Below are 115,343 nucleotides of genomic sequence, written 5' to 3'. Positions count from 1 at the left end.
TCCACTCCCCAAAAAAAACGCCGGCCTTGCGGGCCGGCGTTCACACAAGCCAGATACTTTTAATTAGTGCACTGCTTGGCCACGCCTTCAGCCGGCGCGGGCGCCTCGATCAGCGGCATCAGGCTCGGCGCCAGGGACACCAGCAGCTGCACGGGCAAGGCGCTGGTGAAGTCATAGTTCTTCGATTCCGGTCCGCGCACATACGCCGTCATGCTGCCATAGAAGCGCTCGCCGATATTGAACACAAATGTCGCCGAGCGGTTCACATAGCGCGACTCGATCAGGCGGCCACCGGCGCCATACACGTCGAAGCGCTGGTCGCCCGTACCCGTCTTGCCGCCCATGGGGATCGGCACGCCATCAGCGCCGACAAACGCCGTCTTCGCCCGTTTCGCCGTACCGTCCGACACCACTTCGCGGATGGCCTTGGCCACTGCCTTGGCCACGTCCGGCGACAGCACTTGCTCCGCTTCCACCTTCGTGCCACGCTTGACCATGGTGTCGTACGGCGTCTTGGCGGCGAAATGCATGGAATCGATGCGCACACTCGGTTTACGCACGCCATCGTTGATGATGATGCCCATCAACTCGGCCAGTGCGGCGGGACGGTCGGCCGATGCGCCCAGGGTCGTCGCGTACGACGGCACGAGCGAGTCGAATGGATAGCCCATCTTCTTCCACTGGCGGTGGATTTCCAGGAACCCTTCCACTTCCAGCAAGTTGGCGATGCGGCGGTCCTGCGCATGCTTGCGGTGCGTATTGAACAGCCATTTATAGACTTCCTGGCGTTCCTTCTCGCTGGCCGCCACCATCTGCGACAGGGTGGAACCTTCGTGCTGGCGCAGATACGCCACCATCCACAGTTCCAGCGGATGCACATTGGCCAGGTAGCCACGGTCGGCCAGCGACCAGTTTTCCATTGCGTACTGCTGGTACATCTTGGCAACGCGTTCGGGCGGTACTTCGTTTTGCGACGTCAAGTTGGCGTTGAGGAAGTCGCCGAATTCGGCCACGGTCCCCTTCGGATTCACGGTGCGGAAGATATTCGCCAGGCGCACGGGGGTCGGGCGGATGCTGGCCAATAAAATCTTTTCCTGCTCGTCAACGCTCTTGCCGCGGTATTTCTGATAGAAGCGGTGCAGGAATTCACGCCCTTCCTTGTCGGCAAAACGGCTCAGGTACTGGGCCCGGCGCGGATCATCCGCATCCGCCAGCAGCGAGGCCGAGGAATCGGGACGCGAAAACATGTAATAGCGGGCCACGTCGCGCATCAGGCGCACGAACACCAGGTTGGTCGACTGGCGCAGCGCCTGCTGCAAGGTCATGATGCGGCTGTCGTCGAGCTTGGAGAAGTTGCCGAAATGGTGCAAGCCGCCGCCCGTGAAGAAGCCTTCGCCCGGGTTGCCCGAATATTTGCGTTCCATGGCGGCCGCCAGCATGGCCGGCAGGTTGCGCGCCTCGCCGAGTGCCAACGGTTTCAGATAGGCAATCGCCCACTGCGACAGCATGTCCTTGGGATCGACGGCGATCTTATTCAGCTCGGCGGCGCCCATGCCGCTGTAGCGCTGGTGCAACTGGTCGATGATGTCCAGGTAGGTGACCAGGGTGCGCAGCTTGGCCGTGGAACCGAGGTCCAGCTTGGCGCCTTCGTTGATGTCGAGCGGCTGGTCGTAGTTATCCGTCTGCACGCGCAGCAAGTTGGCTTGATCGCCCTTTTGCAGCAGGGTAAAGCTGTAGACCACGTTGGCCGGGTCGCCATTGCCCAGCATGCCCTTGCCCGTCAGGCCGGCCGCTTTCGCCACTTCCGGATCGCGCAACTCGCGCAAGACCTTGGTAACGGCGTTTTGCGCCTGCGCGTCGAGCGTGCTGACCACTTTCAGGTCGAGGCGGTCGAGGTTGTACAAGCGCGGGTCGCCCAGCATGCTGGCCAGGTGATTGCGCACGGCATTCGAGGCCTTGCGCGTGACAAACGAGGTCGATGCTTCCGATTGCACGCCGGACGCCGTCGATGGGCGCAGCTTCTCGGCGATGGCCGCATTGCGCAGCTGCGGCGAAATCACGCCCGCTTGCGCCAGCAGGCGCAGATGGCTGTTGGTCAATTCTTCCAGGTCGGCGCCGCCGGCCACCAGGTAATGCGATGGACGGCGCTGCGCGATCAAGAGGCTCAGCGCCTGCTTGTAGGCCAGCGCGCTGCCCGGCTGGTCCATATTACCCTTGAGCAAAGTCTTCACTTCGGCAAATGGCCTGCCATACCAGACCCACATGCCGTCGCCAATGCCGTTGACTTCGCCAAAACCGCTCTTTGCCGACAGCGGCACGGTATTGAGGTAATTGACGACGATCTTGCGCCGCGCTTCCATGGTGTTTTCGCCATCCTGGTACGAGCGCAGGCTGGCCGAAATCATCTGCAGCAACTTGTCCTGCATGGAACTGGTGCGGCCGTCTTCCGAATGCCGGTATTTTTCAATTTGGGTAGCCAGAGTGCTGCCGCCGCCACTGCGGTGGCCGCCGAACAGGTTCAGCGCCTTGTCGAGGACAGCCTTGCTCAGGCGGTCCCATTCCACGGCGGGATTGCGCTCGGGCGTGCCCGGGTCGAGCAATTCGCGGTTTTCGATGAACAGCAGGCTTTGCACGAGCGCGGGCGGCGCTTCGGCAAAGCCGTCGAACATGCGCTCGGGATAGCTGGCCGCGAACAGGGGCGCGGCGCGGCAATCGAGGATGGTCAGTCCGGCGCGGTTTTTCTCGTGGTACGTGGCAAAGATGCCCCGGTCGACCAGTTGCACCATTTTCGGCGACATGCGCGCCTGCGCCGTCACTTCATAGTCGCGCGCATTGAGCTTGCTAATAAAATCCGGCAGGCTGGCATAGCCGAGCCGCTCGTCATACGGCCCGTGCTGCGGATAGCGGATGGCGCCCGCCGGTGCCGGGCCAGGCTCGACCTTGAACGCCAGCTGGCGGTCCAGGCGCGTGAAAAACTCCGCCTGCAGGGCCGAGGTACGCACTTCGCGCATGACGAACCACGCCGCGCCGGCGATCAGCGCCAGCACGATGATGGCAAAGATGGGCCAGATGCGCGAACGGCGCTTCTTCGGCGGGCGCGCCGGCGGCGGTGCCTCGGCGCCCGTGTCGGAGAGTGGATCAGAGGGGGGCCGCTCTTGCGCGGCCAGATTGACGCCTGTGTCTTTCATGGGATGCTGGGGTAAGGTTGGGTTTGGACGGCGCGGGAAATGCGGTAGCGATACCGCTCCGCGCGGGATAAGACCAGGGCCGGCCAGGGCCGGTCACGACAAAGCTTGCTTAACATGATGTCCATACCGGTGAATCAAAAAAACACGCTACTGCACAGGCAGGCAACCCCGCGTTTGACACGCCAGGCTCCTGTTCACCATTCCACCACATCGGCATGGGAACGACTGACGAGCGCACACAAAAATCTTGCTTCATTGAAGATTTTCGCAAAAAAACAACGTCTTGGAATGTACGCTTGCGTACATAGATGCAAGGCGGGCTGAACGCCGGCGAAAAAGCCGCCGGCGCCGGGCTGGCTGCATGTCAGATGGTGGTGTATTCCGCTTGCAAGGTATCGAGCGCGGCGCACATCTGCGCGAAGGCGGCCTCTGCCTGCGCGGGCTCGCCCTTGACGCCCAGTTCGATATGCCGGCGCGTCTGCGCATCGCCCACGCTGGGCAGGCTGAACACCTTAATCAGCGGAAAATCTGTTTCCAGGCGCACCATCAGCGGCGTCAGCAGGGATTCAGCCGTTTCATACACGAGCAAGGCGTGTTCCGCGTGCGGCACCTGGTTGAACAGGTGCGCATAATGCGTGTCGAGCACCCATTCGATCATGGGCCAGGACATGACGGGAAAGCCCGGCACGAAATAATGTTCGCGTACGGCAAAACCGGCAATCTTGTTGTACGGATTCGGAATCAGCTCGGCGCCTTCGACAAATTCCGCCATTTTCAGGCGGTGCAGGTTTTCCGGCGAGTTCAAATCGGCCGGCACGCCCGCCTCTAGGCCCATTTCCGTGATGCGCTGCTGGATATTGACCTTGCCCTGCGGATGCAGCACCAGCGGCAAGCCCAGCGCATCTGCCGCTGCCTGGCGCGTATGGTCATCCGGCGTGGCGCCGATGCCGCCAAAGCTGAAGACGATGTCGCCGCTGGCAAAGCTGCGCTTGAGCAAGGCGACCAGGCGGGCCGGCTCATCACCCACGTATTCCGCCCAGCTCAGCTGCAAGCCCCGTGCCTTGAGCATGCTCACTACTTTCGGGAAATGCTGGTCCGTGCGCTTGCCCGACAGGATTTCGTCGCCGATGATGATCAATCCGATAGCCATGAAACTCCCTCGTAGAATTCGATAAAAATACTCAGGCGTCCGCCGGCGCCACATCGGTCATGCCGCGTACGCCCCGCAAACGCGACAGTGCTTCCAGGCAGTAATACTGGAACCACAGGCCCGTGAAGATAAAGATCAGCACATACAGCCAGATGGCGAACGCCGCCAGGAAGGGGAAGAACACCACCGACATCACGCCGCCCATCCACAACAGGCCCGGCACGGCGCCGGCCGCGCCGGACACCATGCCGATGGCCAGCAGGGGCCAGCGCTGCGTGCGCATGATGGCGTGGCGCTCTTCCGCGCTGGCGTAGTCGGCCATGGCGTCATACGCCATCACGCGGTAGGTCAGCCAGCCCCACAGCACGGCTTGTCCCGCCAGCGCGGCCGGCGGAAACGCGTACAGGGGCAGCATGATCACCCAGGCGATGATGAACAGCAAAAAGGTGGCCAGGGACGTCCCCACGCTGCCCAGCAGGCTGCCGCCATGTTTCTTTTCCAGTTCAGGAAAGTGCCGCCCGCCGATATGGCGGCCAATGGCCGGCATGGCGAACAGGCCCATGAAGATCAGCGCCGTCAAGATCATCAGCGGCAGCAGCATGAACATGGCGATCAGCGGCACGATCACGGCCTTCAGCACGCCCAGGCCAAAGGTGGACAGCACCTGCCCGCTGGTGCGGAAGAAATCGTACTGCGTAAACAGCGCATGCAGGCTGTCGATCAGCGGCTGCAAGCCCACATACAGCAGTCCGCCCCACAAGATCAGCGACAGGATGAACGGCGCCACGCTCAGCAGCAATATCCTGCCGTGCAATTGCGACAGGAAAGCACGGCCATACGAATTCAACACATTACGCATCAACGGCGTCCTTTTCGTTTGATTCTTGCAAATTCCACCATGCGGCGCAGGCCCAGCCATTGCTGCTGCCAGAAGCCGTGGCCATAGCTGCGCCCCGGCCGGCCCATACCCTTGCTATCGATACGGGCCAGCTGGTCGCGCACGCCCGTGCGCGCATAGCCGGCCGAGAAGTTCGCGGTGCCCAGCAGCATATCCCAAATCGGCAAGACCACGCCGAAGTTGCAACCGCCCATGCTGCCCTTGCCTTTCGACTCGTGCCCCACGCCGATCGCGTGATGCGTGCGGTGAAAACGGGGCGAGATCAGCAGCCGCTCGCCGATGCGGCCGAAGTGTATCCTCACATTTGCATGCTGCAAGCTTTGCAGAATGTGCGAAATCGACACCAGCAGCACATACTGGCCTGGCGGCACGCCGATACCGAGCGCCACCAGCGCCATCACCACGTCGCGCAGGAAATCATCGAGCAGGTGGTTGCGGTCATCGCTCCACAAGTTCATGTTTTGCTGGCTGTGATGCAGGCTGTGCAAGCCCCACCACCAGCCGAAATGGTGCGAGGCCCGGTGGTAGCAATAGTCGACGAAGTCCAGTATCACAAAATAAATGATAAAACTGAGCAAGGGACTGATGCCGGGCAACAGCGATTCCAGGTTCAGGGGATGAATATTGTCGAAACGCAAGGCGCCCGCCAATGCATCCATCAGCGGATCGAGCGTGAAAAAGACCACGACAGAAAACAGGCCGATGCGGTGCAGCACGGTGTAGATGAAATCATTCCAGCGGGCGCGCGGGTCGGTGATCTTTTGCGCGGGAATCAAGGCTTCAAGCGGGCGCAGCACGAGAAACAGCAGCACCAGTTCGCACAGGCCGATCAGCAGCCACTCCGTGCCCTCGAACGCTTCTTCCGTGAATTCGCCAAAGCCCAGGTGATACACGAGGGGATTCACGATGGTCTGGAACAGCCAGCCTTGCGCCACGCCAAAGGCGTCGACGACGGCGTCGATGACGGGAGTGACGTGGCCGAAGATATCGGCGGCGATCATGGCTGGCCCTTCTTCTGCGCGTAGGCAGGATGCTCGCGCAGGGTGGCAAAGCAGAACCCTTTGTCTTGCAAGCCAGAAATCAAGGCGTCCAGGTTGGCGGGCGCCCACGCATCCTTGCGCGACCAGATACCCATATGCGAAATGAAAATATCGCCGCTGCGCAAGTTCGCCAGCGCTTTTTTCAGCAACATGGCGTTCGGATACTTGTCGCTGGGCAGCTCATCGCCTGAATACCCCGCAGGCGCCCAGCCCGCATGCTGATAGCCGCAGGCGCTGCCGGCCGCCAGGGTGCGCGGCGACGTGTAGCCGCCCGGCGCGCGCCAGAATGGGTCGAGCTTGTGCCCGGTCAGTTCCTGGAAGCGCGTATCGACGCGGCGCAATTCCTCGCAGAACTGTTTATCCGTGAACGACGCCAGCTTGCCGCCATCCTTGCCGAACTGCGGCTTGACCTGGATCAAGCCGTTGGCCAGATCCTTCTTCCAGTACACATGGTCAAACGTATGCGTGCCGAACGCATGGCCTTCAGCGACTCGAGCTTTCCAGTACGGCGCCCACGAGGCATCGAGCGAATAATCGCCGCGCGTGGTCTTTTCATTGGCGAGGAAGAAGGTTGCCTTCACATGGCGTTGATTCAGCACGTCGGCGATCAGTTGCGCTTGCGACTGACTGCCCGTGTCGAAGGTCATGTAGATAGTACCCTTGCAGGCGGCCGGGGCGACAGGTGCGGCGGCCTGCGCGGGCGACAGCATGGCGCTGGCGCACAACAGCATGGCGGGCACGTGGCACGCGGGAATCAGACGTTTCATCAGCACACCCGCCATCACATGCGCGGCGAGTGGGTGGCGAAATACACGCCATGGGGCGAGCGGCCCACCGGTATGGTCTTGATGACCTTGCGCGTCGTCAGGTCGATCACAGCCACTTTCTTGATCCAGCGCAGGGTCACCCACATGGTCTTGCCATCGGGCGTGATTTCCATGCAGTCGGGGCCGCCCGGCACATTGATGGTTCCCACGTTTTCCAGGGTTTTCTGGTCGATGATGTTGATCGTGTTCGACACGCGGTTCGAGACGAACGTCATGCGGTTATCCCCCAGCGCGCGGAAATTATGCGTGCCGGCGCCCGCCTTGATGCGCTTGACGGTCTTTTGCGTGCGCCAGTCGATCACTTCCACGTAATCGCTGCCCATGATGCCGACCAGCAAATGCTTGCCATCGGGCGTCATCGTGATGCCGGCTGGCGCCGGACCGACGGGCATGGTCCACTTGACTGTTTGCGTGGCCAGGTCGATGGCGCTGACCTGGTTGCTGCCCTGCTGCGTGATGAAAGCCATGGTGCTGTCGGCCGTGAACGCCATGTGGCTGGGCAACTTCGGCAGCGGGATGCGCTTGGCCAGGGTCAGGTTCTTGCCGTCGTAGCGGTACAGGTCGATGCGGTCCAGGCGCAGCGAATTCGAAATGAACCACTTCTGGTCCGGCGAAAAGCCGATCTGGTAAGGATCGAGGATATTGCTGATGCGGCGCTGGATCTGGCCCGAGACAGGGTCGAGGAAAATCAGCTCGTTGCCGACGGAACTGGCGACGATCAGCGACTTGCCATCCGGCGTTTCCATCAGATGGTGCGGTTCCTTGCCAACGGCAAAGGTAGACAGGGGAGCATAGGTTTTCTGGTCCAGCAGTTGCACCGTAGCATCACGGGAATTGAGCACCACCACCACTTCGGCTTGCGCCGTCGATATTGCGGAAACCAGGCACAGCGAGGAAAAAACAAGGCGGCATAGACTGCGGAACATGGAAGAAATCACTGTTAAATACAAAACATGCATTTTACGTGGAACACTGTATTTATTGTGTTAAATCCCCCCTTAAATGCGACCGGCAGCCACACATCGTCGTAATTTCTGGTTTTTCCCAGCGCCGGGCCTGGAATGGCGCTTTGCAACTCATTGCTCTACAATCTGAAGCTTTCATCGCCTACACAAGGATTATCATGACCACCACCACTACCGCTTCCGGCCTGCAATACATCGATACCGTCGTTGGCGAAGGCGCTGAAGCGCAATCCGGCAACAATGTTGTCGTGCATTACACGGGCTGGCTGCAAAACGACGACGGCAGCGCCGGCGCGAAATTTGACTCGAGCAAGGACCGCAACGACCCATTCGAATTCCCGCTGGGCGCCGGCCGCGTCATTCAAGGCTGGGACGAAGGCGTGCAAGGCATGAAAGTGGGCGGCAAGCGCCAGCTGATCATCCCTGCAGCACTGGGCTATGGCGCACGCGGCGCCGGCGGCGTGATTCCACCGAACGCCACCCTGATTTTCGACGTCGAACTGCTGGGCGTATAAGAACAGACTCCGCAGCGCGCAAGCGACTGTACCAGGCGCCGCCCCTGTTCACTCAGCGGCGGCGTTTTTGTTTTGAGTGTGTCCTCTAATGCACGGCGCGCTTTTTTCACTATGATGTCAGGCACTGCAGCACGCACGGTGGCCACTCCGCCGGGCCTGCCGCACTTTTCCAGCGATTCCATCAGCACACAGGAGCCATCATGAGTTTACAAGAGCAATTCGAACAAGCGCAGCTCGATTCCAAGACCCTGTCCGAGCGTCCGGACAATATGACCTTGTTGAAAATCTATGCCTTGTTCAAGCAAGCCTCGAGCGGCGACGCCACGGGCGAGCGTCCTGGCATGACCGACTTTGTCAACCGCGCCAAGTTCGACGCCTGGGCGGCCCTGGCCGGCACTTCGAAGGAAGAGGCGCAACAGCAATACATCGACCTGATCGAAGACTTGAAGGACTGATCCCCCCTGCCCCGGCACTTGCCGGGGCAGTATAATTTCTGCATGACACCATCACCGATTTCCCGGGTTTCGCTGGCCCATGCCGCCGACCTGCCCCGTTTGTTCGACGTCTGGCACCTGTCCGTACGCGCCACCCACGATTTTCTCGCCGATAGCGATATCGCCTTCCTGATGCCCTTCGTCCGCGATGAGCTGGCCAGGGTGACGGCCGCACGCCTGCTGCACGTGCTGCGCGCCGATGACGGCGTCGCTCATGCCTTCCTGTGCGTCGAGCACGCCAAGATCGAGATGCTGTTCGTCCATCCGGATCACCGGGGCAGCGGCGCCGGCCGCACCCTGGTCCGTCACGCCATCGCGGCCCTGGGCAGCACGGCCGTCGATGTCAACGAACACAATACGCAGGCATATGGCTTTTACCGGCACCTGGGCTTTATCGAGGAAAACCGCTCGGAATGCGACCCGTTCGGCAAGCCTTTCCCCATTTTGCACCTGAAACTGGCCAAAATGGCCTAAAAACTCACCAAAAACCACCAAAACAGGCCGTTAACGCAAAAGTGGCTACCGAATCGGTAGCCACTTCTTTCAATGCCGGGTAGCGCTGAAACTTACTTCTTTGCCGCCGCCAGCGCCTGCGCGATCCAGCCGTCAAACGTCTGCTGGTGGTACTTGATCCAGCCAGCCGTATGGCGGGCGATATCGGCCTGCGTGTTTTCGCCGCGGCGCATGCGCTCGTTCTGCGCATTGATGTCCGCCACGGGCAATTGCATTACTTCGAACAGCTTGGCCGCGGCCGGATTTTTCTCCGCCCAGGCCTTGTTCGACACGATGCGCGCCGTGTTGACGGCAAAACCGTAGTCGCTGCCATCGTCGAGGCGGGTATTCACCTTGTCCGGATTGGCCGAGAATGGCACTTTCAGCCAGACCACGTCCTTGCCCGGCACCAGCACGCCACTGACCCAGTACGGCGTCCACGTGTAATACAGGATGGACTCGCCACGCTTGTAGCGGCCCAGGGTATCGGCGATCAGGGCCGCATAGCTGCCCTGCACATGCGTCACCGTCTCGCGCAATTTATACGCATCCATGTGATTCTCGATCAGCGCTTCGCAGCCCCAGCCGGGGTTGCAGCCCGTCAAGTCGGCCTTGCCGTCGCCATCGTGGTCGAACAGCTTGGCCAGGGTGGGGTCGCGCAACTGGTCGATATTCGTGATGTTGTACTTCTCGGCCGTCGCCTTGTCGATCAGATAACCTTGCGCGGCAGGACCGGCGTATTGGCCCGTGCGCAACAGCTTGGCGTCGCCGCCCGCATTGTTATAGAAATCCTTGTGCATTGGATCCCAGTGCACGGCCATGAAGGTGGCGTCACCGTTGGCGATGGCGATATGCGCGGTCGGATACTCCACTTCCTTGATCGGCTGCACTTCGTAGCCGAGCTTTTCCAGGGCCTTGTCGACCAGCATGGTCTGGAAGGTTTCTTCCGCGATCGAGCTTTGCAGCGGCTGCACCTTGACGCCCTTGCCGGGCAGCGCATCGGCGGCCACGGCCGGCGTCTGCGCCATGGCCAGGCTGGTGGTCAGGGCCAGGGCGGCGATCGCCAGGGCGGAAAACAGCTGGAACTTGCGTTGCGATTTTTGCGTCTCTTTAAAATGTGCGATTTGATGCATGTAAATCCTTTCTTATTGTGCGTTGGCCAGCGTTGCTTGCTGTTCAACATTATTTTTGTCCGTGTTGCCGCGCACCAGGCGCAGCACGAAACCGGCAGGACCCGTCTGGTACCAATGGCGCACGCCACGGCGTGGCTGGCCCATCGCTTGCGTCAATCGGTCCAGGGTGATGGCCAGCAGCACGATGCCCAGGCCACCCACGGTTGCCAGGCCCATGTCCAGGCGGCCAATGCCGCGCAATACCATCTGGCCCAGGCCACCCACGGCGATCATAGAGGCGATCACGACCATCGACAGCGACAGCATCAGCGACTGGTTGATACCGGCCATGATGGACGGCATGGCCAGCGGAAATTGCACGCGGGTCAGCAGCTGCCACGGCGAGGCGCCATAGGCGCGGGCCGCTTCGATCAGGTCGGGACGCACCTGGCGGATACCGAGGTTGGTCAAACGCACCAGCGGCGGCAGGGCAAAGATGATCGTCACGATCACGCCTGGCGCATTACCGATACCAAACAGCATCACCACGGGCACCAGGTAGACGAAGGCAGGCGTCGTCTGCATGGCGTCCAGCAGGGGACGCAGGATATTCTGCGCGCGGTCGCTGCTGGCAAGGAAAATACCCAGCGGCAAGCCGATGGCCAGACAGAAAGCCAGCGACGTCAATACCAGCGACAGGGTGGTCATGGCTTCCGGCCAGATGCCCAGCATCGACACCACCAGCAGCGCCAGCACGGTACCGATGGCCAGGGTACGGCTGGTAAATTGCCACGCCAGCAAGCCGATGATGGCGATCACCGTCAGCGACGGGGCCGCCAGCAGCACGCCTTCCACGCCGGACAGCACGCTGTCGATCGGCGCACGCACGGCCTGGAAGAAAGGACGGAAATGGGCGACGACCCAGCCCAGGCCCTGGTTGATCCAGCTTTCCAGCGGCAGCGAGCCGTCGAAGATCTGTGTCAGGTGAAAGCCGCTCGCATGTTCCGGCTGCACGGCAGGCGCGGCGGCGTCCAGCCAGGCGGTGCTGGCATCGGTGGGCGGCGTCAGCGCCCAGGGATTGATTTGGGCGGCCTGTTCAACAACAGGTTCTACTGTGGAAACGGTGCTTGGGTTCATGCTTGTCCTTTCTGTTGTTGTGGCTCGGCAATGGCTGGCGTGTCGCGGTCGAGAAACTTCAGCAAGGTCGTCTTGCTGATGGCGCCGCGGAAGCTGCCGTCATTGGCCACCACAGGGACGGCGTAAGGCAGTTGCGCCACCTGGCCGAACAGGCCGGCGACTGGCTCATCTGCATTGATGGTCTGCACGTCGGGCAGATAGGCATGCGCCAGGCCCAGCGGTCCCACATGGCCGTCGAGCGCACTGCGCAGCGAATCGGCCGAGACGACGCCGAGGAACTTGCGCTGCGGATTGACGACATACGCAAAGGCGCGATCCTGCTCTTCCAGCATCGACAGCGCGGCGCGCGAGCCGCGGCTCGGCGACTCGGAGACGACGATCTGGCTCTTGCGGGCAATATCGCTGGCCTTGAAGACGGCCGCCGCATCCACGCCGCGCACGAAATTGCGCACGTAATCGTTGGCAGGCTTGCGCAGGATTTCTTCCGGCGTGCCCACTTGCACCACGTGGCCGTCTTTCATGATGGCGACGCGGTCGCCGATGCGCATGGCTTCGTCGAGGTCATGCGAAATGAAGACGATGGTGCGGCGCTTGATTTGCTGCAAGCGCAGCAGTTCCGATTGCATTTCCGTACGAATAATCGGATCGAGCGCGGAAAATGCTTCATCCATCAGCAAAATCGATGGATCGCAAGCCAGCGCACGGGCCAGGCCCACGCGCTGCTGCATGCCGCCCGACAATTCGTCGGGATAGCTGGCGCCGTAGCCGTCCAGGCCCACTTGCTCCAGCGCTTGCTGGGCCAGCGCATGGCGCTCAGCTTTCGGCATGCCGGCCAGTTCCATGCCGAAGGCAGTGTTGTCGAGCACGGTAATTTGCGGCAGCAGCGCGAACGACTGGAACACCATGCTGATGTCCTTGCGGCGCAGGGCGCGCAGCTGGGCGTCCGGCAAGGTATTGATGTCGTTGCCGTCGATCAGGATGCGGCCGGCGGTCGGCTCGATCAGGCGGTTCAGCATGCGCACCAGGGTCGACTTGCCCGAACCGGACAGGCCCATGATGACGAAGATCTCGCCCGCTTCAATGGTAAAGGTGGCGTCGAAAACGCCGATGGTGCAGTCCGTCTTGGCCAGGATATCCTGCTTGCTGGCGCCTTGATGGACGAGTTCAAGTGCTTCTTCTGGCTTGTCGCCGAACACTTTGAACACATGGTCGATAATGATTTGTTTTGCCACGATGTGGTTCTCCCTCGATTTGACGAATGGAATGAAACCCAGCAAGCTGCTAGCTTGCGGCGGGAATCAGCAAACCCTGTTGCGTCGGCTACGCCACGGCGCAAAAAGCGCACGGGAGCGACAGGAAACAGGGGGTGACACGCGTGTGACCAGCGGATGGCCAAAGCCGGTGCCGGGGTGCCGTGTGCGTGCTAAAAGAGGCTGTGGTTCAGGACTTTTAACAACGCTAGCGCCATGCAAATACATGGCACCAAATGTATTTGACCGAAAAAAATCGACCAAGCTACTTTTAACTGGATGCGGGTGTAAAACCCGAAGAATTATTCACCACTCAGCGAGTGGGGAGTACTGCGAAGCAGAAGGTGAAACGCGGTGTAGCTGTTGTAAATATGACTCAAGTATAACGCAAAAAGCCACCAAAGTCCAATGGCTTTCCAAATAGAAATGTGCTAGCAATGTTCGCCAGCGTACAGTCAGACGTAAAAAAGGCGAAAAGAGACTTGTTTTCATCGTCTTTTCGCCCATCGCTGCGACACGCTCCCTAGCACCAAACCGGGCGCCGGACAAGCGATGCAAAGCCGTCAAGCCGGCTCGGTAAACACCTTGCGCATCTTCTCGGCAATCTTGCCTTCAATCGTGGAGGCGAAGGCGCTCAGCATGAAACCCAGCTTGATTTGCAGTTGCGCCTGCTCTTTTTCCAGGGTCAGCGATCCGTCGACGCCGCTGCGCTCGAAACGCAGCACGTCGCCATCCCAGGCGCACGCCAGGTCATATTCCTGGGCCAGCTTGTCGGCCACTTGCTGCGCCGCTTGGCGCGCCTTTTCTGCTGTCAGCTTATGTTGCTGAACTATATTTATATCCGCCATCAAACGATCCTTTTATTATAAAAACGGGGGCAATACGGCCAGCATCATACCAGCCGCCATGCGGCAGCCGCGGCCATGGGTGGCGCCGGCACGCAGAAAAAACCGCGCTTTCCTGCGCCGCATCAAACCGAAACCACCGAAGCGGGACGACTATCTCAGTTCCAGTTGCGAGTGTCTTGGAGAGCTACCATGGACCAGAAAGTCATCGTGCCGGTCGAAGCCGTGCTGACCAAATGCGTGTCCCTGCCCGTCGGCTATGTCCCCACCCCATCGGCGCCCTACCGCCAGCACCGCAAGAATGCACAGCTGACCTTGCAGCCGGGTCCGCCCCGCGTGCTCGACCCCACCACCCGCAAGCTCGAAGCCGTGCCGGTCGGTTCGCGCGTGCTGATCTGGAAGCAGGACCCGTCCGTGAGCGAACTGGGCACGCGCAAGACCTTCCTCGCGGGCCTGACCCTGCAAGGCCCGCGCGATGCACGCATCACCTTTGGCGAGCCGGGCATCGCCCAGGTCAGCCCGAACGCCTTTGGCGACTTCATCGTCTCGCCCAATACCGACCAGTTCGACGCCGTGCACACGTTTGCCATCGTGCGCATGACGCTCACCATGTACCAGCGTGCGCTGGCCAGCAACGGCACAGCCTCGCCCCTGCCCTGGCAATGGAATAGCGCCAGCAATACGGCCCCCCTGCGCGTGTTTCCGCACGGCTTGCCCAATGTCATGAATGCGTACTACAGCCGCAGCGACAAGGCCCTCAAGTTCGGCGATTTCATTCCCAGCGGCGCCACCGAGCGCGTCTATACCTGCCGTTCGCTCGACATCGTCTCGCATGAAACTGGGCATGCCATCCTCGATGGCCTCAAACCGAATTGGCTGCTCAACAATAACCCGCCGCAGACGGGCGGCTTGCACGAATCGTTCGGCGACCTGACGGCCATCTTCCTGGCCCTGTCGCAGCTGGACCAGGTCGAAGCCGTGATCGCGCAAACCAAGTCCGATCTGCACGACAAAACCTTCCTGGCCGACCTGGCGGAACAGTTCGGTCTGGCGCTGGGCCGGCCTAACGGTTTGCGCAATGCCGACAATGACATCAAATTGTCGGAGGCAGGCACGGAAGTGCACGCCATCTCGCAAGTGTTTACAGGCGCCGTCTACGACATCCTGGCCGACATCTTTGCCCATGAACGCCAGCCCCAGCTGGAAGACGACGCTGCCGTGCTGCACCGCTGCGGCGACTACCTGCGCAGCCTGGTCTTGCGCGCCCTGGTGGCGTCTCCCGACCATGCGGCCACGTATGCCGACGTGGCCGGCCAGATGCTGACCCTGGCGCAGGCCGACGGCTATACCGCCTACCTGGACTTCATCCGCAACAGCTTTACCGTGCGCGAAGTACTCAAGAACAATGCCATGACGGAAGATGGGCAAATGACCTTTGCCGCAGGCATCGTCGATGACGAGGGTGCCGTGCAAGACAGGCGCGCCTGCTGCGGTACCATGAACCATGCGGAATACAGCGAATCGGACCACTTGCTGGAAGCGGAGCGCGAAGCACTGGCGGCCTGGTGCCGCAGCTACGCGCCCCGATAAATGCCATACGCCGCAAGCCAGTAATAGTCGGCAGCAGGCGATGACATGCCGCACCACGTCTCCACCACAGCCCACCAGAAGGAGCAGCATGAAAATTTCAGCCCGCAGCAGCGGCGGCTTTGCCGGCCTGAGCGAACAGTACGACATCGATACGCAAGCCCATCCGGACGGCCCCGGACTGGAAGCGGCATTGGCCAGCAGCGGCTTTTTCACGCACTCGCAGGCGACGGGCCAGCAGGTGGGTGCCGACATCCCCCAATGGCAGATCACCGTCGACGCGCCCACCGCGCGCCGCACCATCACATTTGCCGAGGATGGCAGTGCTGAAAATGCACGTTGGCAACAGTTACTGACGCAAATACGCGCCAGCGCCTGAATGTTCCGGCACTTGGCCTGATTGTTCCGGCGCTTATTTTGTGCCGGTCTTGATTTGAGTAAAACAAAAACACCACACGGCAAGCCAGCACACCGCCCACCCTGCCCCCTGCCGCATCGGGTGACTGTCGCTTTCTTGCCGCGTTCTTTATGGCAACGTCCCGGATAGTCGCTGAATTACCCGCTCTGCGCGGCAACGGCACCGTCAAAAAATGAATTTGCTTATATGTATTGTATATAAGCGGGATTTGTGAGAAATAGCGAATTGCCTTAAAATACAATGCTTTGCTTTAGTATGCGCCGCCGAGTTTCCTGCAGGCGCTACAGCACCTCCCCCAAATTGATAGGACTGTTATGACCCACGTTGTCACCGAATCCTGCATCGCCTGTCGCTATACCGACTGCGTCGATGTCTGCCCGGTAGATTGTTTCCGGGAAGGCCCGAACTTCCTGGCAATCGATCCGGACGAATGTATTGACTGCGCAGTCTGCGTGGCAGAGTGCCCGGTGAACGCGATTTTCGCGGAAGAAGACGTGCCGGGCGACCAGCAAGCCTTCATCAAGATTAACGTCGATCTGGCCCGTAACTGGCCTTCGATCACCAAGACGAAGGCTGCCTTGCCGGAAGCCGAGCAATTCAAGGACGTCAAGGACAAGCTCGACATGCTGGTGCGCTAAGTGCACGGCACTTGCCGCGGCCGTTCTGGCGGAGAGACTCTTCTCCGCAGGGGCGGGGTGGCGAAAAAACAGACGAAAAGCAGCGGAAACGCTGCTTTTTTTGCTTTTAAAGCATCGTTGCAGCTCTATCCACGCAAGTGTGGCGCCCTGTCACACCAAAGCGCAAACTGTGGACCTGTGCGCGGTAAAGCACATTTTGTCCTCAACAAATATCGTAGAATTGGATTATGATATTTGAGCCGATATTGGCGCTTGGAATTAAACAAGGACTCTATATGCTTTACCAACTGCACGAACTGCAACGCTCTTTCCTCACTCCGGTGATGCAATGGGCAGACATGTCCTCCAAGTTATTTACCAACCCGGTTTCTCCACTGGCCCACACCCCGTTTTCGCAACGCATCGCAGCCGGCTACGAGCTGATGTACCGCCTTGGCAAAGACTACGAAAAACCACAATTCGACATCCAATCCGTTCTCGTCCAAGGCGAGAGCGTCGACATCCGCGAACACGTTGTCGTGACAAAACCGTTTTGCCGCCTGATTCACTTCAAAAAAGAAGCCACTGGCTTGCAACAGCCCAAAGTTTTGCTGGTTGCCCCCCTGTCCGGTCACCACTCGACCCTGCTGCGCGATACCGTGCGCGGCTTGCTGGCCGAGCACGATGTCTACATCACCGACTGGACGGACGCGCGCATGGTACCGCTGACGGAAGGCCCGTTCCACTTGGACGACTACATTTATTATGTGCAGGAATTCATCCGCCTGCTGGCGCCTGACTTGCACGTCATTTCCGTCTGCCAACCGACCGTGCCCGTGCTGGCCGCCATCTCGCTGATGGCGACAGCCAAAGATCCGCACATGCCGAAGACCATGACGATGATGGGCGGCCCGATCGACCCGCGCCGCTCGCCCACGCAAGTGAACAACCTGGCGACGGAAAAGAAATTCTCGTGGTTTGAAAACACCGTGATCTACGCGGTTCCGCCGAACTATCCGGGCTTTGGCCGCAAGGTGTATCCGGGCTTCCTGCAGCATGCCGGCTTCATCGCCATGAACCCGGGCCGCCACGCGCAAAGCCACCGCGAGTTCTACATGCACCTGGTGACGGGCGACGACGAGCCGGCGGAAGGCCACCGCCAGTTCTACAACGAGTACAACGCCGTACTGGACATGCCGGCCGAGTACTACCTGGAAACCATTAAAACGGTTTTCCAGGAATTCAGCCTGCCGATGGGCACGTGGAAAGTGGGCGGCCAGCTGGTGCGTCCGCAAGACATCACGAATGTGGCGCTGTTCACCGTGGAAGGCGAACTGGACGACATTTCCGGCGCCGGCCAGACGCAGGCGGCGCATGACTTGTGTTCCGGTATCCCTGCCGAGATGCAACAAGACTTCGTAGCGCCGAAATGCGGCCATTACGGCATCTTCTCGGGCCGCCGCTGGCGCGAGATCATTTGCCCGAAAATCGGCGAATTCATCCAGAAACACGGCTAATACACGGCATATCCATCAAAAAGCCACCCCAGTTCACACTGGTGTGGCTTTTTTTCATGCGCGCTCGATTTTCACCGTCGGACGCGTATTCACAAAGATCTGCTCGACTCTCGGCTCACCCGGTCCCGGCTTCTTCATCGCATAGCCATTCACAGGCTGCGACCGGTTTACCCACAGCGCGTAATACAGGTGATCGGCGCGCGGATCTTCCGTATTCGGGTGGATCAGTATCGTCAGGCCCAGGCTGTTCAGCTGCAGCCACGGCACGATCACGGGCAGCAGATCATTGGTAAAGCCAAAATAAAACGACGGCGTCACGTGCGGGCCGCGCGGCTCCAGGTTCCAGTCGCCCAGCTCGATCTGGAAACGCTCGGCCGCCCACTTGCGTATCAGCGCCGCTTTCTGGTAACTGTCTTCGTCAAAATAGATATGCGCGTGATAGCTCTCGATATCCGTGTAGGCGCGCGGTGTCGATGGCAAGGTTTCCTCGCCGGGCCGCACGCTGACGGGGCGCGGCGTGGGCGCCTTGTCCGTATGCTCGCCCCACGGGCTCTTGCCCGGTGCAGGTTTGGCGCGTTTTACTGCGCCATCCTGCGCCAGGGCGGTGCCCGCCAAGCCGGAAGCGGCCAATGCCGCCACCAAGCCGCCGCCGCGCAAGACCGTGCGACGCTGCGGAGAAAGAAGATTGGCCCATTCCAGGTCGATGGCCGCGTGTTGAGTGTTGTCAGACATGTCAATTCCTGTTCTTGATGATAAGTACGGAGATAGAGAAGGCAGATCAAAAGTGAACAGTGGCGCGGGCGTAGTAGTAACCGCCCAATACGCCCAATGGTCCCGAATTGTCGTAGGCGCCCGTGTACTGCGCCAGATTCGCGGCGCTGCGCGCTGCGCGCGGCACCTGGCTGGGCTTCTGGTCGAAGACATTGTTGGCGCCCACCGTCACGTTGATGCGCTTGCTGATGTCGTAGCCGACGCTGACATCCGTCACGAAGGCGGCCTTCAGCTGGTAGTCGCCGCCCGTGATGGCATTCAGGCGCTTGAGCTTGCCGTAGCGCGTCTCGCGCAGGTTGAATGTCCAGCCGGCTTTTTCATACGCCAGGGTGACGATCTCCTTGTCGCGCGGCGCCCGGTACAGCAAGTCGTACTCGGCCGACTTGCTCAAGGTGCCGATGTTCGGCAAACCTTGCAGCACCGCCGGCAGTGCCGCCTTGCCAACCAGACTCGTGTGATTGATATTCACGGCCGCCGTCCAGCGCAGCTTGCCATCGGCCACGCGCAGAACATCCTCGGCCGTCAAGTCGATGCCGCGCGTGCGCGTGTCGCCCACGTTGGCAAAGTAATGCGCCACCAGGCCATTGCCCACCGTCAGCCCCGCCGAGCGGAGCAGGTTTTCAATGACGCTCGCTTGCGCCCCCGTCAGTGGCCGGCCGCTGCCGTCGAGCGCCACGCCCGAGCTGCGGTCAATGCCGATGTTCGACGACACGCCCAGGCGGTCGCTGACCTTGATTTGATACGCGTCAACGGCCAGGCGCAGGGTGGGCGTGGGATTGAAGGTCAGCCCCGCCGACAGATTCGTCGATTTTTCCGGTTTTAATGCTTGCGCACCCAAGGCCCGTGCGGCAGCGGAATTGGGCTGCGCCAGGGTGTACGGCACGCCCGCATGGTCGGACGTGTTCGAATACGATTGCGTCACCAGGCTAGGCGCATGGAAACCGTTGCTGACAGTACCGCGCACGGCGACCGTGGACGTCACGTCATAACGGGTGGACAAGCGGCCCGTCGTCTTGCTGCCGAAATCGGAATATTTCTCGGCGCGCAGAGCCGTGTCGAGCAGCAATTGCGGCGTCAGTTTCGCGCCCAGGCCGATATACGCCGCATGGCTGTGGCGCGCCGTGTCGGATGCGTCGACGGGCAGGTAGCCGGCCAGCGCCGATGAGCCACTGCCCTGGTAAGAGGCAGGTTCGCCCGGGCTGCGCTGCTGCGTTTCATGCGAATACTCGAGGCCCAGGCTCAGGTCGGCCTGCTCGCTCAAGCCCAGCTGCACGGGGCGGCGCACATCGGCATTCGTGGTCGAGCGGCTGTATCGCTGATTGCCGATAGTAAAATCGGTCTTGCCACCGGGATAGGTCAGCGAGTAATTGGCCGAGTGTTCGACACCCACGTCGATATCGTCGCGGCCATACGTCGTGCTCAGGTCCCAGGACCAGCCCGCCGTCTCGCCCTTGACACCGCCCGTCAGCGAAAAGTCGTTTTCGCTCGTCGTTTCATATGGCGTGAAACCGTCGGGATACACGGCCAGCAAGCCTTTGTTGTTATTAAAAATGGTATTGGGCAGGCGGAAATTCTGCGCCGAGCGGGCATTGCGGTGCGCATAGGTGCCGAAACCATACAGTTGCACCTCGTTCGACACGTCATAGCCGAGGTTGGCGCTGAGCGAAGCGGTCGTGCTTTGCGGCACGCCCGTATTGCGCCATGGATTGCTGTTGCGGTTTGCTTCGGCCGGGTTCGGCGAAGCGCCGGCCGGCAAGCTGTTGTTCGGTCCCAATTTCACCAGTTGGCCATCGCTGTTGCGCACGGCCGGATACGACAGATAAGCGGGATTCAGTCCAAAATTGCGCACGGCGATGCCCTGGCGCTGGACTTCGGCGCCGAAGTGGGCAAAGCCGTGTTCGCCCAGACGCGTGCCGCCATCGATGCGCGCCGCCCCGTTCGTGCCGTCGCCCTCGTAGGTGGAACCGAGTTGCGTGCTGAAACTGCCCTTGTCATCCGACTTCAGGATGATGTTGATGACACCGGCGATGGCGTCCGAACCGTAGATGGCGGAAGCACCGTCACGCAGGATTTCCACGCGGGCAATCGCCCCCGAGGGGATCAGGGCCAGGTCGGTGGCGACGGAACCCGGAAAGCCATCCTCATTGACGATGGCCGTCGTATGCCGGCGCTTGCCGTTGACCAGCACCAGGGTATGCGAGGGATCGAGGTTGCGCAGCTGCCCGGCGCGCACGATGCTGCCAAGGTCAGGCTGCACGCGGGCCGGCAAGTTGAATGACGGCAAGGCCGTATCCAGCGCATCGAGCAAGTTCAATTTGCCCGTGGCCTGCAATTGCTGCGCGCTGATCACGTCGATCGGTGCGGCGCTGTTGGCCACCGTGCGGCCCGTGCCGCGCGCCCCCGTCACGATAACGGCATCGAGCGGGGCTGCAGCCTGCGCACCGTCCCCGGCAGGCACCGCTTGCGCATGCGCCACGCCAGGCGCCCCCAACACGAGCACGGCCACCGAGACGGCGTACGCCAGTTGCCGCAGGCGCGGGATCGGGTCTTGCTTGTGAATCAATTCCAGCATACGGAAACATCCTTTTCAAGTCGTCAACACAGTGGTTGCAGACTAAAGGATGGACAAACAAACAAGAACGAATGGTTTCGTATTTAGATATTTCGTTTTGGCAACGTGCAACAGCGGCGCGCCGTGTCAGGGACTGGGCGGGGCGCTCGCCAGGCTCTGGTCGAGCCGCTTCCAGTAATCGCGTTCCAGCCGGGCCGTATCGATGTCGCGCGCCGCCTCGTTGAAGCGCTTTTGCCGCGCCGCCCCTTCCGCGTCGCGCTGGAAGCACACGTGCACGGGACGCTCCTTGAAGACGGTATCGATGATGGCGATGCGCTCCCGCTCGGCCTTGCTGAAGTTGCGTCCCATCAGCAAGTGCTGCAGGACATGACGCTCGATGACGATCACGCGGTAACGCTTGATGAGCAGTTTCTTCAGATTCGTCGCATCGTTCAAGCCCTCTTCCGTCTTCAACTCGCCGCGCGCCACCATGCCGTCGAACTGCTCGCCATTCGAATAACCGGCCACGGTGCCGATACGCAGCTTGCCCAGGTCGGCCAGGGCGGTACCGGGCACACCATCCTCCTTCAGGTAGGCCAGCACGCCTTGCGTATTGCCAACCGGAACCGAGAAGTGGCAGAGTTTTTCCCGTTCGGGCGTGCGCCAGACAGCCAGAAACCCGGCATAGCGGGAACTGGCCAGGCCAAACTGCATGGCGCGCTTCCACGGGAAATACTCATATTTGACGACATAGCCCATGCGTTCGAAGATGGCACTGACCATCGCCCCGGACATGCCGTCGGCAGGCAGGCTGCGGGAAATAAAGGGCGGCCAGTCTTCCGCGGCGAAGCGGACGATGCGCGAGCTGGCAGCGCCCGGCGCCGCCATGGGGGAGCCAGCCTGCCCGTGTGCAAGGGCAAGTGTAGCGTGCATGAACAAACAGAAGGGCAAACCAACTGTCCGGAGGAAACGCATGTTTGGCTCCTATGGCCTGGCGCACCTTGCAATGCAGGCGCGGCAACAGGACTGGCGGTCGGCTTTTTTTGATTACAGGCTTGATAAAAATCATGCTCCCATAAAAAAAAGAAATTGCAAAGTTGTTTATTTGCACTTTGACATTCCCAGGGGAAATAAAATACGATTGCGGCGTGCCTGCAACAGGCCAGCCATGCGCCAGCTATTCCCTCTCACGAGCCAGGTTTTTACTTGTGCGCGCGCCAGATGGCCGATAATGACGTTTTACCGTATTGAAGATGACCGTGCCGCATCCCGCCTCTCCCTCACTTGCCGACCAGATCGAAGACTTGCTGCCGCAAACGCAATGCACCAAATGCGGCTACAACGGCTGCCGCCCGTATGCGGAGGCGATTGCCGCAGGCAGCGCCGACATCAACCAGTGCCCGCCGGGCGGCGCGCAGGGCATCGTGCGCCTGGCCGGCTTGCTGGGCAAAAAAGTCATTCCGCTCAATCCCGTCAACGGTCTCGAACGTCCACGATCTGTCGCCTATATCGACGAATCGCTGTGTATCGGCTGTACCCTGTGCATCCAGGCCTGTCCCGTCGACGCCATCGTCGGCGCCGCAAAGCAGATGCATACGGTGGTCACCGATCTGTGCACCGGCTGCGACCTGTGCGTGGCACCCTGCCCCGTCGACTGCATCGTCATGTACCCGGTCAGCGGCGACGCCACGGGCTGGGATGCCTGGAGCCAGGCCGAGGCGGACGACGCGCGCGCGCGCCACGATTTCCGCACGCAGCGTTTGCGCCGCGAAACAGAGGAAAATGAAGCACGCCTGGCCGCCAAGGCCGTCGCCAAGATGCATGAAGTGACGCAGGAAGTACCCGTCACGCCAGACGAACAGGCAGAAAAGGAACGCAAGCGCGCCATCATCGCCGCCGCCATGGAGCGCGCGCGCGCCAAGGCCGCTGCCGCCAGCACGGACACCGCCCAGCCAGCCACCATCACCCCGAAAAAAGACGCATGAACGCCGCCAAACGCCTGGAAATCTTTACGCGCTTTCGCGCCGCCAACCCTTCCCCGAAAACGGAACTCGACTACACGACGCCGTTCGAGCTGCTGATCGCCGTGCTGCTGTCGGCGCAGGCGACGGACGTGTCCGTCAACAAGGCGACCCGCTTGCTGTATCCGGTCGCCAATACGCCGGCCACGATACTGGCCCTGGGCGTGGACGAGCTGGCCAGCTACATCCGCACCATCGGCCTGTTCCGCACCAAGGCGAAGAACGTCATCGCCACCTGCCAGATCCTGCTGGAGCAGCACGGCGGCGAAGTGCCGCGCGACCGCGCCTCGCTGGAAGCCTTGCCCGGCGTGGGCCGCAAGACGGCGAATGTGGTCATGAACACGGCGTTTGGCGAACCGACCATGGCCGTGGACACGCATATCTTCCGCGTCTCGAACCGCACCGGCATCGCGCCAGGCAAGAATGTCGATATCGTCGAGCAAAAACTGCTGAAATTCATCCCCAAGGAATTCCTGCACGACGCCCACCACTGGCTGATCTTGCACGGCCGCTACACGTGCACGGCGCGCAAGCCCCAATGCTGGAACTGCATGATTGCCGACCTGTGCGATTACAAGGACAAGTCGCCGATGCCGGCCGTGGTATAGAGCAAAAAAAACGGCCCGCAAGGGCCGTTTTTTGATTCGCAGCAAGCGGGAGCTTACAGCAAGACCATATTATCGCGATGAATCAGCTCATGGCCTTCCATGTAGCCGAGGATGGACTCGATCTCGGTGGAAGGCTTGCGCATGATGCGGCGCGCTTCGCCGCTCGTGTAGTTGGACAGGCCGCGCGCCACGGGCGCGCCATCGGCATCGACGCAGGTGATCACGGCGCCGCGGCCGAATTCGCCATTCACGCCCGTCACGCCGATCGGCAACAGTGACTTGCCTTCCTGGCGCAGCTTTTGCACGGCGCCCGCATCGAGCACGACGGCGCCGGCCGTATGCAGATGATCGGCCATCCACTGCTTGCGCGCCGTCAATTGCCCCGTTTGCGCCCGCAGCTCCGTGCCGATCGCTTCGCCCTGGGCCAGGCGGCTGAGCACGTCGCTGTCGCGGCCCCAGGCGATGATGGTATGGGCGCCGGACTTGGCGGCGCGCTTGGCGGCAAGGATTTTCGTCAGCATGCCACCACGCCCCAGGCTGCTGCCGGCACCGCCGGCCATCGCTTCCAGGGCCGGATCGCCGGCGATGCCTTGCGTGATCAGGTAAGCGTCCGGGTCCTTGCGCGGGTCGGCCGAGAACAGGCCGTGCTGGTCCGTCAGGATGACCAGCGCATCGGCTTCGATCAGGTTGGCCACCAGGGCGCCCAGGGTGTCGTTGTCGCCGAACTTGATTTCATCGGTGACGACGGTGTCGTTTTCATTGATGATCGGCACCACGCCCAGGCGCAGCAGAGTCGTCAGGGTGGAACGGGCATTCAGGTAGCGTTCGCGGTCGGCCAGGTCGGCGTGCGTGAGCAGCACTTGCGCCGTGCCGAGGCTGTGGGCGCGGAAGCTGCTTTCATAGATTTGCGCCAGGCCCATCTGGCCGACGGCGGCGCAAGCCTGCAATTCGTGGATATCGGTGGGGCGCTGCTCGAAACCGAGGCGCAGCATGCCTTCGGCGATGGCGCCGGAGCTCACCAGCACGACTTCCTTGCCCAGGGCGCGCAAGCCGGAAATCTGCGCGGCCCAGCGCGCGATGGCGGCATGATCGAGTCCGCGGCCATCGTTGGTGACCAGCGAAGAGCCGACTTTGATGATGATGCGGGTAGCTTTTTGAATCACGGAATCCATGGGGCGGCGCTCTTCACTTAATAGACGTCAGCGCGCAGGACGCAGCAGCAGCAAGGCCAGCCCCGCCGTCAACTCCATTGCGCACATGAACAACACAAAACCCTGGGGCAAGCCGAAGCTGATGGCCGCGAACAGACGGCCGGCGGGCTGCGCCAGGACCAACATTGCAGTGATATCGCCGAGGACAGGCGGTTCGCCCTGCCGTGCCGCGAACAGCGCCAGGAGCGCGGTAGCGCCCCAGACACCGACATGAGTAGCGTAGAACTGGCTGTAGCCGTTGACGCCATTGAGGAAGATGCCCATGCCGGCCGCCATTTCATCGGCGAACAACAGGCAGGCGACCGCGCTCAGCCCGTAAGCATACGCGATCAGATGCAATACACGGCGCTGCCACGCTTGCTTGCGCGCTGGCGCGACAGCGGCCGTCTGTACCGACATCAGGGTAAAGCCTTAGTCGAGGATCTTGAAACGCGGATCATCCGGGTCGATCGACGAGATACCGCGTGCTTCTTCGGTCATCTGCGTTTCTTCGGCACGGCTTTCGCTGTGTTTCTTCTCTTCCAGATGCTGGTAAATCGCATTCACCAGTTCCGGGCAACCCTGATGGTTCAGCGCGGAGATCTCGAAGACGGGACCTTTCCAGGCGAAACGCTTGAGGAAGTCCTTGACGATCTTCTTGCGCTCTTCTTCCGGCACCATGTCGAGCTTGTTCAACACCAGCCAGCGCGGTTTGTCGACCAGCGACTCGTCGTACTTTTTCAATTCCTTGACCAGCGCCTTGGCTTCCTTGACAGGATCGACGTTGGTTTCAAACGGCGCCAGGTCGACGATGTGCAACAGCAGACCCGTGCGCTGCAAGTGGCGCAGGAATTGATGGCCCAGGCCCGCGCCTTCGGAAGCGCCTTCGATCAAGCCGGGAATGTCGGCGATCACAAAGCTCTTCTCGTGCGACACGCGCACCACGCCCAAGTTCGGGTGCAGGGTGGTAAATGGATAATCGGCAATTTTCGGACGCGCGTTCGAGACGGCCGAAATGAAGGTCGACTTGCCGGCGTTCGGCATGCCCAGCAGGCCCACGTCAGCCAGGACTTTCAATTCCAGGCGCAGTTCGCGGCGCTCGCCTTCCTTGCCCTCGCCTTTTTGGCGCGGTGCGCGGTTGGTCGAGGACTTGAAGTGGATATTGCCCCAGCCGCCTTCGCCGCCCTTGGCCAGCATTTCGGTCTGGCCGTGCTCGGTCAGATCGGCCAGGATTTCGCCGCTCGCGTTGTCGATGATCAAGGTGCCGACCGGCATGCGCAGGTGGATGTCATCAGCGCCCTTGCCATAGCAATCTGCGCCACGGCCAGGCTCGCCATTGCGAGCCTTGTGCATTTTGGAGAAGCGGAAATCGACGAGCGTGTTGATATTGCGGTCGGCGACTGCCCAAATGGTGCCGCCCTTGCCGCCATCGCCGCCATCGGGACCGCCAAAAGGCCGGAATTTTTCACGGCAGAAAGAGGCGCAGCCGTTGCCGCCATCGCCCGCGATGACTTCGATTTTTGCTTCGTCGATAAACTTCATAATTTTGCCGCCATAAAACTAAAAAGGCTCTACCTTGGGCAGAGCCTTTCGATTGAAGGCTTGCGCCTTACATCATGCGATCATTGCGGAGCGAACTGGCGCTCCGCGACGAATTACGCTGGTACTGCTGCGTTAGGTACAACGGTCACGAATTGCTTCGAGCCAGCACCTTTGACAACGAACTTCACTTTGCCCGCGATCAGCGCGAACAACGTGTGGTCCTTGCCCATGCCTACGCCTTCGCCAGCGCGCACTGGGGTGCCGCGTTGACGAATGATGATGCCGCCAGCATTGATAGCTTGGCCGCCGTAGACTTTAACGCCCAGACGTTTTGATTCTGAATCACGGCCGTTTCGCGTTGTGCCGCCGCCTTTTTTATGTGCCATTTAAGACTCCTTGATAGCTGATTAATTCAAACAGCGGCGATTAGCCGTTGATCGAAACGATTTGGATTTCGGTAAAATTCTGGCGATGGCCTTGATGCTTTTGGTAATGCTTACGACGACGCATCTTGAAAATTTTGACCTTATCATGGCGACCATGCGCCACAACCGTAACCAGTACCGTTGCACCTTCGACCAATGGAGCACCAAACTTGATGCTGTCGCCCGCGCCTACTGCGAGAACTTGATCGATGGTGATTTCGGAACCAATGTCTGCCGGTATCTGTTCTACTTTAAGTTTTTCGCCAGCGACAACTTTGTATTGTTTGCCACCGGTTTTTATGACCGCGTACATGATTTGAAACCTCATCAAATGTTGAAAGAATTTGTCCCACTGCCATGAAAAGCAAGCCGTGCACAACAGGGGGAACCAGCGATTATACACGGACTGAGAAATTGCGTCAAAAACTATTCACAAAGCTTGATGATCGTGGTATGTCGACAACCTGACCATCATGTCAGGCTTGCGCCAGGCGGACAGCAAAACGCGCGCCAGTGCCAACAAGGTCAATCAATTGCTCTACAGTCATAGGCAAACGTCACGCACGCGCAAGCCTTGTCGTATAATCGCGGCACCCACAATCTAATGCAGGTTCGCCTTGTCTGACGCTAACAAACACGTTAACCAAAACACCATCGTGCAAACGATTGCCGCCGATATGGACGCAGTCAATACGGTGATCCGCCAAAAGTTGCACTCCGATGTGATTCTGATCAACCAGATCGCTGAATACATCATCAGCGCAGGCGGCAAACGCATCCGTCCCGTGCTGATCTTGCTGGTGGCCAATGCCCACGCCTATCGCGGCACGGCGCACCATGAACTGGCCGCCGTGGTCGAATTCATCCACACCGCCACCCTGCTGCACGACGACGTCGTCGATGAATCGTCGATGCGCCGCGGACGCCAGACGGCCAATGCCCTGTTCGGCAATGCCGCTTCGGTGCTGGTGGGCGACTTCCTGCACTCGCGCTCGTTCCAGCTGATGGTATCGCTGAATAATATGCGCGTCATGCAAATCCTGTCCGACGCCACCAACGTGATCGCCGAAGGCGAAGTGCTGCAGTTGCTGAACATGCACGATCCGGACGTGACGCAAGAGAGCTATCTGAACGTCATCCGCTCGAAGACCGCCAAGCTGTTCGAAGCGTCGGCGCAACTGGGCGCCCTGATCGCCGGCGCCAGCGAAGACGCTATCGAAGCGGCAGCCGAATACGGCCGCTCGCTGGGAACGGCCTTCCAGCTGATCGACGACGTGCTCGACTATGCAGGCGACGCCGCCGAAATCGGCAAGAACGTGGGCGACGACTTGCGCGAAGGCAAACCGACCATGCCGCTGATCTGGCTGATGGAAAACGGTACGCCAGAGCAACGCGAACTGGTGCGCAGCTGCATCGAGCAAGGTGACGAACAGCATTTCGACGCTGTCCTCACGGCCATCACCAGCAGCGGCGCCCTCGACTACACGCGCAAGCAGGCGGAAATCGCCGGCCAGCGCGCCGCCGATGCCATCGCCGGCTGGCCCGACAGCGTCTACAAGCAATCCATGCTGCAACTGTGCTCGTTTGCCGTGGACCGCAATCACTGATCGCGTTTCATCCCATGCAATACAAAACGGCGCCACTGGCGCCGTTTTCTTTATGCGCCGCTTATTTGCTGCGCTCATGCTCCATCGCCGCGCCCGCCAATGCCTGGACGATGGCCGGCGCCGCTTCCAGCCGCTCGCTGTAGCGGCTGCCCAGGTAATCGCGGCGGTCGCGCACCAGCAAGGTGAATTTATACAACTCCTCCATCACGTCGACCAGGCGCTCGTAATACGGCGATGGTTTCATGCGGCCGTCATCGTCGAATTCCTGATACGCCTTGGCAACCGAAGACTGGTTCGGTATCGTCACCATGCGCATCCAGCGTCCCAGCACGCGCAAGCCGTTGACGGCATTGAACGATTGCGAACCGCCCGACACTTGCATCACGGCCAGGGTCCGGCCCTGCGTGGGCCGCACGCTGCCCGTTTCCAGCGGCAGCCAGTCGATCTGCGACTTGAACACGCCCGTGACGGCGCCATGGCGTTCCGGGCTGCACCACACTTGCCCTTCCGACCATAGCGACAGCGCGCGCAATTCCTGCACCTTCGGATGCTCGGGCGACACGCTGTCGACCATGGGCAAGCCATGCGGATCGAACACGCGCGTGTCGGCGCCAAAGTGGCGCAGGATGCGCTCCGCCTCCAGGGTCAGCAGCTTGCTGTACGAGCGCTCGCGCAAGGAACCGTACAGCAGCAGGATGCGCGGCGCATGGGTGGACACGCTGGCCGGCGCCAGCTTGTCCAGGTCCGGCACGTCCAGGTGCGCGGCACTGATATTCGGCAAATCATTCATTCAGGCCACCGGCTTGCCGTCGGCGCCGACCACGGCCTGGCCGTCTTCCTTGACGAAGGCCCCTTGCTGCGGCAGCGGCAGGATGTCCAGCACCTTTTCCGACGGCCGGCACAGGCGCACGCCCAGTTCCGTGACGACGATGGGGCGGTTGATCAAGATAGGATGGGCTTGCATGGCGTCCAGCAGGGCCGCGTCCGGTAAGTCCGGATTGGCCAGGCCCAGCTCGTCATACAGGGCGCCCTTGTCGCGCATGACGGCGCGCACGGTCAGGCCCGCACGGGCGATCAGGTCGAGCAATTCCTCGCGCGAAGGCGGATGCTTGACGTAATCGATGATGACGGGCTCGACACCCGTGTTGCGGATCAGGGCCAGGGTATTGCGCGAGGTGCCGCACGCCGTGTTGTGATAGATCGTGATCGTCATGTCGTGATGTCCTTGAGTAAATGAGATTCAGTGACGCAACAAGGGGCGCCAGCACAGCAGTTCTCGGTCAAGAAGGCCAGCAAGCCATTCATGCCCGCATAGTTGGCGGCGTAGATGATGGAGCGGCCCGCCTTGCTCGCCGTCACCAGGTTGGCGTGCGCCAACTCCTTCAAGTGAAACGACAGCGACGATGGCGCGATCGCCAGCGCTTCGGCGATTTTCGTCGCCGCCATGCCTTGCGGCCCCGCTTGCACCAGCAGGCGGAACACGGCCAGCCGCGATTCCTGTGCCAGCGCAGCCAGGGCAGCGATGGCGGCCGTGCTTGTCAGCGGCGCAGCCTGCGTTGCGATAGTATTGTTGTTTTCCATAATTCAATAATACTCGAATTATGGAATCAATGCCAGTAATCACGATGCGTACGTAACCCAGCGCACCGACTGCCATGATCAATCGGTCTATCTTAATGAAAAAATCACTGCGATTGGCATCCCCATGACACGCTCGACACCCCTGAAAATCCTCGGCTGGAGCCTGGCCACCCTGCTGGCCCTGATCGCCATCGTGGTCATCTTCGTGCTGACCTTCGACTGGAACCGCGCCCGCCCCTACATCAACGAAAAGGTGTCGGAAAGCACGGGCCGCACCTTCGTCATCGGTGGCGATTTGCAGGTGCAATGGAAGCAAGGGGTGAAAACGGAGCCGGGCTGGCGCCGCTACGTGCCGCGTCCCATCATCAGCGCGCGGGACGTGCGCATGAGCAACCCGGACTGGGCGACGGCCGGCCCGCAACTGGCCAGCGCGAAACGCATCGACGTGGCCATCCATCCGCTGCCCCTGCTGCAACACAGGCTGGTGCTGACGGACCTGGCGCTCGACTCTCCCAATATTGCCCTGCAGCGGCGCGCCGATGGCAGCAACAGCTGGACCTTGAAGGATAACGGCCCTTCGGCATGGGACGTGGAAATCCAGCGCATGGCCTTCGGCGACGGCGCCATCCGCTACCTCGACGAGGGCATCGCACTGGACCTGCGCGCCAAGGTCAGCTCGACAGCGCCCGACGCCACGCCGGGCGACGCGCCAGGCAGCGCGCCCGTGCAGAAATACGGCATCGAATTCACCCTGGGCGGCACCTATCGCAAAGCGCCCGTGACGGGCGGCGGCAAGGCCGGTGCCGTGCTGTCCTTGACCGATAACAACACCGTGTATCCCGTGCAGGCGCATGCCGTGCTGGGCAAGAACAAGGCCAGCATCGATGGCACCTTGACGGACCCGCGCTCGCTGTCGGGCATCGATTTGCAGCTGAGCCTGGCCGGCGCCAGCATGGCCGACCTGTATCCGCTGACGGGTGTGCTGCTGCCGGAAACCCCGGACTACGCCACCAAAGGCCGCCTGCTGGGCAAGAAGGACGGCGCCATCTGGAACTGGACCTATCAAAACTTCAAGGGCACGGTGGGCCAGAGCGACCTGGCCGGCACCCTGCAGTATTTGCCGCGCCAGCCGCGTCCCTTGCTGCGCGGCGAAGTGACGTCGCAACAATTGCGCCTGGAAGACCTGGGCCCCACCATCGGCGCCGACAGCAATGCGCAGAAACAGGCGCGCGGCAAGGCGCCTGTGCAGCCCGACAACAAAGCCTTGCCCGTGGAACAGTTCAATACAGCCAAATGGAATGCGCTCGACGCCGACGTGAAATTCACGGGCAAGAAACTGGTGCGCACGCACGATATCCCGCTCAACAATGTCGTCGCCAACATCCACATGAAAGACAAGGTGCTGAGTCTGACGCCGCTCAACTTCGGCATGGCCGGCGGCGACATCACCTCGAACATCACGCTCGATGGCCGTCAAAAGACCATCGCCGCGCAAGCCAAGGTGGCGGCGCGCCACCTCAAAATTCGCGAACTGTTTCCCAAGCTGCAATCGATGCAAGCGAGCTTCGGCGAAGTGTATGGCGATGCGGCGCTGACGGGCCACGGCAATTCCGTCTCGGCCATGCTGGCCAGCGCGAATGGCGAGCTGGCGGCCACCGTCAGCGAAGGCTCCGTCAGCCAGTTCATGCTGGAACTGGCTGGCCTGAACCTGGCCAACGCCGTCTTCGTGAAAATCTTTGGCGACAAGCAAGTCCACCTGAACTGCCTGGCCAGCGACTTCGCCGTCACGAATGGCCAGGCCAACGTGCGCCGCTTCGTGCTCGACACGGACAGCGCCGTCGTAAATGTCACGGGCAACGTCAACCTGGCAAGCGAAACCCTGGACCTCGACGTGCGCCCCCGTACCAAAGGCGCCCGCATCATCACCCTGCGCACGCCGCTGTATGCGAAAGGCACGTTCAAGAACCCGGACGTGGGCCCGCAGAAAGGCCCGCTGGCGTTGAAAGCCGGCGCCGCCGTGGCGCTGGCCACCGTCGTCACGCCGCTGGCCGCCCTGCTGCCGCTGGTCAGCGTCGACAAGGCCCCGGACACGGATTGCGCCGCCGTCATGGCGCAAGCCAACGCCACCCGCAAGGCCCCGACTTCGCCTGCGACGAATGCGCCAGCAAAAAAAGTGAGCGAAGCGGAAATCAGGAAGGCGCAGCAGGAAAAGAAATAAGCGTTGATGCAGTCGCTTGAAACCCGCCCCGCCATCTGCTGTAATACCAGTATGCGGGGTGTGGCTCAGCCTGGTAGAGCGCTGCGTTCGGGACGCAGAGGCCGGAGGTTCGAATCCTCTCACCCCGACCAGCTTTTTCCTCACTAGGCTGACGTGAACTGCTGTCACCTTGACCTGCGCGTTGGCAGGTTGCCGAGAAGTATGATATTAACTGCATTATTAATATCTTGATCACTTCTCGCGCAAGGGCCTGACCGATGTCTTTCCTGATAGTTCTGGCCGCACTGGCCTTCCTGATGCTGGCCGCCTACCGTGGCTACAGCGTGATCCTGTTTGCGCCGGTCGCCGCGCTGGGTGCCGTGCTGCTCACCGATCCGTCCGCCGTGCCGGCTGTCTTCAGCGGTATCTTCATGGAAAAGATGGTGGGCTTTATCAAGCTGTATTTCCCCGTCTTTTTGCTCGGCGCCGTGTTCGGCAAGCTGATCGAGCTGTCCGGCTTTTCACAGTCGATCGTCGTGGCCGCCATCCGCTATATCGGCAGTTCGCGCGCGAATGCCGTCATCGTTGCCGTGTGCGCGGCCCTGACGTACGGCGGCGTGTCGCTGTTCGTGGTGGTGTTTGCCGTGTACCCGTTCGCGGCCGAGCTGTACCGCCAGAGCAATATCCCCAAGCGGCTGATGCCGGGCGCCATCGCCCTGGGCGCATTTTCCTTCACCATGGATACCTTGCCCGGCACGCCGCAAATCCAGAACATCATCCCCACCACCTTTTTCAATACGACCGGCTGGGCCGCGCCATGGCTGGGCACCATCGGCGCCGTGCTGACGGTGATCATGGGACTGGCCTTCCTGGAATGGCGCCGCCGGTCCGTCATGGCGACGGGCGAAGGTTATGGCGTGGAAGCGGAACAGGCAAAGACAGCCGGTGGCGACTTGCCCCATCCGCTGCTGTCGGTGGCGCCTTTGGTGCTGGTGGGCGTGGCCAACTTTGCGCTGACCAAGCTGATTCCCCACTGGTATGGCGACAGTTACGTACTCACCGCCGAGGCCCTGCCCGGCTTGCATGCGCCCGTGTCGACGTCGATAGCGTCCGTGACTGGTATCTGGGCCGTGGAAGGTGCCTTATTGCTGGGCATCTTGCTCGTGTGCGTGACGGCCTTCGGGCGTATCCGCGCCGCCTTTGCCGAAGGCACCAAGGCGGCAGTGGGCGGCGCCCTGCTGGCGGCCATGAATACGGCATCCGAATATGGCTTTGGCGGCGTCATCGCCGCCCTGCCCGGTTTTCTTGCCGTCAGCAACACCTTGCGCAGCGTGCCCGATCCGCTCGTCAACGCAGCGGTCTCCGTGACGACCCTGGCCGGCATTACGGGATCGGCTTCGGGCGGCATGAGCATCGCGCTGGCGGCCATGTCGGACAGTTTTATCCAGGCCGCGCAGCAGGCGCACATTCCGCTCGAAGTCATGCACCGCGTGGTGGCCATGGCCAGCGGCGGCATGGATACCTTGCCGCACAATGGCGCCGTGATCACCCTGCTGGCCGTCACGGGCCTCACGCACCGCCAGTCCTACCGCGACATTTTCGGCATCACCGTCATCAAGACGGTGGCCGTGTTCCTCGTCATTGCCATCTATTACATGACGGGACTGGTGTGAGGCTTGGGTAAGCTACAGCCGCGACGACGATGCCGGCTTCGCCAACGCTTGCGCCGGCTTGAACAGATGGCTGATGCCCATGGTCAGCAGCGGGCCGGCCAGCGCCAGATAGGAACTGTCGACACCGTACGGATTGCCTGCCAGGAACCAGCCGATGGTGGCGATCACGGAAACGATGACGCCAACGAAGGCGCCGCGCGGCGTGCCGAACTTCGGCGCATAGAAGGCCATCAGCACCAGCACGGCCAGGGTGGCGCGCAGGGCCTTGCCCAGGAAGGCGATCATCAGCAGTTTTTCCGCATACAACGCCAGCACCAGCGGCAGCAAGCCGGCCACGACGATGGCGATGCGCAGAAACATCAGCGATTTCGCGTCGTTCTTCGCCTTGTTGTACCAGGGATCATAAAAATCCTTCATGGCCAGAGTGGCCGATGCCAGGGTGGTGGCGGAAATGCCGCCGAACAGGGCGCCGGCCAGGCCGACAATCATGATGCTGGCGGAAAACGCCGGCATGTGGGCGATCAGGGTCGGGAAGGCGTCGATCGACTTCATGCCCGGGTACAGCACGGCACTGCACATGCCGATCAGGGCCGCCATCAGGCCGAACGGGATCATCAGCGACGATACGTAGTAACAGGCGCGCTTGGCCACGGCCGGATTGTCCGTGCTGACCAGGGCCTGGATCACGTATTGCGTGGCGAAGATGGAACCGATGCCGCCGATCATCCAGGCGATGATCTGGCCCCAGCCGATCTCGACCCAGTTGAACATCTTGGCCGGTAGCTGCGCCTGCAGCGCGCCGATGCCGCCTGTGGCTTCCAGCGCATACGCCAGCGCCAGAATCACGCCCAGATACTTGACGATGGAGTGGGCAAAATTGGTGTACACCACCGAGCGCATGCCGCCCAGGCTGACATAGATCACGGTAATGGCGCCCACCAGCAAGATGGCCACGGTCTTGTTGATATGCAGCACGGCTGCCAGCACGGCGCCGCCACTCGCGTACAGGGCCACGGCAACGATGCTCAGCGCAACGATGGTGAGGATGGACGCCGCATAGCGCACGGGTTCGCCGTAGGTTTGCGCCAGGATGCCGGAAATCGTCGACTGCCCGCTTTCCTTGTATTTTTTCACCAGCACGATGGCCAGCAGCAAGAAGCCCAGCGACAGCGCCACCAGATTCCAGGCGGCGGAAATACCCAGTTCATAACCCTTCTGGGCCGTGCCGATGCTGACGGAGCTGCCAATAAATTCCGACAACAAGAGCGCGCCGATCAGATAGGCGGGATAGTTGCGTCCGCCCGCCGTCATGCCCTCGGCGCTGTTGGCATGCTTGCGCACGCTATACGTAATGTACGACATGAGGGCGAAATAGCCCACCGTGACTGCCGCGATAATGATCAATCTGTTTTCCATCCGTCTACTCCAAGTCTGCTTTTCTTATTATTATTTTTCAAGAAAGCTTCCCCTGCCGCATGCCGGACCAGCCGGCGGCGGTACTCAGAGGAAAACCACATTCCTGCCGTACCGATACGGTACAGCAAGCCTCACAACAAAAATGTCTGCAACTGCGCCGTAAACAAGTCCGCCGCCTCGATGTTCGAGATATGCGAAGCGGGCAGGCTTGCCAGGCGGGCGCCCGCGATCTGCTGCTGCAGCCAGCGCCCGTCGTCGACGGTGGTCACGGGATCGTGCTCGCCCGCGATGATCAGGGTCGGCACGGCGATCGTGCCGACGCAGGCGTGCAAGTCCGCCTTGGCCAGCATGTCGCAGCAGGCCGCGTAGCCGCCGGCATCCTGGCTGCGCAAAATGCCGGCCAGGCGCGCCACCGTGTCCGCTTCGCGCGCGATGAACGGCGGCGTGAACCAGCGCGCGGCGGCGCCCTCGGCCACCGCGGCCATGCCGTCGCGGCGCACTTGCTCCGCTCGCAGCTGCCACGGCGCGGCACCGCCGATGCGCGCCGCCGTATTTGCCAGCACGAGCTTCGTCAGGCGCTGCGGCTGGTGAATGCCCAGCCACTGGCCCGTCAAGCCGCCCATGGAAATGCCGCAGAAGGCGGCACGGGCGATATCGAAATGGTCGAGCAGTGCCACCACGTCCAGTCCCAGCCGCTCGATGCCGAACGGCGCACTGCCGCTGGCCGACTGGCCATGGCCGCGCGTGTCGTAGCGCACGACAAAAAAATCGCCGGCCAGCGCGGCCGCTTGCGCATCCCACATGGACAAGTCCGTGCCGAGGGAATTCGACAGGACGAGGCAGGGCTTGCTGCGCTCGCCATCCGTGCGGTAATGCAGGCAGATACCGTCCACCTCGCACATTTTCCCGGCAGTGTCGTTGCCTGTCTCCGTCATCGCATGTCTCCTCAGGAATCGTCGTCGCGCACCGACGAGGGATGGCGGCACAGCGGCATCACGTCGATCTGCATGTAGGGAAACAGCGGCAAGGAGGTGAGCAAGTTGTGCAGCTCCTCCACGCTGTCCACGTCGAAGACGCTGATGTTGGCGTACTGGCCGGCGATACGCCACAGGTGGCGCCACTTGCCCTCGTGCTGCAGGCGCTGCGCCAGTGCCTTTTCCGTCTGCTTGAGCTGCGCCGCCTGCTCGGCGGGCATGCTCAATGGCAGGTTCACGTTCATGCGTACATGGAATAACATGGTTTCTCCTTAAGATTTTTATAGGCACTTACAACGCCTAACAAAACCGTAGCGAGCGGAAGAGAGTTGCGGTCGAGAAGCGCAACTGTACGAAGGTACAGTGAGCATCGCAGACCGTAAATCACGACGCGCAGTAGGTTTTGATAGGCGTCCTCAGGCGCGCTGCATGGAACGCAGCTTGTCCATATCGATCTCGACACCCAGGCCAGGCCCCGTCGGCACTTGCAGCATGAAGTCACGGTACACGAGCGGCTCGCGCAAGACTTCCTGCGTCAGCAGCAGGGGGCCGAACAGTTCCGTGCCCCAGGCAAGTTCCGCGAACGTGGAGCACACGTGGGCCGTGGCGGCGGTGCCGACGCCGCCTTCGAGCATGGTGCCGCCGTACAGTCCCACGCCGGCCAGGCGCGCCACGGTGGCCACTTCCAGCGCGGGCAGCAAGCCGCCCGACTGGGTGATTTTCACCGCATACACGTCGGCCGCATCGGCCTGGGCCAGCGCCAGCGCATCGGCGGGACCGTGCAAGGCTTCGTCGGCCATGATGGCCACGTCGAAGCGCCGCGTCAGGCGCGCCAGCGCGGCGCGGTTGCCGGCTTTCACCGGCTGTTCGATCAGGTCGATGCCGCCCGCTTCCAGTGCGGCGATGCCGCGCACGGCGTCCGTCTCGCTCCAGGCCTGGTTGACATCGACGCGCACGCTGGCCCGTTCGCCCAGCGCCCGCTTGATCTCCAGCACGTGGGCCACGTCATCCATCACGTCGCGCATGCCGATCTTCAGCTTGAAGATGCGGTGCCGGCGCAAGTCCAGCATTTTTTCCCCTTCGGCGATATCGCGCGCGGTGTCGCCGCTGGCCAGCACCCAGGCCACAGGCAGCGCATCGCGCACGCGGCCGCCCAGCAATTCCGACAGCGGCACGTTCAGGCGGCGCGCCTGCGCATCGAGCAGCGCAGTCTCGATCGCGCACTTGGCGAAGCGGTTGCCCTGTATGACCTTGCGCACCCTGGCCATGGCCTTGGCCACTTCGCTCGCTTCCATGCCGACGAGCAGCGGCGCGATATAGGTATCGATATTCGTCTTGATGCTTTCCGGGCTTTCGCCGCCGTAGCTCAAGCCGCCGATGGTGGTCGCTTCGCCCCAGCCCGTGATGCCGTCAGCGCAGCGCAGCCGCACCAGCACCAGGGTTTGCGTATTCATGGTGGCAACGGACATCCGGTGCGGACGAATGGTTGGCACATCGACCAAGTAGGTCTCGATATTTTGAATCATATTTATTCCGTATAATTCTGTGGAGTGGTGACACGATATTCCCCGAATCTCCCCACGTCCAACACCGAGTTGGTATCAAACCTATACCTGAAAGGTATGAAGATGGAATTACGGCACTTGCGCTACTTCGTTGCGGTCGCGGAGGAAAGAAACTTCACGCGGGCCGCCGCGCGCTTGCACATCGCGCAGCCGCCGCTGAGCCGGCAGATGCAGCAGCTGGAAGAAATCCTGGGCGTGGCGCTGATCGAAAAGGGTTCGCGTCCCTTGCGCCTGACGGAAGCGGGCGAGTTTTTCCTCGCCCATGCGCGGCCCCTGCTCGACCAGGTGCGCGACCTGCAGGCGATGACGCAGCGTGTCGGCAAACTGGAACGCACCCTGTCGATCGGCTTTGTCGCCTCTACCCTGTATGGGGAATTGCCAGACATCGTGCACCGCTTTTGCGAGCGCCATCCCGAGGTCGACGTGACCCTGCATGAAATGACGACGGTGCAGCAGCTCAAGGCCCTGAAGGAAGGCCGCATCGACGTGGGTTTCGGGCGTCTGAAAAGCGAAGACCCCAGCATCCGCCGCATCCTGCTGCGCGAGGAGCGGCTGGTGGTGGCCCTGCCGCCCGGCCACCGGCTGGCCAGGGGGGAAGGCGGATTACGCCTCACGGACCTGATCCACGAAACCCTGCTCGTGTATCCGAAAGCGCCCCGCCCCAGCTTTGCCGACCAGGTGCTGGCCATGTTCAGCGAAGGCAATGTCACCCCCGGCCCCGTCACGGAAGTGCGCGAGCTGCAGATTTCCATGGGACTGGTGGCGGCCGGCCAGGGCATTTCCATCGTGCCGGAAAGCGTGCAAGCCATGCATCACCGGAACGTCGTGTACCGCAAGCTGGACGACAAGCATGCGTTCTCGCCGATTTTATTCAGCATGCGGCATATGGACCGCTCGCCTGAACTGGAAAACATCCTCGCCGCCGTGTACTCGATCTACGATGAACACGGCATCGCGCACGTCAAGGAAAGCCTGTAGCAGTGACTACGCCGCGTCGGCCAGCAATTCCGGGCGCAGCGCGCGGATGCGCAGTTCCGTGAAGTAGCCGCCCGCCTCGTTGTAGCGCAGGTAGTAACGGCCGCAGTTCAGGCAGCGGGCCACCTGGCTCAGGTTCGCGGGATAGTAGCGCGGGGCGATGGGCGCATCGATGCTGTCGTAGCGCGTGCCGTGCGGGTGGTATTCGGCAAACGTCGGTTCCTCGTACGGATCTTCGCGCAGGGTGCCGATTTCTTCAAAGCGGTCCAGCTCCAGCGAGGTAGGCAGGCGCTGCCAGGCGTCAAGCGGGACGGCGCAGCAGCTGCATTTTTTGGTAATCGTGGCCGAAGCGGTGGCCAGCGCGGACAAGGCGGGAAAGTCGAGGAATATCATGTTCAGCCATTGCAAAGGTGCGGCCTGTGGCAACGAGCCTGGCCGCGCCCTTTCATTCTAGCGGAATGCATCTTTCAATGCCCCATGAAGTCATTCCACTTCGGCAGCAGCACGATGCTGTTCGGATTGAGCCCCTTGTTTTTCAGGGTATCGACACTCCCCGCCACCACCTCCTTTTTCATATCGATGACGGTGATGCTGCCATCGCTCATGCCCGGCAGGTTGAGCAGCGCGTTCTGCACGAAGGCATAGCGGCCATCCCTGGTGAAAGCCACGTGGTGCGCGCCTTCGGCGGCAGGGATCGATTTCAATAGCCGGGGCTTGCCGATGCCGCCCGTCAGGTCGAAGATATGCAGGTGGCCCGGCTTGGCCGTCGTCAGGTACAGCCGCGTCGCGCCCTTGTTGAAATACAGCTCCAACGGCACGCCCGCCTTTTGTTCGGCAAAGTCATGCACCTGGGCCGTGTCGAAATCCCTGGTTGCCGGATTCCACGTGGCGGTCCACACGGTACCGCCGTACATATTGGCGACGTAGGCGACAGGCGGTTTGCTGCCCGGGACGAACAGCACTTCCACCGGCGCTTCGCCAGACGGCGACGGCTTTTTCGACAGCTTGTGCGTGCCCAGCACCTTGCCCGTGCTCGTTTCCACCACGCTGATCACCTCACCCGCGTCGCCCAGGTCCGTGGGGCGGATGGTGCTCGTCAGCAGGGTGCGGTCGATGCCATCGTGGACGGCCAGGCCATGCGGATATGGCGCCGGCAGCCTGACGGTGCGTCCCGGCTTGTCGTGCACGGCGTCGCCTTCCAGCATGGCCTGCGATCCCATGCAGCTCAGATACCAGCGCTTGTGGTCATCCGAAAAGACGATGTCCTCGCCCACCTGGCAAGTCGGTACCTCGATCACCTTGATGGGAAAGTCCTTGTGGCGCATGTCCATCACGCGCAGCTGCGTCTTGCCCAGCGCCGTGATGTAAGCCTTGCTCATGTCGTGGTTGTAGAAGATATGGTGCGCCACCAGGTCCGGCGGCAGGGCGATGTCGCGCACGATCTTGCCGAAGTTTTTCGACTCGGGATCGACATCGATGATGGCGATGCCCTCCTTGCGCGACGGCGGCGCGACAGGGCTTTTCAGCGATTTCAATGACTCGGGCGCCTTGCTCTCGTAATTGACCATGGCCAGGATTTCGGCCGACGCAGGCAACACCGCCATGCATGTCACGGCCAATGCAAACATCGCTTTTTTCATCATCTCCCCCGCCTTTTCCAAGTGTCGTCGGATCCGCGCCGATCATTCTACGGCCGCACTTTTTCAAACTGGCGTTTTTTTTCAGATGGCCAATGCTGGAAATATTTCCTAAAATTTAAGCATGAAAAAATACTCATTCCACCCTCCGCTTGCCAGCCTGGGCCTGGCCATTTTCCTGCTGTGCATATCGGCGCAAAGCCAGTCGCAGGGCGGCTCTGCGGCAAAACCGCAGCAACAGGAACAGCATGTGGCGCTGGCCATCGCGCAGCGCAAAATCGCCGCGAAGCCACCGACGATACGCGTCCGGCAGGACACCCGGATCACCGTGGATTGGAGTACCGACGAAATAGTCAGTATCCACTTGCATGGCTACGATCAGCTGCTGGAGGTCAAGCCGGGCGAGACAAAAGCCATGCGCATCGACGCCACGGTGCCGGGACGCTTCCCTGTTTCCGCGCACGGCTATGGCGCGCAAACGGAGGGCAAGGGCAAGCAGCACAAGCATCACCGCGAGGCGCCCCTGATGTACCTGGAAGTGCTGCCGCGATGATGCGGCGCGCCATCGCTTTCGTCCTGCTGGCCGCGCCAGGCATCGCCCATGCGCACGGCTTTGGCCAGCGCTACGACCTGCCCTTGCCGCTCTGGCTATATTTGCTGGGCGCGGGACTGACGGTGGCGCTGTCGTTTGCCTTCCTGGCACTGTGGCGCCGGGATGGCACAGCGGCCTGCCAGGGCGACTATGCGCGCCTCGTCCTGCGGCAGGTTCCTGGCGCGCGCGCCATCGCTTTCGCACTGCGCCTGCTGGTGCTGGCGTTGTATATTCTGGTGATCGTGGCGGGACTGGTGGGCGTGCAAAACCCCGTAAAAAATATCGCACCCGCCATGGTGTGGGCCATCTGGTGGGTCGGCATGGCCTACGTGTCGGCGCTGCTGGGCGACTTGTGGGCGCTGGTCAATCCGCTCGACAGCGTGGCGCGCGCGGCACAGCATCTGTTCCCCCGGTGGCGCGCACCGCTGGCGTGGCCGCGCTGGCTCGACAGCTGGCCGGCGGCGGCCCTGTTCTTCGGCTTTATCTGGATGGAGCTGAACTGGGAAGGCAGCGAGCAGCCGGCCAGCCTGGCCTGGACCATGCTGCTGTATTCCGCCTGCACGTGGGCAGGCATGGCGCTGTTCGGCCGCGCCGCCTGGCTGCGCCATGCGGAAGTTTTCAACATCGTCTTCGGTCTGCTGGCCCGCTTCGCGCCCGTGACATTCCGCGACGGCGCCTGCTACGTGCGCCCGTATGCGGCGGGCTTGCTGGCGGTGGAACCCGTGCGCCCTGCCTGCCTGGTGCTGGTGATCCTCATGCTGGCCTCCGTCAGCTTCGACGGCATGATGGAAACGCAAACGTGGTACGACATCGTCGACGCCGTCCTCGCCGTGGCGCCGGGTGCGCTGGCATGGATCACCACGGCCGCCCTGCTGCTGATGCCGGCCCTGTTCCTGCTGGTGTTCCTGCTGTTTTGCGCGCTGATCGCCCGCTGCGGCGCCAGCGATGGCCAGCCGGCCATACCCTTGCTGCGCGTGGCCGGCCACTTCGTGCTGACCCTGGTGCCGATCGCCATCGCCTACCATTTCGCCCACTACCTGTCTTTCCTGGCGATGGCGGGCCAGTACCTGATTCCGCTGGCGTCAGACCCGCTGGGCCTGGACTGGGACCTGTTCGGCACGAAGCTGTACTTCATCCGCCTTGGCATCGTCGACGCCAAGGTGGTGTGGTACGTATCGCTGTTCGCCATCGTCGCAGGCCACGTGGCAGCCGTCTGGCTGGCCCATGTCTGCGCGCTGCGCCTGTACGCCAGTCGCCGCGCGGCCCTGCGCAGCCAGTATCCGATGCTGGCCCTGATGATCGCCTACACTTTGCTCAGTCTCTGGATCATCGCGCAGCCCATCGTCGGCGGCTAGCCCGTGCCAGGAACAGCTCCAGCAGCAACAGCATGCCGCCGGAAACGAGCAGCAGCGGCATCAGCGCGCACATGGCGGCTGCCGCCAGCCAGGCCAGCGCGGAAGGCGACGTCCAGGCGCCCGGCAGCAGCCTGGGTAAACCCAGCGAGCCAGGCAAGCGCCGTTTGAAAAACATCACCCAGCCCGACACCAGCGAGAACAGCACGCTGGCGCCGAACAGCAGCAGCAAGGCCTGGTTCCACCAGCCGAATTCGCCGCGGTGGAACGGAATGCCGATGGCGGTGGCCTTGCCGAACGCCGTCTGCGCTTCCCACCCCGCGTAATACAGGGGCTTGCCGCTGTAGGCATCGAATTGCAGGTCGAAGCGCAAGGTGGGCTGGCTGCGGTCAGCCATGGTGGCGCGCCACACATCGTCCTGGCTGGCCGGCGCCGTCAGCTGCACGGCGATGGCGGGCGCGTGGCTGCGCGCTACCTGCCACGCATCCTGCCAGTCGAGCGGAGCGCCCTCCTCGCGCGAGCGCAAATCACGTGGCACGGGCGGCGGCGCCTGGCCGCTGACGTCGCGCAGCGCGCGGATGCGCCCGCCCGCCTGCTGGCTCCACGTCAGGCCCGTCGTCAGGATCACGACACTGACGATGCCGAGCGTCACGCCCAGGAAAGCATGCCACTGGCGCCAGCCATTGCGGCCCCGCGCGCCCCGCTTCGGCAAGCCCGATTGCGCGCCGCGCGGCCACCACAGCACCACGCCCGTCACCAGCATCACCATCAGCCAGCTGGCCGCCAGCTCGATCATCCAGCGCCAGCCATCGTTTTGCAGCAGGCGCGAATGCAGCTTTTTCGCCCAGTTGCCGAAGCGCTCGCTGCTGGACAGGCTGCCCAGCACGCGCGCGTCATAGGGATTCACATACACGACGATGGCTTGCGCGGGCAGGCCGAACTTCGGCCTGGCGGGCGTGAGCGGCGCGGCATGTCCGCCATGGCCCGCATGTTCATCCTGCGCGCCGCCGGGCGGTGCAAACGCCACCTGCACCGCATCATCCTGTTGAAACGGCGGCACCACGTGCTGCACCGCCCAGCCTCGAGGCGCAGCCCGCTCCGCAGCCGCCACGGCGGCGTCCAGCGGCAGCATGGACGCTTGCGGCGCCACATGGTCCAGGTGCTGGTACAGCCTTGCCTCGATCTGCGGCGTGAACACGTACAAAATGCCCGTCAGGGTAGCTAGCAGGGCAAACGGCGAGGCGATCAGCGCGGCCCAGAAGTGGATGCGCCAGTACAGGCTTTTGCGCCGCGCGATGAGAAAGGTGAAATCGTCCATGGCCATCCTCACAGTGCGTTGAAGGTATAACCCAGGCCCAGCATCACGCTGCGCGGCGCACCGGGCGTGTACTGGTTCTGGCTGTTCGGCGCATAGTTGCCCACTCCCGCATAGCTGCTGCTGGCCGAATCGGCATAGCGTTTATCGGCCAGGTTGCGCACCTGCGCCCACGCTTCCAGCCCGCGCGCGACCTGATAGCTGGCGCGCAGGTTCAGCAAGGCGTGGCCCTTGTACTCCACCGTGTTGGCATTGTTCATCCAGTAGCGCCCCTGGTGCACGGCTTCAAGTGCGATACGCGCGCCGGCCACGGGCTTGTAGCCGATCTCGAACGAGGTGATGTCGCGCGGTGCCTGCGGCATGGCGCGGCCGCTGTAATCGAGAGTACTGGAAAGCTGGTAGCGCAGGTAGCGGTGGCGCGCGATGGCCGTGGCGAAGCGCGCGTCGAACGGGCCGCTGTCGTAATTCAGGCCCAGCTCCAGCCCTTCGCTGCGCGTGCGCCCCGCATTGCGGTTTTCGCTGTTGCCCGGCGAGAGCGTGTAGCTGACGATGGTGTCGCGCCCATCGAGCCGGTACAGGGCCGTATCGAGTTTCAAACGGCCCTGCAAAAAGGCCCAGCGCAAGCCCAGTTCATAGTTGTTGTAGACGGACGGCTGCAAGTTGGCGATGCCCGTCTTGCCATATAACTGGCTCACTTCCGGCGGCGTGAAGCCCTGGCTGACATTCGCATACGCGCTGCCCGCATGGCCGATGGCGTAGGTGGCGCCCAGTTTCGGACTCACATGCGAAAAACTGCGCGACTCGTCGGGCGCGCCGTAATTGACGCTGCCGACGGGCGCCAGCTTGTTATGGTAGTCGTAGCGGATGGCGTCAGAACGGCCGCCCAGCACCACGCGCGTGCCCGCCAGCGGAGAAAATTCCCATTGCGCGAAGACGGCCGTGTTGAGGATATCCGTCTGGTAGTCGCGCACGCCCTGCGGATTGCTGGCATTGGCCAGGGAGTAGCGCAGGTAGCGGCCCGTGGCGGCATCGCGCACGATGGACAGATTGTCGCTGACAAAGGGATTGTCGCTCTTGTCCACGTACACACCGGCGATCAGGCGCGAACGCAGCCACGCGAATTCCTGCTGGTGTTTCACGTCCAGTCCCAGCGAATCGACGTGGTTGTTGTTGATGACGCCCTTGCACAGCATGCCCGCGCAACTGCCTATGGAATACGCGGGAATCTGCCCATGGTCGTTCTTGCGCGTAAACACGGTGACGGTGCTCGTGCCATTGGCTGTCGTCGCGCCTTCCCACGCCAGGTTCATGCGCGTGGTCTTGTCCTTGCGGTAGGTAAACGTATTCAAACTCTTGCCGGGATTGCTGCGGTAATCGTTTTCGAACAGGCTGCCCGTCATGGCCGCATCGAGATCCGTGTGGACGATGGTGGCGCGCAGCTGCGAAGTGGGGCTGAGCGCATAGTCGGCGCGCAGCGAGAACGAATCCTTGTCGCCATAGCTGTACTCCTGCCAGTTGTCGCGCGAACGGCGCGAGCTGTAATGGGAAAAACGCAGTCCCAGCGGACCCCAGGTATCGCTGGCGGAAGTGTCGTAGCGGGTGTAGCCGCCCACGTTATCGCGCCGCACGCCCACGCTTGCCGTGGGTGTCGCGCTGGCGCCGGCCGTGAGGAAATTGACGGCGCCGCCGACGGCATTGCTGCCGTACAGCGACGAGGCGGCGCCCTTCACCACTTCCACGCCGCTGGCGCCCGCCATGTTCATCTCGTTGAGCGAGTTATGGTTGAAGACGCCCAGCGGGCGGATGGGAATGCCGTCTTCGAGGTACTGGTAGACGGCATTCGTGCCGATGGGCTGGCGGATGCTCATGCTGTGCTGCTCGTTGCCCAGGTCATTCCAGTACACGCCGGCGATGCGGTTGAGGATATCGCCCATGGTCTTGGGCTTGTCGCGTTCCAGCATTTTGGCATTGACGGCACCGATGGCCTGCGGCGTCTCGGACAGCCACGATTGCGCGCGCGAACCGGAAACGACGACGGTGTCGATGGCGTGGTCGGTTTGGTCAGTTTGCTGCGCCTGCGCGCAGGGGTAAGCGAGGGTGATGGCGACTGCCAGCACCAATAATTTCTTGTTCATGTGATTCTCGTATAAGTGTGCGGATGCGGCGCGTCACACCGCGAGGTGGGCAGCGCCAGCATTGAAAATGCAAAAACCTAGACGAGAGCGGGCGGCGCGCGCGACTGCGCGGTGGACCAGATGAACAGCGGTGACGGGGACTGGTAGTACAGGGCCGGGAAAATGGCCGTGCCGCTGGCCACAAGCAGCGGCAGCACGGTACTGGCGGGCGGCAGGCCGACGGAACCCGCGTGCGTGGAACAGAAGGCGCAATGCTCCATCTGCATGGCCTTGCCGCCGGATTTTTCATCGGCGGCACCGTCATTGTCGACCTGGACGAAACGGATGCCGGCCACCGAACAGATTTCCGCCCAGCCGGAGCCGGACTCCTGCTTGGCGTTGGCGACAGCCTGGGAAATCGACGGCGCGAGCGCCGCCAGCAGGATCGCGAAACAGGCGATCCAGGCGGCAAAGCGGCGCGTGAACAAGGTCATTCCCATGGCCGCATTTTACCAGCGGCCGCCGGGACTGGGTAGCGGAAAGCGGCTCAGGCGGCCGGGCAGGCGGCGTTGCCGTTGTCAAAAGCGCGCACCACGCTCGCCGTATCGGCGGCGATACGGTTCACGGCGCGGCGGTGACCGAGCACCAGTTCATCGTAGCCGGCGCCCACCTTTTCATTGGCTATCGTGCGGCAAGTGACCACCTTGCTGCTGGCCAGCTGGCGCACGCTCCACACGGCATCGATCAGCGCATACTGGCCCATCACCGACTCGAAACGCTGCACATTGGTGCTGATACGGTACACGGGCAGGTTGTCCGGATGCGGCGTGCGGAACACATCGATGGCGCCCAGGTCGTTCGTCACGGCCGTCGACAGGGCCTGGCCGATCTCGCCGGCCAGCGGCCCGGCCCAGCGCTGCTGCTCCAGCAGTTCGATGCGCCCCGATGGTCCCGTCACGACAAACTGGTTGCGGCTCACCTGCTGCGGCACGCTGACGGCCAGCACCTCGACATAGTATTTGACGGGTTTGGCCGGCTGCGCGTCGGCGCCGCCGCTGAGCGTATAGAAATGCTCGGGCTGGGGCGTGGAACAGGCGCCCAGCAGGCTGGCCGCCAGCAGCGCGGAAAAAATCGGTTTCATCATTTTTTTTCATCTCCTTTTTTACCGCGGATCAGGGACTCGGGATGACGTTCCAGGTAATCCGACAGCGCGTTCAGCGATTGCAGGGTTTGCGTCAGCTGCTGCAAGGCCTGGCGCACGTCCGACTGCAGTGGCGAATCCTTTTGCAGCACCTGTTCGGCCGTGCCGAAGGTCTGTTTCGCCGCCGTCAGGGTATCGCGCATTTCCGGCACCACCTGGCCATCGAGCTGCCTGAACAGGGTATTGGCCTGCTTGATGGTGGCGTTCAGGTTATTGCCGATCTCCGCATAAGGCACCTGATCGAGCTTGCGGGCAATGCTGGCGATCTGCGTCTGCAGTTCATCGAGGGTATTGGGCACGGTCGGCACTTCCAGCGGATACTTGTTCGGATCGAGCGCCACCTTCGGCGCTTTCGGGAAGAAGTCCAGCGCGATGTACAGCTGGCTGGTGAGCAGGTTGCCCGTGCGTAGCTGGGCGCGCAAGCCACGGCTGACCATGCGTTCGAGCAGCTGGTGGCCGGCCGAGCCTTCCTCATCGTCGACGGCGGCCTTGAAGCGCATGCCCAGGCGGGCCGGATACAGATTGACGGTGACCGGCATGCGGAAGTTCTTCTTCACGGGATCGAACTCGATGCCGACCGAACGCACCTCGCCCAGTACGATGCCGCGGAAATCCACCGTGGCGCCAGGCTGCAAGCCGCGCAGCGACTGGTCGAAATAGAACACGGTGGTAATGGCCTGGCCATCGGGCTCGCGCATGGCGCTGGCCTCGTCGGCCGCCAAGCGGAAATTGGTATTGGCCGGCGCCGGCTCCTCGGGCTTGCGGCCATTTTCCGCCTCGAAGGCGATGCCGCCCACCAGCATGGCGGCCAGTGACTGCGTGTTCAACTTGAAGCCGTTGGAATCCAAGCGCACATCGACGCCGCTGGCATGCCACCAGCGCGCATTCTTGCCGACGAACTGGTCGTATGGCGCGTTCACGAAGACCGACATGGTAATGCCGTTGCCATCCTTGTCCAGCGCAAAGCTGACCACCTTGCCCACGCGCAGGCGGTGGAAGAACAGGGGCGAACCCACGTCGACGGAACCGAGACTTTCCGCGTGCAGAGTGTACAGCTTGCCCTTCTGGTCACCGGCCACGGCGGGCGGACTCTCCATGCCGATGAAATTCTCCTTTTTGGCTTCCGACTTGCCCGTGTCGACGCCGATGTAGGCGCCCGACAGCAAGGTACCCAGGCCCGTCACACCGCTGGCGCCGATCTGCGGGCGCACCACCCAGAAGCGCGAATCGGCGGTGGCGAAGCGGCGCGCCTCCTTGCTCATGTCGATCGTCACGAGGACATTGCTCAAGTCGTCGCCCAGGGTGATGGCGCGTACCTGGCCGATATCGACATCCTTGTATTTGACCTTGGTCTTGCCCGGCTCCAGGCCTTCGGCGCTCTTGAAGCTGACCGTCACCGTGGGCCCCTGGTCAAGGATGGACTTGGCGGCCAGGCCGGCGCCAATCAGGGCGGCCAGCAGCGGAATGAGCCATACCAGCGACGGCAGCCAGCGGCTGCCCTGTTCCACATCGGGTTCCGGCAATGGACGGCCACCCGTTTCGGCAAGGCCGCCCGCTTCTTTGTCAGACATGCTGTTCTCCAATCACTGTATTGTTTCCGGTATTTGCCACCACCACGGGTTCTTCCTCGCCAGGCACCTGCCCGTCGACGGGGTCCCAGATCAGGCGCGGGTCGAACTGCATCGCCGCCAGCATGGTCAGCACCACCACGGCGCCAAAGGCCAGCGCGCCGGGTCCCGCCGTGATCACGGCCAGCGACTTGAAGCGCACCAGCGCCACCGTCAGGGTGACGACAAAGATGTCGAGCATGGACCAGCGGCCGATGAATTCAACCATGCGATACAAAATGGTGCGCTGGCGCGGGCGCCAGCGCGAACGCCGCTGCGCGGTGAACGCCAGCAGCGCCAGCACGCCTAGCTTGAGCATGGGCACGACCACGCTGGCGATGAAAATGATGATGGCCAGGCCTTTCGAGCCGCTGGTCCAGAACAGCACCACGCCGCTCATGATGGTATCGTTTTGTGCGCCAAACAGGGAATACGTCACCATCACGGGCAGCAGGTTGGCGGGAATGTAGAGGATCATGGCGGCGATCAGCAAGGCCCAGGTGCGGTTGATGCTGTCCGGTTTGCGCACGTGCAGGGCCGTGCCACAGCGCACGCACGCCAAATGCTTGCCCTTGCCCAGGGGCGGCGCCACCAGGCCGCAGGCATGGCAGGGCACGACCTTCTCGCCGGGCGCGAAAGCCTTGTAGCGGATGCCGGGCAGCGCTTGCCGGGTCAGGTCGTCGCCCAGGTTCCACAGGGCCTTGGGGTCGAACGAGACGACGATGGCCAGCATCAGGGTCAGCGCGCCAAACGCGAACAGCCCCGGTTGCGGCAGCACCGTAGCCAGGCTGGTCATCTTGACGACGGTGATCAGGATGCCGATCATCAGCACTTCCGTCATGCCCCATTCGCGCGCCGTCTGCACGGCGCGCAGCACGCGGTTGAAGCCCGGCACCTTGACGCCGCCGCGCAAGCCCAGCGCCACATACAGCAGCGAACCGAGTTCGATGGCGGGAAAGAGTATGGTAAACAGGAAGACCATCGTCGCCACGATATGCATCTGCTCGGACCACAGCACGCGGATGGAACCGAGCAAGGTGGCGCTGGACGTCAGGCCATTGACGTCGAGTTCGACGATGGGAAAAAACTGGGCGATCAGGAAGACAAAGGCGGCGCCCAGGGTCAGCGCCACCACCTTGCTCAATTCCGCCGATGCCCCCCGCGCGTGAGCGCCCCGGTATAACACCGAGCGGCAACGGATGCAGCGCGCCTTTTCGCGGGGACGCAGCGGACGTTTGCGGTACAGCACGCCGCAGTCATGACAGCTAATCAGGTCGTATCGGTGCACAGTGTGAAGTTTGCCAGCGCCCGAAGCGCGACTATTCCATGTCAATGCCAGCCATCATGACAGAGTTGGCATTTTCCTGCACCTCAGCACTATTTATAGTTGCGCATCCAACAACATCTCGACCGCACGGCCAATTTGCAGCACTCTTTCATCCGCGCCGGCCAGGCCGCAAATGCCCAGCCCCACGGGCAGTTCGCCCTCGGCATGGCACGGCAGCGACAGCGCGCAGCCATCGAGGAAGTTGATCACGCTGGCGTTGCGCAGCACCAGGCCATTCGTGGCAAAGAAGGTGGCGTCATCCGCTTCCAGGGGCGCAAGCTGCGGCGCCAGAATCGCCACGCTGGGCATCAGCCAGGCATCGAACGGCGCCAGGCGCCGCCGGGCGATGGCGATCAGGCGCGCGCGCGCATCGAGCAAATCGATGTAATCGGCCGCGCCCTGCTGCTGGCCGCGTCGGATGCGCGCCGCCACGCGCTGGTCGTATTGCGCGCCTTTTTCCGCGAGCAGCGCGCGGTGCCAATGCCAGGCTTCCGCCGCCACCAGGCCGCCGCCGCCATTGATCTCCGGCAGTTCCAGCAACTCGGGGAAATCGAACTGTTCCACCAGGGCGCCGGCTTGCCGCAGCTTGTCCAGCGCGGCGTCGAAAGCCCGCTGCACCTGCGGCTCCACGTGCGTACCGACATAGTCAAGGGTAAAACCGAAGCGCAAGCCTTTCAGTGCTGGCGCCTGCGCATCGATGTCATGGCCCGACAGCGCCGCGTACAGAATGGCGCAGCAATCGACGCTGTGGGCAATGGGCCCTGCGGAGTCGAGAGAACGCGACAAAGGCACCGTCCCTGCCAGCGACACGGAAGCGGCCGTCGGCTTGAAACCCGTCAAACCGCAAAAGGCGGACGGGATGCGGATCGAGCCGCCCGTGTCCGTGCCCAGCGCGCCGGCCGCCATCGCCAAAGCCACCGTGACAGCGCCGCCCGAAGTGGAGCCGCCCGCCACACGTTCATGGTCCAGCGGATTGCGCGGCGTGCCGTAATGGGGATTCAAGCCCAGGCCGGAAAACGCGAATTCGCTCATGTTGGTGCGGCCCAGCAGGACGGCGCCAGCCGCGCGCAGACGCGCCACGGCGCCCGCATCGGCCACGGCGGGCGGGGCGTCGGCCAGCGCCAGCGAAGCGGCGCTGCTGGCCTGCCCCTCGACGTCGAACAGGTCCTTGATCGAGATGGGCACGCCGGCAAGGGGCGAGGCAACGATACCGGCCGCGCGCGCCGCGTCGCTGGCCCGCGCCTCGGCCAGGGCCTGTTCGCCATCGAGGCTGACATATGCATGGCCGCCCTGCGCCCGGTGCGCCTCGGCGCGCGCCAGCATGCGCTGCGTCAGTTCCACGCTGGTGATGCGTCCGGCGGCCAGGTCGGCCGCCAGTTCGCGGATAGTCTTGGTCAACTGGGTCATTCTCTTATCCTTCCACGGGCAGGGTTTGCACGGCATAGCGGTGCTGCAGGCGGCGCTGCAAGGCTGGATCATACAGCTCCAGTTCGAAGGCGTCGCCGTGGCCCATTTCACCGATGATGGGCTGCGTTCCGCAGAACATGGCGCTGCCCACTGGCAGGGTCGCTTGCCCCGTGTAGCGCAAAATCAAATCTTCCGGCGACAGCATGCGCGTCACGGGACCATCCTGGTACAGGGCCGGCACACCGGCGCGCTCGCGCCAGGAGCGCATCTGCAACTGGTCCCAGTGGCCGGCCACGTCGGCATAGCGCCACAAGGTATCGCCCACGGGCTTGCCGCACATCTGCTTCGACACCGTCACGCCATAGCTTTCCACCTTGCGGTCCGTATGGTCGGAACCGATCCCCACCAGCAGACCGTATTCCGTGGAGAACAGCACGAATTCCGCCTCGCCGGACGAATCGCTGCCCGGCACTTCGATGGCGGCGTCGCTCGAGAGCAGCGCTGCCGAAACCCGGTAAAACGTCGGCACGCTTTTCGGGCGCGCCACGCCGATGGCTTCAAGTTCGGCGATATGGTGTTCCACCATCGCCATGTCGCGGCCCGTCCAGCCGGCGATGATCAACTGATCGATATCGAAGGTGACGGGGCCGTGGCCGGCCAGTTGAAAACTCAATGTCGTCATGATTTTATTCCTCAAGGGGGCCGCGGCCCGTTTCGCGTGCAGCAAAAACGGCGGCGCCGGTGATCAGCAAGGCCGCCGCCACATACAGCGAGACGGCCATGCTGCTGTTGTACGAGCGGTACAGGCTGGCGATGACGAGCGGGGCGAAGCCGCCGCCGATGACGCCGGCCAGGGTGTAGGCCAGCGAGGACCCCGCATAGCGCACCTTGGTCGGGAATTGCTCGATGACGAAGGCGGCCTGCGGGCCGTACATGATGGCGTGGATGACCAGGCCCACGACGACAGCCGTGACGATGGCAGCCGGGCTGGCAGTATCGAGCAAGGTAAAGAAGACAAACGCCCACACAAGACCCAGGCTCGCGCCCAGCGCATACACGGGACGGCGGCCGATCTTGTCCGACAGCGCGCCAAACACGGGCACCGCCAGCGCATTGCAAGCCGTGCCGATCATGATGGCGGTCAGTGCCAGTGTCGACGACAGGTGCAGTACGGTCGTCACATACGTGAGCGTGAACACCACCACCAGCGCATACAGCACGTCCGAACCGATGCGCACGCCGCCGGCGATCAGCAGACGGCGCCAGTAGATGCGCAGCACGTCGCCAATCGGCGCTTCCGCCTTCGCATCCTGCTGGTCAAGTTCCTTGAACAGCGGAGTTTCCTCGATGCCGCTGCGTATCCACATGCCGAAGGCCACCAGCAGCAGGCTGGCGATGAACGGCATGCGCCAGCCCCAGTCCATGAACGCTTCATGCGGCAGCAGGTAGGTGATCAGGCCGATGCAACCGGTCGCCAGCAAGGTGCCGAACGACGGTCCCACCTGCGTCCACGACGCGTTGCGGCCCCGCTTGTCCGCTGCCCCGTGTTCGACGGAGATCAGCACGGCGCCGGCCCATTCGCCGCCCAAAGCGATGCCCTGCACGAAGCGCAGCGCCACCAGCAGGATGGGGCTCCAGATGCCGGCCGTCGCGTAAGTCGGCAAGAGGCCCATCAGGCCCGTCGTCACGCCCATCAGCATCAGGGTCACCACCAGCACCCAGCGGCGTCCGAGCTTGTCGCCCAGGTGGCCGAAGATCACGCCGCCGATGGGACGCGAGATATAGCCGACGGCATACGTGGAAAAGGCCAGGATGGTGCCCGTCAGCGGATCGAACGAGGGAAAGAACAGGTGATTGAAGATCAGCGCGGCCATGGTGTTGTAGACGGTGAAGTCATACCATTCCAGGGTCGTGCCGACCATGCTGGCCGTGGCCAGGCGGCCCGTTTTCGGCTTGTCGCCCGGCGCCTGGGCCGCCGGATGCGCAGCGTTTGCCGTTGTATATGTGGTCATTGCCTACCTCTCTCGTCAGTTTTATTGCAGGCCCGGCGCAGGATGCTTTGCCCTGCGCCGTGGCCCGTGTCTCGTGTTATCAGTGCCGGCAAGATGCGCGCGGCCGTGTCAGGCAGCGTGCAGGTCGGCCTCGCGCAGTTGCCAGGACAGTTGCAGGATGGCTGCCTGCTCAGCGTCCAGGCCCAGTGCCGCGCTGGCGGCATCAGCCGCCGCCGAGGCGGCGCTTTCGGAGGACGCGTCGATAAGGAAGATCGGGTCGAGCACGCGGCCCTCCTTCTGCTCCGCCGGCAGGGGACCGGACAGATTCGCGTCAGGTGTGAGCAAGCGCGTGGCAATGACGCCATCGATCTGCAAAAGCTGCGCGCCCAGCGCTGCCATGCTGGCCACGGCTGCGGCATCCTGGCCGATGGCGGGCGCGCCCAAGCGCAGCACGGCCAGCCAGGCGCCCGTGCCCATGCCCGTTTCCGCCTCGATGGCGCAGACGCGGCGCATCGGATCGACCATGCGCTGCAGATTCGTCACCGACCATGGGGTCTGCTGGCCGAAGGCATTGAAATAGTCGGGGGTCTGGAAGGCGCCCAGCGAATCGGTGCGGTACAGGCCCAGGTATTTGCGCGAACCGCGCACGCTCTGGTAGCGCGTGCCGCTGACGAAGCCGGGAATGCGCACGCGCTCTTCCACGTGCTCGCGGTCGTACCAGCGGTTGAAATCGAGCTCGTGTTCCGGGTCGGCGCTGGTCCAGACAAACAGGATGCCTGGCAAGGTGGGGGACGTCGTCATGATGGTTCCGTTCTGCGTGATGGATGGTGTGCCAACCCAGAATAGGTGGCGCGCCGTCACTTGGCAAACGGGTTATTCTGAACGCGACTGATAAGTTTTTCTTGTGGGTGGAGCCAACAATGCTGTCGGATTACGCGCCTGGGCGCTCATCCGACCTACGCGACTCACCTCGACCACGGCATCGTAGGTCGGCTTAGCGCCAGCGTAAGCCGACATCACCCTGCCCCATATTCCTCACCCAGCGCCAAAGTGAACCTGGCCGCCTCCTCGCACGCCAGCATGGCCACCAGCTGGATCGCTTCCGTCGTGATGTCTTCGCTATAGCTGATGACGATGCGCTGCGGCGCCAGGCTGCTGGTGCAGGGAATCAGGGCGATGTGGCCCTGTTCGATTTCCTCGCGCAGGGGCGCCAGCGGCAGCACGGCGATGCCGAAGCCCGCTTTGACCAGGCGCACGATGGCGGAGATCGAACTGACGCAGTGGACCCTTCCCAGCTGCACGCCCTCGTCCTGGCACAGCGCCTTCAAGGCGGAATGCGGCTGCGAACCGCGGTTCATGGTGATGATGGGGTGCTGCGCCAGTTGCGCCACCGTGAATGGCGCGCCCGTATCGGGCCAGTCGGCGGCCCTGCCGGCCCAGCCCATGGCGATGGCGCCGCTGCCCGTGCTGCGGATATGGTCGCCCGTCAGCATGTCCGTCTGCAGCGCGATATCGAGTTCGCCCTGCTGCAGCTGTTCGTGCAGGCGGCGCGTCGACTCGGACGTCAATTGAATCTCGATGCCCGGATAGCGTTCCTGCACACGCTGCAGGAACGGGATCAGCCACGTATGCACGATGGTTTCGATGACGCCGATGCGCACTTCGCCCGTGATCTGCGCGGGCGAGGAATTGGCCGCATACATGTCGCGGCACAGTTCCAGCATGCGTTCGGCATACACGAGCAAGTTGCGCCCGGCAAAGGTCAGGCGGATTTCACGCGCGTCGCGGTCGAACAGGCGCGTGCCGAAATCCTGCTCCAGCGAAGCGATGCGGTTGGAGATGGCCGCCTGCGTGATGTGCAGCTTGTCGGCGGCCGTGCGAAAGCTGCCCAGCCGCGCAGCCCAGACAAACGCTTCGAGAAAACGGGTATTCAATTTGGCTCTTCAATCAATGGGGGCACTTCTTCACAGAATGTGTGGTCGCCCCATTGTAAGCCAAAGCGCGCTGCCTTATTTCTGGCCCAGGAAGTCCAGCAGGGTCAGGGCGACGATCTTGCTGGCCTTGCGCAAATCATCGAGCGCCAGGCGCTCGTCAGCCTTCTTCGCGTTCGATTCGGGCACCGTGCGCGGCCCGGCGCCATACAGCACGGCTGGGATGCCCCGCTCGCCATACAGGCGCGCGTCCGCATACAGGGGCGTGCCGACGGCGGGAATCGTCTCGCCGAGGATGGCTTGCGCATTCTTTTGCAGGCTGCCGACCAGTTGTTCGGAACCGGGCAAAGGACGCAGCGCGTGCGACAGCAGCAGGCGGCGGATCTCGATGCGGATGCCAGGCTCGCCCCGCACGGCGTCTTCGATCAGCGCGCGCACCTGCGCTTCCACCGCCACAGGATCTTCTTCGGGAATCATGCGGCGGTCCATCTTCATGACGACCTTGCCCGGCACCACATTGGTATTCGTGCCGCCGTCGATGCGCCCCACCAGCATGGTGGGCGAGTCGATGCCGGCCACTTTGGATTTGATCTTTTTCAGCTCCGGCAACTGGCCGTAGATGGCGTTGAGTATCTTGTTGGCCGCCTGCAGCGCGTCATGGCCCGTCTCCGGCATGGAACCATGGCCAGCCTTGCCGTGCACGGTGATTTCCAGCTGCAGGCAGGCGTTGTGCGCCGTGACGATGCCGTAGCTGAAACCGGCGGCGATGACGAAATCGGGCTTCGTCAGTTGCTGTTCTAGCAGCCAGCCGGGCCCCAGCAAGCCACCGAATTCCTCGTCATACGTGAAGTGCAGCTCGAGCTGGCCTTTGAGTGGAATGCCCAGCGCTTCGAGCGCGCGGGCGGCAAATACATAGGTGGCGAAATCTCCTTTCGAGACGGCCGTCGCGCGGCCATACATATAGCCGCCGTCTATCTGGCCGCCATAAGGCGGATACGTCCAGTTGTCGCCGGGCGGCACCACGTCGCCATGCGCATTCAGGGCCACGGTCGGTCCGCCTGCGGCATACGGCCGGCGCACGATCAGGTTGGTGATGCTTTGCATGCCGTACGCTTCCACCTGATCGTTTGGGACGGCGTGCTTTTCCGCCTGCCAGCCATACGCCTGCAGCAGTTGCGCCACCAAATCCGCATGGGGCGCGTTGTTGCCGGGCGGCGTATCCGTCGGCTGCTGCACCACCTTCTGTAAAAATGCGACTTCTTCGTCGAAGTGATCATCGATCCAGGCCGTGATTTTTTCTGCGTGCGTTGTCATTTTGCTCCTTGCATGGTCTGTTGCAGCCAGGCGCCAAGTTCGCTGCGCTCAGCCTCCGTCATATTGGTCAGGTTCCCGATCGGCATGGCCTTCAATTCGATGGCCTGCTTGTAGATTTGCGCCGCGTGCTGGCGGATTTCAGTTTCATTATCCAGCATCATGCCGGCCGGCGCCGTGGCGAAACCCGGTTGCGTGGGCTGGGCCGAATGACAGGTGGCGCAGCGCTGGGCGATGATGGCATGCACGCTCTTGAATTGCGCCGCCGGATCCACCACCGGCACGGCCGCCACGGCCACGGGCGCTTTCGGCGCGATGGCGATAGCTACGGCCAGCAGCAGGGCCACGCCGATGGCCGGATAGCGCCATTCCACTCTTCCCTTGTGGCGCAGGTTGAAAAAGTGGCGGATGAAGACGCCGGCCGCCATGATCAGCGCCAGCACCAGCCACGCGTGGTCGTTCCGGTAGGTCATCGCATAATGGTTGCTGATCATGATGAACAGCACCGGCAAGGTAAAATAATTATTATGCACGCTGCGCTGCTTGGCTTTCAGGCCATGCTTGGGATCGGGCAGCTTGCCGGCGGCCATGGCCTCGACCATCTTGCGCTGGCCGGGAATGATCAGCATCAGCACATTGGCCACCATGATGGTGCCGATCATGGCGCCCACGTGGATGTAGGCGGCGCGTCCGCTGAGCAAATGCGTGAGCACGTAGGCGGCGCCGACGATCAGCGCGAACACGGTCACGCCGAACCACAGTTCATATTGCGCTAATGTTGACCTGCACAGCAAATCGTACACGGTCCAGCCGATGACGAGGGTGGCGATGCCGATACCGACTGCCTGCCCGCTGGAGATGTCCGCCACGGATTTGTCGATCATCATGGCCTGGGCATTGAAATAATACGCGATGGTCAGCAGCGCGAAACCGGACAGCCAGGTCGAATACGCTTCCCATTTGAACCAGTGCAGTTCCTTCGGCAGTTCGGCGGGCGCCACCAGATATTTTTGCGGGTTGTAGAAGCCGCCGCCATGCACGGCCCACAGTTCTCCCGACACGCCCTTCTTCGCCAGTTCGGAGCCGGGCGCGGGCGGGCGGATCGAGTTATCGAGCCAGACGAAATAGAAGGAAGCACCGATCCAGGCGATGCCCGTGATGACGTGCAGCCAGCGGACGATCAGGTTCAGCCACTCAAGGCCGTACGGGATCAGGTAGGCAAATACTTCCATAAATTTCCTCTAGTCAGACCGAACCAATATTCGTGCCAATCTACACAAGATAAACGGATTTACCGCCCACCACATGAAAAATATCGTATATTTGACATATTCAAATCGATATACAACAGAGGCGCCGCCACATGTCCAGCCTGCCGCAACACCTCGACCTGCACCTGATCCGCATCCTCTACCTGCTGCTGGTGGAAAAGAATGTCTCGCGCGTGGCGCTGAAACTCAATCAGCCGCAGCCATCGATTTCCGCCTCCTTGCGCAAGCTGCGCGAATTGACGGGTGACCCGCTGCTCGTGCGCGGCGCGCGCGGCATGGTGCCGACCCAGCATGGCGAAAGCCTGCTCAATCCGGCCAAGCGCATCCTCGACCAGACGGAGAGCCTGTTCGTCAAGAAGACGCCGTTCGTGGCGCAGGAAGAGGCCCGCACCTTCCATATCGCCGCGCCCGATTACCTGGACAGCCAGTTCCTGCCCAACGTGGTGGCCCTGCTGCGCCGCGGCTCGCCGAAAAGCCGCGTCGTGCTGCATAGCCTGGGGCCGGGCATCGACCATATCCGCCAACTCTCCGATGGGGGCCTGGACCTGGTCATCGCCAACTGGGACGAGCCGCCCGCGCATCTGCACATTTCGAAGCTGTTCGAAGACCCCATCATCTGCGCCATGCATGCGGAAAACGCCTATGCGCGGCGCACGGCCAGCGACGCCATGACCCTCGACGACTATTTGAGCCTGCCCCACGTGGCGCCGTCGCAGATGATGCCCGGCTATCACGGCGTGATCGATTCCTTCCTCGAGCGGCAAAACCTGCAGCGCAACGTGGTTGTGGAATCGGCGTATTTCGGCCTGATCCCCTACATGCTGACGCAGACGGACCTGGTACTCACCACGGGCCGGCAATTCATGCGCTTCTATGAAAAGACGCTGCCGCTGAAAACGTATACCGTGCCGCTGAAATTCCCGCCGATGCGCTTTTACCAGCTGTGGCACCAGCGCGTACACCAGGCGCCCGAGCACAAATGGCTGCGCGACCAGGTCAGCGCGGCCGCCAAGGCGCTGGTGCAGCGATAGCCGCTATCAGCACGCGCATATAATGGACGCAGGAACGGGGCGCTATCATCACCGCTTGCATGATCGGAAAACCATGACCACCCTTTCAGACCTGAACGCCGGCAGCCCGGCAGACTTTATCGCACGGCTGCATGGCATCTACGAACACTCGCCCTGGATCGCCCAGCGCGCGGCCCCCGCCCGACCGTTTGCCAGCCTGACGGCACTCAAGACGGAGCTGCAGCGCGTGCTGGCGCATGCCTCGCCCGAAGAGCAACTGGGACTGATACGCGCCCACCCGGAGCTGGCCGGCAAGGCCGCCATCGCCGGGCAGCTGACGGCGGAATCGACACGCGAGCAGGCCAAGTCCGGCCTGAACCTGTGCAGTGCCGAGGAATTCGCCACCCTGCAGCGCCTGAATACCGAGTACAACGCCAAGTTCGGCTTTCCCTTCATCCTGGCCGTCAAGGGCCCGACGGGTGAAGGCTTGACGCGCCAGGACATCATTGCCACGTTTGCGCGGCGCCTGAAGAACCGGCGCGCCGATGAACTGGCCGAGTCGCTGCGGCAGATCAAGCGCATCGCCGAGCTGCGCCTGAACGACCTGTTCGACGTGCGCCTGGACTTCGGCCCGGCCATCATGCAGCAGGCCGAAACGCTGGCGGCCTGGAGCGACAGCGATTACAACCTGACGTGCGCCTACCTGACGCCGGCGCACCAGAAAACCGCCGCGCAGCTGGCCGAATGGATGCGGGATGCGGGCATGCAGGTGCACATCGACGCCATCGGCAATGTCGTCGGGCGCTATCTGTCCGACGCGCCCGACGCAAAAACCCTGATGACGGGATCGCATTACGACACGGTGCGCAACGGCGGCAAGTACGATGGCCGCCTGGGCATCGTGCTGCCCATCGCCGTCGTGCGCCACCTGCATGAGCGGGGCGAAAAACTGCCCTTCCACTTCGAGATCGTCGGCTTCGCCGAAGAAGAAGGCGTGCGCTTCAAGAGCACGTTTTTGGGCAGCACAGCTGTCACGGGCAAGTTCGACGTGTCGCTGCTGGAACAGGTGGATGCGGATGGCATAAGCATGCGCGACGCGCTGGCGGCCGCCGGCCACGAGGCAAGCGCCATCGGCGCCATCGCGCGCGATCCCGCCGACTTGCTCGGTTATGTGGAAGTGCATATCGAGCAGGGTCCCGTACTGCTGGAACGCGACCTGCCGCTGGGGATCGTCACGGCGATTGCCGGCAGCTCGCGCTACCTGGTCAATCTTGGCGGCGTGGCCAGCCACGCGGGAACCACGCCCATGACCATGCGCAAGGATGCCGCCAGCGCGGCAGCCGAAATCATCCTGCTGGTGGAACAGCGCTGCAGCAAGGGCGAGGCGCTGGTGGGCACCGTTGGGCAGCTGCACGTGCCCAACGGCTCCGTCAACGTGATCGCCGGCGCGTGCACCCTGTCGCTCGACATCCGCGCGGCCGTTGACGCGGTACGCCAGGCGGCCGTCGACGATATTCTCGATGGCATCGCCGCCATCTGCGCGCGGCGCCAGATCGACTGCCAGCTGGAACTGCTGCTGTCGGCGCGTGCCGCGCCATGCGCGCCATGGCTGATGGCGCAGCTGGCGCAGGCCGTGGAATCGGTCGGCATCGAACCGTATGCGCTGCTGTCTGGCGCCGGCCACGACGCCATGGCCATGGCCGCCATCACCGACGTGGCCATGCTGTTTACCCGCTGCGGCAATGGCGGCATCAGCCACAACCCGCTGGAAACCATGACGGCGGACGACGCCGACATCGCGGCGCGCGCGCTGCTGGCGTTTTTGCGCGGCTTCCAGAAGAAACACACGTAACAAAACGAGAATGGTGGAACAAGGCCAGGCGCCGCGCCAAGAATGCTGCCTGGAAGGCAGACAAACCGGTACATGCAGGCAGGATCGCGTCCGTTGTGCAGTAACAACGAAATGCTGTGGCGGCTACTTATATCCCTGAAGAGATGTCTTCCTAGCCGGGATGAGACCCCTTGTAAACCGCCACATTATGATACTTTTCACAAGCTGAAACATGCTATGGTTCGCAATGAAAAGACATCCGTATATATGGAACCTGGCCTTCAGAGAGTTGCCCGCTATTTACGGCAGAAGGCGGTTGATGATCACCAACTACATAAGCTTCAGTACAGCCCAACTCAACACTGGTGCTTAATGTGTCGATTAAAAATCCAATTGCATTGCGTGCTACCAATTGTGAATCGCCAATCTTCTCTATATCGTTGAAATATTGGACAGATGCTTCGGGCATGGCTGAAGCAATAGGTTCATGGCTGGACAACGACAGCATGTACAAAAAAGCCATGTCTTGCTGGCGTATCAAATCCACGCCAAAATTGATCATGTCTTCGTCACAAACGCCACGAAATGGCCCCGGACAGGTTCTCAGTTTGCTCAACTCAGGCTGGAAATATGCGTGGTCGATGCCCAAGCTTTTCCAGACGGTATCACGGGCATAAAACATTTTTTGATAACCATGTACACCAAAAACCTCATACCCTTTATTCTTCATGTAGGCAGGAGCACAATCATCAGACATTGCTGAGAAATTAGTACTTGCATCAAACTGAATGTATTCGGAGCATAACTCACGAATTTCGCCCTGCATGGTCGAGCCATGATAATCGGTGAATCCGGTCTTCAGCACTTTCACGCCGCGACTCTTCAGTCTCCTTTCGACGGCCACCAATGACCCATGGCTTTCACCCCATGACTCCACTACCATCAATACCATTTTTGCGGGCATTGAACTTTCACTTTTAACATGATTCAAAAAGGTCGGTTCGCTGGTTTTCCCCAAAGAATTTTCTTTTTTTAAAAAACCATCACTGATCAGCGTTTTAATCGCAAACGGTGACGGTGTGATAATTTTATTGCGAATTTCACTCGCACCGACATCCAGCACCAGCAGTACTCCCTTGAACAATATCAGGGAAACGCCAGCAAAAAATGCAATGCGTCTGAAGCCCAGCGAAGTTTTTCGATAAATATCTGAATAAAGGAAAAAAAACATTACCAGAAAAAACAAAAAACAGATGATCAATATCGGCGCTGGAGAATTCCCCAAAACAGTAAACAAGTAAAACTCATATGAACTGGGTCGAATATTCCAATTTGACAATATTGAAACCAAGAAAATAAAAATCCATACAAACTTGATTAAAAATGAAACCCAGCTTTTGAAACGTTTTTCCAGATAAGGAAAAAACAATGGTTCAACGCAGACATATATACTGCCAAATGCAAAACTCCAGATTAAACTGGGCAATAACATCCATAAAAAACAGCGCACATATGTGAATTTTTCAGAATAATTTGAAAATAGCGGTTTTTCTTGCAGTGTGAAAAATGAAATCATGGGTAAGCAATACTAAAGATGGCATTTTGTCATCGCAGAAAGAAGCAGAAAAGCTATGACATCGGCCAGATGATTTTTAATTATTTTTTTTGGGTAACAATTGTAACACGCTTGTCATAATTCGTTCCTCGCGATACCCGGAACAAAAAAACGCGTATAGGGAAAATTAAAAAACATCGTTTTTTCGAACGGCAATTCCCCATGTTTTTTGATACGCTGAATGCAAGTCGAGTGATGGATGAAAGAAGGATTGATATAGAAAGCCGGTAAGAAAGTCGGCTGATGGACGCACGATAAGCATTCGCGCCACTGGGCATCGAGACGCTATATCGGCTTTCAGGTACAGGAAAATAGTAGGGGGCTGGGACGTATCACGAGGCGAGGCAGCTGGGCGTCTGCCAAAGACCTGGAAGCAAGCCGGCGGCATGCGGGCCGCCTGGCTATTTTTTTGGCTACACGGCCACGGCCCGCTCCAGCATCGCGTGCAGCAGGACGTTACAGCCCGCTTCCAGGTGCTCGGGCTTGGCGTCCTCGATTTCATTGTGGCTGATGCCGTCCTTGCACGGCACGAAGATCATGCCGGCTGGCGCCAGCCGGGCCGCGTAGATGGCGTCGTGGCCGGCGCCGGACACGACGTCCATCACCGAGTAGCCCAGCTTTTCCGTGGCGTTGCGCACGGCACCCACGCAGTCGGGGTGGAACGGGCATGGCGGGTAATAAGAGACTCTTTCCAGTGAAATGCCCAGACCCGTACTGTCGCGCGTGGCATCGATGAAGGCCGTGATCTCGCCATGCATGGTGTTGAGCAGTTCGTCGTTCACATTGCGCAGGTCGATGCTGAACTTGACTTCGCCGGGGATCACGTTACGGCTGTTCGGGAAGACCTGCACCATGCCCACCGTGCCGCGGCCATACGGCGGGTAGCGGTTGGCAATCGCCACCACTTCCTGCATGATCGTCGTGGCCACCTGCAGCGCATCCTTGCGCAATCCCATGGGGGTGGGGCCAGCATGCGCTTCCATGCCCGTTACCACGCAGTCGTACCATGACAGGCCCATCACGGCCGGTACCACGCCAATGACTTTGTCGGCGTCTTCCAGCACGGGTCCCTGCTCGATATGCGTTTCAAAGTAGGCGCCGATGGGATGGTCTCCCGGCACCTGCTCGCCCTTGTAGCCGATGCGCGCCAGTTCCTCGCCCACGGTTTTTCCCTCCGTATCCTTGGCCGCATACGCCGTCTCCAGCGAGAAAGCGCCGCAAAATACGCCGGAACCCATCATCACGGGCACGAAGCGCGAGCCCTCCTCGTTGGTCCAGAAGGCCACCTCGATGGGCGCCTGCGTCTTGATTTTCAAGTCGTTCAGGGTGCGCACCACTTCCAGGCCAGCCAGCACGCCGTAATTGCCATCGAACTTGCCACCCGTGGGTTGCGTGTCGATATGGCTGCCCGTCATCACGGGCGGCAGGCTGTTGTCGGCGCCGTCGCGGCGCATGAAGACATTGCCGATCTGGTCGATCGTGATGCTCATGCCCGCTTCGCGCCCCCATCCCACCACCAGGTCGCGGCCCTGCTTGTCCAGGTCCGTCAGGGCCAGGCGCTTGACGCCGCCCTTCGCTGTCGCGCCGATCTGCGCCAGCTCCATCAGCGCAGCCCACAGGCGCTCGCCATTGATACGCAATGCATCCATCGTCAACTCCTTATGCGGTGGTGGCGGAAAAGGCGGGCCGTTCGACATAGCGCCCAGCCCCTTCGACGGCCGTCAGTTCGCCCTGGTGGAAGACCACCTTGCCGGCGGCAATCGTGGTGCTGGGGATGCCGCGCACGGTGCGCCCTTCGAAGACGTTGAAGCCTCCCCTGGCGAACTGCGTGGCGGCGGAAATGGTGCGCGTGCCTTGCGGATCCCACAGCACGATGTCGGCATCGCTGCCAGCGGCGATGACGCCCTTGCGCGGATACATATTGAAGATCTGCGCCGCATTGGTGGAGCTCACCTTGACGAATTCGGAGGGCGTCAGCATGCCGGAATTGACGCCGGCGTCCCACACGACTGCCATGCGTTCCTCTACGCCGCCGCAACCGTTCGGGATGCGCGTAAAGTCCTGCTTGCCCGCCGCCTTCTGTTCGGCGCAAAAGGTGCAGTGGTCGGTGGCCGTCGTCTGCAGGTTGCCGCTTTGCAGGCCGTGCCACAGCGCCGATTGATGGTGCTTGCCGCGAAACGGCGGGCTCATGACGTGGCCCGCCACGTAGTCGAAATCGCCGCTCTGGTAGACGCTGTCGTCGATCACCAGGTGGCCCGCCAGCGCTTCGCCATACACGCGCTGGCCATTGGCGCGCGCCCGCGTGATGGCGTCGAGCGACTCGGCGCACGAAACGTGCACGATGTACACGGGGGTATTGAGTACGTTGGCGATGGCGATGGCGCGGTTGGCGGCCTCCGCTTCCACGGCCGGCGGGCGCGACCGCGGATGCGCCTGCGGCCCGGTAATCCCCTTCTTGAGCAAAGCTTGCTGCAATTGAAAAACCAGCTCGCCGTTTTCCGCATGCACGGTGGGCAGCGCCCCCAGTTCCAGCGAACGGGTAAAACTTTTCACCAGGGTTTCATCGTCGGCCATGATGGCGTTTTTATACGCCATGAAGTGCTTGAAGCTGTTCACGCCATGCTCGCGCACGAGGGTGCCCATCTCTTCATGTACCTGCTCGCTCCACCATGTGATCGCCACATGGAAGGTGTAGTCGCCAGCCGCCTTGGCCGACCATTCGCGCCACTGGTGATAGGCCTCGATCAAGGACTGCTTGGGTGCCGGGATGACGAAGTCCATGATGGTGGTCGTGCCGCCGGCCAGTCCCGCCGCCGTGCCCGTGAAAAAATCGTCGGACGTCACGGTACCCATGAAGGGCAGGTTCATGTGCGTGTGCGTGTCGATCCCGCCTGGCATCACGTACAGGCCGCCCGCGTCGATCACCGTGGCGCCGGCGGGTGCCAAAAGGTTCTCGCCGACGGCGGCGATGGTGTCGCCCTCGATCAGCACATCGGCGCGGAAGGCGCGGTCGGCGTTGACGACGGTACCGCCACGTATCAGTGTAGCCATCTTGTCTCCTTTGTGATTACGACTGCGGCGCCTGCTGCACGTGCGCCACGGCCTTGCCCTTCATCATGACGCCGTACACGGCGGCGGCGATGGCCACGCCCACGAACCAGGCGTAGGTGTAGATGGTTTTAAAGCCTTCGGCCACGTCGGGAAACGCCGTGGGAAAAGCCGCGTTCAAAAAGCCCGGGATATTCGGCAGCACGGCGATGACAAAGGCGATCAGCGCCGCCATATTCCAGCCATTGCCATACGAGTAGACGCCGTCGTCGCGGTACAGCTGCCTGACGTCGAGCCGCGTCTTGCGCACAAAATAATAGTCTACGATAAGGATGCCGGCGATGGGGCCCAGCAGGGCCGAGTAGCCGATCAGCCATGTGAAGATATAGCCCTGCGTCGATTCGAGCACCTTCCACGGCATCATGACGATGGCGATGAAAGCCGTGATGTAGCCCCCCATCTTGTAGGAAATCTGCTTCGGTGCCAGCGAGGAAAAGTCGTACGCCGGGCCCACCAGGTTGGCGGCCAGGTTGACGCTGACCGTGTCGATCAGGAGGATGATCAAGGCGATCAGCACGGCGGCGCCCGTCATGCGGCTGGCCAGGTCGACCGGGTCCCAGATGGCCTTGCCGTACATGACGACGGAGCCGGCCGTGACGATCACGGCCAGCATGGCCAGCAATCCCATAGGCACCGGCAAGCCGATCGACTGGCCGATCACCTGGTCGCGCTGCGTCTTGGCAAAGCGCGTGAAGTCGGGGATGTTCAAGGCCAGGGTGGCCCAGAAACCCACCATGGCCGTCAGCGACGGCCAGAAGACGCTCCAGAACTGGCCCGCCTTTTTACCGCCGGGGATGAATTGCGATGGCTGGTCCAGCAGGCTGGCCACGCCGCCGGCCTTGCTGTGCACCCAGTACAGCAGTACGAAGCAGATGAGGATTTTCAGCGGCGCAGTGTAGGTTTCGAGTTTGCGGATCGACTCCATGCCATGCAGGATGTAGTAGAACTGGATGGCCCAGAAAGCCAGGAAGCACAATAGCTGGCTGCCGTTGATGCCCAGGCCCGCAATCTTCTCGCCGCCCAGTTCATGGCCTACCAGCACGCCCATCAGGGTATAGATCATCTGCCCGCCGAACCAGGTCTGGATGCCATACCAGCCGCAGGCGACGATGGCGCGCATCAGGGCCGGCAACCGCGCACCCATGGTGCCGAACGAGGCACGCGCCAGCACGGCATACGGGATGCCGTACTTGGTGCCCGCATGGCCGATCAGCAGCATCGGCAGGAGCACGATGGCATTGGCGAGAAATACCGTGAGCACGGCCTGGTAACCGGACATGCCGCTGTCGATCAGGCTGGCCGACAGGGTGTAGGCGGGAATGCACATCACCATGCCGACCCACAGCGCGGCGAAGTGATACCAGCGCCAGGTGCGCTGCGCCGCCGTGGTGGGCGCCAGGTCTTCATTCCAGAGTTGCGTGTTGCCTGAATAGTCGTGGTTCACAGGGTTGCTCCATCGGTTAGACCGCTGGCACGCGAAGGCGCCAGGGATACGGCAATGTGGAAACGGCTCGGCTTTTAAGTAATCTAGCTTACTGCAAAGACGCGCCGCTGTTTATAAAATAAACGCACGCAATAACCGTGCCCTATGCCGTCTCCGCCAACGCGCGGGGATTCCTGGGATCCTGCGTCCAGTTCATGTACGGCTTGCCCGTGGCTTGCGGCACCATCGTGATGCAGCCCTGCACCGGACAGGTGATTTCGCACAGGTTGCAGCCCACGCACTCCTCCTTGATCACCTCATACGTGCGCGTGCCGGCGGCGTCGATCAGTTGCGCAATCGACTGGTGCGAGGTGTCTTCGCAAGCCACGTAGCACTTGCCGCATTTGATGCAGTCGTCCTGGTTGATCTGCGCGATGACCTGGTAATTCATGTCCAGGTATTTCCAGTCCGTCGTGTTGGCCACGGCCTTGCCGGCAAAGTCGCTGATGCGCTCGTAGCCCTTCTCGTCCATCCAGCGCGACAGGCCATCCTTCATCTCTTCGACGATGCGGAAGCCATGCAGCATGGCGGCCGTGCACACCTGCACGCAGCCGGCGCCCAGGGCGAGGAATTCGGCCGCGTCGCGCCAGTTGCCGATGCCCCCGATGCCGGAAATGGGCAAGCCGCGCGTCTGCGGATCGCGGGCGATTTCCGCCACCATGTTCAGGGCGATCGGTTTGACGGCCGCGCCGCAATAGCCGCCATGCGTGCTGGCGCCACCGACAATCGGCAGGGCCACCATGCGGTCCAGGTCCAGCGAGGTGATGGAATTGATGGTGTTGATCAGCGAGACGGCGTCCGCGCCGCCCGCCTTGGCCGCGCGCGCCGGCATGCGCACGTCCGTGATGTTGGGCGTGAGCTTGACGATGACGGGAAGACGGCTGTGCTTCTTGCACCAGGCGGTGACCATCTGCACGTACTCGGGCACCTGGCCCACGGCCGCGCCCATGCCCCGCTCCGGCATGCCGTGCGGGCAGCCGAAATTGAGCTCGATGCCGTCCGCCCCTGTCGCCTCGACCTTGGGCAGGATGTCGGCCCAATAGTGCTCTTCGCAGGGCAGCATCAGGGAGACGATCATGGCGCGGTCGGGCCAATCCTTTTTCACCTGCGTGATTTCGCGCAGGTTGATCTCCAGCGAGCGATCGGTGATCAGTTCAATGTTATTGAAACCGACCACTTCGCGGTTCTTGCCATACAGGGCCGAGTAGCGCGACGAGACGTTGACGGCGGCCGGGTCTTCACCCAGGGTTTTCCACACGACGCCGCCCCAACCCGCTTCGAAGGCGCGCACCACGTTGTAGGCCTTGTCGGTCGGCGGTGCGGACGCCAGCCAGAAGGGATTCGGCGCCTTGATGCCGCAAAATTCGATGCTGAGATCAGCCATTATGCAGCCTCCACTTTATTCAACAAATCGGAATGGATGGCCAGTGCGGCCAGCTTGCCATGCTGGACGGCTTGCACCGTCAGGTCCTGCCCCGGCGCCACGCAGTCGCCGCCCGCGTAGATCCCCGGCAGCACCGTGCGAAAACCCGCATCGACGGCGATCTTGTCGCCTTCGCGCTGCAGCAGCGACGCCATCGGATCATGCAGCACGTCGGTGTCGAGGCTCTGGCCGATGGCCTTGAAGATGGCGTCTGCCGCCACGTCGAACGTTTCACCCGTCCCCGCCAAACGCGTGCCCTGCATGCGCGTCTTCTCGAAACGCATGCCGGCGACCTTGCCGTCAGTATCGAGCAGCACCTGCTGCGGCTGGGCCCACGTCAGCATGCGCACCTGGTTGGCCTTGGCGATTTCCTGTTCATGGTGGGTGGCCGTCATGGCGTCGAAACCGCGCCGGTAGACGAGGGTGACTTCCTCGGCGCCCAGGCGTTGGATCTGCACGGCCATGTCGATGGCCGTATTGCCGGCGCCAATCACAATCGCCCGTTTCGGCACGGGCAGCGCGGCCAGGTCGTCGGCCTGGCGCAGCGCGGCAATGTAATCAACGGCGGCCAGCAAGCCCGGTGCGTCCTCGCCCGTCAGGCCCAGCTTGCGGCTGGCGCCCAGGCCCAGGCCTAGGAACACGGCGTCATACTGCGCGTGCAAGTCGCGCAGCTGCAGGTTCTCGCCCAGCGCCTGGCGACATCGGATCTCGATACCGCCGATATCCTGCAGGAAGTCGATTTCCTTTTGCGCGAAATCGTCCGTCAGCTTGTATTTGGCGATGCCGTACTCATTCAGGCCGCCCGCCTTGCCTTCCTTTTCAAAGATCACCACGTCGTGGCCCAGCATGGCCAGGCGGTGCGCGCACGACAGGCCCGCCGGTCCCGCGCCGACGATGGCTATCGTCCTGCCGGTGCTTGCCGCCCGTTTGAACGGGTGGCTTGCGAAATGCATATGGTCGACGGCGTAGCGCTGCAAGAGGCCGATCTTGACGGGCTGCCCCTCCGCGTCGTGGTTGCGCACGCAGACGTCCTCGCACAGGATTTCCGTGGGACAGACGCGGGCGCAGCTGCCGCCCAGGATGTTCTGTTTCAGGATGCCTGCCGCGGCGCCGTTGATGTTCTTGTCGTGGATATTGCGGATGAAGCTGGCCACGTCGATTTCTGACGGACAGATGCGGCTGCACGGCGCGTCATAACAGTACAGGCAGCGGGCGCTTTCGATGGCCGCCTGGCGCGCGCTCAAGGGAGGCGCCAGGTCGGTGAAATGGCCTGCCAGTTCCTCGTTCGGCAGGGCGGGATGCGGCAAATAGTTCAAAGACTCGATCATCGCGTATTCCTCTTGTTATGTGCGGCCGGCTTGTAGTTTGAAACCTTTACTTCATCTGGGGAAAAGCAAATTCCACACCAGCGCTTGCCGTATTCGGCCAGCGCTGCATCACGGCCTTGTGGCGCGTGTAGAAACGCACGCCTTCGGGGCCATAGGCGTGGTGGTCGCCGAACATGCTGCGCTTCCAGCCGCCAAAGCTGTTGAAGGCCATCGGCACCGGCAAGGGGATGTTGACGCCCACCATGCCGACCTGGATCTGGCGCACGAATTCACGCGCTACGCCGCCGTCGCGCGTGTAGATGGCCACGCCGTTGCCATACTCGTTGGCGTTGATCAGCTCCACCGCATGCACCACGTCAGGACACCGGAGCACGCACAGCACGGGACCGAAAATCTCTTCCTTGTAGATGCTCATGTCGCGCGTCACATGGTCAAATAAAGTACCGCCGACAAAGAAGCCATTCTCGCGTCCCGCCACCACATGGTTGCGGCCATCGACCACCAAAGTTGCGCCCTGCTCCACGCCCGAGGCGATCAGTTTTTCGATGCGCTGCTTGGCGGCCAGCGATACGACCGGCCCCATTTCCGCACCGTCGGCCATGCCGTCGCGCACTTTCAGTGCGGCCGTGCGCGTTGCCAGTGCATCGATCAACTTATCGCCCGCGTCGCCTACGGCCACCACCACCGAGATGGCCATGCAGCGCTCGCCCGCCGAACCGTAGGCCGCGCCAATCAGCGCATCGACCGTCATGTCCATGTCCGCATCGGGCATCACCACCATGTGGTTCTTCGCGCCGCCCAGCGCCTGCACGCGCTTGCCGCTGGCGCTGCCGCGCGCATAGATGTATTCGGCGATCGGCGTGGAGCCGACAAAGCTGATCGCCTGCACGACCGGGTGGTCGAGCAAGGCATCGACCGTGACCTTGTCTCCCTGTACCACGTTGAAGACGCCGTCGGGCAAGCCCGCTTCTTTCAGCAGTTTCGCGTGCAGCAGGGAGGCCGATGGATCCCGCTCGGACGGTTTCAGGACAAAGGTATTGCCGCAGGCGATGGCAACGGGGAACATCCACATCGGCACCATCACGGGGAAATTGAATGGCGTGATGCCGGCCACCACGCCGAGCGCCTGGCGCATGGACCAGGCATCGATGCCGCGCGAAATCTGGTCCGTGAATTCGCCCTTTAACAATTGCGGAATGCCGACGGCAAATTCCACCATCTCGATGCCGCGCGCCACCTCGCCCTGCGCATCGGCAAAGGTCTTGCCATGCTCGCGCGTGAGCATGGCGGCAAAGTCGTCCGTGTGCTGCTGGCACAGTTGCAGGTAGCGGAACAGCACCCGCGCGCGCGTCAAGGGCGGCGTGGCCGACCAGGAAGGAAAGGCGGCGGCGGCGGCCTGCACGGCCGCGTCCACGTCCTCCACGGTGCCCAGCGCGACCCGGGCGACGGGTTCGCCCAGGGCCGGGTTGTACACATCGCCATAGCGGCCGCTCTGCGTGTCGACTTTGGCGCCGTTGATGTAGTGGGTGATGGTGTCGAGAGTGTTCATGGTGTTCCTTTTTCAAACCCAAAAACAAGTGCCGGGGTCGGACCCTCAGGGTCCGACCCCAGGTTTTGCTTGGGGTCGCAATTCAATCAAGATTTTTGAGTACCTTGGCCAGCTTGCCAAACAGCTCGTCGACATGCTGTTTCTCCAGCACCAGCGGCGGCGACAGGGCGATGATGTCGCCGGTCGTGCGTATCAGCACGCCGTCGGCGAACGCCTGCTTGAAGGCGTTGAAGGCGCGCGTGCCGGGTTTGCCGGCGATGGGATCGAGCTCGATGCCGGCGATCAGGCCGATGCTGCGCAAGTCGATCACGTGCGGCAGGCCCTTCAGGGAATGCACGGCGTCGCTCCAATACGCCTGCATCGCTTTAGCGTGGCCCAGGATGTCCTGTTCCTCGAACACTTGCAGGGTCGCCAGCGAGGCGGCGCAAGCCAGCGGGTGGCCGGAATACGTGTAGCCGTGGAACAATTCGATGCCGGCCGGCGTGTCCATGAAGGCGTCGTGGATGTATTGTTTGCTGAACACGGCGCCCATGGGCACCATGCCGTTGGTCAGGCCCTTGGCCGTCGTCATCAGGTCCGGCTCGACATCGAAATAGTCGGCAGCGAACGGCGTCGTCATGCGGCCGAAACCCGTGATCACCTCATCGAAGATCAGCAGGATGCCGTGCTTGGTGCACAGTTCGCGCAAGCGCTTCAGATAGCCTTTCGGCGGGATCAGCACACCCGTGGAACCGGCCACCGGTTCGACGATGACGGCGGCAATCGTCGAGGCGTCGTGCAGGGCGACGATGCGTTCCAGTTCATCGGCCAGGTGGGTGCCGTATTCGGGCTCGCCCACCGTATAGGCGTTCTTGTCCAAGTTATGCGTGTGCGGCAGGTGGTCCACGCCCGGCAGCAGGGGACCGAAGGTCTTGCGGTTGCCGCCGATGCCGCCCACGGAAATGCCGCCAAAGCCCACGCCGTGGTAACCGCGTTCGCGGCCGATCAGACGGGTGCGCGCGCCCTCGCCGCGCGCCCGGTGATAGGCCAGCGCGATCTTCAACGCCGTGTCGACGGCTTCGGAACCGGAGTTCGTATAAAACACGTGGCCGAACTTGTGGCCCGTGTAGTCCATCAGCTTTTCCGCCAGGTCGAAGGCGGCCGGATGGCCCATCTGAAAGGTCGGCGCGAAGTCCAGCTGGCCCACCATGTCGCGGATGGCAGCGACGATTTTCGGCTGCGCATGGCCGCACGGCACGCACCACAGGCCGGCCGTGCCATCGAGGATGGCGTTGCCATCGACGTCCTTGTAGTACATGCCTTCAGCCGACACGAGCAGGCGCGGGTTGGCCTTGAAATCACGGTTGTTCGTAAACGGCATCCAGAATGCCGACATCGATTCCGGCCTTGTTTCGTTCATGACCTTCTCCTTGGGATGGGCTGGCGCGGGGCCAGGATCGTTTTTGACGAAGCGTAAAATAATTTACCAGTTGGCAAAAAGCTGATGTAATAATAGACAGGCCATCCCCAATGGCACAGATACACAAACGGCAAAGTACCCCAACCGTACAGGTCGGAAAACCACTACAGTTTTGTGCAAGGCAGCATAAGGAGCCACCGTGAAGCACAGCGACAGCACAGACGATGCCCCCGAGCAAGCAAGCGGCTGGCCCGTGCTGGACATCGACCGCCAGAAAAAGGGCGGCCTCGTCGAGCAGATCGTCATCGCCATCAGCGTCATGGTGGGCAGCCGCGCCCTGCGCATCGGCACGCGCATGCCATCCGTGCGCCAGTTCGCCCGCTGCAATGGCGTGTCGACGTTTACCGTCGTCGAATCGTACGACCGCCTGGTCAACCTGGGCTTGCTGTCGTCGCGCCGCGGTTCCGGCTATTTCGTCGCGCGCCACGATGTCACCGCCTCGCCGCAGGCGGCCGTACACGCGAGTCCCACCGCCATCGACGCCCTCACGCCGGACCTGTATTCGGGCGTGTCCGATGCCCTGCCCGTGGGCGCGGGCTGGCTGCCGCCCGAGATGTATGGCGAAGCGACCGTGCTCGATGCCGTGCGCCAGGCCATGCGCATTCCCGCCAGCCGGCTGCGCGGCTATGGCCATCCTCTCGGTTTTCCCTCGCTGCGCCAGCACCTGGCCACCAGCCTGTCGGAAGACCTGTTTCAGGTGGAGGCGGACCAGGTCTTGCTGACGCATGGCGCCACGCATGCCTTCGATTTGATCCTGCGCAGCCTGACCAAGCCGGGCGACACGGTGCTGGTGGAAGATCCCGGTTACAGCAATCTGCAGTCGCTGATCCGCCACCACGGCTGCATCCCCGTGGGCATTGCGCGCGGCGAGGCTGGCCTCGACCTCGATGCGCTGGCCAGCGAGGCTGCGCGCACGCAGCCCAAGCTGATGTTCGTCAACACGGTGCTGCAAAATCCCCTGGGCACCTCGCTCAGCCAGGCGCAGACGCACCGCCTGCTGGCACTGGCCGAGCAGTTCGATTTCTGGCTGGTGGAAGACGATATCTACCGCGAACTGGCGGCGCGCGGCGACGCATCGCTGGCGGCCATGGATGGCTTGCGCCGCGTGATCCGCGTGGGCAGCTTTTCCAAGACCTTGTCGCCCGTGCTGCGCGTGGGGTCGATTTGCGCCTCGCCTTCGCTGGTGGCCGAACTGGTACGCGTGAAAATGCTGGCGGGACTGACGACGTCGGAAATCAACGAGCGCGCCGTCTACCACGCCGTCTCCGCGCGGCCCTACAAGCGGATGGTCGAGCGGCTGGTGGCGCAGCTCGATGCGGCACGCGAGCGCAGCATCGACTGCCTGGCGCAGGCGGGCATGGCGCCCGTGGCACGGCCCCGCGGCGGCATGTTCGTCAGCGCCGGCTGGCCCGACGTGCAAACGCCGGAATGGAATGGCAAGATCATCGCCGACATGGCCTTGAAGGCCGGCATCCTGCTCTCGCCGAACGAATTTTTCATGCTGCGCGCGCCCGAGACGGTGTGGTTCCGCTTCAACGTGGCCTACACCGATACCCCCGTGCTGCAAGCGTTCCTGCAATCGATCCGCCCACGCTAAAGAACCTGCCATGGCCAGCGAAAAATCCCCTGTCCTTCCCGTGAAAAATGCCGGCGGCCGGCGCCTGCAAAACCGCGACCGCCTGGAAGCGGACATCCTGGAACAAGCCGTGCGCGCGTTCGCGGAAAGCGGCTATGAGGGCGCGTCGATCGCCACCATCGCCGAACGGGCCGGCCTGTCGAAGCAAAACCTGATGTATTACTTCCCGTCCAAGCAGCTGCTGTACCAGCGCGTGCTCGACGATGTGCTCGACGACTGGCTGGCGCGCATGGAGTCGCTGGCCAATGAACACGACGAACCGCGCGACGTGCTGCGCGCCTACATCGGCGCCAAGCTGCGTTTTTCGCGCGAACAGCCGTGGGCTTCGCGCGTGTATGCGCTGGAAGTGATCAATGGCGCGCCCCTGTACGGCGCGCAGATACGCGACCGGGTCGTGCCCCTGCTGCGCAAGGATATCGCCGTCTTCGAAGCCTGGATCGCGGCCGGCAGGATCGCGCCCGTCAACGCCACGCACCTGATGTTCGCCATCTGGGCCATGACGCAATCGTATGCGGATTTTTCAGCGCAGATGGCCCTGGTGCTGGAGCGCAAGCAGCTCACGCGCAAGGATTACGAGGATGCGGAAATCCTGATCGCGCACATGGTGCTGGCGGCCGTGTCCATGCCGCCGGCAGGCGAAAAAAAACCGCCTTGCAAGGCGGTTTCCTGAACAGCGCAAACGCTTATGCTGCCGTCTTGCCCTTGCGGCGGCGCGCCATGAAGCCAACCAGGCCCAGGCCTGCCAACAACATCGCATAGGTTTCCGGTTCCGGCACGGCCGAAACATAACCGGCCACGTTGGTGGCGTTGAAATAATGGTTGGCGTTGACCTGGATGTTCGAAGCCCAGTTACCCACCACCACGTTGCCGTTGATCTGGCCATTGCCGCCGGCCAGGGTCGCCAGCGGCGCCAGAATGCTGCCATACAGGCCCACACCGTTCAAGGTGATGTTTTGCGCTTCATAGAAGTTGTACAGCACATTGTATTTGCTGAAATCGCCGTAGCCGCCGGACAGGTTCACATTCTTGCCGCTGATATTGAGGATCAGGGTGTCGTTCGTGTGCAGGTTGCTGAACTTGAAGTTGTTCACCGAGCCCAACGCCGCGGAAGTCAGATCGAACACTTGCACGCTGCCCGTGCCGCCCTTCAGGGTCATGCCGCCGTAGGCCACGGAGCTGCTGCCCGTGGACGCCACTTTCGCCAGCGAGGTCGAGGTGTTTTTCAGTTGCGCCGAGGTGGAGGCAAACGATACGGGCGACGCCGTGGTCTTGCTCGCCGTGTTCAGGCCCACGCTGCTCGTCGTCGTGCTGCCACCCACAAAATAGTTGCCGTTCTTGATCGAACCGGAGCTGTAGTTCAGGTTGCCGCCAACGACCAGCGCATAGCCGGTATTACCGTGCGTGACGTAGGCGTCCTTGTTCTTGTCATTGATCGAATAGCTCGATGCGGACAGGTTACCGGCAACCAGCACGCCGCCTTCGACATCGCTGCCGGACGCGCTGAAGTTGCTCAGGGAATACAAATTGGCGCCACCGATACCCAGATCGACAACACCGGCTTGCGCGGCGCCGGCAGCGAACACGGTCGACAGAACGAGAAGGAGTGGCAATTTAGGCATGCTTGACATTTTTATTTCCAAAAAGAAAATTAACTTGACGCCAGAATATCATATCTATTTAATTTGAGATGTCGCAAATCAACAACTTTTGTAACGATTATGCAAACATAATTGCATAATGGAAATTGTTTTGCTGTCGCTGCCCGGAGAACGCCTTAGCCATCCGGATGGCGCTTTGAACAGATGGGAAAACAGCCGTCTGTTCTGCTGTTTCAATATTGCTTAGAAGCGTAGCCAACTTGGTGATACGATCGCGGCAGCGCCAGACCAGGCCAGGCCAGGCCACAGAATACGAAATCATAAGGATGAAGCACGCATGAAACGATTGTCCCTAGGCGCACTGATGCTGGCATATGCCTGCGGCGCACACGCCGATGTTGTGAACATGATCGATAACCAGCCGCTGAGCGAAACCTGGCTCAACGCGGGCTTTTATTCGTACCACTTTCAGCGCGACAAGAACCTGAATGACAGCAATCCGGGCCTGGGCGCCGAATACCGCTTTTCCACGGTCGCGTCGGTCACGGCGGGCCGCTTCTACAATAGCGACCGTGCTTACTCGAACTACCTGGGCGTGTACTACCAGCCGATCAAGGTAGGCCCGCTGCGCGTCGGCGCCGTCGTTGGCGGCTTCAGCGGCTATCCGAAGATGCGCGATGGCGGCTGGTTCCCGGCCCTGGTCCCCACCATCAGCTATGAATACCAGCGCGTGGGCGTGAATATCGCCATCGTGCCTTCCTACAAGGACCGCCTGTATGGCGCCCTCAGTTTCCAGCTGAAACTCAAGGTGTTTGAATAACCGTTTGTCCTGATTTGTCGCCGTTCGGTCCGCCATTCCTGCCATTCGTCGCATACGCGATGCCCGGCAGCAAGGTTCTGCCTATAGTGGCCTCATCGCCAGCATGCATACGGCAGCGGCACCCACACGACAGGAGAACGGCATGAAAGACATCAATTCGGCACCGGGCAGCACTTCCTTCAGCGCTTTCTGGAACGAGCTGTGCGCTTACACGCGCCAGGGCATGGCCGCCTTGCGGGCCATGTCGTGGCCCATGCTGCTGGCGTGCTGCCTGGGCCTGGCGTTCCTGATTACCATCTTGCCGCTGGCCATCATGCTGTTTGCCCTCGTCATGCTGCTGAAATGGGCAAGCAACAGCGATGATGCCGGTGCCGACGAAAAAGCGCCGGGCTCGCAGCAGTCGCCGCAATAAAAATTTGCGTCGTGGCAAGAGTGCAATGATTGTTCTATGGCACTATGGATGGGCACAGCACTGACAGGCATCAAACCCATCCCGATGGACGGTATGGGTACGGAACGCCAGGCAGTATCCATGATCGAAGCTACTCCCCCACAGCCATAGGAGTTTTCTGATGACCACGACAGCAAAAGCTACAGCAGCGACGACCATTCCCTGCCTGCGCTACCGAGACGCGCCCGCCGCCATTGAATGGCTGTGCAAGGCGCTCGGCTTTGAAAAACAATTGATCGTGCCTGACGGCAACGGTGGCGTCGCCCATGCGCAGCTGAGCTTCGGCAATGGCATGGTCATGGTGGCGCCAGCCATCGACAGCGACTATGGCCGCCTGATGAAACTACCCGGCGACGTCGGCGGCGCCAACACGCAAAACTGCTACCTGGTCGTCAGCGATGCCGATGCCGTCTACCGCAGCGCGCGCGAAGCCGGCGCCGAGATCGTGCTCGACATCAAGGATGAAGATTACGGCGGACGGGGCTTTACCTGCCGCGACCCGGAAGGCCATATCTGGAGCCTGGGCACCTACGATCCATGGTAAAACGGAGAACAATGATTATCAGTACCCTCGCCGCCGCCAGCCTTGCGCTGATCGGCGGTTTCCTGTCCGCTCCCGTCCTCGTCGACGAGCATCTCAACCGTGTCCACCCTCCGTCCGGCAAGGTGCCATCGGCAGCCACCGTGGCCCTGCACCAGAGCCTGTGGATCGCCGACCTGCATGCGGACAGCCTGCTGTGGCAACGCAACCTGAACCGCGACAGCCAGCGCGGACATGTCGACTTTCCCCGCCTGCAACGGGCCAACGTGGCGCTGCAAGCCTTTTCTGTCGTGACCAAGACGCCGCGCAGGATGAATATCGAGCGCAACAGTAGTGACACGGACAACATCACGGCCCTGGTGGTGGCACAAGGCTTGCCGCCCGCTACCTGGAACAGCCTGCTGGCGCGCGCCACCTGGCAGGCCGACGAGCTGCGCCAGCAAGCTGCCAAGAGCCATGGCAAGGTCCGGGTGATCGGCAGCCGCGCCCAGCTGCGCAGTTTCATCGCCGCGCGCGAAAAAGACCCCGCCCTGCTGGCCGGCTGGCTGACACTGGAAGGCGCGCATGCGCTCGAAGGCAAGCTGGACAACCTCGATGCCCTGTACCGGGCCGGCTACCGCATGGCCGCGCCCACGCATTTCTTCGACACGGAACTCTCCGGTTCCCAGCACGGCCTGAAAAAAGGCGGCCTGACGCCGCTGGGCCGGCAATGGCTGCGCGCCATGGAGCAGCGCAAGATGATCGTCGACCTGGCGCACGCCTCGCCGGCCACCATCGACGACGTGTTAACGATGGCGAAACGCCCCGTGATGGTGTCCCACACGGGCGTGCGCGGCACTTGCGCCAACGGCCGCAACCTCAGCGACAGCCAGTTGAAACGCATCGCCGCCCAGGGTGGCCTGGTGGGCATCGGCTTCTGGAACACGGCCGTCTGCGGCAAGGACGTGGCGTCCATCGCGCGCGCCATCAAGTACACGGTAAAACTGATCGGCGCCGAACACGTGGCCTATGGCTCGGACTTCGACGGCGCCGTCACCACGGCCATCGATGCGACGGGCTTGCCGCGATTGACGCAGGCGCTGCTCGACGCTGGCCTGTCGGAAGCGCAGATCCGCCGCGTGGCGGGCGAAAACGTACGCGACTTCCTGCTGAAGAACCTGCCGGACGACAACGCCTAACCGAGTGCGCTGATCAACGCATGGTCCGCCACCTGGCTTGGCCGGATGCGTATCAGCTTGCGGTACAACGGCGGCATCGACTCGCACAGCGCCAGCAGCGCGTCTTCATCCATGGCCGGGCGTACATACTGGAATTGCGCGGGATTATTTTCCGGCAGCGCCCCCTCCATGGTGGAGCCGTAGGCGCCCAGGGTCATGAAGCTGGCGGCGCTGTCGTCCGGGCCGATGGCCAGCACGAAGGTGCCGTGCTTGGGATGCCCAAGGTAGCTTTTGATTTCCTCCTGCAGCGCCGGCTCCGCATTCGCCATCAATTCAAAGCGCAGCTGCGCGTACTGGCGCGTGCATTCCATGAATGGCGTGCGGATGACCGACTGCGCCAATTTTCCCGGCATGCACAGCAGCAGGTTGCCAAAGGAATCGAGCAAGGCGGCCGCGTCGCCCTGGCCACCATCGCGCACATCCTGCTCCATGGCCGCCTGCAAAAATGGCGCCAGGCCGGCATCCGGCGCATGCGGCGCGCAGCGGTAAGTGAGGGCATCAGGATAGCGGCGGCGCAGGGCGCGCACCACGGCATGCTCGGACGGCAAGGTGGCGGGATCGCGCAAGTACACGTCGTCACCGGCGTTCAGCAACTGCATCACCTGCGCCGATGTCGACTCGAACACGAGCGAGCACAGTGCCTGCGTCGCCTCGTGGATACTCTTGCCGATGAAAAAAGATTTGGGCGCGGCGCCGGAAGGCAGGCGCGCATACTCGGTGGCGCCACGCACGGCCGGATAGCAAAAGCTGCGGCCAGCCTGCGCCTGCAGCGGCGCCGGCAAGGAGGTAAAACTGGCGCTGCCATCGTAATTGATGCCCGCCTTGACGTCGGGAGCGGCCACCACCACGTTGAAACCGGCCGCCAAAATCGCCCCCGTGCACATGCAGCACGGATCGAGCGAGGTGACGATGGTCAGTTCGCCCGGCGGCGGCAAGGGCGTGCCCTTGGCCCGTTCGGCGAAATACCAATCCACCAGCTGGCGCTCGCCATGCGCGGTGGGGTCGAACACCAGTCCCTGGCGCACGACGTTGTTGTGCATCGATTGCAGCACGTTGCCGGCGCCATCGAGCAGCACGCCGCCCACGCCGAAGGTCCCCTGCGTCTTGGCTGCCATGGCTTCGGCCGCGGCAATCGCCACGGCGGCCTGGATGTCGATCGTCTTGTTCAAGCGGATCCTGTTACTTCATGTCCAGGTCGGAATTGCCGAAGCCGTGCGGCAGCAGCCAGCCCGCCGTCACTTCCATGACATCGTTTTTCAGATTGGTGAGGATCACCGGCAGGTCGGCGCCGCCCATCTCGAAGATCACCTGGCGGCAGGCGCCGCATGGCGAGATCGGTTCCGCCGTATCGCCCGTGACGGCCAGCCTGGCAAAGTCGCCCGGCTTGCAGCCATGCGCGATGGCGCTGAAAAACGCCGTGCGTTCGGCGCAGTTGCACAGGCCATACGCGGCATTTTCCACGTTACAGCCGCGGAAGACGCGGCCATCCTTGCACAGCAGCGCCGCGCCCACCTTGAAACGCGAGTATGGCGCGTAGGCCAGTTCGCGGCCAGCGTTGGCTTCGGCGATCAGTTCTTGGTTGTTCATTTGCTTATCTATCTGTAAAACCCGCGAAAGACCGGGGTCAGACCCTCAGGGTCTGACCCCAGATTTTGCTTCTAGGGCTAAGTTATGGTCGTATGGTACGGTAAATCACCGGATTGGCCGCCAGCGCCACCGCGCTGATGGCATATGCCTCCTGGATTTCCCTGACAGCTTGCTGCGCCGCCGCTTCCGTGCGCGCGTACACCATGGCCAGCGGCTGGCCGACAGCCACCTGCTCGCCCAGGCCCACGAGGTCCGTCAGGCCGACAGCGAAATCGATGCTGTCGGTCGGACGGCGGCGGCCGCCACCCAGGGCCACCACGGCCAGACCAATGGCGCGGCAATCGCGCACGTTGGCAAAACCGGCGGACAGCGCCGGCGCCGGCACGATGAATGGTGCCTGCTCCAGGTGCTTGTCCGGATGTTCGACCAGATCGGCCGGGCCACCCAGGGCAGACACCATGCGCGAAAAGCGCTCGGCCGCTTCACCCGAATCGAGGGCCGCCATCAATTTCACGCGCGCTTCTTCTTCCGTGGCAGCCAGGCCGCCCAGCACCAGCATCTCGGCGCACAGCGCCAGGGTGACTTCATGCAAGCGCGCGGGACGCGAACGGCCCGTCAGGTAATCCATGGCGCCGCGCACTTCCAGCGCATTGCCCGCATACGGCGCCAGCGATTCGTTCATGTCCGTCAGAATGGCCGACGTCTGCATGCCCGCGCCGTTGCCGACGGCGACGATGCTCTCGGCCAGTTCCACCGACTTGTCGTAGGTCGGCATGAAAGCGCCCGTGCCCACTTTCACGTCCATCACCAGCGCATCCAGGCCGGCCGACAGTTTCTTCGACAGGATGGAGCCGGTGATCATGGCCACCGATTCCACCGTGGCGGTGACGTCGCGGATACTGTAGAAACGCTTGTCGGCCGGCGCCAGCTGCGCCGTCTGGCCGATGATGGCCACGCCGATCTCCTGCACCACCTTGCGGAACAATTCATTGTCCGGCACCGTGCAATAGCCGGGAATGGCGTCGAACTTGTCCAGCGTGCCGCCTGTGTGACCCAGGCCGCGGCCCGAGATCATCGGCACGTAGCCGCCGCACGCGGCGACCATGGGGCCCAGCAGCAGGGAGACGACATCGCCCACGCCGCCCGTCGAATGCTTGTCGACGATAGGGCCCGGCAAGTTCAGCGAACGCCAGTCCAGCACCTGGCCGGAATCGCGCATGGCCAGGGTAAACGCCACGCGCTCGTCCATGTTCATGTCATTGAAATAGACGGCCATGCCCAGCGCCGCGATCTGGCCTTCGCTGACGCTGCCGTCAGTGATACCGCGCACGAAAAACTGGATTTCCTCGGCGCTCAGCACGCCCTTGTCGCGTTTCTTGCGAATGATTTCCTGGGTTAACAACATGGAATAACTCCAATCATGAGATCTGGGGTCAGTCCCTGCGGATCTGACCCCAGCTTTGTAACGCTGGTGACTTATCAGACGCCGTAAGGAATCCACACGTTTTTCACTTGCGACGCATGCGCCAGCACGGCACGGCCGCCGCTTTGCGCGGCGCTGTACCAGTCGCGGCCCTTCGCGCCGCCTACCCAGGTGCGCTTCAGGGTGCCGGCTGACAGGCGCTCGACTTCCGCGCAACCTTCAGCGGAACCGTCATGGCGCCAGACGGCGTCGATGTCGGCGTGCGTGGCCAGGGTGCGCGCCAGTTCATCGGCGTTGCCGCTGATGATGTTGACGACGCCGCCCGGCAAGTCGGACGTGTCGAACACTTGGTACAGGTCCAGCGCGGAAAGCGGATGCGCTTCCGACGGCACCACCACCACGCGGTTGCCCAGCGCGATGGCCGGCGCCACCAGCGAAATGAAGCCGAGCAGAGGCGCTTCATTCGGGCAAACGATGCCGATCACGCCGACCGCTTCGTTCAGCGCCACGGTGATGCCTTTCGTTGGCGGCTGGTGCGCCAGGCCGTCGTACTTGTCGGCCCAGGCAGCGTAGTAGAACAGGCGTTCGATCGATGCCTGTACTTCCTTCTCAGGATTTTTACTGCCTGTCATGGCGGCGATGCGGGCGGCAAATTCGTCGGCGCGCGCGGCCAGGTTTTCAGCGATGTAGTACAGCACTTGCGCGCGGTTGTGCGCCGTGGCGCCGGTCCAGCCGGACGCTTTATGCGCCGCTTCGACGGCGTTGCGGATATCCTTGCGGCTGCCCACGCCCACTTCGGCCAGCAGGGTGCCATTCGCGCCGAACACGGGGGTGCTGTAGGCGCTGTCAGGGCGCGCCTGCTTGCCGCCGATGTACATCTTGGCCGTGCGGTCGATGGCGAACGGATCGGCTGCCGCCGGCTTCACATTGCCCTTGGCTTTCGCTTCCACCACCGGCAAGGCCGGACGCGCATCTTCGGCCAGGGCAGTCATGTATTCCAGCATGCCTTCGCGGCCGCCTTCGCGGCCGAAGCCCGATTCGCGGTAGCCGCCGAAGCCGCACGCGGCGTCGAACTGGTTGGCGCTGTTGATCCACACCACGCCGGCCTTGATGGCGGGAGCGATATCGAGCGCCAGGCTGATCGACTCGGTCCACACGCTGGCGGCCAGGCCGTACACCGTGTTGTTCGCCAGTTGCACCGCTTCAGGCGGCGTGCGGAAGCTCATGGCCACCAGCACGGGGCCAAAGATCTCAGCCTGCGCCACGGCGGCCGAGGTCGACGCGCCCGTGATCAGGGTGGGCGGGAACCACGAACCGTCGGCAGGCAACTCGCACGCCGGCTGCCATACATCGCAGCCTTCGGCACGGGCCGAATCGACCAGCGCGGCGATGCGCTGGCGCTGCACGGGGTCGACCAGCGCGCCCACGTCCATCGATTTGTCCAGGGGCGAGCCGAGGCGCAGGTTTTCCATGCGCGCGCGCACCTTGTTCAGGAAGCGCTCCTGGATCGATTCCTGCACCAGCAGGCGCGAACCGGCGCAGCACACTTGCCCCTGGTTGAACCAGATCGAATCGACCAGGCCTTCCACGGCGCCGTCCAGGTCCGCGTCCTCAAAGACGATGAACGGCGACTTGCCGCCCAGCTCCAGCGACAGCTTCTTGCCGCTGCCGGCCGTCGCTTCACGAATGAGGCGGCCCACTTCGGTGGAACCCGTAAACGCGATCTTGTCGACGCCAGGATGGTTGACGATGGCCGAGCCCACGCGGCCGTCGCCGGTGACGATATTGACCACGCCAGCCGGCACGCCCGCCTGCACGCACAGTTCGGCGAACAGCATGGCGGTCAGCGACGTGAATTCGGCCGGCTTGAAGACGACCGTGTTACCGGCCGCCAGGGCCGGGGCGATTTTCCACGACAGCATCAGCAGGGGGAAATTCCACGGCACGATCTGGCCCACCACGCCCACGGCGCGGTAGTCGGCGAATTCTTCCGACTGCAGCTGCGCCCAGCCGGCGTGATGATAGAAATGGCGCGCGGCCAGCGGCAGGTCGATATCGCGCGTTTCGCGGATGGTCTTGCCGTTATCCAGGGTTTCCAGCACGGCGAACAGGCGCGAATGCTTTTGCAGCAGACGGGCCAGCGCGTACATGACTTTCGCGCGGCCGTGGCCACCCATGCCTTGCCATACGGGCAGCGCGCGGCGCGCCGCTTCCACGGCGCGTTCCACGTCTGCATCGCTCGCTTGCGTCAGCTCCGCCAGCTGCGTGCCGTCGGCAGGATTGGTCGAGGCGAACAGTTCCGCAGGCTCGCTCCAGGCATTGTCGATGAACAAACCGAATGTGCGCTGGTGGCCAGCTAGCCACGCCTGCGCTTCTTTTTGACTTTCGGGAGCAGGGCCGTAGTCCATAGTATTGAGAATCTCGTTAATTGTTGGCATGACGATTGTTCTTTAAGGTTGTGCGTGACGATGATTGGCCGAGTAGCTGCCGGTGACGTAGTGCTCGAGCTGGCGCTCGATGTCGGTCAGCAGGCTGGAAGCGCCGATGCGGAACAGGTGCGGCTGCAGCCATTCGTTGCCCAGTTCTTCCTTCATCAGGGTCAGGTATTGCAGCGCGCTCTTGGCCGAGCTGACGCCGCCGGCCGGCTTGAAGCCCACCTGGAAGCCCGTCTGCTCGTGGTATTCGCGGATCGTGCGCACCATCGTCAGGGCCACGGGAATGGTGGCGTTCACGCCCTCCTTGCCGGTGGAAGTCTTGATGAAATCGGCGCCTGCCATCATGCAGACCCACGAAGCCTTGGCCACGTTTTCCATGGTCAGCAAGTCGCCCGTGGCGAGAATCGCCTTCACGTGCGCTTCGCCGCAAGCCTTGCGGTAAGCGAGCATTTCGTCGTACAGCACTTGCCAGTTGCCGTTCAGGACGTGCTGGCGCGTGATGACGATATCGATCTCCGAAGCGCCCGCGGCGACCGACAGTTCGATCTCGCGCAGCTTCGTTTCCATGCTCGTCAGGCCGGCCGGGAAACCCGTCGACACGGCAGCGATGGGCAAACGGCCCTGGATGACCTTCACGGCCGGCTGGATCATCTCGTGGTACACGCACACGGCGCCGGTGCTCAGTTCCGTCAGGCCCAGTGCGTCCATCAGGTCGGCGCGCAGCGGGCGCATGGCCTTCATGCACAGGCGTTCCACGCGGCCCGGCGTATCGTCGCCGCCCAGGGTGGTCAGGTCGATCATCTGGATGGCTTTCACCAGCCAGGCGGCCTGGTATTCCTTTTTCACGGTGCGGCGGTTCGCCAGGCTGGCCGCGCGGCGGTCTGTCGCGGCGCGGTTGACGCGGATCTGGTTGATCCAGCCCAGGTCGAGGCCGACGGCCTCGTTACGCTTGAATTCGGGGTGCATGAGTGTCATAACAAGCTGGTTCCATTAGCAAGTGGTGGTACGCCAAGGTGCTTGGCGAGGGTTTGGCCAATATCGGAGAAGGTCTCGGAAATACCCAGCGCGCGCGGGGCGACGCCGGGGCCGAAGAAGATCATCGGTATATGTTCGCGGGTGTGGTCGGAGCCGTGCCAGGTCGGGTCGCAGCCATGGTCGGCGGTGATCACGACCAGGTCGCCTTCCTTGAGCTTGGCCATGAATTCCGGCAGGCGCGCATCCATTTCGCGCAGCGCGTCGGCATAGCCTTCGACGTTGCGGCGGTGGCCGAAAGCCTGGTCGAAATCGACGAAGTTCACAAAGGTGAGCGACTTGTCCTGCACTTCATCGGCCGTTTTCAACAGCGCTTCGAACAGCGCCATGTTGTCGACGCCCTTGACGACTCTGGAGATGCCCTGGGTAGCGAAAATGTCGCTGATCTTGCCAAGGCCGACGACTTCACCGCCCGCGTTCTTCACATGGTCGAGCAGGGTCGGCGCGGGTGGCGCGACGGCGTAGTCGTGGCGGTTGGACGTGCGCGTGTAGTTGCCATTGCTGCCGGTGAACGGGCGGGCGATGACGCGGCCGATGTTGTACGGCTCGACCAGCTTGAAGGCCATTTCGCATACCTGGTACAGGCGCTCGAGGCCGAACGATTCTTCATGCGCGGCGATCTGCATCACCGAGTCGCCCGACGTATAGATAATCAGCTTGCCGGTGGCGACGTGTTCATCGCCATGCTTGTTGATGATGTCCGTGCCCGAGGCATGGCAGTCACCGAGGAAGCCCGGCACGCCGGACATGGCCTTGAGCTTGCCGGTCAGGTCGGCGGGGAACGATGGCGTGGTACGGGGAAAATATCCCCAGTCGAATTCGACGGGCACACCGGCGATTTCCCAGTGGCCGCTCTGCGTGTCCTTGCCGGTGGAGCGCTCGCGCGCCGCACCGTAGGCGCCGGTAAAACCGTCGCGCTGGTCGAAGCCCATGGCCCATTCGCCGCTGGCCAGTTGCGCCGCGGCGCCCAGGCCCAGGCGTTCCATGTTCGGGAGTTTCAAGGTCTTGCCGCTTTTGGCGACAGTGCTGGCAATGTGGCCAAAGGTATTGGCACCTGCGTCGCCATACTTGGCGGCGTCTGGCGTCGCGCCAAGGCCGAAGGAATCAAGCAGGAGGATAAATGCGCGTGACATGATAAGGCTCGCTTTATGGATTGATGCGGGATGATGCGGACAGTGTAGGCCGGTTTTTCCCGGCCTGCCGCGCGGCAGCGCCGGTGGCCGGCGCGCCGCTACTGCATAAAAAAGTGCTTAGGCTTGCGGTTTTTCAGCGACTTTGGCCAGGAAAGCCAGGATCAGCTTGACCAGGTCTTTCGCGCCGATGGCCGCGTATTTCAGGGTTTGCTCGTGCGACAGGGCGAATGGCGACATGCCTTCGGCCAGGTTGGTGATGACGGACACGCCCACCACTTTCAGGTCGCAATGGCGGGCCGAGACCACTTCCGGCACCACCGACATGCCGACCGTGTCGGCGCCCAGGCGGGCCATCATGCGGATTTCGGCGGCCGTCTCGAAGTTCGGGCCCGGGTAGGCGACGAACACGCCTTCGTGCAGGGTGATGCCGTTCGAGGCAGCCGTGTCCGCGACCAGCTTGCGCAGGTCCGCATCGTAGGCGTTGGCCATGCTGAAGAAGCGCGGACCGAAGCGGTCGTCGTTCGGGCCGACCATCGGCGTGCCTGGCAACAGGTTGATGTGGTCGCTGATGGCCACCAGGCTGCCGGCGTCCACTTCAGGGCGCAGGGAACCTGCGGCGTTGGTGACGAACAGCATTTCGCAGCCCAGCAGTTTCAGGGTGCGGATGGCGCTCGTCATCACGCCCATGCCATAGCCTTCGTAGAAGTGGCCACGGCCCTTCATGCAGACGACGGCGACGCCCGACAGGGTGCCGATCACCAGTTCGCCGGCGTGGCCGTGCACGGTGCTGATCGGGAAGCCTGGCAATTCGTCAAAGCTGATGCTGACGGCGTCCGTCATCTGCTCGGCCAACACGCCCAGGCCGGAGCCGAGGATCATCGCCACGCGCGGCTTGAAATTTTCAGGAGCGCGGGCACGGATGATTTCGGCGGCGTGGAAAGGGGTGTTGTTCGACATGGTTATCCTCTGATTGACTAATGATGATGGGTTGCTGCCTGCACGGCCGTGCCCGGTGAAGGACTGCGGCCCAGGTATCGGGTAAGTATGGTGTTACAGGTATATCGAAATGCGTATTGCCATTGAGGCTATCCCAGTAGATGAATACATCCCCTGCTGGCGCACCTCAGAAGCGGGGATTGCGTTGATCGTCGTCGCGTGGCTCGCCACGCTTCCTCCTCACGCCTTATCCGCGCTCCTGATGCACTGCCAGCAGAAGACGCTCCCTACTGGGATAACCTCCATTTGCCGCCACTATGCATCAAACGGAATATGTATGGCAAATACCATTTTTCTTGCCCATTTATACAATTCAAATATAAATGGCCGATATTATAGTCGAGACAAGCCCAGGTTCGCCATGCCCGGGAAATGCTTGCATACAAGCTCCATACGACCACTTTTGGCGCACGTCCGATACGAACTTCACACACGCTTGACACCGACAAGACAAATGTTTACAGTTTAAGACAAATGTTTAAACCTCAGCGAAAACCTTGTGACCGATACCAATAAAAAAGACCAGTTGTACACGCTGATCCGCAACAACCCCTTCATCTCGCAGCAAGACCTGGCGAGCGAACTGGGCTTATCGCGCTCGGCCGTCGCCGGCCACATCGCCGGCCTCATCCGTGAGCGGCGCCTGCTGGGACGCGCCTACGTGCTGCCCGACAGCCGGCCCGTGCTGTGCATAGGCGCCGCCAACCTCGACCGCAAGATGCGCACCCTGGCGACCTTGCAGATGGGCACCTCGAATCCCGTGCGCTCGGAAGAAGTGTTTGGCGGCGTAGGCCGCAACATCGCGGAAAACCTGGCCCGATTGTCGATCCCCGTGGCCCTGCTGACGGCGCTGGGCGACGATGCGGCCGGCCACGCCCTGCAGACGCACGCGGAAGACGCCGGCATCGACATGCGCGGTAGCTTACATCTGAGCAACACCAGCAGCGGCACCTACACGGCCGTGCTCGACGAACATGGTGAAATGCTGCTGGCGATGGCCAACATGCAACTCTATGAACAGCTGACACCGGCCTTTTTGCATAGCCGCCAGCCGCAGCGCGCCGCCGCCGCCCTCACCGTCTGCGACCTGAACCTGGGCCACGACAGCGTGCAGGCACTGCTGGCCGACGCGCGCCAGGATGCGGCCCACGCGACGCCGCTCGTCATCGTCGCCGTCTCGCAGCCGAAAATGGCGCACCTGCCGCAAGACCTGACGGGCTTGTACCTGCTGATCCTCAACCGGGGCGAACTGGAAACGCGCGTGGCGCGGGCCTTGCCCACGGCAGCGGACCTGCGCGCCGCCTGCCGCGAAGTACAGCGCCAGGGCGCGCGCCAGGTGATCGTCACCTGCGGCGGCGAAGGCGTGTACTTCACGGATGGCGACAGCCCGGACGCGCCTATCGTCCACCTGGCCGCGCGCGAAGTGGACGCCGTCGACGTGACTGGCGCCGGCGACGCGTTTTCCGCCGCCGTCTGCTGGTCGCTCTACCACGACAGCAGCGATTTGAAACTGGCGTGCCGGCGCGGCCTGAAGCTGGCCGCCATGACCCTGGAATCGGCTGCCACCGTCTCCCCCCAGATTTCCGCCGGCGCGCTCGACAGCATTGACGACGCCGACCTGGCGCCGCCTCCCCCTACCCTCTTTCAACAGGATTAAACATGACCCAATTACAGAATTTCCTCTTGTTCTCGCAAGAAGTGCTCGACGCGCGCGCCGCCGGCAAGGCCATCGTGGCGCTGGAATCGACCATTATTTCGCACGGCATGCCGTATCCGCAAAATGTGGAAATGGCGCGCGAAGTGGAGCAGATCATCCGCGACGGCGGCGCCGTGCCGGCCACCATCGCCATCATCGACGGCAAGATCTGCGTGGGCCTGTCGCCCGAACAGCTGGAATTGCTGGGCACCTCGCCCGACGCCATGAAGGTCAGCCGCCGCGACCTGCCGTTCGTCCTGTCGCAGCGCAAACTAGGCGCCACCACCGTGGCCGCCACCATGATCTGCGCGGAACTGGCTGATATTTCCGTGTTCGTCACGGGCGGCATCGGCGGCGTGCACCGCGGCGCGGAAACGAGCTTCGACATTTCCGCCGACCTGCAGGAACTGGCGCAAACCTCGGTGGCCGTCGTCTGCGCGGGCGTGAAATCCATCCTCGACATCGGCCTGACCCTGGAATACCTGGAAACCCACGGCGTGCCCGTCATCAGCGTGGGCCAGGAAGGTTTTCCGGCATTCTTCACGCGCGAAAGCGGCTTCAAGGCCGATTTCCGCCTCGACACGGCCGCCGAACAAGCCGCCTTCATCGGCACCAAGTGGCAGCTGGGCTTGACAGGCGGCGTGGTCGTCAGCAACCCCGTGCCGGCCGCGCAAGCCATGCCCAAGGAAGAAATCGATGCCATCACCACGCAAGCGCTGCAGGAAGCGGACGCGGGCGGCGTGAAGGGCAAGCAAGTCACGCCATTCCTGTTATCGCGCATCAAGCAACTGACGGATGGCCGCAGCCTGGCGACGAATATCGCGCTGGTCAAGCACAATGCCCAGGTCGGCACCGCGCTGGCCATTGCCATGCAGGCGGTCGTGGCACGATAATAGGACTGCTGTAAAGAAAGCGCGCGCGCCTTCACGGGTTCGTGCGCCGTTCCATCGCCTAGCAACACGCAACGCCAAGGAAAGCATGTCCATCGATCTGAAACAGTTAAAGTATTTTCTTGCCGTTGCCGAGGAGAAAAGCTTCAGCCGCGCCGCCGAGCGCCTGCATATCTCGCAGCCGCCCCTGAGCCAGCAGATCATGAAACTGGAAAGCGAACTGGGCGTGCGCCTGTTTGCCCGCACCACGCGCACGTTCGAGCTGACCGTGGCGGGCAAGGCGCTGATGAACGAGGCGGCCGACCTGCTGGCCAAGATGCGCATGACCATCGACACCATCCGCCAGATCGACCGCGGCGAAGTGGGCCGCTTGCGCGTGGGCATCGTCGGCTCGGCCATGTGGGGCCCCATCCCCAGCCTGCTGGAAGAATTCCAGACCAAATTCCCCCGCGTCACCTGGACCATCCATGAATTCGGTCCCACGGTGCAATACGAAGCCTTGCGCGCCAAGCAGATCGACGTGGGCTTCTGGCGCGAACCCAAGCTCAACGACGACGACTTGCGTCACGATAATCTGCGCCAGGAACTGTGCTTCCGCGAAAATGTCTGCGTGGCCGTCAATGAACACCATCCGCTGGCGAAAAACACGGCCATCGAGCTGATCGACATCGCCCACGAGCCGATGCTCACCCTGAACCTCGATAAATCCGCGTTTCCGCGCTACCTGGTGCAATGCTGCATCAATGCCGGTTTCGAACCCGTAATCTTTCAGGAAGCGAGCGAGCCGCAAACCCTGCTGGCCATGGTCGGCGCAGGCCTGGGCGTGACCCTGGTGCCGGAAACGACAAGCCGCATCGGCTGGCCCGGCGTCGTGTTTCTGCCGATCAAGACCAATCCCCCGTCGGCCAACCTGTACATCAGCTACACCACGCTGGACGACGCTCCCGTCGTGCGGGCCTTCCTGAATATCCTCAATCCCCCGGCCGTCTAATCGGCGGCACCACCTATTTATATGCACTGCGTATAAATACATAAACAAAAACGTATTTGTCATACATATCTGGCATGATGCATAGTGATTCGGACGCCCATCGCGGCGCCGGTCCCGTGCTTGCCCTGCCCGTCAACTGACGGCGCGTCCCAGCCCGCTCCGGCAGCCCCATTCGATGTTGTACCTATAAAAGAGACGGGGCGCGACTGTTGCATGAGCATCACACTGACGACATAAAAGCACACGAGGCCAGCAATGATCTTGTGCAATACAGTGCAATGTTGATAAGGAATTATCACCTCGTGCATCAAAAACAGGCTAAATCGGCCCCAAATTATATGTTTCACCTATAAAAAATATACAATATCGATCTTCCAGGAGCCAATTCATGAAACTTACACAATTTAGTTTGACGATCGCAGCCGTATTTCTGACTGCTCAAGCGTCCGCGGCTACCCCAAAACTGGGTGTCGTGTATGACGCGGGCGGCAAGTTCGACAAGTCGTTCAACCAATCCGCTTTCGAAGGCGCATCGCGCTTCAAAAAAGACACGGGCATTTCCTTCATCGAAGTGCAGGCATCGAGCGATACGCAGGCTGAACAAGTCATGCGTGGCCTGGCCCGCAAGAAACTCGACATGATCGCCGCCATCGGCTTTGCGCAAACGCAAGCCGTGCAAAAGGTCGCCAAGGAATTCCCGAACGTAAAATTCGTGCTGATCGACGGCCAGGCCGCCGGCAGCAACGTCAATTCCGTCGTCTTCAAGGAAGAAGAAGGTTCCTACCTGGTGGGCGTGGCAGCGGCCATGGCCAGCAAGAGCAAGAAAGTCGGCTTCATCGGCGGCATCGATATTCCACTGATCCGCAACTTCGCCTGCGGCTACGCGCAAGGCGCGAAGGCCGTCAATCCGAAGATGGAAATCACGCAAAACATGGTCGGCACCACGTCCGGCGCCTGGAATGACCCGGCCAAGGGTGGCGAACTGGCCCGCTCGCAATTCGAGCGCGGCGTCGATGTCGTCTTCGCCGTCGCTGGCGGCAGCGGCATGGGCACCCTGCAAATGGCCAAGGAAAAAGGCAAGTTGGCCATCGGCGTCGATTCGAACCAGAATCATCTGTATCCAGGCAGCATCCTGACCTCGATGGTCAAGCGCGTCGACAACACGGTCTACGACAGCTTCATGCAAGTCAAGGACGGCACCTGGAAGGGCGGCGTCAGCTATAAAGGCTTGAAAGAAGGCGGCGTGGATTGGGCGCTCGACGCGAACAACCGCAAGCTGATCACGCCGGAAATCGAAAAGCGCGTGTTGGGTGCGCGTAAGGACATTATCGATGGCAAGATCAAAGTGATCGATTACCGCGTCGGCAGCAGCTGCCCGGTTTAATTTTTCTCCGTATCTTTTAGCGCGCCGCCGGGGCCAGTCTCCGCGCGGCGCGTTTCCATGAAACTATCCAGTTATGAACCTATGCAGCCAGCAGTAGAATTTCGCAGCATTTCCAAGCAGTTTGGACATGTGAAGGCGAACGCCGACGTCAGCTTCTCCATCGCCAAGGGCAGTATCCATGGCCTGGTGGGGGAAAATGGCGCAGGCAAATCGACCTTGATGAGCATCCTGTACGGGTATTACCGTGCCGACGGCGGAGAAATCCTGCTCGACGGAAAAGTACAGCCTATCCGCAACAGCCAGGAAGCGATCAACCTCGGCATTGGCATGGTGCACCAGCATTTCATGCTCGTCGAGAACTTCACCGTCCTCGACAATATCATGCTGGGCACGGAAGGCGGCTTTCGCCTGGCCAGCCACCGTACGGAAGCGGAAGCCAAGCTGCGCGAGATTTGCGCGCGCTACCGCCTCGACGTCGACCCGCTGGCAAAGATCGAAGACCTGTCAGTCGGCGCGCAGCAGCGCGTGGAAATCCTCAAGCAGATTTACCGCAGCGCCAATATCCTGATCCTCGACGAGCCGACGGCCGTGCTGACGGCCCAGGAAACGGCCTCGCTGTTTGAAATCCTGCGCCTGTTCAAGGAACAGGGCAAGACCATCATCCTGATCACGCACAAGCTGCAAGAGATCCTGGAAATCACCGACAACGTCACCGTCATGCGCGGCGGCACGGTGGTGGGCGCCGTTGCCACGGCAACTACCTCGAAAGAGGAACTGGCCAACATGATGGTCGGCCGCCCCATCCAGAGCCACTTGCCGCGTGCCCCGTACAATCCGGGCGCCACGGTGCTGGAAGTGGACGGTCTGCAACTGGCCGACGAGCAACAGGTCAAGCTGCTGGCCGACATTGGTTTCAACTTGCGCGCCGGCGAAATCGTCGCCATCGCGGGGGTCTCGGGCAATGGCCAGAGCGAGCTGCTGGAAATTCTGTCGGGCATGCGTTTGCCCACCTCGGGCAAGCTGCGTTTTCTCGACAAGGACTTGCCGTTTGCCAAGCGTCACGATGCCGACGGCTTGCCGCTGACCTTCCGCGAGCTGGGCATCGCCCACATTCCCGAAGACCGCTTGCGCGATGGCGTGGTGAAGAATTTCTCCGTCATGCAAAACACCATCCTCGGCTACCAGGATCACCTGAAAAACCGCTGGGGCCTGTTCAACTTCAAGGCCATCGGCGCCCGCTGCGCGGAACTGCTGAAGACTTTCGACGTGCGCCCGGCCAATCCGGACCTGCGCATCGGCCTGCTGTCGGGCGGTAACCAGCAAAAGGTGGTGATCGCGCGCGAAGTGCTGGCCAAGCCGAAACTGATGCTGGTGGGCCAGCCCACGCGCGGCGTCGACATCGGCACCATCGAAAGCATCCATACGCAATTGCTGGCCCTGCGCGACGCGGGCGTGGCGATCCTGCTGGTGTCCGTTGAACTGGAGGAAGTGCGGGCGCTGGCCGACCGCATTCTCGTCATGTGCGGCGGACGCATCACCGGCGAACTGAAAATTGAAGAATTCGATACCACCCGCATCGGTCTGTTGATGGGGGGAATGCATAAATCATGAATAACGACTTGCCACGCTGGGCGACAGCCTTTGTCATGCCCATGTTAAACCTGCTGTCGGCCTTGCTGGTCGCAGCCCTGGTGATTTATATGCTGGGCGAAGATCCCGCCGAATCGCTGGGTATCCTCGTCAACAGCGCCGTCCTCAATCCGGAAGGCTTGAGCTACACCCTGTTCTACGCCAGCACCTTTATTTTCACGGGCCTGTCGGTGTCCGTGGCGATGCAGGCCGGGCTGTTCAATATCGGTTCCGAAGGCCAGATGTATATCGGCGGCCTGGGCTTGACGGTAGCCATGCTGGCCTTCGACCAGACCCTGCCCGCATGGCTCCTGATTCCAGCCGCCATGATCGGCGCGGCCCTGTTTGGCGCGCTGTGGGGCTTCCTGCCCGGCTACCTGCAAGCGAAGCGCGGCAGCCACATCGTCGTCACCACCATCATGTTCAACTTCATCGCTGCCAGCCTGATGAACTTCGTGATCGTGAAATACCTGATCCCGCCTGGCGAGCAGAATACGGCCAGCCGCGTGTTTGCGGAAAGCGGCGAAATGCCGCGCCTCTCCACCTGGTTCCCATCGCTGGGCGACACGCCGCTGAACATCAGTTTTATTCTGGCGATCGCCGCGCTGGTGATCTATGGCGTGATGGTGTGGCGCTCGTCGTGGGGCTTCAAGCTGCGCGCCACGGGCTTGAACAAGCATGCGGCCCACTATGCGGGCGTGTCGATCAGCAAGATGATCATCATCGTCATGCTGATCTCCGGCGCGCTGGCGGGCCTCGGTTCCGTCAATTCCATCATGGGTTCGACGCATTATCTGTCGCTCAACTTCGTCGGCGGCGCCGGTTTCATCGGCATCGCCATCGCCCTGATGGGCCGCCAGCATCCGGTCGGCATCTTTTTGTCGGCCGTGCTGTTCGGTGCGCTGATCCAGGGTGGCTTCGACCTGTCGCTGGAAAAACCGAATATCCCGACGGAAACTTTCATTTTCATCCAGGGCTTGATCATCCTGTTCTGCGGCGCCATGGAAAACTTCTACGCACCGGCCATTTCCGCCCTGCTCAAGCGCACCAAAGGCTAACACCATGACACTCGACGACTTTCAATTCGCCAGCATCCTGGTATCGACCGTGCGCAATGCGCCCGTCCTGATCTTTGCAGCCATGGCCGGCCTGTTTGCCGAACGCAGCGGCATGATCGACATCGGCCTGGAAGGCAAGATCCTGGCCAGCGCCTTCGCTTCCGCCGCCGTGGCCTACACGACGCAAAACCCGTATTACGGCATGGCTGCCGGCATGCTCGTGTGCGTCGCCCTGGCCCTGCTGCAGGCGTATGTCAGCATCACGCAAAAAGGCAACCAGCTGGTGGCCGGCATGGCGATCAATATCGCCATGAGCGGGCTGACGTTCGTGCTGGCGCAGTTCTTCTTCCAGCAAGGCGGCCGCACGCCCGACCTCGGTTCGGCGCGGCTGTTCGACGTGGTCTTGCCGGGCACGCAGTACGTGGAGCACATTCCCTTCATCGGCTGGGTATATGCCCATCTGATCGGCGGCCATTCCATCCTCGTCTATGTGGCGTTCCTGCTGATCCCGCTCGTGCACTGGCTGCTGTACCACACGCGCTTCGGCCTGCGCCTGCGCGCCTGCGGCGAAAACCCGCATGCGGCCGATTCGGCCGGCGTGAGCGTGGAAGCGACGCGCTACCTGGCCATGCTGGTGGCCGGCATCCTGTGCTCGTTCTCGGGCGCCTACCTGGCCATCGTGCAAAGCGGCTTCTTCTTGCGCGACATGTCGGCCGGCGCCGGCTACCTGGCCCTGACGGCCATGGTGTTCGGCAACTGGCGCCCCGTCTACACCTTCCTCGGCTGCCTGATGTTCGGCTTCTTCGCCGCCATCCAGATCCAGATTGAAGGCGTGGACTTGCCGGTCGTGGGCCGCATCCCCGGCTCGCTGATCCAGATGGTGCCATACGTCGTCACCGTGATCGTGCTGGCGGGCTTGATGGCGAAATCCATCGCGCCAAAAGCCATTGGTATCCCGTTCGTCAAATCACGTTAGATTTCAACGAGCGCATGACAAAAGCGAAGCCCGCGGGCTTCGCTTTTTTTACGCCTGCGAAATCTCATCCAGCGAGAAAAACACAGGCAGACCCAGGCTGCGCGCCACCGCCACCATCTGGTCCGCCCCAGCCGATGCGCCACCGAGACGCAGCACGGCATCGCAATGGCTCAATAAACGCGTCGCATGCGCGTGGAACAACTCCTCATACACGGCGTCGCCCACCCGGGTGGAACCGGCCAGCGCCAGAATGGGCAAGGCCAGCCATTCACCGAGCACGGGCATGTGTCCCATGGCGTACAGGGGCAGGCAAACGGTTTGCATGGCGTCCACATTGCGCTGCATCAAGAGCGGATCGTCGCCCGTTCCCGAACGGTAGGGGCCGGCAACCAGTATCTGCATACCCTGATTCACCGGCATCAGTTGCAATTGCGCATGCTGCAGCAGCATGATGGTCTTGCCATCGCAGATGCGCCCATCGGCCACCATCTGCAGCGCCTGCGCCAGGGGCAGTTCCAGCACTTCGATATCCTCGCCCTCGTGCGCCAGGCCACCGCCGTCGCCGATGCGACTGGCCGGATCATATTCGCCGACAAAAAAATGCAGGCGTTCCGTCACGGAACCGGGACTCATGAAGGCCTGGAATATCTTTTGCACCTGCCCCACCCGGTAACCGGTTTCCTCTTCCACCTCGGCGCGGATGCGCTCTTCAGCACTGGCTTCTTCCAGCAAGCCGGCCGCTGATTCGATGAGGAAACCGTCGTGACCTTCGCGGTAGGTGGGAAAACGGAACTGGCGGATCAAAATCACCGTGCGTTTTACCTTGTTGTAAAGCAGGATGGTGGCGCCATCGCCGCGGTCATAGGTTTCCCGCGTCTGCGTCTGCCATTCGCCATCGTGGCGCAGATAGTCGAACGTGGTCTTTTGCAATAGATACCAGTCGTGCGACAGGGTCTGCACCTGCTGGATGCGTACCCTCTCCTGTCCCAAATTGTCTTCGCGCATATCGTCTCCTTGTGCTTGTATTTTCCGACTTTATCATGCAAACTCGTGCAATATCAAGAATTAACAAGAAAAACCATGCTGACACATCAACGCAAACAATATCTGCTGGACTTGCTCCAGCGCGAAGGACAGATCGTCGCCAAGGCCGTCAGCGATAGCCTGGGCTTGTCGGAAGACACGATACGGCGCGACCTGCGCGAGCTGGCAAAAGAAGGACTACTGGAGCGTGTGCACGGCGGCGCCCTGCCCTTGCTGCCGCGCTCGCCCGCGCTGGCGCCGTTCGCCGGGCGCGAACAGATTTCACTGGAAGCCAAGCCCGCCATCGGCCGCGCGGCGGGCGCCATGATACAAACGGGACAAGTGGTATTCCTCGATGGCGGCACGACCGCCGTGCAGCTGGCGCGCCAGCTGCCGCGCGACTTGCGCGCCACCATCGTCACGCACAGCCCGTCGATTGCCGTCGAACTGGTGAATCACCCATCGATCGAAGTGCTGATGCTGGGCGGGCGCCTGTACAAGCACTCGATCGTCGGCGTCGGCGCGGCGACCGTGGAAGCCATCGGCCGCATCCGCGCCGACCTGTATTTCATGGGCGTGGCCAGCCTGCATCCGCAAGCGGGCATCACCACCGGCGATTATGAGGAAGCATGCGTGAAGCGCGCACTGAGCGAGGCGTCAAGCCGCACTGTCGTGCTGGCTTCGCCGGAAAAGTTCAATACGGCCTCGCCGTTCCAGGTCGCCCCCTTGAGCCAGGTCAACGACATCATCGTGCACCGCGACGTGGATGATGCGCTGGTCGCGCCCTACCGCGAGATGGGAATCGCCGTCATCCTGGCATGAAAAAAGCGGCCCGCAGGCCGCTTTCGAATGCCATCTTACTGCGGCCAGATCGCCTGCAGCACGGCCGCCAGGTGATAGCCACCCTCGATCAGCTGCTGCTTCGCCAGCGCCGAGCTGGGCACCGGATAATTATCGGGCACCGTCAAGGTCCAGACGTTGTAGACCTCGCCCTTGCGGCTGGTCTGCTGCGTGGCCGGGCCGGCCACCACGTCCGTGAAGGCAATCTTTGACGCCGCCAGCGACGCATCGGCCCACTGATACGGCCAGGTGGCGGGGTCGCCGCTATTGGCGCTCACCACAGGCGCGCTGGCGATCACCGTGCGGGCGAACTGCTGCGGCGTGCGCGTGCTCAGGCGGCGCATGGCGTAATCGACGACGGTCGTGTCCCAGTACGAATGCAGGGGCTTGGTGGGTGACTTCGGATACGCGCTGGCTGGCTTGGCCGTGCCCTCTTCCGCCGGCAGCGGCGCGGGAATCACGGCATCGGACAGCGCCGTCATCTTCGCATCGTCGAGTAGCAAATCGTTGCCGCCACGTGCATTGAAAATGGCGATGTCGTCGATCTGCGCCTGCGTGGCGGGCACAAAGAACTGGCCATCCTTGCCGAGAAACGCATTGCCAACATGCAGTGGCTGATGGATATCGCCCACCAGGTGCGTGATCAGGATCAGGGCTTCGCGCTGGCTGAAGCCATGCGGATTGCTGGCTGCATCGGCCTTGCCTTGCAACACCAGGATCGCCTGCCTGAGCGTTTGCACGATATCGTCGTCGGCCGTGCCCACGCCATGGTCATGGTAATGCGCGTTCTGGAACGGCACATTCGTGTAATGGTATTCGCCATGCTTGGGGTTGGCCGCCACATAGCTCAGCATTTCCGGCGATTGCGGACCGCAATACGTGCCCTTCACGCAATCGGGCCAGTTGGCGATCTTTTCCAGGCTTTCGCCAGGCAACAGCAACTTGGCCACCTGTACCTGGGCCGCGCTACCCTTGAGCAATTGATCGGCGATGGCGCCCACGGCGCGGTGGCCGTCATTGCCCCACGCCAGCACATTGCCGGAAGCGAAAGCGGCACCCAGCGCCAGCACGCACAGTAATTTTTTCATGTTCACTCCTTGCCTTGCGGCGCGGCCTTGGCCGGTTTCGGATACTGCTTGTTGATGTCGATGGGCTGGGCGTACGCCGAGCTCCACGTCTGCTCATGCAGCGCGGCAATGCGCTGCGCCATCTGTTCGTTGCGCAGCACCACTTCCAGGTTGCGCGACAAGTCGAAATAACCGCCCGCCCAGTTGCTCGTGCCGACCCAGGCCAGCTTGCCGTCGATGCTCATGGTCTTGCTGTGGATCACGCGCGCGAACGGGATAAAACCCGTCGACGCCGTGGGTATCGTCACGATGCGGATTTCCACGTTCGGCACCAGGGCCAGGCTTTTCAGGTAGGCGATGGCCGGCGCTTCCGTGTTCCAGGCGGACACCATGAGCTTGATTTTCACGCCGCGCTGGGCGGCTGCGCGCACGGCGTTGTCGATCACGGCGTAGTACGGACGCGTGCGGTTCGGGCCATAGGACAGCGGCGCATAGTCGAGCAGCTGGATGCGCACTTCGCTTTTTGCTTCCGCCAGCAAGGCGGGCAAGCCTGTTTCCGAGTCGCCCACGCCGGCCGGGTTGTAGGCATTCGGGCTGGCCAGCAGGAAAGCGTTTTGCGCGTAATTGGCCGGCACGACCTTGCTGTTGAGCACCGTGGCGCGGCTGCCTTGCGACGTCAATGCCTGGGCCTGCCAATCCTGCTCGAAGATGGCTTGCACCTGGCTCACCATGGCCGGATCCGTGATCTTCAAGCCCGTCTCATGGATGTGCTCGAACGAGCGCCAGTCGAAATTCTGGCTGCCGATGTACGCCACCTGGCCATCGACGGCCAGGTATTTCGCATGCACGATGCCGTTGCCAGTGATTTTATTGAAGTCGATGAGGCGCAAGTCCAGGTTCGGAATCGCCTTGATCCGGGCGATGGTGGCCGCTTCCGACAGGCCCACACCCTTCTGGTCCAGCAGGAAACGGATCTTCACGCCGCGCTGGCCGGCGGCCGTCAGGCTGGCCAGCACCTTTTCAAAAGCCGTGCCCGGCTTGCTGACGGCGTAGAACTGGGCGATGACGATTTCTTTCTTGGCCGAATCAAACAGCTCGCTCCACACGGCGACGGGTTCGCGCAGGTCGGGATTCGTCAAGCTCGTTTCCACGGGCGAAGTGTGCACCAGCTCAAAGCCGGGAATGGTGAAATCCGCGTGGGCCGTGCCCGCGAACAGGGTAGTGACGAGCAGGGAAACAAATAAACGACGCATGGTTTTTCCTTGTAAAGATTATTGGACGCGCACGATGCGGCCGGCCGCCGTGGCGCTGCCAGCCGGTTTGCCGACGCGCGCACGGTCGATCAGGTAATTGCTGAAGGCGTCGATATCGCGCACGCCCGTGTCGAGCCGGCGCGTACCGGCCGCCAGCACGGTGAAGCGATCGCCGCCACCGGCCAGGAAACTGTTGGCGGCGACACGGTATTGTTGATTGTCATCAATGGCGACGCCATTGAGCATGATGCTGCCCGGCAGCACCCGCTGGCCCTGCGGCCGCGTGCTGTCCCAGCGGTAACTAAAACCTTCGGACACTTGCAACAGGTTGCCCTCGCCTGCCTCTTCGCCCGGCCATTGCTGCTCGAGCAAGATACGGATTTGCGCGCCGGAAAGACTCAAGACGATCAGGGTATTGCCGAATGGTACAACTGCCTGGTTCTGGCCCACGTTCGTCATCAGGTCGGCGCCCGCTTCCAGGTCCTTGCGGATGCCGCCATTGTTCATCAGGCCGATTTGCGCACCGGCAGCGCGCGCGCCGAACAGGGTGCTGTCGGCCACCAGGTCGCCCAGCGGGGAAGCGCCGCCGCCCTTGGTGCTGCGGCCCACGTTCGGCACGGCGATACTGGCCACGGGACGCGACAATTCGGCCGCACTGCGCTGCTTGACCGATTCCAGGTAGGCTGCCACGGCCGGGTCCGGCTCATACATGCCTGGCAGCATGACGACGTTTTGCGCGCTGGCATCGATCACCGCATTCTTGACGGGATCGACCTTGAGCTTGATGCGCGTCAACATGTGTCCGCCCATCTGCGCCTGCGTCACCAGGCGGCCATCGACACGGCACAGATAACCCTGGTGCGAATGGCCGCTGATGATCAGCCCGATGGCCGGGTCGAGGCGTTTCACCACGTCGACCACTTCGCCCTTCAGATGGCTGCAGTCGGGCTGGTCGACGGCTTCCTTGGTCTCGCCGCCCTGGTGCAGCAGCACGACGAACACGCCCACGCCTTGCGCCCGCAGTTGCGGCAAGGTGGCGTTGATGGCGTCCGCTTCATCACCAAACTGCAGGCCGGCAATGCCGGCGGCCGTCACCACGGACGGCGTATCCTTCAGCACGGCGCCGATCAGGCCCACCTTGACGCCATGCGCCTCTTCGATGTGGTAGGCGGGCAGCAGGGGCTTGCCCGTTTGCGTGTCGATGACATTGGCCGCCATATAGGTGTAGCTGGCGCCCTTGAAGTCGGGCGTGAATTTGCACGCCTTGTCGGCGCGCGATGATTCACAGCCGCCGCGCTGCTGGCGCAGCAATTCCGCCTTGCCCTGGTCAAATTCATGGTTGCCGACGGAACTGGCCTTCATGCCCAGCATGTTCATGGCGACGATGCTCGGCTCGTCCGCCCACAGCGCCGACATGGCGGGACTGGCGCCGACCAGGTCGCCATTGCCGACAAAGATCAGCTGCGCATCTTCGCGCCGCCACGCCGTCAATGCGCCGGACAAGGTATCGATGCCGCCGGCCTGCACCGTCTTGCGCTCGGCATCGGCAACGCTCGTGTAGGTAAATTTGCTGCGGTCGAGATTGCCGTGAAAATCGTTCAGGGCAACCAGGTTGATATCGACGGGCGCCACGGGATGGGTGGCGCAACCGGTCATGGCGGCGGCGATGGCCACCGCGATCAGGGATAAGGGCAGTGTTTTCATAGGCTTCGCAGCATAGCGCAACGGCCGGGGTACGGCATTGCGCAAACGGGTTAAACAAGGTCCGGCTGCACAACGCCGCCAGAAAAGAAAAACGGGCCCTGAGGCCCGTTGCAACACATCGCGCGCAGCCTGGCCTGCAGGCTGCGCGTCAGCGTCGATTAGATATCGATCGACAGGGTGACCGATACGAAGCGTGGTGCGCCCAGGTAGTAACGCTGGGTATCAACCGACGTCGTCACGCCAGCGATAGGCTGGGTGTTCTTGACGGTGGTCGAGGACGGATTGCGGTACTGCTTGTCCGTGATGTTGCTCAGGTTAAATGTCAGCTTGGGACGCTTGATGTAACCGAAGTTGGCAAAGGTGTAGCCGCCATCGATACCGAAGGTGGTGTAGCCTGGCGCCGTTTCATCATTGACCATCGATGCTTGCTGCTGGCCGGTGGCGCGCGCTTTCACGCGGGTCCAGAACGAACCATTCTGGTACTCGATCGACAGGCCGGCTTTCTTCTTCGGCGTGTTGATCATTTCCTTGCCAGCAGTCGGCAGGTACACATTCGTCGCGGACAGCATGTCGTCCTTGATTTTGCTGTTATTGAAACCCAGCGAACCGTACATTGCCCAGCCATTGATCGGCGTATTGCCGATTTCAAATTCCAGACCCTTGTTGCTGACGCGGCCCACGTTGGTGTAGCTGCTCGACTGCGTGATTGGATCGAAGGTGGTTGCCTGGCGATCCTTGAAGTCGACGAAGAACGCCGTCACCGAAGCGATGAACTTGTCATCCTGGTGGCGATAGCCGATATCGGTATTCCACGACGATTCTTGTTTCACATCACCAACAAAGTTGGCAACGCCATTGACCACTTTCACGCTGGTGCCGATGTTGCCGAACACGAAGTTAGGTGGTGCTTTGACGTTCTTGGCGACCGAAATGAACAATTGATCGTCGTTGGTGATGCGGTAACGGGCGCCCAGTTGCGGCAGCAGGGTGTTGTATTTCTTGATCAGGTTGTACGGCTTGACGTTGTTGTTTTCGTCGCCGTAGTTGGTGAAGTCACGCTTCACGTTCGGGCTACGTACGCCGATATTGATCTTCAGCTTGTCATCGTTCAGGCTGATCGTGTCTTGCAGGAAGAACTGATAAGCGGTCGAAATCGACATCCAGTTACGGCTTTGCGCTGGCGTGCCATCCGGACGCAGGATCTGGCCGTTTTGCAGCCAAGGATCTTGCGAGATACCATCATTGCTCAATGCCAGCATCGGGCCCGTTTGCTGATGGCGAGCGCGCTCGTACCAGAAGCCACCGAGCACATCATGGTTACCGGACGACCAGTTCAGCGACGCGGTCACGCCTGGACGGAAGGTCTTGGTGACGCTGGCGTTAGCGACCAGGACGGTGTCGAGGGTGTCGCCGTCGCCGTTCAAGTCCACGGTGCCATTACGCATGCCAGTGGCTGCGTCATAGAAAGCTTTTTCCGACTGGGCGCGCTGTTGCACACCACCGTTACCATAGCCGTACCAGATGTATGGCAGTACTTTCAGGTCCAGGTTCTCGTTCAGGCGGAACTTGGCCGTTGCCGAGGCGATGGCATTCTTGAACGGGTTGATGCCCAGCTTGTAGAAGGCTGGCGACTGCGTGGTTTCCACTTGGGCAGTGCCTTTGACCGGCTTCAGATGGCCTTTGAAGGTATCGGCATAGTCGAAGTTATAACCGTTCTTGTTGATTTCAGCCAAGGTCAGGTTATTGATGTTGTTGTTCATCGCCTCGTTGTACAGCAAGGTGGCGTGAATATAGTTGAAACGATCCCAGTCGTAGTTGATGCCGGCATCGATATGGTCGCGCTTGGCGCCGCCCTTGCCTTTCCATTTGTCGGCTTCAGCATGCGAAGCGGACACGAACATCTTGGTGCGTTTGTCCGAGAACAGGCCGGTGTCGACGCGCACGAAGGTTTTCTTCATGTTCAGTTGACCGATGGTCTGCATCATGCGCAGGCGGTGCTTGTCTTCAGGATTGCAGGTGTTGATACCGAAGTTACCGCCGGTAGCGCCCACTTGTGGCGAATCGGCATCGGTCGAACCCTGGGTCACGGTTTGCGAGCAGGTATTTTCCTGGTCAACATATTCTTGTGGGTAGATGGCAAAACTACCGGAGTCATTCACCGGCACGCCGTTGATCGTGGCGCCGATCTGGTCGGAGTTAAAGCCGCGCAGTGTCAGGCCGCCGCCGAACAGGCCAGTTGCATCGTAGTTGTAGCTATTAACAGCTGGCAACATTTCCAGGGCTTCGTACGCATTGCCCGTTGGACGTTGCTTTTCCAGTTCTTCTGCCGTAATCGTGCTGCGTGCCTTTGGGGCATCTTCCGTCACCATCAGGCCCATACCGGTTTTTTTCGCGGTAATGACCACTTTTGCGGCTTCGCCGTCGGTTTGCGCATGCGCAGTGGAGATGCCGAAGCAAGCCAGTTGGCATGCCACTGCGATCATACTTAGTCGCAATTTTGGTTGTTGAATGAACTGCATTTGAACCCCCTAGAGTGTGTTGTAACTTACAAGATTTTGACTTGCTTATATTGTGGTGAAACACGGAAACTATCCAACTAGACACGGCAGTATAAAGATCGAATATTTCAAATCCGTTACACGGATATGACCGCAATGTGACAGGAGCCGCTAGACATCCTGAATTGTCACAAAAGCGATATCAAAAATGACTTATTCAATTCTTCGCCGTCCAACTATGCATTAAGGTCTGTAGGCTGACAAATACGTTTTTTTTTAGTAATTTATATATAAAAAATATAAATCACCGCTGGAAGCCGCATTTTTTGTATCAACCGAGCAAGCTCACCTCATCGGGGCGAAATTATAGATGAGCGGCAAGACTTGGAAATTGTTTCAGAAAATAATTGCAAGAAAGCACTACTAGCGCATCATTTTTTGTCGTAAAGGCACAACAAAAAGGATAAAAGGAGGGTTTTGTAACTATGAAGAACAGGAGGTTACGCGACCGCTAGTCGCGGTCGCGTGGCAAGGCAGAGAGGTGAAATACTTTTACGGTTTTACAACAGTTGCTTTGCGATCACTATTTGCGATCAAGGCTTCGAAACGGGTGAAACGGGCATCGAGCGCTTTCAGCAAACGTTGCTTGTCCGCTTCCGCCAGGAAGGAATAGCGCAGACTGTTGTAGGACAGTTTTTTGATTTCCGCATAATCCGTCTTGTACTGGCTGGCAAACAGCACGTATTCATTCGACAAGGTATTGCGCGATACGCCCGCGTCATCGGTAGAAATCACGAATGGCACGCCATACTTGCGGTACAGGGTGATCGGATGCGCCTGGCCCTTGATACCGAGAATGTAATCGTTGCTGGTCAGGTTCACTTCCACGGGAATGTTACGCTCGCGCATTTTCTGCATGGTTGCCAGCGCATTGTTTTCGTACGCGATATCCATGCCGTGACCGATACGGTCGGCGCCTGCCACATCGACGGCTTCGGCGATATGGAACGTCATGCCTTCCGGCGGCACCATGCCCAGCGCCAGCTCGCCGGCGTGCAGTGCGATCTTGACGTTTGGATACTTAGCCTTGAGGAACTTGAACATTTCCATGTGCAGGCTGTAATCGCGCATCGACACGTTCACGCTTTCCTGGCCCACGATGTTCACGCCCACCAACAGCGGATTCAGGCTCGCTGCCTTGAACGCGGCCACCATGGACGAGAACACTTGCGATGGCGACAGGAAACGCAGCACATACGCCTGGTAGCGCATGGTGAAGTTCGCATCGTCGATGCCGGCGCTGCTGGCGTTGACGTTGTCGTTGTAGGCAGTGATGCTTTTCTGGAAGCTGGCATCCTGCTCCAGGCTGCCTGTCCAGTTGGCCAGCACGGCTTGCAATGCTGCCGGCTGCAAGCCCGGCGCCAGCACCTGCTGGTCGAACTGCGCGTTCTGCACGAATGGCGACAGTTCGAAAATCGTCTCGATGTAGCTGAGGTTTTCCGCGATGGCGCGCTGCTTCAGGGTTTTCAAGCCGTCAGCCGTGTTGCTCGACGCCACGGGACCGAAATAGCCGAAGGTGTCAAAAAAAGTGCGGTCCGGCGGCGTCTGGACGGCGCCGTGATTATAGAAATCCTTGGTCGACCAGCGCTGCAGCAATTCCGCATACAGGCCCGCATCGGCAAACACTTCCGTGGATGACAGGCATCCACGCTGCGCGGCCGGCTTGGCGCGCTCGGCTGCCACGACGTCCTTGTTGCTTTCGATGCGGTACGTCGTCTTGTTGACGCAATAGTTTTCCTTGTCGACCCAGTCGAGGAATTGCTCGGCGTAAATGGCGCCCGAGTAATGGTGATGCAGATCACCGCCCTTGGGCATCATGGAAAAGAACAGGCTCAACTCGGCTGTCTTCGGCTGCGCACCGGCAACCAGGGCGGCAAAGTGGCGCGCGGTGGCCGCTTCGTTGGAAGACGGGGCGGCTACCGCCGGGGCGGCCTGCGCCGTTCCAGTCAATGCCAGCGCGGCGCCAAGCGCCAGGCCAGTGAGTTTCTTGTGCATTCGCGTTCTCGCTCAGGATAATTCGTGTTGAACAACGGGTAGGTCAGCCCTGCCCCCGCACATGCACGCATTGCCCGCCTGAATAGGTGGCGGCCACGGCGCGGTCGTCACCTAGCAGCGCAAAGGCAAACAGCAATTCCTCCAGGCTTTGACAGCCGGCCGTGCGGCGCTCGAGCAACGGCGTCGACTGCTTGTCGAGCACGATGAAGTCCGCTTCCGTGCCTGCCGTAAAATTGCCGAGGGTGCCTTCCAGCTGCATGGCGCGCGCGGCGCCCAAGGTCGCCAGGTAAAACATGCGCAAGGCGGGCAGATAGCTGCCTTTCAAGCGTGCTACTTTATAGGCTTCGTTCATGGTTTGCAACATCGAGAACGAGGTGCCGCCGCCCACATCGGTCGCCAGCGACAGCAGCACTTTCGCCGCATCGGCCCGCTCGAAATCGAACAGGCCGCTACCGAGGAACAGGTTTGACGTAGGACAAATGGCAGCCGCCGAGGACGTTTCCGCCATGCGTGCGCGGTCGTGCTCGTCGAGCCAGATACAGTGCCCAAACATGGCGCGCGGGCGCAGCATGCCGTACTGGTCATACACATCGAGGTAGCTGCGCGCCTGCGGATGGAGTTCGCGCACCCAGCGGCATTCATCCTCGTTTTCCGATACGTGGGTCTGCAAATACGTATCCGGATAGGCGCGCGCCAGCTCGCCCGCCAGGTGCATCTGTTCATTCGTGGATGTCGGCACGAAACGGGGCGTGATCGCATACAGCGAGCGGCCGTGCTTGTGCCAGCGCCGGATCAGCTCTTCACTTTCGCGTGCGCCGGACTCGGCCGTGTCGCGCAGGAACTCGGGGCAATTGCGGTCCATCATGACCTTGCCCGCCACCATGCGCAAGCCGCGCGCCTCGCTGGCGCCAAAGAAAGCATCGACCGATTGCGGATGCACGCTGCCATACACCATGGCTGTGGTGGTGCCGCAGCGCAGCAGTTCATCGAGGAAAAACTCGGCGACATCGCGCGCATGTTGAGGATTCTCAAACGCCCGCTCGGTGGGGAAAGTATACGTTTCCAGCCACGGCAGCAAACCGGGAGCCGGCGAAGCGATCATTTCCGTCTGCGGAAAATGCAGATGCGTGTCGATGAAACCCGGCACGATCAGCTTGCCGCGGTAATCGACGATCTCGGTGCCGGGCGGCAAAGTCGCTTGCAGCGATGCATAATCGCCGGCCGCCACGACCTTGCCGCCGGCCACGATCAGCAAGCCGTCCGCATGCCAGGCGTGCGCCTCCTCGTTGAAAGCGGGATCGGCGTGAAAGTGCAGCAAGCTGGCACGGTAAGCTTGCAATGTGGCAGGAACTATCGGCATGACTTCTTTCTATAACGGGTGAATGGCGGCGCGTTTCTCGCGTCGCGGTGGCGCGCTGGCAGAGGCCAGCCGCAGCGGTGTGGCCAGGGCGGCAGCGGCCGCTTCCTCCCACACCATGAGTAATTGACAGGCAACGGAAGCGGCGATCACGGCCGGCGCCTTGTTGCGGATGCCGGGCATGCCGATCGGACAGACCATGGCGGCAATGCGCTCATCCGGCACGCCGCGCGCCTGCAGGCGGTGCTCGAATTGCTTGCGTTTCGTGTGCGAACCGATCAAGCCGAACCAGCCCGCATCCTTGCGTTCCATGATGGCTTGCGTCAAGCGTTGATCGAGCGCATGGCTGTGCGTCATGACGAGAAAACTGCCGCCCGGCGGCGCCATGGCAACAAATTCCTCGGGCGTGTCGGTGGCGGCGATGCGCACGTTATCCGGCATTTGCAGGGGAAACATGTCTTCGCGTTCATCGACCCAAGTGATATTGCAGGGCAAGTGGGCCAGCGCGCGCACGATGGCGGCGCCCACGTGACCGGCGCCAAACAAGGTCAGGTGCGCGCGCGGCGCCAGGCAGGGGTCGACCAGCCAGCGCCGCCCCTTGCCATCCTGAGCGACATGGGTACTGCGTTCGCGCGCGAACGTATTGGGTGCCTGGCTTGGTGCGCCGGCAATCAGTTTACCGGCGGCATCGAACAGGGCCGACGCGGCATCGCCGTCAAGCGCCGTGACTTTCCAGCTGTCATGCTGGCGCCGTTCGCGCAAGGCGGCCAGCAATTCGTTCAAGCTGGCATCGACATACTCGAACGCCAGGTGGACGACGCCACCGCAGCATTGTCCCAGGCTGGGGCCGAGCGCAAGACGCTCGAGCCGCGCATGGGTCTCTGCCGTGGCCAGCATGGTCTTGGCAATTTCCACGGCACGCAATTCCAGGTGGCCGCCACCGATGGTGTCCACCTGGCCTTCAAGGGTGACGCGCATCTTCGCGCCCGCCTCGCGCGGCCCCGAGCCTTCCACCAGGGCGACCGTCACCAGCACGGATGCCTGCGTGTCATTCTCGATTGCTGTCAGCCAGTCGCTCATTCTCTGCTCCTAGGCGCCGGCATGCGCCGCTTGCACGGCCATGACCGCCTTGAGGATTTCCTCGCTGGTAGCGGGGGCATTCAGCGGTGGCTGCACGGCGTGATGGCCCACGCTGGAAATGGCGTCGCGGATGGCAAAGAAGACGGAGAACGGCAGCAGCAACGGCGGTTCGCCCACGGCTTTGGAACGGTGGATGCTGTCTTCCACGTTGCGATTCTGGAACAGCCTGACGCGAAAATCTTCGGGGCAATCGGAAATGCCGGGAATTTTGTATGTCGATGGCGCGTGCGTCATCAGCTTGCCCGCCGCGTTCCACCACAGCTGCTCCGTCGTCAGCCAACCCATGCCCTGGATAAATGCGCCTTCCACCTGACCCAGATCAATCGCGGGATTCAATGACTGGCCAGCATCGTACAAGGCGTCCGCACGCAGCAGCTTCCATTCCCCCGTCAAGGTATCAACCACCACTTCAGCCACGGCCGCGCCATACGCATAGTAGGAAAACGGATGACCCGTCATCGTCTTCGCATCCCACGACAGGCCAGGCGTGGCATAAAAGCCGTCCGACCACAGTTGCACCCGGGCCAGATAAGCCTTCTGCACCAGCTCGGCAAACGCGACGACATGGCCATGCACGTGGATATGGTTATTGAAGAAGCGCACTGCAGCAACGTCGCCGCCGTACAGTTTGACCGCGTAATCGGCCAGGCGTTCACGGATCTGGCGCGCCGCATCCTGCGCCGCCTTGCCATTCAGGTCGGCGCCAGTGGACGCCGCCGTGGCCGACGTGTTCGCCACCTTGCTGGTATCGGTGGCCGTGGCCCGTACGCGCTCCAGGTCCAGCCCCAGTTCGTGCGCCACCACTTGCATCACCTTGGTATTGATGCCCTGCCCCATTTCCGTGCCGCCATGGTTGACCAGTACGGAGCCATCCACATACACGTGGACCAAGGCACCTGCCTGGTTCAGATGCGTGACGTTGAAGGCGATGCCGAATTTCAGCGGCGTGAACGCCAGGCCCTTCTTCAGGATCGGGCTGGCCTCGTTGAAGGCGTCGATGGCGCGGCGGCGCGCGCGGTAGTCGCTGCTCTCCTCTAGCTCAGCGACGAGCTCGTGGATGACATTATCGACGATGGTCTGCCCATACGGCGTGACATTGCGCCCCTCGGTATCGTTGCGCCCATAGAAATTGAGCAGGCGGATATCGAGCGCATCGCGTTGCAAATGGCGGGCGATTTCATCGATCACGTACTCGATGGCAATGGCGCCCTGCGGCCCGCCAAAGCCCCGGAAAGCCGTGTTCGACTGGGTATTCGTCTTGCCGCAGGCGGCGCGAATATCCACGTCGGACAGGTAATACGTGTTGTCGAAGTGACAGACGGCGCGCGTGGCGACGGGGCCGGACAAGTCCGCAGAGTAGCCGGCGCGCGTGGTCATGTCGACCTTGGCGGCAAGTATCCTGCCCTCATCATCGTAGCCCACTTCGTATTCATAGTAAAAACAGTGGCGCTTGCCCGTCACCAGCATGTCGTCGTCGCGGTCGGCGCGCAGTTTCACGGGGCGCTTCAGTTTGGCCGCCGCAATCGATGCGGCCGCCGCCCACAGGGCCGACTGCGATTCCTTGCCGCCAAAACCGCCGCCCATGCGCCGGCATTCGACGGTGATGTTATGCGAATGCACGCCCAGCGCATGCGCCACCACGTGCTGCATCTCGCTCGGATGCTGGGTCGAACACAGCACCAGCATGCCTTGCGCTTCCTTCGGGATGGCGTAGGAAATCTGTCCTTCCAGATAAAACTGTTCCTGGCCGCCCACATACAGCTGGCCCTTGACCACATGCGGCGCCGTCTCGAACGCCGCCTGATAATCGCCACGCGTCAGCTGCATTGGCGGCAGCACGTACGATTGTGCGGCCTTGGCCGCTTGCGGCGTCATGATCGCGGGCAATTCCTCGTACGACACTTGCGCCAGGCGGGCGGCACGGCGCGCATGGTCATGCGTATCGGCCACCACGATGAAAATGGGCTGGCCCACGTATTGCACCAGATCAAAAGCCAGGATGGGATCGTCATGGATGATCGGGCCGCAGTCATTGATGCCGGGAATGTCCTGCGCCGTGTAGACGGCGGCGACACCGTTCGCAATGCGCACGGCCGACAAATCCATGGCCGTGATGCGTGCATGGGGCTTTTGCGACAGGCCCAGCGCCGCGTGCAAGGTGCCTTGCAACTCGGCGATATCGTCCGTGTATGTGGCTTGCCCCAGCACATGCAATTGTGCCGATTCATGCGGACTGGGCTTGCCCACGGCGGCCCAGGCGGCCGCTTGCAGTTCGGGCGTGGCAGGATGGTTCATGCTGGTCCTTTCAGGCGCGGCAAGCATAGGCGTTGACGGCAGTGCGCAACAGCGGTGCACCGGGGCGTGTTTCCAGCCAGAAGCGGCGCAACAGGTTTTGCGCCGTCGTCATGCGGTAAGTATCCGACGCGCGCATGTCCGACAGGGGCGCGTAATCGTCGGCCAGCAAACGCATGGCGATGAGCAGATTGTCTTCCGTCCATGCTTGTCCGCGCAAAAACGCTTCCGTTTGCGCGGCGCGCTGCGGCGTGGCCGCCATGCCGCCAAAGGCGATGCGCGCATCGATGATGCGCTCGCCATCGAGCTGGAAGGCAAACGCGGCACACACGGCCGAGATATCCTGGTCGAAGCGCTTGGCCAGCTTATACGTGCGGAATTGCACCTCGGCACGCGGCAAGGGCACGCGCACGGCTTCGACGAACTCGCCGGGCTGCAGATCTTTCTTTTGGTAAGCCAGATAGAAGTTTTCCAGCGGCATGATCCGCTGGCCGCCTGGGCCGCGCAGCACGATCTCGCTGCCCAGCGCAATCAGCCACGGCATCGAGTCGCCGATGGGCGAACCATTAGCCACATTGCCGCCCAAAGTGCCTGCGTTGCGGATCGGCAAGGAAGCAAAGCGTTGCCATAGTTCAGACAATTCCTGCGGATAATGCCCGCACAGCGCCGCATAGGCATCGTTGAGGCTGGCGCCGGCGCCGATGTGCAACTTGCCATCGTCCACGACGATGGTTTTCAGCTCAGCGACGTTGCCCAAATAAATGATGTCGCCCAGGTCGCGCAATTGCTTGGTCACCCACAAGCCCACGTCGGTGGAACCGGCCAGCAGGCAGGCTTGCGGCTTTGCCGCGCGCAGTACCACCAGTTCATCGATGCTGCGCGGCGCGTGAAATTGCTGGCCGCCATGCTCATACGTAGTCAGGCTGCTGCGCTGCAACGCCTGCAATTGCTGCGCCACGGCATCGCGGTCGAACGTGACGTGCGGCAATTCGCCCATGCGTCTGGCTGCATCGATGATGGGCCGGTAGCCCGTGCAGCGGCACAGATTGCCCGACAGGGTATCGTCGATTTCGCCGCGCGTGGGTGTCTCGCCGTTTTTTTTCAGATACATGCCCCACAAGGACATGACAAAACCGGGCGTGCAAAAACCGCACTGGGAACCGTGACACTCGACCATCGCCTGCTGCACCGGGTGCAGGGCGCCGTCGGGCTGTTGCAAGTCTTCCACGGAAAACAGGGCCTTGCCATCGAGTGTAGGCGTGAGCTGGATGCAGGCGTTGACGGCTTTCATCTCGATTTGTCCATCCACCAGGCTGCCGATGACGACGGTGCAGGCGCCGCAATCGCCTTCGGCGCAGCCTTCCTTGGTGCCCGTGCAATGCAAATCCTCGCGCAGGTGCTGCAACACAGTCTGCGTAGGGGCGGCGTTGCGTACTTCCTGTACGGCACCACGGTAGTAAAAGCGGATCGGTTCTGACATGCTGGCCTCGGTATAGTCCCAGTATAGGAGATTAACACCGGCATATGGGACAACTATATGCAAAGACTGATTTTACTTATCATCCAATATCAATACCTATCAAACGCTACAGGGATGCGTCGCGTGCCAGTGTTCGGCAATATCGATGCGGCGCGTGATCCACACATGCTCATGGCCTTGCACATAGTCGAGAAAGCGCGCCAGGGCGGCTGCGCGGCCAGGCCGTCCTACCAGGCGGCAATGCAAGCCCACCGACAGCATCTTCGGCTGACTCAAACCGTTCGGATCGCCTTCCGCGTACAGCACATCGAAGGCATCCTTCAAGTAATCAAAAAACTGCGTGCCCGAATTAAAGCCCTGCATGGCGGCAAAGCGCATGTCGTTCGTGTCCAGTGTATAAGGCACGATCAGCTGTGGCTGCACGGCAGGCATGCCGGAGGCATCCGTGTACGCTACCTTGTCCCAGAATGGCAGATCATCGCCGTAATAATCGGCGTCGTAGCGGAAACCGCCATGCTCGACCACCAGTTTGCGCGTATTCGGAGAATCGCGCCCCGTGTACCAGCCTTGCGGGGCGGAACCCGTCAATTCGCGGATGATCTGCACGGCTTCGCGCATGTGTTCGCGCTCCGTCGCTTCATCCATGTTTTGGTAGGAAATCCAGCGCAAGCCATGGCAGGCGATTTCATGCCCCAGTTCCTGGAAAGCCGCCACCGCCTCCGGATTGCGCTTCAAGGCCATCGAGACGCCAAATACGGTCAGCGGCAGGCGCCGCTCCTCGAACATGCGCAGCAGGCGCCACAACCCGGCGCGCGAGCCATATTCATAAATCGACTCCATGCTCAGGTGGCGCGCAGGAAAAGCGGCCGCCCCGATCATTTCCGACAAAAACGTTTCCGAGGCGGGATCGCCATGCAGCACGCTGTTTTCCGCCCCTTCCTCGTAATTGAGGACGAATTGCAGCGCGATGCGGGCCTTGCCCGGCCATTGCGGATGGGGTGGCGTGCGGCCATAGCCTATCAAGTCGCGTGGATAATGTTCGTAATTGTTCATGCGGAGGCGCGCCTATAGGAGGACAATGTTGGCTATATGCCCAATCATATAGCCCGGCGCAGTCACCGGTATATGATTTGCACGATAAGCACATTCACTCACCCTATATACAGGATAGCAAATGGGAAAACTCAGCACGCATGTACTCGATATCGCCCACGGCAGGCCGGGAGCCGGCGTCAAGGTGGCCCTGTTTTCAGTTGCGCCGGAAGGCAAAGTGTTATTGAAGATGGATATGACGAACAGCGACGGCCGTTGCAGTTTACCCTTGCTGGAAGGCGACAGCATGAAGGCGGGCCAGTATGAACTGGTCTTCAATGCAGGAGACTATTTCGCCGCCCAAGGCGTGGAACTGCCCTCCCCCCGCTTCATCGACCTGGTCACCCTGTCCTTCGGCATTGCGCATACAGACGAGAACTACCACGTGCCGCTGGTGGTATCGCCGTGGTCGTATTCGACTTATCGCGGGAGTTAAGCGATATTAAGTAAAAAAGGCAGCGCGCAGCGCTGCTTTTTTTTCGCCTGCTGAACCGAGCCACCAGGGTCAGACCCTCCACACCGCTAACGCCAGATTCGACGCCAACGCGCGAGGGGGTCTGAGCCCAGCCTTCGTTTGGGGTTCGCCATCACAAACCGCCAGACGAAAAAAAACCCGACCATTTCTGATCGGGTTTTTCTCTTACTGCGAATAACAAGCCTGACGATAACCTACTTTCACACTGGTTGCAGCACTATCATCGGCGCAAAGTTGTTTCACGGTCCTGTTCGGGATGGGAAGGGGTGGGACCAACTTGCTATGGTCATCAGGCATAACTTGTACTGGCGCTTGTCTCCTGTGGGACGACAAGGCCATGAATCTGGAAGAAGCAAAGATTGGGGTAATGACTGGTAGTATCAACACACACGCAACGTTGTACCGTCTCATCCTCTGTACCTGCTAAGGTTATAGGGACAAGCCGTACGGGCAATTAGTACTGGTTAGCTTAATGCATTACTGCACTTCCACACCCAGCCTATCAACGTCCTGGTCTCGAACGACCCTTCAAAGAGCTCAAGGCTCTGGGAAATCTCATCTCAA

The 115,343-nt window shown here is 61.7% G+C and carries 99 protein-coding genes, 1 tRNA gene and 2 rRNA genes; 33 read left to right on the top strand and 69 right to left on the bottom strand.

The features are described 5' to 3' along the window. Positions 1-59: 59 nt before the first annotated feature. The 6 genes from JAB1_RS16650 to JAB1_RS16625 all read right to left on the bottom strand — a co-directional run bounded on the left by JAB1_RS16650 (position 60) and on the right by JAB1_RS16625 (position 8,062). Positions 60-3,188, bottom strand: a complete 3,129-nt coding sequence (locus JAB1_RS16650; RefSeq protein WP_083299790.1) for a transglycosylase domain-containing protein — start codon at positions 3,186-3,188, stop codon at positions 60-62. Positions 3,189-3,552: 364 nt separating this feature from the next. After that, positions 3,553-4,338, bottom strand: a complete 786-nt coding sequence (locus JAB1_RS16645) for a molybdopterin-binding protein (protein WP_034782476.1) — start codon at positions 4,336-4,338, stop codon at positions 3,553-3,555. 31 nt (positions 4,339-4,369) lie between these two features. Continuing rightward, positions 4,370-5,197, bottom strand: coding sequence for an EI24 domain-containing protein (locus JAB1_RS16640; protein WP_070280952.1), 828 nt, complete (start codon positions 5,195-5,197; stop codon positions 4,370-4,372). Then, complete coding sequence (locus JAB1_RS16635; RefSeq protein ID WP_083299789.1) at positions 5,197-6,237, bottom strand: sterol desaturase family protein; 1,041 nt, start codon at positions 6,235-6,237, stop codon at positions 5,197-5,199. Before JAB1_RS16635 ends, JAB1_RS16640 begins: the two co-directional genes overlap by 1 nt. Then, positions 6,234-7,043: a polysaccharide deacetylase family protein gene (locus JAB1_RS16630; RefSeq protein WP_070281069.1), complete on the bottom strand. Its 810-nt coding sequence runs from the start codon at positions 7,041-7,043 to the stop codon at positions 6,234-6,236. Before JAB1_RS16630 ends, JAB1_RS16635 begins: the two co-directional genes overlap by 4 nt. A gap of 14 nt (positions 7,044-7,057) precedes the next feature. Continuing rightward, entirely contained in the window at positions 7,058-8,062 is a 1,005-nt protein-coding gene (locus tag JAB1_RS16625; RefSeq protein WP_327076252.1) for a cytochrome D1 domain-containing protein, read from the bottom strand. Between the two features lie 164 nt (positions 8,063-8,226). Between JAB1_RS16625 and JAB1_RS16620 the strand changes: the two genes are divergently transcribed. The 3 genes from JAB1_RS16620 (at position 8,227) to JAB1_RS16610 (ending at position 9,551) form a co-directional block, all read left to right on the top strand. Next, entirely contained in the window at positions 8,227-8,583 is a 357-nt protein-coding gene (locus JAB1_RS16620) for an FKBP-type peptidyl-prolyl cis-trans isomerase (RefSeq protein ID WP_070280949.1), read from the top strand. Positions 8,584-8,783: 200 nt separating this feature from the next. Further along, positions 8,784-9,038 (top strand): acyl-CoA-binding protein, encoded by a 255-nt coding sequence (locus tag JAB1_RS16615; protein WP_034782468.1) that lies wholly within the window; start codon positions 8,784-8,786, stop codon positions 9,036-9,038. Between the two features lie 42 nt (positions 9,039-9,080). Next, positions 9,081-9,551 carry a GNAT family N-acetyltransferase gene (locus JAB1_RS16610; RefSeq protein WP_070281067.1) on the top strand — a complete coding sequence of 157 codons (471 nt, stop codon included), beginning with the start codon at positions 9,081-9,083 and terminating at the stop codon, positions 9,549-9,551. A 92-nt stretch (positions 9,552-9,643) separates the two neighbouring features. Here the strand turns inward: JAB1_RS16610 and proX are convergent, their stop codons facing one another. The 4 genes from proX to JAB1_RS16590 form a co-directional block, all read right to left on the bottom strand. After that, a complete protein-coding gene (gene proX, locus JAB1_RS16605; RefSeq protein WP_083299788.1) occupies positions 9,644-10,702 on the bottom strand; it encodes a glycine betaine/L-proline ABC transporter substrate-binding protein ProX in 1,059 nt (352 codons plus the stop codon). Between the two features lie 12 nt (positions 10,703-10,714). Next, entirely contained in the window at positions 10,715-11,818 is a 1,104-nt protein-coding gene (proW, locus tag JAB1_RS16600) for a glycine betaine/L-proline ABC transporter permease ProW (RefSeq protein ID WP_034782464.1), read from the bottom strand. After that, a complete protein-coding gene (proV, locus tag JAB1_RS16595) occupies positions 11,815-13,050 on the bottom strand; it encodes a glycine betaine/L-proline ABC transporter ATP-binding protein ProV (RefSeq protein WP_034782568.1) in 1,236 nt (411 codons plus the stop codon). The genes proW and proV overlap by 4 nt, the downstream gene beginning before the upstream one ends. A 581-nt stretch (positions 13,051-13,631) precedes the next feature. Continuing rightward, positions 13,632-13,916 carry a polyhydroxyalkanoic acid system family protein gene (locus JAB1_RS16590; RefSeq protein WP_070260060.1) on the bottom strand — a complete coding sequence of 95 codons (285 nt, stop codon included), beginning with the start codon at positions 13,914-13,916 and terminating at the stop codon, positions 13,632-13,634. A gap of 189 nt (positions 13,917-14,105) precedes the next feature. On the opposite strand from JAB1_RS16590, the gene JAB1_RS16585 reads away from it, so the two are divergent. The 4 genes from JAB1_RS16585 to phaZ all read left to right on the top strand — a co-directional run bounded on the left by JAB1_RS16585 (position 14,106) and on the right by phaZ (position 18,052). Then, positions 14,106-15,503: a hypothetical protein gene (locus JAB1_RS16585; protein WP_070280946.1), complete on the top strand. Its 1,398-nt coding sequence runs from the start codon at positions 14,106-14,108 to the stop codon at positions 15,501-15,503. A gap of 88 nt (positions 15,504-15,591) precedes the next feature. After that, positions 15,592-15,879 carry a protealysin inhibitor emfourin gene (locus tag JAB1_RS16580; RefSeq protein WP_070280944.1) on the top strand — a complete coding sequence of 96 codons (288 nt, stop codon included), beginning with the start codon at positions 15,592-15,594 and terminating at the stop codon, positions 15,877-15,879. A 353-nt stretch (positions 15,880-16,232) separates the two neighbouring features. Then, on the top strand, positions 16,233-16,556 hold the full coding sequence (fdxA, locus tag JAB1_RS16575) for a ferredoxin FdxA (protein ID WP_034782458.1): 324 nt from the start codon (positions 16,233-16,235) through the stop codon (positions 16,554-16,556). Between the two features lie 275 nt (positions 16,557-16,831). Then, positions 16,832-18,052 carry a polyhydroxyalkanoate depolymerase gene (gene phaZ, locus JAB1_RS16570; protein ID WP_070260064.1) on the top strand — a complete coding sequence of 407 codons (1,221 nt, stop codon included), beginning with the start codon at positions 16,832-16,834 and terminating at the stop codon, positions 18,050-18,052. 54 nt (positions 18,053-18,106) lie between these two features. On the opposite strand, the gene JAB1_RS16565 is transcribed toward phaZ, so the two are convergent. The 3 genes from JAB1_RS16565 to JAB1_RS16555 form a co-directional block, all read right to left on the bottom strand. Further along, positions 18,107-18,784, bottom strand: coding sequence for a DOPA 4,5-dioxygenase family protein (locus tag JAB1_RS16565; RefSeq protein WP_034782454.1), 678 nt, complete (start codon positions 18,782-18,784; stop codon positions 18,107-18,109). A gap of 46 nt (positions 18,785-18,830) precedes the next feature. Next, on the bottom strand, positions 18,831-21,395 hold the full coding sequence (locus tag JAB1_RS16560; RefSeq protein WP_070280942.1) for a TonB-dependent receptor: 2,565 nt from the start codon (positions 21,393-21,395) through the stop codon (positions 18,831-18,833). A gap of 126 nt (positions 21,396-21,521) precedes the next feature. Further along, positions 21,522-22,262 (bottom strand): transporter substrate-binding domain-containing protein, encoded by a 741-nt coding sequence (locus JAB1_RS16555; RefSeq protein WP_070280940.1) that lies wholly within the window; start codon positions 22,260-22,262, stop codon positions 21,522-21,524. A 365-nt stretch (positions 22,263-22,627) separates the two neighbouring features. Between JAB1_RS16555 and rsxB the strand changes: the two genes are divergently transcribed. Beyond that, on the top strand, positions 22,628-23,359 hold the full coding sequence (gene rsxB / locus JAB1_RS16550) for an electron transport complex subunit RsxB (protein WP_070280937.1): 732 nt from the start codon (positions 22,628-22,630) through the stop codon (positions 23,357-23,359). Continuing rightward, positions 23,356-24,003 carry an endonuclease III gene (nth, locus tag JAB1_RS16545; protein WP_034782448.1) on the top strand — a complete coding sequence of 216 codons (648 nt, stop codon included), beginning with the start codon at positions 23,356-23,358 and terminating at the stop codon, positions 24,001-24,003. Before rsxB ends, nth begins: the two co-directional genes overlap by 4 nt. A 53-nt stretch (positions 24,004-24,056) precedes the next feature. Here the strand turns inward: nth and proB are convergent, their stop codons facing one another. The 5 genes from proB to rplU form a co-directional block, all read right to left on the bottom strand. After that, positions 24,057-25,175 carry a glutamate 5-kinase gene (gene proB, locus JAB1_RS16540; protein WP_034782447.1) on the bottom strand — a complete coding sequence of 373 codons (1,119 nt, stop codon included), beginning with the start codon at positions 25,173-25,175 and terminating at the stop codon, positions 24,057-24,059. Positions 25,176-25,202: 27 nt separating this feature from the next. Next, positions 25,203-25,613, bottom strand: a complete 411-nt coding sequence (locus JAB1_RS16535) for a hypothetical protein (RefSeq protein ID WP_034782445.1) — start codon at positions 25,611-25,613, stop codon at positions 25,203-25,205. Positions 25,614-25,625: 12 nt separating this feature from the next. Then, the gene (obgE, locus tag JAB1_RS16530) at positions 25,626-26,735 is read right to left on the bottom strand and encodes a GTPase ObgE (RefSeq protein WP_034754647.1); all 1,110 of its coding nucleotides are present in this window, start codon (positions 26,733-26,735) and stop codon (positions 25,626-25,628) included. Positions 26,736-26,848: 113 nt separating this feature from the next. Further along, entirely contained in the window at positions 26,849-27,121 is a 273-nt protein-coding gene (gene rpmA / locus JAB1_RS28835; RefSeq protein ID WP_010395157.1) for a 50S ribosomal protein L27, read from the bottom strand. 40 nt (positions 27,122-27,161) lie between these two features. Further along, positions 27,162-27,473 (bottom strand): 50S ribosomal protein L21, encoded by a 312-nt coding sequence (gene rplU, locus JAB1_RS28830; protein ID WP_034754730.1) that lies wholly within the window; start codon positions 27,471-27,473, stop codon positions 27,162-27,164. Positions 27,474-27,777: 304 nt separating this feature from the next. Between rplU and ispB the strand changes: the two genes are divergently transcribed. Beyond that, positions 27,778-28,767, top strand: coding sequence for an octaprenyl diphosphate synthase (gene ispB / locus JAB1_RS16515; protein ID WP_070280933.1), 990 nt, complete (start codon positions 27,778-27,780; stop codon positions 28,765-28,767). A 61-nt stretch (positions 28,768-28,828) separates the two neighbouring features. On the opposite strand, the gene arsH is transcribed toward ispB, so the two are convergent. From arsH to JAB1_RS16500, 3 genes are read right to left on the bottom strand one after another with little or no spacing between them, the layout of a single operon-like run. Continuing rightward, on the bottom strand, positions 28,829-29,557 hold the full coding sequence (arsH, locus tag JAB1_RS16510; RefSeq protein ID WP_070280931.1) for an arsenical resistance protein ArsH: 729 nt from the start codon (positions 29,555-29,557) through the stop codon (positions 28,829-28,831). Then, positions 29,558-29,980, bottom strand: coding sequence for an arsenate reductase (glutaredoxin) (gene arsC / locus JAB1_RS16505; protein ID WP_070280929.1), 423 nt, complete (start codon positions 29,978-29,980; stop codon positions 29,558-29,560). Beyond that, positions 29,977-30,348 (bottom strand): metalloregulator ArsR/SmtB family transcription factor, encoded by a 372-nt coding sequence (locus JAB1_RS16500; protein ID WP_175445080.1) that lies wholly within the window; start codon positions 30,346-30,348, stop codon positions 29,977-29,979. Before JAB1_RS16500 ends, arsC begins: the two co-directional genes overlap by 4 nt. Before the next feature lie 124 nt (positions 30,349-30,472). Here JAB1_RS16500 and JAB1_RS16495 point away from each other — a divergent pair, with 124 nt between their 5' ends. From JAB1_RS16495 to JAB1_RS16485, 3 genes are all read left to right on the top strand, one after another. After that, on the top strand, positions 30,473-32,566 hold the full coding sequence (locus tag JAB1_RS16495; RefSeq protein WP_070280927.1) for an AsmA family protein: 2,094 nt from the start codon (positions 30,473-30,475) through the stop codon (positions 32,564-32,566). A 54-nt stretch (positions 32,567-32,620) separates the two neighbouring features. Next, a tRNA-Pro gene (locus JAB1_RS16490) sits at positions 32,621-32,697 on the top strand. A 126-nt stretch (positions 32,698-32,823) separates the two neighbouring features. Beyond that, positions 32,824-34,218, top strand: a complete 1,395-nt coding sequence (locus JAB1_RS16485) for a GntP family permease (protein WP_070280925.1) — start codon at positions 32,824-32,826, stop codon at positions 34,216-34,218. 12 nt (positions 34,219-34,230) lie between these two features. On the opposite strand, the gene JAB1_RS16480 is transcribed toward JAB1_RS16485, so the two are convergent. The 4 genes from JAB1_RS16480 to JAB1_RS16465 form a co-directional block, all read right to left on the bottom strand. Then, on the bottom strand, positions 34,231-35,634 hold the full coding sequence (locus tag JAB1_RS16480; protein ID WP_034782432.1) for a sodium:solute symporter family protein: 1,404 nt from the start codon (positions 35,632-35,634) through the stop codon (positions 34,231-34,233). Between the two features lie 131 nt (positions 35,635-35,765). Next, on the bottom strand, positions 35,766-36,569 hold the full coding sequence (gene pcaD, locus JAB1_RS16475) for a 3-oxoadipate enol-lactonase (protein WP_254672129.1): 804 nt from the start codon (positions 36,567-36,569) through the stop codon (positions 35,766-35,768). Positions 36,570-36,580: 11 nt separating this feature from the next. Continuing rightward, complete coding sequence (catC, locus tag JAB1_RS16470; RefSeq protein WP_034782430.1) at positions 36,581-36,871, bottom strand: muconolactone Delta-isomerase; 291 nt, start codon at positions 36,869-36,871, stop codon at positions 36,581-36,583. Positions 36,872-37,024: 153 nt separating this feature from the next. Further along, positions 37,025-38,134 carry a muconate/chloromuconate family cycloisomerase gene (locus JAB1_RS16465; RefSeq protein WP_070260092.1) on the bottom strand — a complete coding sequence of 370 codons (1,110 nt, stop codon included), beginning with the start codon at positions 38,132-38,134 and terminating at the stop codon, positions 37,025-37,027. 102 nt (positions 38,135-38,236) lie between these two features. Between JAB1_RS16465 and JAB1_RS16460 the strand changes: the two genes are divergently transcribed. Further along, a complete protein-coding gene (locus tag JAB1_RS16460) occupies positions 38,237-39,151 on the top strand; it encodes a LysR family transcriptional regulator (protein ID WP_070260212.1) in 915 nt (304 codons plus the stop codon). A 6-nt stretch (positions 39,152-39,157) separates the two neighbouring features. On the opposite strand, the gene JAB1_RS16455 is transcribed toward JAB1_RS16460, so the two are convergent. Continuing rightward, complete coding sequence (locus tag JAB1_RS16455) at positions 39,158-39,541, bottom strand: hypothetical protein (protein ID WP_070281055.1); 384 nt, start codon at positions 39,539-39,541, stop codon at positions 39,158-39,160. Between the two features lie 74 nt (positions 39,542-39,615). After that, entirely contained in the window at positions 39,616-40,752 is a 1,137-nt protein-coding gene (locus JAB1_RS16450) for a hypothetical protein (RefSeq protein ID WP_205412539.1), read from the bottom strand. Between the two features lie 157 nt (positions 40,753-40,909). On the opposite strand from JAB1_RS16450, the gene JAB1_RS16445 reads away from it, so the two are divergent. Together JAB1_RS16445 and JAB1_RS16440 are read left to right on the top strand one after the other, a co-directional pair. Continuing rightward, the gene (locus tag JAB1_RS16445) at positions 40,910-41,338 is read left to right on the top strand and encodes a hypothetical protein (RefSeq protein WP_070280921.1); all 429 of its coding nucleotides are present in this window, start codon (positions 40,910-40,912) and stop codon (positions 41,336-41,338) included. Continuing rightward, on the top strand, positions 41,335-42,732 hold the full coding sequence (locus JAB1_RS16440; protein ID WP_070280919.1) for a hypothetical protein: 1,398 nt from the start codon (positions 41,335-41,337) through the stop codon (positions 42,730-42,732). The genes JAB1_RS16445 and JAB1_RS16440 overlap by 4 nt, the downstream gene beginning before the upstream one ends. On the opposite strand, the gene JAB1_RS16435 is transcribed toward JAB1_RS16440, so the two are convergent. The 13 genes from JAB1_RS16435 to JAB1_RS16375 form a co-directional block, all read right to left on the bottom strand. Further along, a complete protein-coding gene (locus JAB1_RS16435; protein WP_070281051.1) occupies positions 42,704-44,047 on the bottom strand; it encodes a PepSY-associated TM helix domain-containing protein in 1,344 nt (447 codons plus the stop codon). The genes JAB1_RS16440 and JAB1_RS16435 overlap by 29 nt on opposite strands. 8 nt (positions 44,048-44,055) lie before the next feature. Further along, positions 44,056-46,179, bottom strand: a complete 2,124-nt coding sequence (locus JAB1_RS16430) for a TonB-dependent receptor (protein ID WP_070280917.1) — start codon at positions 46,177-46,179, stop codon at positions 44,056-44,058. 77 nt (positions 46,180-46,256) lie between these two features. Continuing rightward, on the bottom strand, positions 46,257-46,658 hold the full coding sequence (locus JAB1_RS16425; RefSeq protein ID WP_225317194.1) for a DUF2946 domain-containing protein: 402 nt from the start codon (positions 46,656-46,658) through the stop codon (positions 46,257-46,259). 47 nt (positions 46,659-46,705) lie between these two features. Further along, positions 46,706-47,302 carry a PqiC family protein gene (locus tag JAB1_RS16420; protein WP_052140127.1) on the bottom strand — a complete coding sequence of 199 codons (597 nt, stop codon included), beginning with the start codon at positions 47,300-47,302 and terminating at the stop codon, positions 46,706-46,708. Further along, entirely contained in the window at positions 47,299-48,930 is a 1,632-nt protein-coding gene (locus JAB1_RS16415; protein WP_034782421.1) for an MlaD family protein, read from the bottom strand. The genes JAB1_RS16420 and JAB1_RS16415 overlap by 4 nt, the downstream gene beginning before the upstream one ends. Beyond that, the gene (locus JAB1_RS16410; protein ID WP_070260102.1) at positions 48,923-50,254 is read right to left on the bottom strand and encodes a paraquat-inducible protein A; all 1,332 of its coding nucleotides are present in this window, start codon (positions 50,252-50,254) and stop codon (positions 48,923-48,925) included. The genes JAB1_RS16415 and JAB1_RS16410 overlap by 8 nt, the downstream gene beginning before the upstream one ends. A gap of 93 nt (positions 50,255-50,347) precedes the next feature. After that, positions 50,348-51,700 carry an amidase gene (locus JAB1_RS16405; RefSeq protein ID WP_070280915.1) on the bottom strand — a complete coding sequence of 451 codons (1,353 nt, stop codon included), beginning with the start codon at positions 51,698-51,700 and terminating at the stop codon, positions 50,348-50,350. A 4-nt stretch (positions 51,701-51,704) separates the two neighbouring features. Beyond that, on the bottom strand, positions 51,705-52,382 hold the full coding sequence (locus JAB1_RS16400; protein WP_070280913.1) for a DUF2848 domain-containing protein: 678 nt from the start codon (positions 52,380-52,382) through the stop codon (positions 51,705-51,707). A gap of 4 nt (positions 52,383-52,386) precedes the next feature. Continuing rightward, positions 52,387-53,712: an MFS transporter gene (locus JAB1_RS16395; protein WP_070280911.1), complete on the bottom strand. Its 1,326-nt coding sequence runs from the start codon at positions 53,710-53,712 to the stop codon at positions 52,387-52,389. Positions 53,713-53,820: 108 nt separating this feature from the next. Further along, a complete protein-coding gene (locus JAB1_RS16390) occupies positions 53,821-54,492 on the bottom strand; it encodes a DUF4286 family protein (RefSeq protein WP_070280909.1) in 672 nt (223 codons plus the stop codon). Between the two features lie 215 nt (positions 54,493-54,707). After that, complete coding sequence (locus JAB1_RS16385) at positions 54,708-55,625, bottom strand: LysR family transcriptional regulator (RefSeq protein ID WP_034782414.1); 918 nt, start codon at positions 55,623-55,625, stop codon at positions 54,708-54,710. A gap of 75 nt (positions 55,626-55,700) precedes the next feature. After that, entirely contained in the window at positions 55,701-56,936 is a 1,236-nt protein-coding gene (locus tag JAB1_RS16380) for a M20/M25/M40 family metallo-hydrolase (protein ID WP_070280907.1), read from the bottom strand. Continuing rightward, positions 56,933-58,165, bottom strand: a complete 1,233-nt coding sequence (locus JAB1_RS16375; protein WP_070280905.1) for a urate hydroxylase PuuD — start codon at positions 58,163-58,165, stop codon at positions 56,933-56,935. The genes JAB1_RS16380 and JAB1_RS16375 overlap by 4 nt, the downstream gene beginning before the upstream one ends. Positions 58,166-58,296: 131 nt before the next feature. Between JAB1_RS16375 and JAB1_RS16370 the strand changes: the two genes are divergently transcribed. After that, positions 58,297-59,235, top strand: a complete 939-nt coding sequence (locus JAB1_RS16370) for a LysR family transcriptional regulator (protein WP_034754583.1) — start codon at positions 58,297-58,299, stop codon at positions 59,233-59,235. 73 nt (positions 59,236-59,308) lie between these two features. After that, positions 59,309-61,066, top strand: coding sequence for an allantoate amidohydrolase (locus tag JAB1_RS16365; RefSeq protein WP_070280903.1), 1,758 nt, complete (start codon positions 59,309-59,311; stop codon positions 61,064-61,066). 214 nt (positions 61,067-61,280) lie between these two features. Here JAB1_RS16365 and JAB1_RS29620 read toward each other — a convergent pair whose 3' ends face one another. The 8 genes from JAB1_RS29620 to JAB1_RS16330 form a co-directional block, all read right to left on the bottom strand. After that, a complete protein-coding gene (locus JAB1_RS29620; RefSeq protein WP_139144586.1) occupies positions 61,281-62,621 on the bottom strand; it encodes a sulfatase-like hydrolase/transferase in 1,341 nt (446 codons plus the stop codon). Positions 62,622-63,073: 452 nt separating this feature from the next. Continuing rightward, positions 63,074-64,309 carry a Zn-dependent hydrolase gene (locus tag JAB1_RS16360; protein WP_070280901.1) on the bottom strand — a complete coding sequence of 412 codons (1,236 nt, stop codon included), beginning with the start codon at positions 64,307-64,309 and terminating at the stop codon, positions 63,074-63,076. Between the two features lie 10 nt (positions 64,310-64,319). Next, positions 64,320-65,711: a dihydropyrimidinase gene (gene hydA / locus JAB1_RS16355; RefSeq protein ID WP_070280899.1), complete on the bottom strand. Its 1,392-nt coding sequence runs from the start codon at positions 65,709-65,711 to the stop codon at positions 64,320-64,322. A 16-nt stretch (positions 65,712-65,727) separates the two neighbouring features. Next, complete coding sequence (locus JAB1_RS16350; protein WP_070280897.1) at positions 65,728-67,212, bottom strand: NCS1 family nucleobase:cation symporter-1; 1,485 nt, start codon at positions 67,210-67,212, stop codon at positions 65,728-65,730. 142 nt (positions 67,213-67,354) lie between these two features. Next, complete coding sequence (preA, locus tag JAB1_RS16345; protein ID WP_070280895.1) at positions 67,355-68,635, bottom strand: NAD-dependent dihydropyrimidine dehydrogenase subunit PreA; 1,281 nt, start codon at positions 68,633-68,635, stop codon at positions 67,355-67,357. Continuing rightward, positions 68,635-70,002, bottom strand: coding sequence for an NAD(P)-dependent oxidoreductase (locus JAB1_RS16340; RefSeq protein ID WP_070280893.1), 1,368 nt, complete (start codon positions 70,000-70,002; stop codon positions 68,635-68,637). Before JAB1_RS16340 ends, preA begins: the two co-directional genes overlap by 1 nt. A 46-nt stretch (positions 70,003-70,048) precedes the next feature. Continuing rightward, entirely contained in the window at positions 70,049-71,551 is a 1,503-nt protein-coding gene (locus tag JAB1_RS16335; RefSeq protein ID WP_070280891.1) for a CoA-acylating methylmalonate-semialdehyde dehydrogenase, read from the bottom strand. An 82-nt stretch (positions 71,552-71,633) separates the two neighbouring features. Further along, a complete protein-coding gene (locus tag JAB1_RS16330) occupies positions 71,634-72,950 on the bottom strand; it encodes an aspartate aminotransferase family protein (RefSeq protein WP_070280889.1) in 1,317 nt (438 codons plus the stop codon). Positions 72,951-73,149: 199 nt separating this feature from the next. Between JAB1_RS16330 and JAB1_RS16325 the strand changes: the two genes are divergently transcribed. Continuing rightward, on the top strand, positions 73,150-74,607 hold the full coding sequence (locus JAB1_RS16325; RefSeq protein ID WP_070280887.1) for a PLP-dependent aminotransferase family protein: 1,458 nt from the start codon (positions 73,150-73,152) through the stop codon (positions 74,605-74,607). Between the two features lie 10 nt (positions 74,608-74,617). Then, a complete protein-coding gene (locus JAB1_RS16320; RefSeq protein ID WP_070280884.1) occupies positions 74,618-75,316 on the top strand; it encodes a TetR/AcrR family transcriptional regulator in 699 nt (232 codons plus the stop codon). A 13-nt stretch (positions 75,317-75,329) separates the two neighbouring features. Here JAB1_RS16320 and JAB1_RS16315 read toward each other — a convergent pair whose 3' ends face one another. Next, positions 75,330-76,265, bottom strand: a complete 936-nt coding sequence (locus JAB1_RS16315; protein ID WP_070280883.1) for a choice-of-anchor A family protein — start codon at positions 76,263-76,265, stop codon at positions 75,330-75,332. A 316-nt stretch (positions 76,266-76,581) separates the two neighbouring features. On the opposite strand from JAB1_RS16315, the gene JAB1_RS16310 reads away from it, so the two are divergent. The 4 genes from JAB1_RS16310 (at position 76,582) to JAB1_RS16295 (ending at position 79,234) form a co-directional block, all read left to right on the top strand. Further along, positions 76,582-77,064: a hypothetical protein gene (locus JAB1_RS16310; protein WP_034785567.1), complete on the top strand. Its 483-nt coding sequence runs from the start codon at positions 76,582-76,584 to the stop codon at positions 77,062-77,064. A 142-nt stretch (positions 77,065-77,206) separates the two neighbouring features. Continuing rightward, positions 77,207-77,476 carry a hypothetical protein gene (locus JAB1_RS16305; RefSeq protein ID WP_070260145.1) on the top strand — a complete coding sequence of 90 codons (270 nt, stop codon included), beginning with the start codon at positions 77,207-77,209 and terminating at the stop codon, positions 77,474-77,476. 160 nt (positions 77,477-77,636) lie between these two features. Beyond that, positions 77,637-78,059, top strand: coding sequence for a VOC family protein (locus tag JAB1_RS16300; protein ID WP_034785571.1), 423 nt, complete (start codon positions 77,637-77,639; stop codon positions 78,057-78,059). Positions 78,060-78,070: 11 nt separating this feature from the next. Further along, complete coding sequence (locus JAB1_RS16295) at positions 78,071-79,234, top strand: dipeptidase (protein WP_139144583.1); 1,164 nt, start codon at positions 78,071-78,073, stop codon at positions 79,232-79,234. Here JAB1_RS16295 and JAB1_RS16290 read toward each other — a convergent pair. The 7 genes from JAB1_RS16290 to xapA form a co-directional block, all read right to left on the bottom strand. Beyond that, complete coding sequence (locus JAB1_RS16290; protein ID WP_070280879.1) at positions 79,231-80,442, bottom strand: nucleoside deaminase; 1,212 nt, start codon at positions 80,440-80,442, stop codon at positions 79,231-79,233. The two genes, JAB1_RS16295 and JAB1_RS16290, sit on opposite strands and share 4 nt — an antisense overlap. Positions 80,443-80,452: 10 nt before the next feature. Next, a complete protein-coding gene (locus JAB1_RS16285) occupies positions 80,453-80,860 on the bottom strand; it encodes a cytidine deaminase (RefSeq protein ID WP_034785574.1) in 408 nt (135 codons plus the stop codon). An 82-nt stretch (positions 80,861-80,942) separates the two neighbouring features. Next, on the bottom strand, positions 80,943-82,265 hold the full coding sequence (gene deoA / locus JAB1_RS16280) for a thymidine phosphorylase (protein WP_070280877.1): 1,323 nt from the start codon (positions 82,263-82,265) through the stop codon (positions 80,943-80,945). Between the two features lie 74 nt (positions 82,266-82,339). Beyond that, positions 82,340-84,691, bottom strand: coding sequence for an aldehyde dehydrogenase family protein (locus tag JAB1_RS16275; RefSeq protein WP_070280875.1), 2,352 nt, complete (start codon positions 84,689-84,691; stop codon positions 82,340-82,342). A gap of 42 nt (positions 84,692-84,733) precedes the next feature. After that, the gene (gene deoC, locus JAB1_RS16270) at positions 84,734-85,693 is read right to left on the bottom strand and encodes a deoxyribose-phosphate aldolase (RefSeq protein WP_046685481.1); all 960 of its coding nucleotides are present in this window, start codon (positions 85,691-85,693) and stop codon (positions 84,734-84,736) included. Then, the gene (locus tag JAB1_RS16265; protein WP_070280873.1) at positions 85,690-86,883 is read right to left on the bottom strand and encodes a phosphopentomutase; all 1,194 of its coding nucleotides are present in this window, start codon (positions 86,881-86,883) and stop codon (positions 85,690-85,692) included. The genes deoC and JAB1_RS16265 overlap by 4 nt, the downstream gene beginning before the upstream one ends. A 117-nt stretch (positions 86,884-87,000) precedes the next feature. Beyond that, a complete protein-coding gene (gene xapA / locus JAB1_RS16260; RefSeq protein ID WP_034785579.1) occupies positions 87,001-87,840 on the bottom strand; it encodes a xanthosine phosphorylase in 840 nt (279 codons plus the stop codon). A gap of 538 nt (positions 87,841-88,378) precedes the next feature. Here xapA and JAB1_RS16255 point away from each other — a divergent pair. From JAB1_RS16255 to JAB1_RS16220, 7 genes are all read left to right on the top strand, one after another. Further along, the gene (locus tag JAB1_RS16255; RefSeq protein WP_070280871.1) at positions 88,379-89,536 is read left to right on the top strand and encodes a carbohydrate kinase; all 1,158 of its coding nucleotides are present in this window, start codon (positions 88,379-88,381) and stop codon (positions 89,534-89,536) included. 2 nt (positions 89,537-89,538) lie between these two features. Then, positions 89,539-90,468: a pseudouridine-5'-phosphate glycosidase gene (locus JAB1_RS16250; RefSeq protein ID WP_070280869.1), complete on the top strand. Its 930-nt coding sequence runs from the start codon at positions 89,539-89,541 to the stop codon at positions 90,466-90,468. Between the two features lie 85 nt (positions 90,469-90,553). Further along, on the top strand, positions 90,554-91,456 hold the full coding sequence (locus JAB1_RS16245) for a LysR family transcriptional regulator (protein ID WP_034785584.1): 903 nt from the start codon (positions 90,554-90,556) through the stop codon (positions 91,454-91,456). A 388-nt stretch (positions 91,457-91,844) separates the two neighbouring features. Beyond that, positions 91,845-92,840 carry a BMP family ABC transporter substrate-binding protein gene (locus tag JAB1_RS16235; protein WP_034785587.1) on the top strand — a complete coding sequence of 332 codons (996 nt, stop codon included), beginning with the start codon at positions 91,845-91,847 and terminating at the stop codon, positions 92,838-92,840. Positions 92,841-92,921: 81 nt separating this feature from the next. Beyond that, a complete protein-coding gene (locus JAB1_RS16230; RefSeq protein WP_070280865.1) occupies positions 92,922-94,451 on the top strand; it encodes an ABC transporter ATP-binding protein in 1,530 nt (509 codons plus the stop codon). Continuing rightward, positions 94,448-95,527 (top strand): ABC transporter permease, encoded by a 1,080-nt coding sequence (locus JAB1_RS16225; protein ID WP_034785591.1) that lies wholly within the window; start codon positions 94,448-94,450, stop codon positions 95,525-95,527. The genes JAB1_RS16230 and JAB1_RS16225 overlap by 4 nt, the downstream gene beginning before the upstream one ends. A gap of 4 nt (positions 95,528-95,531) precedes the next feature. Then, the gene (locus JAB1_RS16220; RefSeq protein ID WP_034754516.1) at positions 95,532-96,503 is read left to right on the top strand and encodes an ABC transporter permease; all 972 of its coding nucleotides are present in this window, start codon (positions 95,532-95,534) and stop codon (positions 96,501-96,503) included. Positions 96,504-96,551: 48 nt separating this feature from the next. Here JAB1_RS16220 and JAB1_RS30650 read toward each other — a convergent pair whose 3' ends face one another. Next, positions 96,552-97,508, bottom strand: coding sequence for an NUDIX domain-containing protein (locus tag JAB1_RS30650; protein WP_070280864.1), 957 nt, complete (start codon positions 97,506-97,508; stop codon positions 96,552-96,554). Positions 97,509-97,583: 75 nt separating this feature from the next. On the opposite strand from JAB1_RS30650, the gene JAB1_RS16210 reads away from it, so the two are divergent. Further along, positions 97,584-98,348, top strand: a complete 765-nt coding sequence (locus tag JAB1_RS16210) for a DeoR/GlpR family DNA-binding transcription regulator (protein WP_070280862.1) — start codon at positions 97,584-97,586, stop codon at positions 98,346-98,348. Between the two features lie 35 nt (positions 98,349-98,383). Here JAB1_RS16210 and JAB1_RS16205 read toward each other — a convergent pair whose 3' ends face one another. The 10 genes from JAB1_RS16205 to puuE form a co-directional block, all read right to left on the bottom strand. Further along, positions 98,384-99,454 (bottom strand): S1/P1 nuclease, encoded by a 1,071-nt coding sequence (locus tag JAB1_RS16205; protein ID WP_070280860.1) that lies wholly within the window; start codon positions 99,452-99,454, stop codon positions 98,384-98,386. Between the two features lie 2 nt (positions 99,455-99,456). Then, positions 99,457-100,686, bottom strand: coding sequence for a phospholipase D-like domain-containing protein (locus JAB1_RS16200; protein ID WP_070280858.1), 1,230 nt, complete (start codon positions 100,684-100,686; stop codon positions 99,457-99,459). Positions 100,687-100,704: 18 nt separating this feature from the next. Continuing rightward, positions 100,705-102,390 (bottom strand): bifunctional metallophosphatase/5'-nucleotidase, encoded by a 1,686-nt coding sequence (locus tag JAB1_RS16195; protein WP_070280856.1) that lies wholly within the window; start codon positions 102,388-102,390, stop codon positions 100,705-100,707. Between the two features lie 158 nt (positions 102,391-102,548). Beyond that, a complete protein-coding gene (locus JAB1_RS16190; protein WP_230522256.1) occupies positions 102,549-104,873 on the bottom strand; it encodes a TonB-dependent receptor in 2,325 nt (774 codons plus the stop codon). Positions 104,874-105,440: 567 nt separating this feature from the next. Continuing rightward, positions 105,441-106,943 carry an adenosine deaminase gene (locus JAB1_RS16185; protein WP_070280854.1) on the bottom strand — a complete coding sequence of 501 codons (1,503 nt, stop codon included), beginning with the start codon at positions 106,941-106,943 and terminating at the stop codon, positions 105,441-105,443. Between the two features lie 43 nt (positions 106,944-106,986). After that, the gene (gene guaD / locus JAB1_RS16180) at positions 106,987-108,303 is read right to left on the bottom strand and encodes a guanine deaminase (RefSeq protein WP_070280852.1); all 1,317 of its coding nucleotides are present in this window, start codon (positions 108,301-108,303) and stop codon (positions 106,987-106,989) included. Positions 108,304-108,312: 9 nt separating this feature from the next. Next, positions 108,313-109,380, bottom strand: coding sequence for a xanthine dehydrogenase accessory protein XdhC (xdhC, locus tag JAB1_RS16175; protein ID WP_070280849.1), 1,068 nt, complete (start codon positions 109,378-109,380; stop codon positions 108,313-108,315). Positions 109,381-109,389: 9 nt separating this feature from the next. Beyond that, positions 109,390-111,735 carry a xanthine dehydrogenase molybdopterin binding subunit gene (gene xdhB, locus JAB1_RS16170; RefSeq protein ID WP_070280847.1) on the bottom strand — a complete coding sequence of 782 codons (2,346 nt, stop codon included), beginning with the start codon at positions 111,733-111,735 and terminating at the stop codon, positions 109,390-109,392. A gap of 10 nt (positions 111,736-111,745) precedes the next feature. Next, complete coding sequence (gene xdhA / locus JAB1_RS16165) at positions 111,746-113,212, bottom strand: xanthine dehydrogenase small subunit (protein WP_070280845.1); 1,467 nt, start codon at positions 113,210-113,212, stop codon at positions 111,746-111,748. A 99-nt stretch (positions 113,213-113,311) separates the two neighbouring features. Continuing rightward, positions 113,312-114,265, bottom strand: a complete 954-nt coding sequence (puuE, locus tag JAB1_RS16160; protein WP_070280843.1) for an allantoinase PuuE — start codon at positions 114,263-114,265, stop codon at positions 113,312-113,314. A 121-nt stretch (positions 114,266-114,386) separates the two neighbouring features. Here puuE and uraH point away from each other — a divergent pair, with 121 nt between their 5' ends. Continuing rightward, positions 114,387-114,740 carry a hydroxyisourate hydrolase gene (uraH, locus tag JAB1_RS16155; protein WP_070280841.1) on the top strand — a complete coding sequence of 118 codons (354 nt, stop codon included), beginning with the start codon at positions 114,387-114,389 and terminating at the stop codon, positions 114,738-114,740. 220 nt (positions 114,741-114,960) lie between these two features. Here the strand turns inward: uraH and rrf are convergent. Together rrf and JAB1_RS16145 are read right to left on the bottom strand one after the other, a co-directional pair. Next, positions 114,961-115,073 (bottom strand): 5S ribosomal RNA (gene rrf / locus JAB1_RS16150). A gap of 139 nt (positions 115,074-115,212) precedes the next feature. Further along, positions 115,213-115,343, bottom strand: a 23S ribosomal RNA gene (locus JAB1_RS16145); the annotation flags it as partial.

This window comes from Janthinobacterium sp. MP5059B, from assembly GCF_001758645.1.
In the GTDB taxonomy this organism is placed as follows: Bacteria; Pseudomonadota; Gammaproteobacteria; order Burkholderiales; family Burkholderiaceae_D; genus Janthinobacterium; species Janthinobacterium lividum.
This window is presented reverse-complemented; position numbering and strand designations above follow the sequence as displayed.

What these genes read in the sequence shown, in the direction of transcription:
- fdxA (WP_034782458.1), top strand. Translation starts at nt 16,233, where the DNA reads ATGACCCACGTTGTCACCGAATCCTGCATCGCCTGTCGCTATACCGAC.
- JAB1_RS16295 (WP_139144583.1), top strand. Translation starts at nt 78,071, where the DNA reads ATGATTATCAGTACCCTCGCCGCCGCCAGCCTTGCGCTGATCGGCGGT.
- JAB1_RS29620 (WP_139144586.1), bottom strand. Translation starts at nt 62,621, where the DNA reads ATGATTTCATTTTTCACACTGCAAGAAAAACCGCTATTTTCAAATTAT.
- JAB1_RS16610 (WP_070281067.1), top strand. Translation starts at nt 9,081, where the DNA reads ATGACACCATCACCGATTTCCCGGGTTTCGCTGGCCCATGCCGCCGAC.
- rsxB (WP_070280937.1), top strand. Translation starts at nt 22,628, where the DNA reads ATGACCGTGCCGCATCCCGCCTCTCCCTCACTTGCCGACCAGATCGAA.
- JAB1_RS16380 (WP_070280907.1), bottom strand. Translation starts at nt 56,936, where the DNA reads ATGACAACGCACGCAGAAAAAATCACGGCCTGGATCGATGATCACTTC.
- JAB1_RS16185 (WP_070280854.1), bottom strand. Translation starts at nt 106,943, where the DNA reads ATGCACAAGAAACTCACTGGCCTGGCGCTTGGCGCCGCGCTGGCATTG.
- JAB1_RS16340 (WP_070280893.1), bottom strand. Translation starts at nt 70,002, where the DNA reads ATGATCGAGTCTTTGAACTATTTGCCGCATCCCGCCCTGCCGAACGAG.
- JAB1_RS16235 (WP_034785587.1), top strand. Translation starts at nt 91,845, where the DNA reads ATGAAACTTACACAATTTAGTTTGACGATCGCAGCCGTATTTCTGACT.
- JAB1_RS16445 (WP_070280921.1), top strand. Translation starts at nt 40,910, where the DNA reads ATGAAAAAATACTCATTCCACCCTCCGCTTGCCAGCCTGGGCCTGGCC.
- JAB1_RS16560 (WP_070280942.1), bottom strand. Translation starts at nt 21,395, where the DNA reads ATGCTGGAATTGATTCACAAGCAAGACCCGATCCCGCGCCTGCGGCAA.
- deoA (WP_070280877.1), bottom strand. Translation starts at nt 82,265, where the DNA reads ATGTTGTTAACCCAGGAAATCATTCGCAAGAAACGCGACAAGGGCGTG.
- JAB1_RS16585 (WP_070280946.1), top strand. Translation starts at nt 14,106, where the DNA reads ATGGACCAGAAAGTCATCGTGCCGGTCGAAGCCGTGCTGACCAAATGC.
- JAB1_RS16370 (WP_034754583.1), top strand. Translation starts at nt 58,297, where the DNA reads ATGTCCAGCCTGCCGCAACACCTCGACCTGCACCTGATCCGCATCCTC.
- JAB1_RS16460 (WP_070260212.1), top strand. Translation starts at nt 38,237, where the DNA reads ATGGAATTACGGCACTTGCGCTACTTCGTTGCGGTCGCGGAGGAAAGA.
- JAB1_RS16195 (WP_070280856.1), bottom strand. Translation starts at nt 102,390, where the DNA reads ATGAAAACACTGCCCTTATCCCTGATCGCGGTGGCCATCGCCGCCGCC.
- proB (WP_034782447.1), bottom strand. Translation starts at nt 25,175, where the DNA reads ATGGATTCCGTGATTCAAAAAGCTACCCGCATCATCATCAAAGTCGGC.
- JAB1_RS16640 (WP_070280952.1), bottom strand. Translation starts at nt 5,197, where the DNA reads ATGCGTAATGTGTTGAATTCGTATGGCCGTGCTTTCCTGTCGCAATTG.
- JAB1_RS16230 (WP_070280865.1), top strand. Translation starts at nt 92,922, where the DNA reads ATGCAGCCAGCAGTAGAATTTCGCAGCATTTCCAAGCAGTTTGGACAT.
- JAB1_RS16625 (WP_327076252.1), bottom strand. Translation starts at nt 8,062, where the DNA reads ATGCATGTTTTGTATTTAACAGTGATTTCTTCCATGTTCCGCAGTCTA.
- rplU (WP_034754730.1), bottom strand. Translation starts at nt 27,473, where the DNA reads ATGTACGCGGTCATAAAAACCGGTGGCAAACAATACAAAGTTGTCGCT.
- JAB1_RS16360 (WP_070280901.1), bottom strand. Translation starts at nt 64,309, where the DNA reads ATGGATGCATTGCGTATCAATGGCGAGCGCCTGTGGGCTGCGCTGATG.
- JAB1_RS16405 (WP_070280915.1), bottom strand. Translation starts at nt 51,700, where the DNA reads ATGACCCAGTTGACCAAGACTATCCGCGAACTGGCGGCCGACCTGGCC.
- JAB1_RS16645 (WP_034782476.1), bottom strand. Translation starts at nt 4,338, where the DNA reads ATGGCTATCGGATTGATCATCATCGGCGACGAAATCCTGTCGGGCAAG.
- JAB1_RS16225 (WP_034785591.1), top strand. Translation starts at nt 94,448, where the DNA reads ATGAATAACGACTTGCCACGCTGGGCGACAGCCTTTGTCATGCCCATG.
- xdhA (WP_070280845.1), bottom strand. Translation starts at nt 113,212, where the DNA reads ATGTCAGAACCGATCCGCTTTTACTACCGTGGTGCCGTACAGGAAGTA.
- xapA (WP_034785579.1), bottom strand. Translation starts at nt 87,840, where the DNA reads ATGTCGAACAACACCCCTTTCCACGCCGCCGAAATCATCCGTGCCCGC.
- JAB1_RS16535 (WP_034782445.1), bottom strand. Translation starts at nt 25,613, where the DNA reads ATGTCGGTACAGACGGCCGCTGTCGCGCCAGCGCGCAAGCAAGCGTGG.
- JAB1_RS16455 (WP_070281055.1), bottom strand. Translation starts at nt 39,541, where the DNA reads ATGATATTCCTCGACTTTCCCGCCTTGTCCGCGCTGGCCACCGCTTCG.
- xdhC (WP_070280849.1), bottom strand. Translation starts at nt 109,380, where the DNA reads ATGAGCGACTGGCTGACAGCAATCGAGAATGACACGCAGGCATCCGTG.
- JAB1_RS16440 (WP_070280919.1), top strand. Translation starts at nt 41,335, where the DNA reads ATGATGCGGCGCGCCATCGCTTTCGTCCTGCTGGCCGCGCCAGGCATC.
- JAB1_RS16205 (WP_070280860.1), bottom strand. Translation starts at nt 99,454, where the DNA reads ATGAAAAAATTACTGTGCGTGCTGGCGCTGGGTGCCGCTTTCGCTTCC.
- JAB1_RS16390 (WP_070280909.1), bottom strand. Translation starts at nt 54,492, where the DNA reads ATGACGACGTCCCCCACCTTGCCAGGCATCCTGTTTGTCTGGACCAGC.
- JAB1_RS16620 (WP_070280949.1), top strand. Translation starts at nt 8,227, where the DNA reads ATGACCACCACCACTACCGCTTCCGGCCTGCAATACATCGATACCGTC.
- JAB1_RS16400 (WP_070280913.1), bottom strand. Translation starts at nt 52,382, where the DNA reads ATGACGACATTGAGTTTTCAACTGGCCGGCCACGGCCCCGTCACCTTC.
- JAB1_RS16200 (WP_070280858.1), bottom strand. Translation starts at nt 100,686, where the DNA reads ATGCGTCGTTTATTTGTTTCCCTGCTCGTCACTACCCTGTTCGCGGGC.
- JAB1_RS16265 (WP_070280873.1), bottom strand. Translation starts at nt 86,883, where the DNA reads ATGTCACGCGCATTTATCCTCCTGCTTGATTCCTTCGGCCTTGGCGCG.
- pcaD (WP_254672129.1), bottom strand. Translation starts at nt 36,569, where the DNA reads ATGACGGAGACAGGCAACGACACTGCCGGGAAAATGTGCGAGGTGGAC.
- preA (WP_070280895.1), bottom strand. Translation starts at nt 68,635, where the DNA reads ATGGCTGATCTCAGCATCGAATTTTGCGGCATCAAGGCGCCGAATCCC.
- JAB1_RS16365 (WP_070280903.1), top strand. Translation starts at nt 59,309, where the DNA reads ATGACCACCCTTTCAGACCTGAACGCCGGCAGCCCGGCAGACTTTATC.
- JAB1_RS16305 (WP_070260145.1), top strand. Translation starts at nt 77,207, where the DNA reads ATGAAAGACATCAATTCGGCACCGGGCAGCACTTCCTTCAGCGCTTTC.
- JAB1_RS16330 (WP_070280889.1), bottom strand. Translation starts at nt 72,950, where the DNA reads ATGAACGAAACAAGGCCGGAATCGATGTCGGCATTCTGGATGCCGTTT.
- arsC (WP_070280929.1), bottom strand. Translation starts at nt 29,980, where the DNA reads ATGACGATCACGATCTATCACAACACGGCGTGCGGCACCTCGCGCAAT.
- phaZ (WP_070260064.1), top strand. Translation starts at nt 16,832, where the DNA reads ATGCTTTACCAACTGCACGAACTGCAACGCTCTTTCCTCACTCCGGTG.
- deoC (WP_046685481.1), bottom strand. Translation starts at nt 85,693, where the DNA reads ATGACACTCATGCACCCCGAATTCAAGCGTAACGAGGCCGTCGGCCTC.
- guaD (WP_070280852.1), bottom strand. Translation starts at nt 108,303, where the DNA reads ATGCCGATAGTTCCTGCCACATTGCAAGCTTACCGTGCCAGCTTGCTG.
- JAB1_RS16395 (WP_070280911.1), bottom strand. Translation starts at nt 53,712, where the DNA reads ATGACCACATATACAACGGCAAACGCTGCGCATCCGGCGGCCCAGGCG.
- xdhB (WP_070280847.1), bottom strand. Translation starts at nt 111,735, where the DNA reads ATGAACCATCCTGCCACGCCCGAACTGCAAGCGGCCGCCTGGGCCGCC.
- JAB1_RS16450 (WP_205412539.1), bottom strand. Translation starts at nt 40,752, where the DNA reads ATGGCGGTGTTGCCTGCGTCGGCCGAAATCCTGGCCATGGTCAATTAC.
- JAB1_RS16310 (WP_034785567.1), top strand. Translation starts at nt 76,582, where the DNA reads ATGAAACGATTGTCCCTAGGCGCACTGATGCTGGCATATGCCTGCGGC.
- JAB1_RS16300 (WP_034785571.1), top strand. Translation starts at nt 77,637, where the DNA reads ATGACCACGACAGCAAAAGCTACAGCAGCGACGACCATTCCCTGCCTG.
- JAB1_RS16420 (WP_052140127.1), bottom strand. Translation starts at nt 47,302, where the DNA reads ATGATGAAACCGATTTTTTCCGCGCTGCTGGCGGCCAGCCTGCTGGGC.
- JAB1_RS16285 (WP_034785574.1), bottom strand. Translation starts at nt 80,860, where the DNA reads ATGAACAACCAAGAACTGATCGCCGAAGCCAACGCTGGCCGCGAACTG.
- JAB1_RS16615 (WP_034782468.1), top strand. Translation starts at nt 8,784, where the DNA reads ATGAGTTTACAAGAGCAATTCGAACAAGCGCAGCTCGATTCCAAGACC.
- JAB1_RS16250 (WP_070280869.1), top strand. Translation starts at nt 89,539, where the DNA reads ATGACCCAATTACAGAATTTCCTCTTGTTCTCGCAAGAAGTGCTCGAC.
- JAB1_RS16500 (WP_175445080.1), bottom strand. Translation starts at nt 30,348, where the DNA reads ATGGAAAACAACAATACTATCGCAACGCAGGCTGCGCCGCTGACAAGC.
- JAB1_RS16335 (WP_070280891.1), bottom strand. Translation starts at nt 71,551, where the DNA reads ATGAACACTCTCGACACCATCACCCACTACATCAACGGCGCCAAAGTC.
- JAB1_RS16555 (WP_070280940.1), bottom strand. Translation starts at nt 22,262, where the DNA reads ATGGCGGCGCCGGGCGCTGCCAGCTCGCGCATCGTCCGCTTCGCCGCG.
- JAB1_RS16635 (WP_083299789.1), bottom strand. Translation starts at nt 6,237, where the DNA reads ATGATCGCCGCCGATATCTTCGGCCACGTCACTCCCGTCATCGACGCC.
- JAB1_RS16320 (WP_070280884.1), top strand. Translation starts at nt 74,618, where the DNA reads ATGGCCAGCGAAAAATCCCCTGTCCTTCCCGTGAAAAATGCCGGCGGC.
- JAB1_RS16210 (WP_070280862.1), top strand. Translation starts at nt 97,584, where the DNA reads ATGCTGACACATCAACGCAAACAATATCTGCTGGACTTGCTCCAGCGC.
- JAB1_RS16220 (WP_034754516.1), top strand. Translation starts at nt 95,532, where the DNA reads ATGACACTCGACGACTTTCAATTCGCCAGCATCCTGGTATCGACCGTG.
- JAB1_RS16415 (WP_034782421.1), bottom strand. Translation starts at nt 48,930, where the DNA reads ATGTCTGACAAAGAAGCGGGCGGCCTTGCCGAAACGGGTGGCCGTCCA.
- JAB1_RS16495 (WP_070280927.1), top strand. Translation starts at nt 30,473, where the DNA reads ATGACACGCTCGACACCCCTGAAAATCCTCGGCTGGAGCCTGGCCACC.
- JAB1_RS16425 (WP_225317194.1), bottom strand. Translation starts at nt 46,658, where the DNA reads ATGGGAATGACCTTGTTCACGCGCCGCTTTGCCGCCTGGATCGCCTGT.
- proX (WP_083299788.1), bottom strand. Translation starts at nt 10,702, where the DNA reads ATGCATCAAATCGCACATTTTAAAGAGACGCAAAAATCGCAACGCAAG.
- JAB1_RS16275 (WP_070280875.1), bottom strand. Translation starts at nt 84,691, where the DNA reads ATGGACTACGGCCCTGCTCCCGAAAGTCAAAAAGAAGCGCAGGCGTGG.
- JAB1_RS16630 (WP_070281069.1), bottom strand. Translation starts at nt 7,043, where the DNA reads ATGAAACGTCTGATTCCCGCGTGCCACGTGCCCGCCATGCTGTTGTGC.
- puuE (WP_070280843.1), bottom strand. Translation starts at nt 114,265, where the DNA reads ATGAACAATTACGAACATTATCCACGCGACTTGATAGGCTATGGCCGC.
- JAB1_RS16245 (WP_034785584.1), top strand. Translation starts at nt 90,554, where the DNA reads ATGTCCATCGATCTGAAACAGTTAAAGTATTTTCTTGCCGTTGCCGAG.
- JAB1_RS16465 (WP_070260092.1), bottom strand. Translation starts at nt 38,134, where the DNA reads ATGATTCAAAATATCGAGACCTACTTGGTCGATGTGCCAACCATTCGT.
- uraH (WP_070280841.1), top strand. Translation starts at nt 114,387, where the DNA reads ATGGGAAAACTCAGCACGCATGTACTCGATATCGCCCACGGCAGGCCG.
- JAB1_RS16590 (WP_070260060.1), bottom strand. Translation starts at nt 13,916, where the DNA reads ATGGCGGATATAAATATAGTTCAGCAACATAAGCTGACAGCAGAAAAG.
- JAB1_RS30650 (WP_070280864.1), bottom strand. Translation starts at nt 97,508, where the DNA reads ATGCGCGAAGACAATTTGGGACAGGAGAGGGTACGCATCCAGCAGGTG.
- JAB1_RS16190 (WP_230522256.1), bottom strand. Translation starts at nt 104,873, where the DNA reads ATGATCGCAGTGGCATGCCAACTGGCTTGCTTCGGCATCTCCACTGCG.
- JAB1_RS16480 (WP_034782432.1), bottom strand. Translation starts at nt 35,634, where the DNA reads ATGGAAAACAGATTGATCATTATCGCGGCAGTCACGGTGGGCTATTTC.
- nth (WP_034782448.1), top strand. Translation starts at nt 23,356, where the DNA reads ATGAACGCCGCCAAACGCCTGGAAATCTTTACGCGCTTTCGCGCCGCC.
- proW (WP_034782464.1), bottom strand. Translation starts at nt 11,818, where the DNA reads ATGAACCCAAGCACCGTTTCCACAGTAGAACCTGTTGTTGAACAGGCC.
- JAB1_RS16580 (WP_070280944.1), top strand. Translation starts at nt 15,592, where the DNA reads ATGAAAATTTCAGCCCGCAGCAGCGGCGGCTTTGCCGGCCTGAGCGAA.
- JAB1_RS16435 (WP_070281051.1), bottom strand. Translation starts at nt 44,047, where the DNA reads ATGGACGATTTCACCTTTCTCATCGCGCGGCGCAAAAGCCTGTACTGG.
- arsH (WP_070280931.1), bottom strand. Translation starts at nt 29,557, where the DNA reads ATGAATGATTTGCCGAATATCAGTGCCGCGCACCTGGACGTGCCGGAC.
- JAB1_RS16565 (WP_034782454.1), bottom strand. Translation starts at nt 18,784, where the DNA reads ATGTCTGACAACACTCAACACGCGGCCATCGACCTGGAATGGGCCAAT.
- JAB1_RS16375 (WP_070280905.1), bottom strand. Translation starts at nt 58,165, where the DNA reads ATGGAAGTATTTGCCTACCTGATCCCGTACGGCCTTGAGTGGCTGAAC.
- catC (WP_034782430.1), bottom strand. Translation starts at nt 36,871, where the DNA reads ATGTTATTCCATGTACGCATGAACGTGAACCTGCCATTGAGCATGCCC.
- obgE (WP_034754647.1), bottom strand. Translation starts at nt 26,735, where the DNA reads ATGAAGTTTATCGACGAAGCAAAAATCGAAGTCATCGCGGGCGATGGC.
- JAB1_RS16315 (WP_070280883.1), bottom strand. Translation starts at nt 76,265, where the DNA reads ATGCCTAAATTGCCACTCCTTCTCGTTCTGTCGACCGTGTTCGCTGCC.
- JAB1_RS16485 (WP_070280925.1), top strand. Translation starts at nt 32,824, where the DNA reads ATGTCTTTCCTGATAGTTCTGGCCGCACTGGCCTTCCTGATGCTGGCC.
- JAB1_RS16650 (WP_083299790.1), bottom strand. Translation starts at nt 3,188, where the DNA reads ATGAAAGACACAGGCGTCAATCTGGCCGCGCAAGAGCGGCCCCCCTCT.
- JAB1_RS16430 (WP_070280917.1), bottom strand. Translation starts at nt 46,179, where the DNA reads ATGAACAAGAAATTATTGGTGCTGGCAGTCGCCATCACCCTCGCTTAC.
- hydA (WP_070280899.1), bottom strand. Translation starts at nt 65,711, where the DNA reads ATGGCTACACTGATACGTGGCGGTACCGTCGTCAACGCCGACCGCGCC.
- rpmA (WP_010395157.1), bottom strand. Translation starts at nt 27,121, where the DNA reads ATGGCACATAAAAAAGGCGGCGGCACAACGCGAAACGGCCGTGATTCA.